Genomic DNA, 115,343 nt, shown 5'->3' with positions numbered 1-115,343 from the left:
AAAAAGACGAGCCATTACCAATATTGAAAGAATGCATCCGGATGTCAAAATCGTCATTGCCGCTGATGAAGAAATGGAAACACCGCTTTATAAAGTGATCCGTAAGCGTACTGGCGAAGAAACTGATGTGTTAAGTTACAATCTACCGAAATTGATTCGTGAACTTGAAGACGAAGAAGAAGAGCAAGTTGCCGAAGTTGTGGTTGAACAAGCGGTCTTATCCGGTCCTAAAGTTGAAGCGTGTGGTACCGGCAAAGCGAACAACGAGCCGAAGGTTGAAAAATCGACCGGTTTATTTGGTGGTCTGTTTAGCAAAATTCGTAACCTATTTGTTGCGAAAAAACCGGAGCCGGAACCAGAGGTTAAACCGAAACCGACCCGTAAACGTGATAACCAACGTTCGAATAATCGTCGACGTAACAACAAAAATAATCATACAGCGAACAATAGCAATAATGCCGCGAGCGATGAAGTAAAAGAGACAACTCGCAGCAATAATCGTCGCAGTAAACAAAACAATAATGCGAACAACAATGCTAATGCTAATAACAATGCCAATAACAATGTTAAAGCAGAAAAAACCGTTAATGAAGCGCCGCAACCGAAGGTCAAAGAGGTTAAACCAAGACGTCAGCAACGTGCATTAACCAAAAGTGTTCGGGTAAAAAATAGCGAAGCTACCGCACCTGCTCAGCAAGAGCGTGTTGTTATTCCGTCGTTATTATTACCGGTAATTGTGCGTGATGAGACTCAAACGGCCGCATCGGACGCTCAACCTAAACGCCAACGTCGTACATCCCGTCATTTACGTATGAATGGGCCACGTAATAAGCGTCGGTTGAAAAATAATGAGCTGAAAACCTCACCAATGCCATTACCATTTGCTGCGGCATCGTTAGAGTTGGCTTTGGGTCGGGTTGCTATTGACTACAGTCAAGTGGTCAGCCAAACTCAATCAAATACACCAACACGAGTTGTGATCCCTTCACTGTTATTACCGGTTATTGTTAAACCGGAAGATGAAGTGAGTAGCAATGGGGATGCTGTTGAGCAAACAGTTGAGGTAAGTGAAGCGGTTGCGCCGCAAACAACAAAAAGCGTTGTGGCAAGTGAGCAAAAGTCTGAGCAACAAGTACCGCAACAACTCGAACTGGTATCAGAGCCTGAGCAAGAAGCGGCGACTGAAACTAAAATTGAAACTGAAACTGAGCAAACGACTGACACCACGCATTCATCAACCGGTAGCGCCTCTTCAGCAATGACCAAAGCGCCAGCGCCTGATTATGTTGTCAGTGAAGCAGAAATAAAATCACGACAAGAGTCAGATTATAATTATGCCGGTAAAGGGAATGCTGGTGGTTTAAGTGCTCAAGACCATGCTTATGCCGCCGCAGGCAAACCAATGGTATCGGATGACTAATCGATACTTCATCTAAAATAACGGTGATAATCTTCACCGTTATTTTATCAATCACTAAAGCGATAAAGATAAACAATGATTACCTATATATTTAAAAAAATAGTAACGTTTTTATTTATTATCTGCGTACTGGCTCAGATTAGCTTTTGTCTTGTCTATTTTGTTCCTCATTCCACCTTTCAAAATCTGAATTTTAGCGATGCCTATATAGCTTTTTTCAAGCAATTGCTACAAGGACAATTTAGATTGATGTCGGGTGAAACCGTGCCATTTTTACACACTTTATTAGCGACTTTTGAGCTGTGTATTTTGGCGTTAATCGTAGCGTTACTCATTGGTTTACCGCTCGGTATTTTATTGGGTCTTAGTAACATTAATTGGCTTAATAGTTCGATTCGATTGAGCTGTCTGCTATTTTATTCTTGCCCGATAGTCATGCTGGTTGTGGTGGTGATGCACTTAATATCACCAAATTGGACGGTATTGATTAACTATAACGTATCGCCTTCGGTATCCGGTGTTTCTTTGTTGGATATTTTTACTTCATCAAGAACAGATAAGCTAAGTGCGATACTTGATCAACTCCATTATCTGATGCTGCCAACAATTATACTTGCCATTCAGCCAAGTATTATGACAATTCAATTAATTAGCCAAAATGTCAAAAGTACCTCACGGCAAAATTATATTAAAATGGCGATTATTCGGGAACGTTCACCCTTTAGAGTGTTACGACGTCATTTATTACCTAATTCAATTCCGAACACGATACCGCAGTTGACCTATAATACCACGACACTGTTATTTTCAACTATGGTGATCGAAATTCTCTTTAATCGGGTTGGCTTAGGGCAGTGGGTGATGATAGCATATCGTCATCACAACTATTTTATTATCTCCATTGCTATTCTTGCTTGTGGGACAGTGATTAGTTTATTAACCCTATTAGGTGAAATAACCGCTGTTGCGATTTATCCACTGCGCCGTAAGGAGCATTATGTATAACTCAGCTAATATATTAAAAAACATTAAGTTATTTTTTAATAAGCTTCATAGTAATCTTTACTCGATTGTCGGCTTTTATGGCATATTAGCAATCACCTTTGTGGCAGTGTCGACTAAATGGTTTTTCCATGCCCATTTAAATCCAATTTATGTTGCTTCGTTACCGCCGGCATGGTGGGCAAATGGTGATATCAATCATATATTGGGCACCAATCATCAAGGGCAAGATATTTTTGATTATCTATTAATCGGTTATCGCTCCACAATGTCCATGACTTTAAAAGCGGTATTTTATGTGGTTGTAATTGGCGGGATAATTAATTATTTGATGTTTTTTGTCGCTTTTATACGGCCATTCATTCTTTTTATCTTTCGATTCTTTATGGTGGTACCGCCACTGCTGGGGGTCATTGTTGTCAGTTTATTGCTGGGAGATGATATTACCAACGTATTAATTATTATCGGTTTATCTTATGCCCCACGCTTTATTTATAATATTCATCAGCGAGTGATAAAAGAGTGGAATAAGACATACATTACCGCCTATCGACTAGACGGCTTGTCACGTTTTACCATTTTAAATCACTATATTTTGCCAAATATTTTACCGCTTTATTTAACGGAAATTGTTTCACTGTTTGGGTCAATTATCTTAGCGATGACCACTATCACTTTTTTAGGCTTTGCCAATGACTATTCACGGCCTGATTTAGGGATGATGATGTATACCATGAAAGATATTATCGACACCAACTTTTTAGCATTTTTAGCGCCGGGATTGGCTGTTTCTGCTACAATTACACTGGTTTATTTATTCAATTATGGATTATATGGCCAACGAGCAGGGCAATAATTATGGCATTGTTAGATATTCGAAATTTAACCATAGAATTTATCACGCCTGACGGTCTGTTGCGTGCCATTGATCGGGTCAATTTAAAACTGTCTGAAGGTGAAATTCGTGGGCTAGTGGGTGAGTCTGGTTCGGGTAAGAGCCTGATTGCTAAAGCTATTTTAGGGGTCACCAATCATAATTGGAAAATTTCAGCCGATAGATTCTATTTTAATGATATTGATCTGCTCAAATTGACGCCAAAACAGCGTCGTAAAGTGATCAGTGCCAATATCTCAATGGTGTTCCAAGAGCCTCAGTCGTGCTTAGATCCTTCCATGAAAATCGGGCAACAATTAATTGAAGCGATTCCTCGTCGAACGTTTAAAGGACACTTTTGGCAACGCCTATTTTGGCGAAAAAATCGGGCGATCGAACTTTTACATCGGGTTGGGATTAAAGATCATAAAGAGATCTTAAAATCTTATCCATTTGAACTAACCGAAGGCGAATGTCAAAAAGTCATGATAGCCATTGCACTGGCAAATCAGCCTAAATTACTGATTGCCGATGAGCCAACTAACGCAATGGAAGCCACAACCGAAGCCCAAATCTTTCGGTTATTGGCGAGTATGAATCAAAATATGGGGACCACCATTTTGCTCATTAGTCATGATCTACAAATGGTAACAAGGTGGACAGATCGCATTAATGTCCTTTATTGTGGTCAAACGGTAGAAGTTGCTGATAGTGAAGATCTGATCAAGTCGCCTTATCACCCCTATACTCAAGCTTTGATTTATGCGATCCCCGATTTTGGTAAATCAATGCCGCACAAAAGTCCGTTAAATACTTTGCCCGGTGTTATTCCTTCACTAGAACATTTACCGATCGGTTGTCGGTTGGGTCCTCGTTGTCCGTATGCGCAAAAAAAATGTATTCAAGCACCCGAACTTATTCCGATAAAAGATCATGCAGTTGCTTGCCACTTTCCTTTAAATATTGATGAGTAACCATAGATAGTAGGAAGATAACATGAATCCAATATTAAAAGTGCGTAACTTATCAAAGCGATTTAAGATCCCAAAAGGTCTGTTTGGGCATTTGTATATCGATGCTGTTAAACCGATATCCTTCTCATTAAACGAAGGCAAAACCTTAGCCATTATTGGGCAAAATGGCTCCGGTAAATCAACATTGGCTAAAATGTTGGTCGGTATGATTAAACCCGATAGCGGTGATATATGGATCGACGGTAGCAAAGTCGAGTATGGTGATTTCAGTTCCCGTTCTCAATTAATTCGTATGATCTTCCAACATGTTGAAAGCTCGTTCGATCCAAGGCTACGCATTGGTCAATTGCTCGAAATACCGTTAAAGTGCAATACTCAGTATGATGCTTTTGAACGGGAAAAGATGATCAGTGGCGTATTAAAACAAGTCGGACTATTGCCGGAACATGCTTCTTATTATCCGTCAGTCATGGCCGCTGGGCAAAAACAGCGTGTTGCACTAGCTCGGGCACTGATTTTAAAACCTAAGGTGATTATTCTCGACGAGGCGTTAGCCGCTTTAGATATCTCTATGCGTTCGCAGATTGTCAATTTAATGCTTTCACTGCAAGCTGAGCAAAATATCTCGTATGTGTATGTTACTCAGGATATCGGCATGATGAAACATATCAGCGACGAAATTTTAGTGATGCATAATGGCGATCTTGTCGAATCCGGCAATACCGCAGAAGTATTAGCCTCGCCATTAAGTGATATCACCCAAAAGCTGATCAATAGCTATTTTGGTGAAGCATTGACAGCCGATACCTGGCGTACCGATACACGGGCTTTTTAACCATATTTTTTAATCATTCTTTTTAACATGCACTTAAATACGTTATTTACTACGCTGTTTCACCGGTCAAATCATATCGTAATATAAGCATGATTAATCCGTGCGAATAATCATCAGTAATCATGACTATTTGTCTGATTTTGTTTGAAATATCTTATCCGAATATATCTGATAAAATTCTCGACAAACTTGCTAAAACACATTATATTTAGCTATAAAGATTTCTAGACGTCTATTTTAGAGGTTTAAAATTATTTATTGTTTTTTAGGAGTTTTGTTATGCCAATATGTATTCCTGATTCATTACCTGCTGTAGATGTGCTTCGTAATGAAAATGTATTTGTGATGACGTCGTCTCGTGCCAATACCCAAGAAATTCGACCGCTTAAGCTCCTGTTCCTCAATTTAATGCCCAAAAAAATAGAGACCGAAAATCAATTTTTACGGTTACTGTCTAACTCTTCACTACAAGTCAATATCCAGTTATTACGTATCGATCAACGTGAATCAAAAAATACCCCGGTTGAACATTTAAATAGCTTTTATTGTGATTTTGATGATATTTGTCAGCAAAATTTTGACGGATTGATTATTACCGGTGCACCATTAGGTAAAGTCGCATTTTCTGATGTGGTTTACTGGCCTAAGCTTGCTCAAATCATCGCTTGGGCAAAAGAGCATGTGACCTCAACGATGTTTGTTTGTTGGGCGGTACAAGCGGCATTAAATGTGCTGTATGATTTGCCAAAATTCACCCGTAACCATAAATTATCGGGCGTTTATCAACACCAAATTTTACAACCTAATGCGATTTTAACCCGTGGTTTTGACGATGCTTTTTTAGCGCCACATTCAAGGTATGCCGATTTTCCGATTGATAAAATTAAAAACTATACCGATTTAATGATTTTGGCCGAATCAGATATAGCCGGGCCTTATTTAATGGCAACCGCCGATAAACGTATGGCATTTGTCACCGGTCATCCGGAATATGACTCGTTTACCTTAGCCAATGAGTATTATCGGGATTTGAAAGCAGGAATAAATCCGGATATTCCTTATAACTATTTTCCGGAAAATAACCCCGATTTAACCCCCAAAGCAACATGGCGAAGCCATGCTTATTTACTCTTTAGCAACTGGCTTAACTACTATGTGTATCAATTGACACCGTTTGATTTAACCACTCGTAATTTGACGATTGATGATTAATTTTTAATGATATGGTTTGGCTAAAGTCCGTAATAGAAGATATTTAAAAAATATTTTTGTTTATGATAAAGGTATAAATCAATCGTTATTAAGTCTATCTGAACCGGAAAAAATCACGAATGTAGGTAATTTAGTTGATAGTTGTGTGATAGTTCACGTACTCACATTTGATGAAAATGAAGAAGCACCCGGACATTACTATCGTTGTATAAGTCCAAATGGTGAACAATATGAGATTAAATAAATTTTAAGGATGATTATTGATGCTAATAATTGTTGTTTTTATCTATTATTTTATATCAATCACCACTCTTTGGATTTGTTATTATTTTCGGCGTTTTACTGAAAAAGATTATAAATATAATAATAGTTTGAGATGGAAACGCCGATTTGCAATTATATTGACATATGCAATGGTTTTTTTTCAAATAACAGTTTGTAGCGAACGTAAAATTTTTTTTTACACAATCGATAATTATTTTATTCTTTATTCAGCTTGCTTTTTTATCATAGCTGCTATTTTTGCAACAAATTGGGTGGAAACAATAAGACATCCTTTTAATAGAAATAAAAAAATTAAATAATATTTTTTTACACTCACATTTATTCAATCACAATCATTTTATCTGTTACAGTCGTTGATATCATTATTGATATCGGGGCTATTATCATAGGTAAATGATACATTTTTATGGTTTTTTGGATTAACTTCGATTGTTCTATTTGGGTATTTTCGGCTGTATGCTTGTTGCCGTTGTTTAGCTACTCAATAACTATTTTTCGATTGTGTCGTAACGGTTGATGAGTGTTAGTAAATTGTGCTTAGCTTGTCTGCCATGATCTACTCGCACATTTGCATAGCAAAATTAACGGTTAAAGCCTAGGAAAAACCCCACTGACGCCTTTTGGTTATTCAAATTTAAAAAAATCGAGTTTACCCATAGGACTGGGGTTTATTTTTTTTCTTTGTTTTTTATGTAAGTTGGCTATCTTTCTTAATTAATAAGAAACATTAGATGATTGATTTGTTTTTTCTAGCTGTTTAAAGTGGCTTAATCTTTCATCAAGCGCTTGCATATACAGCATGGTATCTACACCAACGGCGACGAAATTTGCTCCCCATGAAATACATTTTTTGGCCATTTCGATATCGACCGCTAAAAATCCTGCCGCTTTACCTAATTGCCTAATTCTTTTGATCGTTTTTTCAATGATTTTTTGCACTTCTTCATGTCCTGCATTGTCGGGATAACCTAAGGAGGCGGACAAATCGGCTGGACCAATAAATACCCCGTCAATGCCGTCAGTCATCACAATTTCATCGAGATTTTCTAATGCTTTTTTACTTTCTACTTGCACCAGCAGGCAAAGCGAATCGTTCACTTTTTGCATGTAGTTTTCAATTTTTCCCCACCGGGCGGCTCTTGCCACGCTCGCCCCAACACCGCGAATCCCTTCCGGCGGATAACGTGTTGCTGAAACGATTTCTTTAGCTTGTTTGGCCGTTTCGACCATGGGAATTAATAATGTTTGTGAGCCAATATCTAAAATCTGTTTAATATTCGATTGCTGACCTTCTAAAGGGCGTACGACCGGATGCGCTTTATATGGAGCAATTGCTTGAAGTTGTGTCAGTAGTGTTTGTGCGGTGTTTGGTGCATGCTCACCGTCAATAAGCAACCAGTCATATTGTGATGTGGCTGCAATTTCAGCCATATAGGATGTTGCGGACGATAACCAAAGCCCAATTTGTAAATTTCCCTTTGTAATTTGTTGTTTAAATTCGTTTTCCAATAAATTTTTCATTGTGTTATTCCAAATTTTTAGGAGCTTATTGATAAAATCAATAAGCTCAGTTTATTAACTATTTTTGTTAGTCTGTTTTAGCATAAATATGGTTAAGGTACCGATTATCGTGATTAACGCCAAAGTGAGTAAACCAGCCATATTGTTATTAAAAACTGTTTCGGCTTTTACACGGATAATTGGCGCAAAAAAACCACCAAATGCACCAAACATGTTGATAAAGCCGATACCAGCGGCAAGCGCTGCGCCGGATAACAGATTAGTTGGTATCGTCCAAAAAACAGGTTGCACGGCAATAAAACCAATAGCGGCAAAACACAGCGCAATAATTGCAATGGTAGGGCTGGCAAGGGCTGAAATCCCGATGCCTAAACCGGCGATGAGTAGGGTTATTGCGGCGATATTTCGTCGTTCGCCTACTTTGTCAGAATATCGCGGAATAAAATAAGTGCCAAATAGTGCGGCAATCCATGGAATGGCTGCCACTAAAGATGCTTTAAATCCAACCGTTGTTCCCATTAATTGGGCAACTTGAGTGGGTAAAAAGAAAATAAGTCCATAAACACTTATTTGAATTATCATGTAGATAATGGCCAGATGCCAAACGGTAATATTACTGATAGCATCGATTATTTTAGATGTCGTTTTTACACTTTCTTCGGATGATAATTTTGCTTGTAATGCCTGTTTTTCATTTTCATTGAGAAATCTGGCATCACTGATGTTGTCATCAAGATAAAGGAAGGTGATAACACCGGCTATCACGGCAAGCACGCCTTCGATAATAAACATCCAGTACCAACCCGGGCGATCTAAAAAGCCATGCATTTCTAACAAAGCGCCGGATAGCGGTGATCCAAATGTGAGCGCTAAAGGTGCTCCCATATAAAATAGCCCCATTATTCCGGCACGATACTTTTGCGGAAACCATTGCGAAGTTAAGTAGATCATACCGGGGAAGAAGCCCGCTTCAGCCATACCCAGTAGTACCCGTACCGCTAAGAATTTCCATTCACAATCTGCATAAGCCATTGCTGCGGATAAAAAACCCCATACTAAAGTTGTTCCACCAATCCAATAGCGGGCGCCAAATTTGCGCATTAATAAATTGGCCGGTGCACCTAAAAAAGCATAAGCGACGAAGAATATTCCGGCGCCAAGCGCAAATGCTTCGTTACTTAGTCCGGTATCTATTTGATAGGCAGATTTAGCAAAACCAATATTTGCACGATCTAAAAAAGCTAATACATAAAGCACTAACATAAATGGTACAAGTCTTAAACGGGTTTTACTTACCGCTTTTTCAAGAATATTAGACATAAAAACCCCCCTCTCCATACATATGATAGAGATGTAGATAGTGTTCATATGAAGAAGATTATTGGATCTTACATTGCAGTTTTAACGTTTTTGTAAAACTGCAATCATTAATCAACAATCGTTTTTTTCTTCATATCATTAATGAGAATAAGGACGAATGAATTTACATTCACGATTTAATTCAACACCAAAACCCGGTTTATCAAGCACTGATTTATGAATTCTTCCATTCACAGGAACAGGCTCATCAATCAGTATTGGATCAAATTGAGGGCGTAGCGTTGAACAATCGGGGCTTGTCATTAAAAATTCACTAAATGGGGTATTGGTAAATGTTATTACTGCATGGTGGGAATACACCGATGAACCATGAGGCACAACCAGTTGTCCTTTTGATTTTGCAATGGCTGCAATTTCCAGTAACGTGGTTAAACCGCCACACCAGCCAACATCGGGTTGCATGATATCAATACCTGTTTCAGATAATGTTCTAAATGATTGAATTGTTCCATGATGTTCACCGGATGTGACCATCATTCCCGGTGGGGCATTGCGTTTTAATTCCCGGTATCCTTCATATTGTTGGGGAGGTAAACACTCTTCGATCCATTTTAAGTTATAAGGCGCACATGCGTGAGCGAGTTTTGTTGCATAGTTGACATCTTGACTCATCCAGCAATCTAGCATTAACCAAAAATCTTCACCGCATGCTTTACGCATTTGGGCAACCATTTGCGCATCTTTCTCTATTCCTTGATCACCGTCATGCGGTCCCCAATGCGTTGGCATCTTACCGCCAATAAATCCCATTGATTTGGCTAAATCCGGACGAGCGCCGGTTGCATAAAATTGAATTTCATCACGGACGGCACCGCCTAATAACTTGTATACAGGCAGATCCGTGACTTTTCCAAACAGATCCCAAAGGGCAAGATCAACGCACGATATGGTGTTCATCACTAATCCACCCGATCCGGCGTAATACATGGTTGCGTTGAGCATTTGATCATGAATTAATTTGATATCAGAAACACATTTTCCTTCAACAAATCGATTTAGGTGTTTTTCTACAATAAAACATCCCATTTCTCCGCCGGTTGATACGGCAAATCCTGTTTGACCATTATCAGCTTCAACTTCAACAATCAGTGTGCCAAGGACATTAATACCAAAAGATTGACGCGATTGTTCATACTCTTTATACTTACTCATTGGCGTGGCGATATGGTCGTCGATCCAGTGGTGGCCGCCCTGATCGTGATAGTCTGCCCCGCCGCTCCCTTTTTCGGCGGTTGCTCCTCCCATAAAATAAGCCCTTATTTCTTTTATTTTAGGTAGTTTCATCTACTTTCTCCTTTTGTGTTACAAAAATTATTCGTACATAAGACAGCCCAACTCTTTTGAGATATCTTTTGCACACTCCTTAATTTTAGTTGTGATTTCCGGTATGACTTTATCGGTTATTTGAAATGTTGTTCCTACAGCAGATATGGCCGCTGCGATATTGTTTTGTGCATTAAATATGGGAGCAGCTATACATCTTATATTGATATAATCCTCTTGATTATCAAAACTACAGCCTTGTTGACGAATCTTTGCTAATTCTGTATGTAAGGCGCTGGTGGTCATGATTGTATTTGCGGTTTTTTGTTCGAAGGACAGTTGCTTAACAATTTCGGCTATTTTTTCACTAGGTTGGAATGCTAATAAGCATTTTCCGACGCCGGAACGATAAAGGGATACTTGTTTGCCGACATAAGAACGCACACTGATTGTGCTGTGTGATTCACATTTCAAAATATAGTAAGCGGTATTGTTGTCTAAAATGCCCAGATGAGTTAAAAGCCCGGTGTGATTGGTTAATCGGGCAAGATGTTTTTTGGCTATTTCTCTTATATCAAAACAATTTGAAGCCAGTTCACCTAACTCAACTAATTTTATCCATAAAAAATAATCACCGTTCTGATCTTGTTTGATAAATTGATACGATTTTAGTTCTTCTAATAATAGATAAGCGGAGCTCTTAGGTATTTGTAGATTACTGATTATTTCGGCGGCACTACACTTTCCTTTAGAAGCGATTAAAGTCAGAATTTTAACTGTTCTTTGTAAAGCGGGTACTTTAGACATACATTCCCATATATTGTACTTTTATCCTGTATATTGGATAAGTCGATTTTACGATTATCAAATTCCGGAACAACTATTTGATTGCATAATTGTGAACTTGATCATAAAAAATCTATAATTAACAAATGGTTATTCCTCTATATTGGAATTTTTGTTGTTATTCCAATATAGAGGAATTTCAGCAAGTTTGATTGATTAAATTTTTTGTTTGTGTTTTGTCTTAAATTAAATTGGTTTTAGTTAGAATCGATTTAGTGGTAACAAATAAGATCATTTTTAGTAGATCTGTTTCTATTTAAGGTTTTATCGGCTAAACCGTTTTAAAAAGTTTGTATCAATACGCTGCATTTATTTAGTATCTGTTTGCCGATAGGATCTTCTATATCGCTATGGGCGGTATTTTATCGCTGTTGCCTACTGTAAATACGATCTTGACTTAAAGTGCCACGAATGTTGATAGGTGGCACTTTGTGTTATTGTTATTCTATATATGCACCCGCCATTAATGATTTAGCTTTTTGGGTATATTGCTTAAACACGCCTTTTCGGTTGGAATAATCCGGTGGCGTCCATTGTTGTTTTCGTTGAGAAAATATTTCAGCAATTTCTTGTGCAGATTTCATTTCGCCATTAATACCAATAATATTGAGTTTTCTTGCGTGGACATCAATTTCGACAATATCATTATCTTCAACAAGGGCAATTGGACCGCCTTCAGCCGCTTCCGGCGATACATGACCAATACATGGCCCATGTGTCGCACCTGAAAAACGACCGTCAGTGATCAACGCAACACTTCCATTGAGACGTTTATCAAAGACAATCGCATCCGTGGTCATTAGCATTTCTGGCGCACCTGATCCTTTTGGTCCTTCATAACAGATAAAAATAACATCGCCAGGGTTAACCCGATTATTAATAATAGCTTCTTGAGCGGCTTCTTCAGAATTATAAACTTTTGCCGGTCCTGTATGTTTATGCATATCAGCACTACAAGCCGTGTATTTGATAACGGCACCGTCCGGAGCAATATTGCCTTTTAAGACGGCGATAGATCCCATTTTTTCTTGGTTAGGTTGGCGGATTAAATCATTTCGTTGTAATTTGTAATTATGCAAATAGCCCAAATTTCGGTCAAAGAAACCGGTTTGCTGCATCATTTCCAAATTATCACCTAATGAATGTCCGGTCACGGTCATGACATCCAGATCAAGTAAGTCTTTAATCATCCATTGCACCATAGGGATACCGCCGGCGAACCATAATAATTCGGTGACATATTGTCCGCTAGGTTGTACATTGGTGAGGTAAGGTACGGTATTGTTGATTCGATCAAAGACATCTGCTGTTAACTCGAAGCCTGCTGCATGGGCAATTGCCGGTAAGTGAATGAGCGCATTGGTACTACCACTGATTGCTGCGTGGACTTTTATGGCATTTTCAAATGCTGCGGGTGTAAGGATTTTACCTGCTGTTATCCCTTCTTTGGCTAGATACATGGCATGGTGTCCGGCCGACCTGGCCATTCTTCGAATTTCAGACATGGTCGATGGCGCTAATGCACTTCCCGGAAGGGCTAATCCCAGCGCTTCGGACATACATTGCATGGTACTTGCGGTACCCATAAATTGACATGCCCCAGCGGTAGGACAACCACATCTTTGTAAGGTTTGAATTTGTTTAATATCAATCTCGCCTTTTTTATATTGTGCAGTGGCACCGCCTAAGTCTGAGGTTGTCATATTGGGAGCAGGGCGCATTGATCCGCCCGGAACATGCACTAATGGTATATCAAGTCGTGCTGCGGCAATAAGATGAGCCGGTACAGATTTATCACAACTTGAAATAAGTACCGCGGCATCATAGGGTATGACCGATCCATGAATTTCGACCATATTTGCGATAGCTTCTCTTGATGCTAGTATATAATTCATGCCGTCGTGACCTTGCCCCCAGCCGTCACATATATCGGTGACATGACTACGTACAGAGCGTCCACCCCGCTCATGTACACCAAGCATAACTTCATAACCTAAACTATCGAGGTGATAACTTCCGGGGTGGCTTTCTCCATAACAGTCGTCAATTAGCACTTGTGGTTTTTCAGTATCTTCAACGGTATAATTCATTCCCATTCGTAATGCGTCTAATTGTGACCATAGATCCCTGGCAAATTTACATTTCTGTTGCATAATATCCTCCAATGCAGTTTTAATTTTTTTATTTTGTTGGTTTTGCGGTGATAGCCGGTAGCGTGAACAATAACAGTATTGCCATAATTAACGCCCCAACTAAGGTATACAATCCTGCATTTTTACTTACAGTTACGGTTAATAAACCAACAAGGTATGGACCGATAAATCCGCCTAGATTACCTAGCGCATTGATTGTTCCTCGTACTCCGCCTAACACATTTGCCGGGAATAATAATGGGGGTAAAGTCCAAAATGGACCGGCATACGCTTGTAGGAAAAAGCCACATAAAACCATCATTCCATAAGCCAGCCAAGTGTAATTTTCTAATAATATTGATAACGTTAAACATATCGCAAATCCAATCATTGGAATGGCGGTATAGAGTCTACGATTCAATGTTTGGTCACATAATTTGGCAATATAATATTGTCCGAAAATACATAAAATGTATGGCGCTGCGGTTAATAGCCCTACAATAGACATACCACTACCGGTCAATTGTTTAATTAACATTGGCATCCAAAGGGCAAAACCGTAAAAACCGATTTGGAAGAAGAAATAGATGGCCACCAGTTTCCATAAGTTGATACTGCTTAATACGGTTTTGACACTGGCTTTATCATCTAATTTTATCAGCGCTTTATCTTTGGCAAATTGTTGATTTAACCAATCGAGTTCTTTTGGATCGAGCCATTTAGCTTGATGTGGATAATCACAAACCAGTGGCATCCAAACAAACAGCAATGCTAACGAGATAATGCCTTCAATGATAAACATCTCTCTCCAGCCCCAAACTTCAATTAACCAGCCAGATAACGGACCGGTAATAATAGATGCTGCCGCTAAATTCATTTGGAAAAACGCTATTGCTCTAGCTCTTTCATGGTTAGGAAACCAATGCCCAATTAATGCTAATATAGCCGGATAAACGCCACCTTCAGCAACTCCCAATATAAAACGGATGATTAGTAGTTGAATCGGATCACGCACAAACCCTGTTATCGCCGCAAAACCTCCCCAAACAACAATCGTCCATGCAATAAATTTTTTGGCGCTGTATCGTTCAGCTATTTGACCACCCGGAATTTGTAAAAAGATATAACCAATGAAAAAGATTCCTGCGACAAGACCGGCAAACGATGCTGTCATACCTAAATCTTTATTCATTCCGCCTGCAATACCAATGGCAATATTGGTTCTGTCCATGTATGCCACTATATACACCAAAATGGTTGCTGGAATGATATGTTTCCAACGACCTTTAGGAATGGTTTTATTTTCAATATTATTCATATGGATCCCTCCAATTATTTATTGATAATAGGAATTTGTGCCGACTTTAATAGTTCAACTAATAAGTCTTGTTTGTTGTTTGGTAGTTTTTTTACCGGCGCTAAAACTTCAGTTGAAATATCGATACCGGTGAGTTTGATCGCTTGTTTAATAACAGCAAAAAATGGGGTTTCAATTGCATAAATAGGCATCAATTTTGCTAATTGACGTTGTAATGTAAATGCGGTTTCATAATCCTTTTGCTTGAACGCTTTATAAATTCCCTTGGTAATTTTAGGGGCAAAGTTAAATGTAGCCGGAATACCGCCATGACCACCTAAAATCAGCGTATCTAGCATATACTCGTCAAATCCACTGAAGATGATAAAATCAGGCCGGAAAGCATGCACTTGGTTGATCACTTCCCGTGTATGGCTAATGTTATCAATGGTATCTTTTAGCCCGATAATATTTGGCACATCCTTTGCCAATCGGGTAATGATATCTATACCAATATCTTGACCGGTTAATGCGGGGAAATTGTAAAGTAGGATCGGTATATTAATATTTTCAGCGACAGTTTTATAATGGTGATAAATTGCCTCACTATTCAATAAAGCATAATAAGGATTGACAACTAAAACGGCATCAGCGCCGATTTGAGCTGCATGTTGACCGTATTCAATTGTTTCTTTGGTACTCGGGCTGGATATACCAATCATGACCGGAATACGTTGCTTGATATGCTTAACCGCAAATTCAGCCACTTCAAATCGGAGTTTAGGTGGCATATGACAAAACTCACCACCGCTACCTAAAATCAAAACTCCGTCAGCTTCATTGTTAATCAGATGATCTAATAAATTAGCCATCCCTTTTTTATCAAGATCCCCGTGTTTATCGACGATTGTCGGAACGGGTGGGAATATTCCTTTAAATTTTGCCAGACTCATTTTTTCTCCTTTGTTCATCATATAGAACTTTATTTCTTTGTCTTGAACGGATTATTGGTGAAAAAATTTTCAATTGCAATCCGAAAATTTAAAAGAAAACAAATTTTGTGATCCTCCTCTCATTGTAAAAATTATTTTTTTTGCATGTTTATTTTTTCCGTATAATGAAATTAAGTTCTTTTCTAGGAATTATTTAAGATGTTATTAATTTAAGAGGTAAATATGATTTATTACATTCCGCCGGTTAATTTATTAGGCAAAGGTTGCCTGTCTGAATTAGGTGTACCCGTAAAAAAATTGAATTGCAAAAAGGCATTTGTGGTTAGCGATAAGTTTTTATTTGGTAATGGTACGGTCGATAAAGTCGTTGATATTTTAGAAAAAGAGGGTATCGAATCAGTTATTTTTTATGATGTGAAACCTAATCCAACCGTTGCCAATGTTGAAAATGCACTCAAGTTATGTCAAGAATCGGCATGCGATTTTATCGTCTCAATCGGTGGCGGTTCTCCACAAGATTGTGGTAAAGCCGTTGCGGTTTTGGCGACCAACGGTGGCAAAATTACCGATTATGAAGGGATGCATAAAAGTAAACAAAAATGTTTGCCTATTGTGGCAATAGCAACCACAGCGGGCACTTCTGCTGAAGTCACCATTAATTATGTTATTACCGATGAAAGTAGACATGTAAAAATGATTATGGTCGATCCTAATACGCTGGCATCAATAACCGTTAGCGATCCGGATTTAATGATTTCCAAACCTGCCAACTTAACCGCTGCAACCGGTATGGATGCGTTAACTCATGCAATTGAAGCGGTGGTTGCTAAAGGGGCGATGGATGTTACTGATTCAACAGCATTATATGCTATCGCTCAAACCTTTAAATATTTAGCCAGAGCGGTTAAAAATGGTAATGATATTCAAGCCAGAGAGCAGATGAGCTATGCCTGCTTTTTAAATGGTATCGCTTTTAGTAATGCCGGGCTAGGCAATGTGCATGCTATGGCGCATCAATTAGGCGGGCTTTATGATTTACCGCATGGTGTTTGTAATGCGATGCTGTTGTCGGTAGTTGAGAAAGAAAATGCTAAACATGCACCGCAAAAATTTAGAGTGATTGCACAAACCATTGGTTTTGATACAAAAGATAAAAGTGATCAAGAGTGTGTTGATTATGTGATTAAAAGAATTGAAGATTTAGCGCAAGAAGTCGGCATTCCTAAATCGTTGAAGGAGTTAGGTGTTAATAATCCTGATTTTGAATTATTAGCTGAAAATTCAATGAAAGATGCCTGTGCTGGTGCCAATCCGGTATTTTTTGATAAACAAAAACTGATTGAGCTATTTAAGCAGATCGCTTAATAATGTATTGAGTAAAAGCGTTAAAATAATATTGAATCGTTATGATTCAATATTGTTAAAACTTATTGGTTAGCTGTTGGCAGGCTTTACGGACGAGCTCTGAGTATTTTTCGATCTTCTCTACCGGTAGCTGAAAAAGAACGCCGGAAATACTTATCGCCGCAATTGGTTCATGATTTTTATTAAATATCGGCGCTGCGATACAATGTACGCCTTTTACATCTTCCTGGTTATCATAAGCCCAACCTTGCGACCGGATTTTAGCCAGCTCTTTTTTTAACTGTTTTTTGCTGGTTATGGTGGTGTCGGTATATTTGGGCAATTTGTCTTCGGGTATCAGTTGGTCGATTTTCTCATCCGGTAACCAAGCTATTAAGGCTTTACCAATACCTGAACTATGTAATGGTAATTTTTTGCCAATCCAGGTACGAATGCCAATTGCCTGATCATTTTCAATTTTAGCAATATAGACAGAATAGAGCCCGTCAAGAACACCTAGATGACAAGTTAAGTTGGTTTGATCTCTTAATTTAGTCATCAATGGCTGAGCGATTTGGGTGATATCGAACTGTTCCAACGATTTATCACCCCATTGATGCAATTTTAATCCAAGATAAAACTTATTTTGATCTTGACGTAAGATACCATGCATAACTAATGCATTAAGTAGTGTTGAAGTACTGCTTTTAGGTAAACTAAGGTCTTGAAATATTTGACTAAAAGTTGCACCTTTATGACTATCTAAATAATCACAAATGCGAACGATTTTATCTAAGGCTGGTACTAGCGTCTGAATATTGGGCATGAAATATCCTAATATAATAATCTACGAAATTTATTTATTTTATTGGTTATCATTCGTTAGAAAATCTTTTTTTGAAAGGTTAAATGTATCAAATATCTTATCTTTAACATTATATTCAAGTTATTTGATTAGGAAAAGAAAATAACTTTTATTATTTTTTCTACTTACTTCATTTTGAAGGATAAATCCTTATCTTGCATCATGTTATGCATAGTTATATCATGGTTAATAGTGCAATATTATTTAAGGAATAAGTTTATGTTAAAGTCAATTGATCCAACTACCACCTCTTCTTGGAAATCCCTTCAAGCAAGCTATCAACAACAAAAAGATAAAACCATTGCCCAAATCCTCAAAGAGGAGCCAAACCGAGTTGAACAACTCAGTATCCCTTTTGAAGATGAGTTTTTGGTTGATCTGTCTAAAAACCGTATTACTCAAGCAACCCTTAAGCAACTTTATCAGTTGGCTGATGAGTGTGATTTAAACGGCGCAATTAATGCGATGTACAGCGGTGAAAAAATCAATCGCACTGAAGATCGTGCTGTTTTGCATGTAGCATTAAGAAATGTGTCTAGTACGCCGATTTATGTTGACGGTAAAAATGTCATGGATGAGGTCAATGCAGTATTAGCAAAAATGGAATCTTTCAGTAAAAAAGTCATTAGCGGTGAGTGGAAAGGTTACACCGGTAAAGCAATTACTGATGTGGTAAATATCGGTATCGGCGGTTCAGATTTGGGGCCGGTGATGATTACCGAAGCGTTACGCCCTTATAAAAATCATTTAACCATGCACTTTGTTTCAAATGTTGACGGGACACATATTGTTGAGGCACTTAAGGGCTTAAATCCGGAAACGACCCTATTTTTAGTTGCTTCTAAAACGTTTACCACACAAGAAACGATGACCAATGCCCAAACCGCACGTGACTGGTTGCTTGATGCTGCTAAAGACGATAAAGCAGTTGCCTTGCACTTTGTGGCGCTTTCAACTAACGCCAAAGAGGTTGAAAAATTCGGTATCGATACCGCTAATATGTTTGAGTTCTGGGATTGGGTTGGAGGTCGTTACTCTTCTTGGTCGGCAATCGGTTTATCGATTGTGTTATCCATTGGCTTTGATAATTTTAAACAGTTTTTAGCGGGTGGTCATGCCATGGATAAGCACTTCCAAAGTGCACCGATTGAAAAAAATATTCCGACGCTGCTTGCTTTAATTGGTATTTGGTACAACAACTTTTTTGGCGCAGAAACTGAGGCTATTTTACCTTATGATCAGTATATGCACCGTTTTGCTGCCTATTTCCAACAAGGCAATATGGAGTCAAATGGTAAAAGCGTTGATCGTAATGGTAAGAAAACAACGTATACCACAGGCCCAATTATTTGGGGTGAGCCGGGTACTAACGGGCAACATGCTTTTTATCAATTAATTCATCAAGGCACAAAATTAATTCCTTGTGATTTTATTGCACCGGCAATCAGCCATAACCCAGTTGGTGATCATCATCCTAAATTATTATCTAACTTCTTTGCGCAAACAGAAGCGTTAGCCTTTGGTAAAACCGCTGAGCAAGTTGAACAAGAGTTTATTGCTGCCGGTAAAAAACTCGATGACGTTAAGTCGATAGTGCCATTTAAAGTTTTTGAAGGTAATAAACCGACCAACTCTATTTTAGTGAAAAAAATCACGCCATATACTTTAGGTGCATTAGTGGCGATGTATGAGCACAAAATCTTCACGCAAGGCGTTATTTTAAATATCTTTAGCTTTGATCAGTGGGGCGTTGAATTAGGTAAACAGTTAGCCGGTCGAATTTTACCTGAACTTGCGGATGATAAACCCGTTAGCTCACATGATCAGTCAACCAACAGCTTGATTAATCAATACAAAAAATGGCGTTAAACCAATTATTTGAACTCTGTGTTTGAGTTTTTGCAACAAAAAACCTTCAGCGAAAACTGAAGGTTTTTTTATGAGTAGTAACTTTTTGCGATGTTATTTTTTTACACGCATAATTGGTGTTTTACCTGCCTCAACAGAGCCAGATAACTTAGTCAGTTCAACAACAGTTTCCATATTAGATATCACAACTGGTGTTAACACTGATTTGGCTTTGCTCTCAAGTAATGGCAGATCAATTTCAATAATTGTATCGCCAATTTTTACTTGTTGCCCTTCTTCTGCAATACGAGTAAAGCCTTCACCTTTAAGCTCAACAGTATCGATACCAAAGTGAACAAATAGCTCGATACCCTCGTCAGATTCAATTGCAAATGCATGATTTGTCTCGAAAATCTTGCCAATTCTACCATTTAATGGTGCAACAATTTTATTACCAGACGGTTTGATAGCTACGCCATCACCAACGATTTTTTCAGCAAAAACCACATCTGGTACATCTTCGATTTTGACAATTTCTCCACTTAGTGGCGCAATAATTTCGATGCTATTTTTGCTACCATCGGACACAAATTGCTTAATTTTATCGAATAGACCCATTATTGTCTCCTAACAGATTTGTTTTTCAGCGGTATATTTTTCAATTAAATCAAGAATTTCTTTCGCTGTTGCTTTTTCTAATGCATTTTCAGCAAATTTCTTCGCTTCTTCGTAATTGGTGTTACGAATCAGTTTTTTGATTTTTGGAATTGATACCGCACTCATACTAAATTCATCAAGTCCCATACCGAGTAGTAAAACTGTTGCTCTTTCATCGCCAGCAAGTTCACCACACATACCCGTCCATTTGCCTTCTTTGTGAGAAGCATCAATAACATTTTTAATTAATGTTAACACTGACGGTGACAGTGGGTTATACAGGTGAGAAATTAGCTCATTACCACGGTCAACAGCAAGGGTGTATTGGGTTAAATCGTTAGTTCCGATACTAAAGAAGTCAACTTCTTTCGCTAAATGGCGAGCTATCACCGCAGCAGCCGGGGTTTCAATCATAACACCGATTTCAATACCCTTATCAAACGCTTTACCTTCAGCGGTGAGTTGTTCTTTAAGAATATTAATTTCAGATTTTAAGATACGGATTTCTTCAACCGATATGATCATCGGGAACATAATACGTAATTTACCAAATGCAGAAGCACGTAAAATAGCACGTAACTGCGCATGTAAAATCTCTTTACGATCCAGACAGATACGGATTGCACGCCAACCTAAGAATGGATTCTCTTCTTTTGGCAGGTGCATATAAGGGACATCTTTGTCACCACCGATATCCATTGTACGCACAATGACGGATAAACCTTTAGCCGCTTCAGCCACTTCTTTGTAAGCTTTGAATTGTTCTTCTTCATTTGGATACGCATCACGATCCATGAATAAAAATTCAGTACGATAAAGCCCCACACCTTCATAGCCGTTACGCTCAGCTCCGGCAATATCACGAACAGTACCGATGTTGCCACAAATTTCGACTTGGTGACCATCAAGCGTGACCGCAGGGAGATCTTTTAATTTGGCTAACTCTTCTTTATCACTGATGTATTTTGCTTGAACTTGTTTAAGTTTTTCTTGAGTGGCGTGATCCGGGTTAATATAAATTGCGTTGTTGATCGCATCTAAAATAACAAAGTCACCTTGTTTAATCATTTGCGTTGCATTTGATGTACCAACAATGGCTGGAATTTCTAATGAACGTGCCATAATTGAGGTGTGCGAAGTGCGTCCACCAGCATCAGTAATAAAGCCTAATACCATGTCTAAATTAAGTTGCGCTGTTTCAGACGGTGTTAAGTCGGTTGCCACTAAAATACATGGTTGGCTAATCGCACTTAAATCAACGATTTCAATGCCTAAAATATTTTTTAGTAATCGCTTACCAATATCACGAATATCAGCTGCACGCTCTTTTAAATATTCGTCATCTAAATTTTCTAGCTCTTTTGCTTGGGTTTCAAATACAGCTTGAACTGCGGCATCAGCACTTGAATGTTTGCTTTTAATGCGAGAGATAACTTCTTGCTCAAGATCTTCATCTTCAAGAAGCATAATATGACCTTCAAATATGGCTGCTTTATCTTCGCCTAAAGTCGTTTTTGCTCGTTCCATAATCGCATTAAGTTGCTCGCTTGATTTTTGACGAGCTTGTTTAAAGCGGTCTATTTCAGCATCGATTTTGTTATCAAGAATTGGCCTATTATTGATCACAATAGGTTCTTCTTTTAATAATAGCGCTTTTGCAAAAGCGATACCCGGAGAAACAAGTATACCTGATACCATAACATTTAATCCTTATTCAATATTAAAACCGTTTATAGCTTATTGGGAGTTTTATTCCAATTCAGGAATTAATTTTACTAAATGATTTACTGCTTCTTTCTCGTCTTCACCTTCAGCAGAAATTGTAATTGTTGTCCCTTGTGTTAAACCTAAAGTTTGCAATTTAAATAAACTTTTAGCACTGGCACTTTTACCGTTTGAAGTGACGGTAATTTCAGCGTTAAAGTTTTTTGCTTCTTTTACAAATTGTGCAGCAGGGCGGGTATGAAGACCGTTAGATGCAGTAATGGTTACATCTTGCTTGTACATAGTATTTTTACTCCCAAAAATATTTTCATTTTTACACAACCAATATAAATAAAAACAGCTAGAAAGGCTAGTAAGATTTGATAGATCTTTTACAATTAATCAATCTTATTTACACTTCTATTGCTAAAGCTAGCTGATATTATCTTAATATCGGTAAATTCGAGTGACTTTGTCACTACATTTATTAAATTCAACCTGCCCATGAATACCATGTTTGATATTTTCAAAGACGACCTCTTCACTGCCGTTAAGCTGTGATGCTCTAATCTCTTCCCGGCAGAATGTTTCAAATTTTTGTAACTCTTGTTCGCCATTACCCAATTGATAATTTCTCGGTAAATTCTGGCTACTTACATAGGTATGAGTTTTATTCTGCACATCAAGAATAATGATGCCTTGATTGGTAAACCATGCACTACAAGCGGTTAATGATAAAGCAATCAGTGATAATAGTAGAGGAAATTTCACAACTAATCTTAAAATGTTCAAAATAATTCCTTTATTAAGCAATGTAACCTGTTTATTATTGTTAACTGGGTACGAATTATATACTAATAATCAGTGAAAGTGCAGGGGGTGTATTTTTTACTGATATAACTGAAAATCAGGGTGGATTTAATGACTGATATGATCAATTATGACGAACTTAATCGCCAATTAATGCAAAATAAAATAGGGGTAAGTGCGGCCGAATTGCATGGTTTTATTTCAGGCATATTAGCTGGTGGTAATCTCGATGAGAGCTGGCGTCCTTTAGTTGAAGATATGTTAAATAATGGGCAGGCTATTGCTCAGCCATTAAATAAGCAGATTGAAAATTTATATCATTTAACTAAGCAGCAGTTAACCGATGAAGATTTTGAGTTCCAATTGCAACTGAGCTCTCAAGACCTGTTTACTCAAATCAATGATCTTGTTGGTTGGGTTAATCATTTTCTGTTAGGGATTGGGCTTGTTCAGCCAAAATTAAGTCGCATAAAAGGCGATGTTGGCGAAGCGATTTATGATTTAAGGGAAATTGCTAAGTTAGGTTTTGATGAAGATGAAGATCAGCAAGAGCTGGGTTTTGCTTTTGAAGAGATCAAAGAGTATGTACGCATTACTGCGATGCTCTGCTTTGAAGAGTTTAACGAGCCTGATATTATGCCAACTATCCATTAATCTCTATTTATCGCTAAGGTCATAACCATGCCAAACACAGATATCAAAACAGAGCTGTTTGCCCGTCGTGAGAAACTGCTTGCTCAAATGGTGCCAAATAGTGTGGCACTCTTTTTTGCTGCGCCAGAAATGACCCGCAGTAATGATACCCATTATCCTTATCGACAAGATAGTGATTTTTGGTATTTTACTCAGTTTAGTGAACCACAAGCGGTACTGGCAATCATTAAACAATCTAATGATGCCAAATATGTGCTGTTTAATCGCAAAAAAGACCCACTGGCTGAAACGTGGACAGGTTATCGTTTAGGACAACAAGCGGCGCTCGAAGCGGTATTGGTGGATGAAGCTTACCTGTTTGATGACATCGTAACTGTTTTACCCGATATCTTAGATGGCAAAACCACTATCTATCATGCTGATCAGCATTATGATTATGCCGACACTATTGTTAAACAAGCACTGATAACCTTAAGAGAAGGCGCTCGCGTTAAACGCGTTGCGCCAAGTACAGTCATTGACTGGCGTCCAATTGTTCATCAAATGCGAATGTTTAAATCGGAGTATGAGTTGCAGATTTTACGCAAGGCGTGTGACATTAGCGCAAAGGCGCACGTGCGTGCGATGCAAAAATGTCAGCCGTTGTTGTATGAATATCAGTTAGAAGCCGAAATCTTACATGAATTTGCATGGCATGGCGCTCGTTTTCCGTCTTACAATACCATTGTTGGCAGTGGTAATAATGGTTGTATATTGCATTATGAGAACAATTGCGATCAATTGAAAAATGGCGATTTGGTGTTGATTGATGCAGGGTGTGAATACCAATATTATGCCGGGGATATTACCCGAACATTTCCTATTAATGGCGAGTTTAGTCAAGCTCAGCGAGACATTTACGACATTGTGCTGGCGGCACAATATCACGCAATTGAACTCTTTAAACCCGGAACGACCATTTTAGCTGTTAATGAACTGGTTGTACGTATTATGGTTGAAGGTTTAGTTAAGCTCGGAATTATGCAAGGCGATGTCGATAGTTTAATCGCCAATAAAGCTTATAGCGAATTTTATATGCATGGTTTAGGGCATTGGCTGGGGATAGATGTGCACGATGTGGGGCAAGGGCGAGATTGCATTTTACAACCCGGCATGGTGCTAACCGTTGAACCGGGGCTGTATATCAACAAAGATGCTGATGTACCCGAACATTATAAAGGGATTGGTATTCGTATTGAGGATAATATTTTAATTACACCGTCAGGCAACGAAGTATTAACGGCTAAGGTGCCTAAAGATCCTTTAGCTATCGAAGCTTTGATGAAAAAGCCAATTTAACGTTTTTTGGAATAATGCTTTGGTATCGCTATTATCAGCAAAATGCTGATAATAGCGAACGCCTGAACTGTTTGGGCATAACTTGTTGGGCGATGTTAATCGGATCGTTAATTTAATTTAATGGAACGGTCTAGATTAAAGACAATTTTGATTTTTAAATTTTTGGCCACAATCGGTTTATATTTCCATGTTTTCATGGCATTGATAACCGAACGATTAAAGATGTTATTGGGCTGAGCTTCGATAATTCTGATATTTTCCACTCGTCCGTTGCTGTTGATATCAAATAGTGCAATAACATAACCTTCTAAATGCCTATCCAGCGCTCGACGTGGGTATTCGGGTTGATTGCGACTAATTGGCGAAGGATTGCCTGAATATTGTCGGTTTTCTGAAATTTGCGGTGCAACGGCGGTATTGGCAATATTTTGAGTGATTGCTTCCTGACGAACTTGTTGTCGTGACGATCGTTGCGTTGGTTTCGACTCTGGTTTCGGTTTTTGTTTTGGCTTTGGTTTCGGTTTTGGCTCCGGCTTCGGTTCTTTTTTTTCCACTACCTCTTTTTCCGGCAAGGGAATAGGCGTATCAACTACAGGCTCAGGTTCTTTGACAACTTCCGGTTCTTTAACTGGCTCAACCGGTGGCTCTTCAATAGGTTTGTTATCAATAATTTCACTATCTTCAACGCCTTTAATATCCGGCGTGTTTTCAACTAAGGATTGTTGCGGCGCTGCCATTTGGGTAAGATCGACCATTACCGCTTTGATTGAGTTATCCCCTTCATCAATAACAATATCATTGGCAAACAGCGCTGAACTGAATAATAATCCCAATAAACATAAGTGCGTGATGACCGAAAGTGACGTATAGAAATAGCCACCTTGCTTTTTAATTGCAGGTACTTGGGGCGCTTTGTCAGTGTTGATATCGATATTAAAGTTGATCTTCATAACAGTGTTTATTTGTAACTTAAATTAGCTATTCTAAATGAAAATGCGTATCATTTGTAGCATATTTTTTAAATATGATATACCAATAACTTGTTGCTTAAAAATATTTAGCAGATAATAGAGAGCAAAATCGTAATTATTGGTAGTGGTTATAGGGATGAATGATCCATCAATGAATCAAATTCTTGAACTTGTAAAAGATGACTTAGTTAAAGTTAATGCTGCAATCCAAGCAGAGCTTAACTCTGATGTGGCATTGATTAATCAACTGGGCAATTATATTATTAGCAGTGGCGGTAAGCGCATCCGTCCAATTATTGCTTTGCTAGTTGCAAAGGCACTAAATTATCAAGGTGATAAGCATATTATTACCGCTGCGTTTATTGAATTTATTCATACCGCAACATTATTGCATGATGATGTTGTTGATGAATCCGATTTAAGACGAGGCAAATCAACAGCAAACGCCCTGTTTGGTAATGCCGCCAGTGTATTAGTGGGTGACTATATCTATACCCGCTCATTTCAAATGATGGTGCGCACTGGATCATTTAAAGTGTTAACCATTATGTCAGAAGCGACAAATGTCATTGCGGAAGGCGAAGTACAACAACTGATAAATTGCAATGATCCCAATATCACTAAAGAGCAGTATTTAGAGGTGATTTATCGTAAAACAGCCCGACTATTTGAAGCCACTTCTCATTCGGCAGCGGTGTTGGCTGAGGCAAATGAGCAACAAGAGTATGCCTTACAACAATATGGCAAATATTTAGGCACTGCTTTCCAAATTATTGATGATTTACTTGATTACAGCGCTGATAGTAATCAAAAATTAGGAAAGAATTTGGGGGATGATTTAAACGAAGGCAAACCAACACTGCCATTACTACATGCCATGCATCATGCGCCAAATGCTGATGACAGGGCAATGATTCGTCAAGCGATTGAGCAAGGTAATGGGCGCCATTTGTTAGATCGTATTTTACAGGTCATGGATGCCTGCGGCTCATTGGCATTTACCTTAGAAGTGGCACAGCAAGAGGCAAAAAAAGCATTTGATGTAATTGCGATTCTACTTGACTCTCCTTATAAAAAAGCATTGCAGGATCTTGCGTTGTTATCGGTTAAAAGGGATAACTAGTTGTTATGTGTCGTTAAAGATTTAAAAGTGCTGTTTATCAATTTAATTTAACTGCTTTTACTTTCTCAGCGTTATCAATCTTTTCATCAATTATTTTTTGGTACTGTCATTTATACACACTATCACAGCGTGTGTTATTTAATGGCGGTACCTTTTGAACAAGGTATCATTTATGTTTAAAAGATCTTGGCCAGTTTTATTAATTTTTATTTCAATGATTTCGGTTCAAGGTAGTGCTTCTATTGCTAAATACCTGTTCCCCGTTCTTGGGCCAGAAGGTATGACTGCATGGCGCTTAACCTTTTCATCGGTAATGTTAGCGATGATCTTTAAGCCGTGGCGCAAAGCGATAACTAAGCAAGCTTTGCGGTATATCATCTTATACGGATTGGCAATGGGGTGCATGAATTTAAGTTTTTATAATGCTATCTCACGCATTCCGTTAGGAATTGCTGTTGCCATTGAGTTAACCGGCCCGATTATGGTGGCAATGTTTTCCGGGCGGCGATTAGCTGATTTTATTTGGTTGGGTATTGCGGTAGTTGGTCTGGGGATGTTATTGCCTATTCATCAAGCCTCGAGCGAATTAGATCCAATCGGTATAGTAATGGCATTAACTGCCGGTGCTTGTTGGGCATGTTATATTCTTTTTGGGCGCAAAGCGGGCGCAATACATGGTTCGTCAAGTGTGGCATTGGGCGCAATTATTGCTTCAATACTGTTATTTCCAATTGGTGTTTGGCAAAGCGGTAGTGCGATGTTTTCGATTTCGCTCTTGCCGTTGATTTTTCTCGTTTCGTTGCTGGCGTCTGCTATTCCGTATGGGTTAGATATGGTGGCGCTTCCACGGTTACCTGCTCAAACATTTAGTACTTTAATGAGCCTTTCGCCGGTATTTGCCGCTTTTTCGGGATTGATTGTGTTACACGAGCAGTTAACGCATTATCAGTGGTTAGCCATTGGGTTGATTATCTTGTCTTCAATTGGTACCGTGTTGTCTATGAGTCGTCCTACCAAAATCAAATCGCTTAAACAGCAGTAAAATAAAAACATCGCACTATAAATTAATAAAGTGCGATGTAAAATTGAGATAGATTAATTGTTGAGTGGCAAGCGGTTTTTGCTTGCCGATAAGATTAGCCTAATTTAGCGTCGGGGTAATCCCATTCCGCCACCCATAAGACCTTTCATTTGGCGCATCATCTTCATCATGCCGCCGCCTTTCATCTTCTTCATCATTTTTTGCATATCTTCAAACTGTTTAAGCAGTTTGTTGACATCTTGTACTTGAGTACCGGAACCTTCAGCGATTCGGCGTTTACGTGAGCCTTTTATGATCTCCGGATTGGCTCGCTCTTTTAATGTCATTGAGCCGATAATCGCTTCCATTTTTATGGTGATTTTATCATCCATTTGTGCTTTGATATGCTCCGGAAGCTGACCTACACCCGGCAATTTAGCCAGCATGGCGCCCATTCCGCCCATATTGCGCATCTGTTTAAGCTGATCTTGGAAATCGTTAAAGTCAAATTTATCGCCTTTTTTAAGCTTTTTGGCAATTTTCTCGGCTTTTTCACGATCAACATTATTTTGCAGCTCTTCAATCAGAGAGATAACATCGCCCATGCCTAAAATACGTGATGCAATGCGATCCGGATAGAATGGCTCTAAGGCATCGGTTTTTTCACCCATACCTAAGAATTTAATCGGTTTGCCGGTAATGTGGCGAATAGATAATGCCGCACCACCACGCGCATCACCGTCGACTTTGGTCAGTATCACACCCGTTAAAGGGAGCGCATCATTAAAGGCTTTAGCCGTGTTAGCGGCATCTTGCCCGGTCATCGCATCGACAACAAATAGCGTTTCAATTGGGTTGATTGCTTGATGAAGGGCTTTGATTTCATCCATCATCTCACCGTCGATATGTAACCGACCGGCAGTATCGACAATCAGCACATCAAAAAATTGTAATTTCGCATGCGAAATGGCATTGTTAACAATGTTTATCGGTTTTTCTTTAATATCAGACGGGAAAAACGCAACATCGATAGCTTTGGCTAACGTTTCTAACTGTTTAATCGCCGCCGGACGATAGACGTCGGCAGAAACAACTAATACTTTCTTTTTCTGTTTTTCTTTTAAAAATTTGGCTAATTTTGCAACGCTGGTGGTTTTACCGGCACCTTGTAAACCTGCCATTAAAATAACCGCAGGTGGTTGGGTGGCCAGATTGAGCGAGCTGTTGACTTCGCCCATTGCGGCGGTCAGTTCAGCCTGCACAATTTTGATAAACTCTTGACCCGGCGTTAGGCTTTTGCTGACATCTAATCCAACGGCCTTTTCTTTTACTTGATTGATAAAATCACGGACGACCGGTAGCGCAACGTCAGCTTCAAGCAGTGCCATTCGCACTTCACGCAGTGCTTCTTTAATATTATCTTCAGACAAACGCCCACGACCACTTAGATTGCGAAATGTCTGTGATAAACGTTCGGTTAAATTCTCAAACATATTAACTCTCAATATACGGAAAAATTTTGGTTATCATATCAGAAAATTTAAAGAAGTCCCATGATCATCGTTACCCCTTTGCTTGACACCCAATAGTGTTCCTGTTGAAATGGGCAGAGATAAAAGTAGAATGATTTCAGATTTTTACAATCTAACTGAATGTTAAATCAAAAGGAGAGTATCGAACATGGCAACAGTAATTAATACCGATAAAGCACCTGCGGCGATTGGACCATATGTTCAGGCAATCAATTTAGGTAATATGTTATTTGCATCCGGGCAAATTCCGCTTGATCCGGCAACCGGGGAAATGCCTGCTTGTGTGAAAGAGCAAACAAAACAGAGTTTAGCGAATGTCAAAGCGATTGTGACAGCGGCCGGTTATCAAGTCAGTGATATTGTTAAAACCACTATCTTTTTAGCCGATATGAATGATTTTGCCGCCGTTAATGAGGTGTATCAAGCCTTTTTCGTCGAAAATAATGCCTCTTTCCCAGCTCGCTCTTGTGTTCAAGTTGCCCGAATTCCAAAAGATGCCAAAGTTGAAATAGAAGTGATAGCCGCTAAGTAACTTATCTCACTTCAGTTAGCACCGTTATGGTGCTAATGCTTGTCAAGAAGTTTCAGAAAATATATACGTTTAAGTATAAAAGCTAAATTGAAAATATTTATCCACTAACTAAGCTAAATTGCCAAAGATTCCAAAGTTAAAGAAGACGTAAGTACCGACAGGGCAAATTTACAGATATAATCTCATTATTAGGTGTTAATGCTTGTCAAGAAGTTTCAGAAAATGCATATGTTTTAGTATAAAATCTGAATTGAAAATATTTATCCAATAACTAAGCTAAATCGACAAAGATTTCAAAGTTCAAATAGACGTAAGCACCGATAGGGCAATTTTACAGATTTAATCTCATTATTAGGTGTTAATGCTTGTCAAGAAGTTTCAGAAAATGTATACGTTTAAGTATAAAAGCTAAATTGAAAATATTTATCCAATAACTAAGCTAAATCGCCAAAGATTCTAAAGTTAAAGAAGACGTAAGTACCGACAGGGCAATTTTACAGATTTAATCGCATTATTAGATGCCAATTGTTGTCAAGAAGTTTCAGAAAGTGTATGTGTTTGAGTATAAAATCCGGTTGAAAAACCGTTATTTTCTTTCTCTTTATTATAATGTTTATTCTCTTGTCCCGATTAATTAAAATCTTATTAAATGATTTGTTGTTAAACTGCTATTTAGAGATTGATTGCCAATGAAGTTGGTGTAATAATCTACAATTATCGATTGTCAGTTTATGTGTAATCAGGTTGCAAATATGTTTGAGAAAGTAGAGCCGTATGCCGGGGATCCAATTTTATCATTAGTTACAGAGTTTAATCATGATAACCGTGAAAACAAAGTTAACTTAAGTATCGGTTATTATTATGATGATAATAGTGTGGTACCTCAATTACAGTGCGTTAAGACTGCTCGTGATTATGTTTATCACCATAATCAAGGTGCGCAGTTATACCTACCAATGAGTGGAATGCCGGAATATTGTCAAGCAATTCAAAAGTTATTATTTGGTCAAACGCACAGTGCCTATAAAGATAAACGAATTGCAACTATTCAAACATTAGGTGGATCAGGAGCGCTTAAAGTCGGTGCCGATTTTTTATTTCGCTATTTTCCAGATTCGCAAGTTTGGGTGAGCGATCCTACCTGGGAAAATCATATTGCTATTTTTAGCGGGGCAGGCTTTAAGGTTAATAAATATCCCTATTTTGATTCTGAAACTTGTGGGGTAAATTTTGATGCAATGCTTGAAACATTAAATCAGTTACCGGCTAAAAGCATTGTATTGCTGCATCCGTGTTGTCATAATCCGACCGGCGCAGATTTGACTAAAGCGCAGTGGGATACGGTGATAGATGTTTTACGTGCTCGTGATCTTATTCCTTTTATGGATATTGCTTATCAAGGCTTTGGCGAGAGTATCGAAGATGACAGTTATGCCATTAGAAAAGCCGCAGAAGTTGGTTTATGTGGTTTTGTAAGTAACTCATTTTCCAAAACATTTTCGTTATATGGCGAGCGAGTTGGTGGACTATCTGTTTTATGTGATAATAGTGAAGTAGCAAATCGTGTACTTGGTCAACTTCAAGCGACCGTACGTCGAAATTATTCTAGTCCTGCGGCCTATGGTGCGCAGTTAGTGGCTTACGTATTAAATAATGATGCGCTTAAAGCACAATGGTTTGACGAAGTCGAGTCAATGCGTAAACGTATTGTGACTATGCGTTCAACTTTAGTTCAATTACTGAAAACAGCGGCGCCTAATCAAAATTTTGATTATTTAGTCAAACAGCGTGGCATGTTTAGTTATACCGGATTTTCAGCAGCACAAGTCACACATTTAAAAGATAATTTTGCTGTTTATTTGGTGGGCAGTGGAAGGATGTGTGTGGCAGGTTTGAATCACCAAAATATTCATCGCGTAGCAGAGGCATTTGCTACCTTAAACTAACCGTGTATTAATTATAGAGGAGTATGTAATATGTTCCATAAAATATTAATTTTGGTGTTAGGGATTGTCATGACAACGCTGGTAACTGGATGTAATACATTTAGTGGTGTTGGTAAAGATGTTCAATCAGGCGGTAAAGCGATTACAAATACTGCTGAATCGGTAAGCGATAAATTATAATTAGGATGATAACCATTTTTATAAATAACCCATATTTATAAAAATAATACGTAAAAATGCGATTTATACTTATTTGTATTAGTTTATTTTTTTTGGTTGGGTGCGGTTCGTTAAATTTTCGAACTGCACCTTTAACTATGGAAAACTGCCATTATGCCACGCTTAATCAGATTCAATTTCAATTAAATCCACTTTCTTCCAATATCACCAGTTATCAGCACATCAATATCGCACCTAGCCGATCCAGTCGGCACTTATCGGCAACTTATGCCGGGATGAAAGGTAAATTAACCGGTAATATTATCGTTCGTCATTATCCTAAAGAGACATTTTGGCGGGCACCAAGTTTATTAGAAAGAGCATCTTTGTATGATGATGGCTATGATGATCTCTACATTAGCCCTGCGCAACGAGCAGCACGTGACCGTAAAGCAAAATTTGTGGCAAGGGAAGCCATTTTACAAAATTGCCAAATTATTTATATCGTGATTGATTCTTTAGCTGAAGATAGTGACAATCCAAAGCTCATTGTTTCACCGGAAGTTTCAATTATTCAGTAAGCTCAATGCACAATGTCAGCAAAGCGAAATAAAATGGGCTGGATTTATGGATGTTAACGTTTGGAATGTGGTGCATTTTTAATCTATCTGTTTTTAGCTATAAATAATAAATTGATTGTTATCGAAATAGTATAAAGATTGTTTTATCATTATATCGATTAGTGAGTAAATTAAGTCAGTCAGAAAAAATATAAAAGTTTAGTAAGAAGTGTTGTTGGTGCGTGTATCTCGATAGCTTATATGCTAAAGTTTATACGTGTTAAACATGCCTTAGTTAATCGTAGCGGTTGTGTACCAAGCATTAACGGTATTGTTAGTTAATTTGTTTTTAAGGAAATAAAATGTCATTAAACTTTGAATCTTCTTTAAATGGAAAAGTGAAAAAAGCAGTTGTTCCGGTTGCCGGTTTAGGTACGCGAATGTTACCTGCAACCAAGGCAATTCCAAAAGAGATGTTGCCGGTGGTTGATAAGCCTCTTATTCAGTATGTCGTAAAAGAGTGTATTGCTGCTGGTATTACCGAAATTATTTTTGTTACCCACTCTTCTAAAAACTCGATTGAAAACCATTTTGATACCAGTTTTGAATTAGAAGCGATGCTAGAAGCTCGGGTTAAACGTCAATTATTGCAAGAGGTGCAAAGCATTCTACCTAAACATGTGACCATTGCCAGTGTTCGACAAGGTTTAGCTAAAGGGCTAGGGCATGCGGTAATGTGTGCGTATCCTTTAGTTGGTAATGAGCCATTTGCCGTGGTTTTACCGGATGTGATTATTGATGAGTATGACAGTGATCTTGCCACCGATAATTTAGCGGCGATGATCAAAAACTATCATGAAACAAAGCACAGTCAAATTATGGTTGAGCCGGTACCTAAAGAGTTGGTTTCATCTTACGGTATTGTTGATTGTCGTGGTGAAGCGCTATCTGCCGGTAATGTTACCCAAATGTATAGTGTGGTTGAAAAACCTTCAATTGAAGAAGCGCCTTCCAATCAATCTGTTGTTGGACGCTATGTTTTATCTGAAAAAATTTGGCCGTTGCTTGCGAAAACGCCATTAGGTGCAGGCGGAGAAATTCAATTAACTGACGCTATCGCAATGTTACTTGAAGAAGAGCCGGTTGATGCTTATTGCATTAAAGGTCGTAGCCACGATTGTGGTAATAAATTGGGTTATGTCCAAACATTTGTGCAATACGCAATGCGTCATAAAAGTTTGGGTGATGATGTGAAAGCTTGGTTAAAAACGCTTTAATCTCCTAATACGACTGTTGTTACGAGCGTAACAACCAAAAAAAGGACGCAACGTGGCGTCCTTTTTTGTGGCTTACGTTTAATTAGGCGGAATTATCATTGTCCAGTATGACATTAGGATCGTTAAACACGTCCATATCCATTGTTCCCACCTCACGGTCGGTTGCCACAGCCGCTGTCATAGCGCCCGATACGTTGGCTAAAGTCCGTGCCATATCAATAATTGGATCAACAGCCAGTACCATACCGATAAGTGCAAAGTGCTGCGCCATACCCATGCCGGATAAAACCACTGTTGCAGCAACCGTTGCTGTGCCTGGAATACCGGCAATACCAATTGAGCCAATGACTACAACAATCACTAACATGATGTAAAATTGAAAATTGGTGTCGATTCCTACCATATGCGCCACCATGACCGCCAGTAGCGCCGGGAAAAAGCCGGCACAACCGTTCATCCCCATAGTACTGCCAAGCGAGCCAACTAAGTTAGCTGTACCACTATTTACACCCATTCGCACGGTTAACGTTGAGATCGTCATCGGTAAAGTGCCAACCGATGAGCGACTGGTAAAAGCTAACAGCCATGTGCCCAGTGCTTTTTTAATAAACATAACAGGTGAGATACCGTGTAGCATCACAATGGCAATATGCACAACAAGCATAATGAGCATTGCAATATAGACCGCTGCGACAAAGCTTGAGACTTCAATAATGGCAGGAATACCATTTGAAATAATCGTACGTGCCAGCAATGCAACAACCGCATAAGGCATGTATTTGATGATTGTCATGGCAATTGACATGACGATTTTATATAGTGCCTCGATAAAGGTTTTAAATAGTGCAATAGGTTGAGGGTTTTTCTTTTCCATGCGATTAGCTGCCAGCCCCATCAGTGCTGAAAAGATAACTAATCCAACAATATTTTCTTTAACCATTGATGCAATAATATTGCTAGGAATAAGATTAACAAAAGTATCAATGATGCTGGTATATTGTTTAGCTTCAGCATGATGTACCGATGTTGAGCTCATTTCACCCAGTTCAAATAAGTTGGCTAAAATAATGCCGACAATACAAGCGATAGCGGTGGTGAAGAGTAACCAAAAAATTCCACGGAAGGCAATTTGTGGCAGGTTTTTTTTGCCGGAAAAATCAATAATCACTTTGACAATTGAGACAAAAATGAGCGGAATAACCAACATGCGAATAAAGGCGATAAAAGCCCGCCCAAAAAGACCGTACCAATTAGCGATTTCTTGCATCCATGTCTTCGGGGTCGTTGGGAATCCCGCCATAGCTTGAATGCCTAAGCCAAGCACAGCACCAAGGATTAACCCCGCTAACATGCGGATTGAAAAACTGACTTTTTTATTTTGTAATGGTTTTAACACCGCAAAAAAACAGATGAGTAGTAACCCTATACCAATTAATGTTTGATAGTAGGTAATCGATAGGAATTTTTCGAAAAAAACTCCATGAAAAATGGCTTCTGACATAATACCTCCGCCGTTTAGTGATAAATTTAATTATCTAATAATCCTATTTAATAATTAGTCTATTTGTTGGAATGACATGTAGACTAATTGAGCGAAACTATCTGGTTAAGATAGCGGCATGTTCATAACTTGTCTTAAAATCGAAAAGGGGATAAACGCAATTTGCTGTTTATCGGTAACCTTCTCTATTTTGCGATCGAACCTGCAATATTTAAAATGTCCCATGGTCTGGAAAATGGGGGGGCATATAAAAAGTCCATCATGGATAATTCATCGATTTTCATTTTTGCCCATATAGCGCAAGCCAGCACATTAACCCTTAATGCAGCGCCATGGCCGCCGGCAATTTGTCCGCCTAAAATCACTCGGGTATCGGCGTGATAAATCAATTTAGCCACAATCGTGGTTTGTCCGGCGACATAATTACTGTGGTTTTTATCTTTAACCATAACCGTTTTATAGGGAATTTGTGCTTTTATCGCTTCATTTTCGCTCAGACCTGTTCGCCCGGCTTCACTATCAAATACTCTGAGCGCTGAGGTGCCTAACGTGCCCGGGAATTGGGCATTTCCGCCGGCTAAGTTTTCCCCAACGACTTTGCCCAGTTTATTGGCGCTGGTTGCTAAAGGGATATAGACGGTTGATTGGCTTACTCGATGCTCGATTGCGGCGCAATCGCCTGCTGCATAAATATTGGCAATGTTTGTTCGCCCGAAACTGTCGGTAATAATGGCGCCATTGCCCAGCATATTCATGCCAAGGTGCTGATAAATGTGGCTATTTGGCTTAACTCCGGTGGCGATAATGACCAGATCAGCTCGATATTGTCCTTTATCGGTTATGACACCGGTGACAGCGTGTTCACCTTCAAAGCCTTGTACTCGCTCTTGCAAATGTAAATCGCAGTGCTGTTTGATATTGTCTTGAATAATTGCCGTCATTTCGCTATCAAATGCATCGACTAATACTCTGTCATCGAGTTGGATCAGTTTGACTTTTTTCTTTAAAGCGACCAACGATTCGGCAATCTCAAGCCCGATATAGCCAGCACCAACCACAATCACATTTGTAACGTTAGGGTTAGATAGCGCTTGTTTAATGGCTTGACCGTCGTGAAGATCACGTAGAGTAAAGATATTTTTTAGATGACTATTTGAAAAATTTGGCATAATTGGACTTGCGCCAACGGCAAGTAGTAGTTGATCGTAATTGTCATCAAAACTATGACCGGTGCTAAGATCTTTCACCGTCACTTTTTTAGCTTGGGCATCAATAGCAATCACTTCATGGCGAGTTTTGATTTCAATACCGTCTTTTTCGAACTGTTCAGGTGTGCGGGAAATCATTTCGTTGTCATCGTTAAAATGCTCGCCAATAAAGTAAGGCAATCCACAAGCTCCAAACGATACAATATCAGACTTTTCATAAATACGAATTGTTGCATTTTGAGCCATCCGTTTGGCTTTTGCCGCAGCACTTGCTCCGGCAGCTTGAGCGCCAATAATGATTATTTTCATCTATTATTCTCCTTAGTGCTCAGATAGAATCTTATCTATCATCCTATCATAGGTTATAACCTATGGTTAACTTTGATGAAGATTTGGTATCTTTATTAGTCAATTTAACCTGTCTGTTTCACGCTAAGCTAATATTAACTGACTATTAAATAGTTTGAATTGATGTTGATAGTAACCGATTTTGTCAAGAAGTTTCAGAAACATTATATGTTTTAGTATAATTAATTAAATCTTTGATTAAATCTACCTGTAATTGTTCGTCATTAAGTGCCGGAATATAATGAAATTGCTTACCGCCGGCATCGAAAAACAGTTGCCGATTTTCTTGATCGATTTCATAAATCGTTTCAAGACAATCAACCGAAAATCCCGGGCTGATAACATGCACATTATGTATCTGTTTTTTTGCCATTTCTTGCAACATATCGCAGGTTTTAGGTTTGACCCATTTTCCTTTACCAAATTCCGATTGATAAGCCATATGTATCGGTACAGTGATACCCTTTGCTTGACATTTTTCAATAAGGAGTAACGTGGTCAGTTCACACCGCTCTATATAATCATCCTGACGTTGGCGGATATATCGCTCCGGAATGCCGTGATAAGAAAGTAAAAGCGCTTGTGGCTGACCATGCTCATTGAAAGCCTGTTTTATTTGTAGATATAGGGCTTGGATATAACTTGGATGATCGGCATAATCACGAATATAGTGGATTTTTTGTTTGCTTTTTTCGCTAGCCACAATCTGTCTTAATTTATCTAAAACCGCCAATGTGGTGGTTGTGGAATATTGTGGAAACAGCGGCAATACAGTAATTTTTTTACACGCCTTAAGTTTATTGAATGCGGATTGGATATCTGGTTGACCATACGTCATGGCAAGCTCGCACTGCACATCAGTTAATTGCGATTGTAGTTTGTCGCACAGTAAGCGGCTGTAATGCAGTAAAGGTGATGAGCCGTCGATCCAAATTTTTTGATAATGGTTGATGATATACGGCACTCGTTTAGGTAACACGATATATTTTAGTAGTGGATACCAAAAAAAGGCCGGTAGATCCACCACATGCCGATCCAATAAAAACTCAGTTAAATACTGTTTTATTGCATCCGGTGTTGCGGCGCTAGGGGTGCCTAAATTAACTAGTAATAAACCATGCTTTTTATTCACAAGCAATCCTTATATTTAGCTAAGATATCGGTTAATAATGGCAAGAAGCCGATCTAATGCTCCTTGATTTTGTTTTAAGACTTGATACGCATTTTCGCCAATCTGTTTACGTTTAGTTGGGTGATTTAACAGATCATCTACGATTAAATAGAGTTCATCTACTGAGTTATGGCAAACAAGCAGTCCATTGGCTGCCTTTAGTTGTTCACAAATAACCTTAAAATTGAAAAAGTGCTCGCCAATAATAATCGGTATATGATGCAAAGCCGGCTCTAATGGATTATGACCGCCGTGCTCAATTAAACTGCCACCGATTAAGGCAATATCTGCAACGCCATAAAGCTCAAGTAATTCACCCATGGTATCACCTAATATCACTTGCGTTTGATCGTTTGGCGTTTGATCAGCGCTACGCTTAATATAGCGCAATCGGTTATCGATAATCAATTTTTCTACTGTTTTAAAACGCTCCGGGTGGCGAGGCACTATAATTAATAACAGACTCGGGTGGTTTTGGGCTAAGCGTTTAAATGCCGATAAAATAATTTCATCTTCACCGCTGTGGGTGCTGGCTGCTATCAATACCGGCCGATTTAATTGCCATTGCTGTTTCAACTCAGCAATGCGCTGATGTTGTTTAGCGGTTAAATCAATATCAAATTTTATACTACCGGTAATGGCTAAGTGATCTGCCGGTAAACCTAACTGGATAAATCGTTCGCCGTCTTGCTGATTTTGTGCAGCAACAACATTGATTTTACGCAGTAGGTGGCTAATAGCTGAGCCAAGTTTACTGTACCGTTTCGCCGAACGCTCAGAGAGTCGGGCATTAGCGACAATTAAAGGAATATGCCGTTTATAACACTGGTTGATAAAATTTGGCCATAGTTCTGTCTCCATAATTATCACCAGCTTTGGTTGAACAGTGTTTAAAAAACGACGAAGCGCACAAGGTAGGTCATAAGGTAAATAAACATGATTAACGCTATCTTTGAGCAGTGATTTTACCCGTTCGGAGCCGGTTGGTGTCATTGTGGTGATAGTAATAGGTAAATGTGGATATTGCTGTTTTAACGCGTTAATTAGTGGCACAGCCGCAATGGTTTCGCCCACTGATACGGCATGCACTAAAATGCCACCGGCCTTGACTTTATTTTGACAAAAGCCATAGCGCTCAAGCCAACGTTGACGATAAGCCGGTGCTTTTCGGCTACGCCAAAGTAGCCTTAACCATACCAACGGCTGAATAAGATAGAGTAAAACAGTGTATAAAATTTGCATAGCAATTAATGAGATAAGTTAAAAAAATGTTGGCGATAATAAACTAGCTCAGCAATGGAATCACGAATATCATCGAGCGCTTGATGTGAACTCTTTTTGCTGATGCCTTTTAAAATTTCCGGTTTCCAACGTTTTGCTAATTCTTTCACCGTGCTGACATCTAAATAACGATAGTGAAAATAGCGCTCTAAATCGGGCATGTAGTTGAATAAAAATCGGCGGTCTTGACCAATGGTATTACCGCAAATCGGTGAGCAATTTTCCGGTACCCACTGTTTTAAAAATGCCAGTGTTTGAAGCTCTGCTTGTTGTTCATTAATTTTACTTTGACGCACTCGATCAATAAGTCCCGAGTTTCCATGAGTCTTTTTATTCCAATCATCCATTAATGCTAATTGTTCATCTGATTGATGAACAGCAATTACCGGCCCTTCTGCAAGAATGTTGAGGTTTGTGTCGGTAACGATAGTGGCAATTTCGATAATGCGATCAACCGCCGGATTAAGTCCGGTCATTTCAAGGTCAATCCAGATAAGATTATTACTATTTGCTTGTGATGGTTTAGTCATAATTTGCGTCAGAAATTTTCTTTTTAGTGCTCATTAGTGTAGCATAACTGTCAATCTCTGTTTTAGCAAAATTAATGACTGTGGCAAAAATCCAACTATCAAAAAATCAGAAACGGCGAGTGGCAGCTAAGCACCAACAACGTTTAGCAACAAAGCAAGATGAGAACTTGTCCAACTTTTCATCGCCTTACGAAGGTGTGGTGGTGAGTCGATATGGTAAATCTGCTGACGTTGAAAACGATGCCGGGCTTATCTACCGTTGCAGTATTCGGCGTACATTACCTTCACTGGTGACCGGCGATAGAGTTTTGTGGCGTGAAAGCCTCGAGCCTAATACCAATGGCATCATCGAGGCGGTACATCCTCGCCATTCGGAGCTGGTTCGTCCGGATTTTTATGACGGCGTTAAACCGGTTGCCGCCAATGTCGATCAAATTGTTATTATTTCAGCCGTATTACCCGAGTTATCATTAAATATTATTGACAGATACTTAGTTGCTTGTGAAGCAACCGACATTCGCCCGATTATCGTGTTAAACAAGATCGACTTGCTCAATACCGATGAGCGAGCATCTGTTGAAAAACAGTTAGCTATTTATAGTAAAATTGGCTATCAAGTGCTGTATGTATCTTGCCAAAATCAACAGGGTATTGCACCTTTACAAGCCGCTTTGCAAGGTAAAATCTCAATTTTAGTTGGGCAATCGGGGGTGGGGAAATCGAGTATTATTAATCGATTGTTACCGCATCAAACGCAATCGGCCATGACAGGTGATGTATCACAAATATCCGGACTTGGGCAACATACCACTACAGCAACCCGACTTTATCATCTACCTAATGGCGGTGATATTATTGATTCACCCGGTATACGTGAATTTGGTTTGTGGCATTTGGAGCCGGAACAAGTGATAGCCGGTTTTATTGAATTTGGTGACTATTTAGGGGGCTGTCAGTTCCGTGATTGTAATCACTTAAATACGCCCGGTTGTTTACTGCAACAAGCCGTCGCTGAAGGGAAAATTGCTTCATCAAGATTAGATAATTATCATCGCATTTTACAATCGATGAAAGAAGTCAAAGCAAAAACCAGTAAAAGCTATAAATAGCTAGCTATAAATCAGCGATTGTTGCGCTAGCCAGAGTTTGACTGTCGGGTGATTAAAGCGGTGAGGGGGAATGGCTATCATGGACTGTTGCCCACAAACTACCAGTGATAAATGGTGGGCAACAAGTTAATCTATTCTCTTATGGGCGTTTTTTCAGAGCAATACCAATAGCCACATATGCCCAACCTTGAAATATTAAGTCTATTCCTAAGAACATGCCTAACACCCAAAGACTATCATATGGCCAACCGACGATAATCATCACGCCTAAAATTAGTGTAATGATACCTGAGGTTAACACCCAACCCCAACTTGGTAAGTGGCGGTTATTCATGGCAGCAAATATTTGGGTAAAACCACTCATAATTAATAAGATTGAGATAACTAACGTTAATGCAGAAGATACTGCCACCGGTTGGAAATAAGACATTACACCAATAAAGATGTATAAAATCCCCATTATTGCCCATAGCGCAGATTGTCCGAAACCTTTAACCGTAAACGCATGGACTGCTTGGGCAATACCGGCAATTAAAATTAAAGTTCCAATAAAATAGACGGAAAAAACGGTTGCAATAAACTGGTAGCCTAAGGCTAAGGCACCTAATATCATTAAAATTATACCAATAACAATAAACCAGCCTGATTTTTGTTTAAGCTCTTCAATACTATTTGTGTTTGATATCATGTTAATTTCCTATTTTATAATTGATTTATGGTTGTTAATAACAGTATTTTTCATTTCATATTTAACGTTGTTACGCCTTGAATCTGAATTGAAAAATACTAATTGATAACGTAAAGACACGATAAATAGCAAGATTAAGTGCATTTAAATTGTACAAAAATCACTCAGCATAATAAAGCGAATTGTAAAATTAATTTTTATCTTTCAGTGCTTCATCTAGTGTTGAGTAAAACATTAATTTATTGGGAATAGGTAAAATTTTGGCGCGTGCCAACGTTTTTAACGGTTGAAATTGTAATTCACAAATCGATAAATTTACCTGTTCGGGCAGTTCATCGATAAAATGTATTAATGCATTAAGTCCACCTGCATCGAGTATTGGCACCGCATCCCATTGTAATACGATATTTTCGTATCCATTTATTTTTTGGTACAGTTCCAAAAATGTTCGCTCAGCAGCCGCAAAAAATAGTGGACCACTAATACGAAGAACTAAGGTTTTATCATCACTTCGGTTAAGTTCAACTAAGCGAGTCATGCTGGCAATGCGACGCATAAAGAGAATTGAAGCAAGCACAATGCCTAATGTTATAGCAATGACCATATCAAACAATACCGTCAATGACATGCAGATAAGCATGATTAATATATCATCTTTAGGCGCACGTTTGATAATATAAATTACTCGCTGAACAGCGCTCATGTTCCATGCCACAATTAACAGTAAAGCCGCCATTGCCGAAAGGGGTATAAACGACAATACTGTCGCAAAACAGACCAGCGCCAGCAATACAATGACTGAATGCAATACGGCCGCAATTGGTGATGTCGCACCCGCTTTTACATTTGCCGCTGAGCGTGCAATTGCGGCGGTTGCTGAAATGCCACCAAAAAATGGTGCAATAATGTTGCCCAAACCTTGACCAATTAGCTCACTATTTGAGTGGTGTTTGGTGTGGGTCATCTCATCTAACACAACTGCGCAAAGTAGTGATTCGATCGCACAAAGCATTGCCATTGTTAAAGCGATTGGCGTAAGGGCAGAAATCGTTGACCAATCCCATTTAAAATCGGCATGTTGCCAAGGTAAGATTAATTCCGGTAACACAGACGGTATACCATGACCGATAGTGTTGTCCGGTAAAGTATAGCTAAATTTAGATCCTATTGTTTCAATATGACAATTAAATTGATTTAAAATAAACATCACTATCATGCCGGCAACCAATGCCGGTAAGTGACCGGAAATTTTTACCCTCAGTTTTGGCCATACAATTAACACAACTAATGTCACTAAACCGACTAAAGTATCAGCCAGATTAATTGTTGGAAAAGTTTTAACCAGTTCGATCACTTTGCCGACATAGCTTTCCGGCATATGCTCAAGGGTTAATCCAAAAAAATCTTTGATCTGCATGGTGGCAATGGTGATTGCAATTCCGGAAGTAAAACCTAATACCACTGGCAAAGGAATATATTCAATTAAGCGCCCTAAACGAATTATCCCCATTAAAATAAGAAAAAAACCGGAAAGCAAGGTGGCAACTAAGAGTCCGGATAAGCCATACTGCAACGAAACCGGATATAAAATAACCACAAATGCCGCAGTCGGGCCTGAAACACTAAAGCGTGAACCGCCAGTTATGGCAATAACAAATCCTGCAACAATTGCCGTATATAGACCGTGTTGAGGGGGAACACCACTAGCGATAGCTAACGCCATGGCGAGCGGTATAGCAATAATACCAACAGTAATGCCTGCAATTAAGTCTTTAAAAAAACGTGTTGTGGTATAAGGGGTTTTAATACATGATGATATTAATGCACTGCTAATTAGCGTTCCGGAAAAGCCATATAATTTCATTATCTTTTAATCAATTAGTGAGGTATAACTTGAATACTAATAAGATAATCTTTTTTAAAAAAATTAAAAGAGTGTTGTGAAAATAAAATCTATTTTGTAATTAAATAAAGTGAATAAATTTAGCTTTGGCGTGGAAAAAGTTTAGGGTTAGCAAAATGGTATTTGATTAAAACTATTTGCCGTTTAATTTAATGAATCAATCAGCCGTGGTAAATAATATTGTTTTATTAAATCGCTTGTTTAGCGCCACTTTTCGCTTTAATCTATTACTGAGTACTTTCTTTACTCGCCACTATTAAAAAATAAAAACTACCCTCTCTTTTTATCACTTGTCTTGCATGATTTGTAGGAGCGATTTATGGTGTTTGCAAAGCAGCAATTTTTTAAACATTCATTTAAAGCGATAGGATTAATTATGTTACTAGCTTTATCTTCATCGGTGTTTGCGCTTGCGCAATTAGCTGGCTCAAAATCGGCTTATCAATATGATAATCTGCAAATGCTAACGCCGGCACCAAAAGGCTATAGTGCATTTTATATCGATCATGTTGGTCGGCATGGTTCACGCTATATCAGTAAAGCAAAATATGAAGATATTGCCTATAGTGTTTTAATATTGGCAGAAAAAAATAACCAGCTAACCCCAGCAGGTAAAGCGTTAATTACTCAAGTTGCTGCTATTAAACAGCTCAATAATAAGCACTATGGTGAGCTGACCGATCTTGGTCGCAACGATATTGCGTTAATTAGCAAGCGCATGCTAGCCAATAATCCAACCGTATTTAAAGGGCAGAAGATCGAGGTGCTCAGCTCAACGTCATCAAGAGCAAAACAGACCGCTCAAATTTTTATGCAAGCTTTTCAAGACCTATATCCTGATATTGAAATAGCCACTCAGCCGGAAGAACAGCAATTTTTATTGCGCTTTTTTAACTATGCGCCGGCTTACGATGAATATAAAAAAAGCGGTCTTGTTAAACAGGCATTAACATCACTTGAGCATGACCCAAAAACGATTGAAATTAGTCGAACGGTAGGCAAAAAAATCTTTACTGATGCGTTTTTATCACAGTTAAATGAAGGTATCTCAATTAATGATAAATCGCCGATTAAGACGGAAGATTTTGTGATTGCGCTTTTCCAACTTTATCAAGAGTTGTTAGCATTACCTTCACAGGTATTAGTCGATAATCAACTTGATTTTGATGATTATTTTTCAGTAGATGATAACGCATGGCTTAATACCGTTGTCACAGCTAAAAACTATCTGCAAATTGGTCCGGCGTGGGATGCAAATGGTATTCAAATTAAAATCGCTGCGCCGCTATTATGGGATATGTTAACAAGTGCTGATAAAGCCATTGAAAATGGTCATATTGATGCCAATTTACGCTTTGCTCACGCTGAAACTGTCTCGCCGTTAGCCACATTACTAGAAATCGAAGGGGCGGCAACGGTGGCTGCATCAATTTTTGATTATCCAAACGTTTGGCGAGCCGATAAAATTGTCCCCATGGGCGCCAATATTCAATGGATTTTTTATCGTAGCGAGCAGGCTAACCAACCGATACTGGTGAAGGTATTATTAAATGAGCGAGAAGTTCATCTGCCAATTAGCACCGTCAATTATCCTTACTATCGTTGGGATGAGGTTAAACAGTTTTATACCGACAAGCTCAATAAATTGGGGTTAATGCAAAACCAAAATATGATGAAAATGTTACAAAATTTGCAATGATTTGACCGCTGCCAAAGCGGTTTTGTCACCGTTTAGCTAAATTTTGTGACAGAAAGATAATGTTGCCTAACCAACACGTTATTCTATCAGTGTTGGTTTTTAATGGGTGGATTTTTAACTATTGGTAAGATTTAAGGCGTTTTAATCAGATGATCACACTTGTAGCCAAAAAGTGACCGGGCCGTCGTTAATTAATGCCACTTGCATATCGGCGGCAAATTGACCGGTTTGGGTGTTTATCTGTTTTTGGCATTGTTCTACAAAAAATTGATAGAGTTGGTTGGCTAGTTGTGGGTTAGCGCCTTTAGTAAAGCTCGGACGCATCCCTTTTTGGGTATCGGCCGCTAAAGTAAATTGGGAAACCACTAACACTTCGCCATTTACTTGACTGACATTCAAATTCATTTTACCGTCACTATCACTGAAAACCCGATATCCCAGCACTTTTTCACATAAACGTTTGGCTTTTTGTTCGTCATCGCCTTGTTCAACGCCAAGTAAAATAAGTAAGCCATGCTTAATCTGTCCAACAATGTGATCATCGATAGTAACAGAAGCTTGTTTAACACGTTGAATTAAGGCGATCATAATACGATTTACTCCGGTTGAGGCTGGTTTTCAAGGGGCTGCTTTTTTTGTCGATTAAATTCTGTCAATGTTGCGGCAAATTCTGCGCCAAAAAGTACAATGCACCAGGAGCAGTAAATCCAAACCAGCATGATAGGAATCGACGAAACAACACCGTAAATAAGTTGATAAGTTGGGAAGGAGGTCACATAAAGTGCAAATGCGCGCTTTCCTAATTCGAAAAGTATTGCTGCCACAATTGCGCCAATCATCGACTCTTTAAGTGGTACCGATTCGGTCGGAATAATGCTATAAAGTAACCAAAATCCAACCACAGAAATCAAAAACGGTAATATACTCAGTAAAATATTACCGGTGGCAGCGACAGATAACCATTTAAGTGAAAATATATAATAACTTACTGCCACACTTGATCCGACTAAAATCGGCCCCAATGTTAAAATCGTCCAGTACATGGTTAAGTTGTACATAAACGAGCGTTTACGCTTAGTTTTCCAAATATGGTTAAGTGCTGTATTAATAGTGTTGATTAATAATAACGAAGTGACTATTAAGCCAATGACCCCAGCAAAGGTCATCTTTTTGGTGTTGGCGATAAACTGTTCAAGATAATTTTGTATCGTATCACTGGCGGTAGGGACAAGGTTACTGTAAATTAATTTTTTTAATGAAAGGCTTATTTCATCAAACATTGGGAAAGCAGAAAGCAAAGAAAAGATGACAGTGATAAGCGGAACTAAAGCCAAAATCGTAGTGTAAGCAAGCCCGGCTGCTGAAGTGGTCAAGCGGTCATGATTAAGGCGAGACCACAACATCATCGAAAAGGACTGTATTTGTTTGAGTATATTCATATAATTTCTTATTAGTTAGAAATAATACAATTATTGATCCCATTACCTTTTAATGAATTTAGTGCTTTCTCTGCGTTACTTTTACTGGTATATGGGCCGACGGTAACACGATACAACTGTCCAGAGGCAATATTACCACTTATTCCAATCATAGCAAGTTTTGCTTTTAAGGTATCAGCATTCGCTTTTTCTTTAAAGGCTCCGCATTGTAATAACCATTTATTTGCATCCTTACTATCTGTTGCTGATTGAGAAGACGTAGTCGGTGGTTTTGGCTGTGATGACGTTGTTGGAACATTACGGGAATTATTCACAAAACTGTCTAAGATCTGTTGTCTTTCACTGGCAATTGCGTTAGTACCAGGATTAGCGTTTGGTGTCTCTAACTCTTTGAGATACGTCCAGCGTTCTTGCGGTTTTTCTGGCAAGGTTATCGCCGGTGGTTCCGTTTTTACTTTAGGTGGCTCAACGGGTTTGTTGGGATGATTATTCGAAACAAAATATAAAATAGCAGAAAATAGCGCAATAATAATGATTGCAAGAAAAATCATTAAACCGGAAAAGCTTTGTGATTTATTTTTTTTTGTTTGGCGCTTTTTTTTTCTCACATAATCACGCTGAACCACAATATACTCTCTTGTATTTTAGTTAATAATTATTAGATGAGTAGTTTACAAATAAAAAAAGTGGCTTACACCACTTTTTTTTAATTTTCTTTAACTTTAATAGTTAACAGATCAATAAAACATTACGCTAATGCTTTAATCTGTTTAACTAAATTCGCTTTATGACGTGCAGCTTTATTTTTGTGGATTAAGCCACGAGCTGCTTGACGGTCAACAACTGCTTGCATGTCTTTGAATGCTACTTCAGCTGTTTGTTTATCACCAGCTGCAACAGCTGCGTAAACTTTTTTAATATAAGTACGCATCATTGAACGGTTACTAGCATTATGTTTACGGCGTTTTTCAGATTGAACCGCACGTTTCTTAGCTGATTTGATATTAGCCAAAGTCAACTCCCAAGTTTAGAAAAAAATTACATATTAATAAGGCGGCAAAATATGCCTGATTTTCTGCCTATTGTCAATGGCGTTGTACAAAAAAAATTAAGAATTGCTATTTTTTATCATTATGATAAATGTTTACTATTCAGCCAATAATGGCTATAACCTAATTAGAAATTTTATGTTAGAATAGTGAAAATTTTATTATATCTATATTTATAAGAGGAAGTCTCATGTCTATTATTAGAATGCAAGATCTTGATCTAAAAGGAAAACGCTTATTTATTCGCTCAGATCTTAATGTGCCAGTCAAAAATGGTAAGGTAACCTCTGATGCTCGTATTAAAGCATCATTACCAACTATTGAAGAAGCAATTAAAAAAGGCGCTAAAGTAATGGTTACTTCACACATTGGGCGTCCAACGGAAGGTGAATATAACCCAGAGTTTTCATTACAACCTGTAGTTGATTACTTAAAAGAGCATGTTTCTTTCCCTGTACGTTTAGTTAAAGATTACTTAAACGGTGTTGATGTTAAAGAAGGCGAACTTGTTGTGCTTGAAAACGTTCGTTTTAATGTGGGTGAAGGTAAAGATGACGAAGCTTTATCAAAAAAATATGCGGCACTTTGTGATATCTATGTCATGGATGCATTTGGTACTGCTCACCGTGCGCAAGCTTCAACTCATGGTGTTGGTAAATTTGCCCCGATCGCTTGTGCCGGTCCTTTATTAGCCGCCGAACTTGATGCGTTAGGTAAAGCGCTAGATAATCCAGCTCGCCCAATGGTTGCAATTGTTGCCGGTTCAAAAGTATCAACTAAATTAACTGTACTTGATTCTTTATCAAAAATTGCCGATCAAATTATCGTTGGTGGTGGTATTGCTAATACTTTCATCGCAGCAGAAGGCTACAATGTTGGTAAATCACTTTATGAAGCTGATTTAATCCCTGAAGCGAAAAAATTAATGGCTAACTGCCATATTCCTGTCCCGACTGATGTGCGTGTTGCAACTGAATTTAGCGAAACAGCAACAGCGACTGAAAAATCAGTTGCCGATGTTAAAGAAAATGATCAAATTCTTGATTTAGGCGACAAATCAGCTGAAGCATTAGCCGACATTATCAAAAAAGCCAAAACGATCTTATGGAATGGCCCTGTAGGCGTATTTGAGTTCCCTAATTTCCGTCGTGGTACTGAGATTGTTGCTAAAGCAATTGCTGATAGCGATGGCTTCTCAATTGCTGGTGGTGGTGATACATTAGCTGCGATTGATTTATTTGGTATTGAAGATAAAATCTCTTATATTTCAACTGGTGGCGGTGCCTTCCTAGAGTTTGTAGAAGGTAAAAAACTTCCTGCTGTTGCAATGCTAGAAGAGAGAGCAAAAGCGTAATAGTTTTCTATATGAAGGATGAGTCAATCACTCATCCTTTAATTTTTATATAAATAAATTTATAGGTATTAAAATGGCTACAAAGATTTCTGATGTCGTTAAACCTGGTGTTGTAACCGGTGATGATGTTCAAAAAGTGTTTCAAGTTGCTCGTGAAAATAATTTTGCATTACCCGCTGTTAACTGTGTTGACACTAATACAATTAATGCAGTAATTGAAACTGCGGCTAAAGTTGGTTCTGCTGTTATCGTTCAATTCTCTAACGGTGGCGCTCAATTTATCGCAGGTAAAGGATTGAAATTAGATGGGCAAGAAGCTGCTGTTTTAGGTGCGATTTCTGGTGCTAAACATGTTCACCTTATGGCTGAAAAATATGGCGTGCCTGTTATTGTTCATACTGACCATTGTGCAAAAAAATTATTACCATGGGTTGATGGATTACTTGATGCTGGCGAAACGCATTTTGCTAAAACCGGTAAACCACTATTTTCTTCACATATGATCGATCTATCTGAAGAGACATTAAAAGATAATATTGATATTTGTTGTCAATATCTTGCTCGTATGTCTGCAATGAAAATGACATTAGAACTTGAATTAGGTTGTACTGGTGGTGAAGAAGACGGTGTTGACAATAGCCATATGGATAGTTCAGCACTTTATACTCAACCAGAAGACGTTGCTTACGCTTATGAACGTTTAAGCGCAATTAGCCCACGTTTTACCATTGCGGCTGCATTCGGTAACGTACATGGTGTTTATAAACCAGGTAATGTTAAATTAACGCCAAAAATTCTTGATAACTCTCAAAAATTTATATCAGAAAAATTCAATTTACCTGAAAAATCACTAAACTTCGTATTCCATGGCGGTTCTGGCTCTACACCAGAAGAGATTGCTGAAGCAGTAAGTTACGGTGTTGTTAAAATGAACATTGATACTGATACTCAATGGGCTAACTGGGCAGGTATCTTAGAATATTATAAAGCGAACGAAGCTTACTTACAGGGTCAATTAGGTAACCCTGAAGGTGCCGATGCGCCAAATAAAAAATACTATGATCCACGCGTATGGTTACGTAAAGGTCAAGAGTCTTTAGTTTCACGTTTAGAACTTGCATTTAAAGAGCTTAATGCAGTAAACGTACTTTAACTTATTGTTTTTAAACATATTAACTTAAGGCAGGGTGATAGCCCTGCTTTTGGTTTATCCTTTAATAAATAAAACTTGCATTTTTTTATTTGTTGTAGGATAATTCTGCCCTCATTTAACTTAGGGGAGCTGTCTATTTATTAATATTGGTTATTAATAGAGGCGTTTGCACCCGAGAAAAGGAACCTAAAATGGCAAAGAAAGTACAAGCCTACATCAAGTTGCAAGTTGCAGCTGGTGCAGCAAATCCTAGTCCACCAGTTGGTCCAGCACTTGGTCAACATGGTGTTAACATCATGGAATTCTGTAAAGCATTTAACGCTAAAACAGAAAGCATGGAAAAAGGTCTACCTATTCCTGTTGTTATTACAGTATATTCTGACCGTTCATTTACTTTTGTTACTAAAACCCCACCAGCAGCTGTATTATTGAAAAAAGCTGCAAAAATCAAGTCTGGTTCTGGCGAACCTAACAAGAAAAAAGTTGGTAAAGTAACGAGTGCGCAAATTCGCGAAATCGCTGAATTAAAAGCTGCAGATATGAATGGTGCTACCATTGAAACGATGATGCGTTCTATCGAAGGAACTGCACGTTCAATGGGCTTGGAAGTGGAGGGTTAATTCATGGCTAAATTATCTAAGAAAGCTAAACTTATCCGCGAAAAAGTGAATGCGACTAAACAATATGAAATCAATGAAGCAATCGCTTTATTAAAAGAGCTTGCTACTGCTAAATTTACTGAAAGCGTTGACGTTGCTGTTAATTTAGGTATCGATTCACGTAAATCAGATCAAAACGTTCGTGGCGCAATCGTGCTTCCACATGGTACCGGACGTAGTGTTCGTGTTGCTGTGTTCACACAAGGCGCAAATGCTGAAGCCGCTAAAGAAGCTGGTGCTGAATTAGTTGGTATGGACGATCTTGCTGATCAAATCAAAAAAGGCGAAATGGATTTTGATGTTGTTATTGCATCTCCAGACGCTATGCGTGTTGTTGGTCAATTAGGTCAAATTTTAGGGCCACGTGGTTTAATGCCAAACCCTAAAGTCGGTACTGTAACACCTAACGTTGCTGAAGCAGTGAAAAACGCTAAAGCTGGTCAAATCCGTTACCGTAATGATAAAAATGGTATTATCCATACTACTATCGGTAAAGCTGATTTTGATGCAGATAAGCTTAAAGAGAATTTAGAAGCATTACTTGTTGCATTAAAACGTGCAAAACCAGCTTCATCAAAAGGCGTATTTATTAAGAAAGTAAGCCTTTCTACAACAATGGGCGCTGGTGTTGCTATCGATCAAGCAACATTAAATGCAACTGTTTAATTAGCTGTTAGCCAGTTAAACAAAAAATCGGTTGGTGTCTGGCCTTAACCAGACCCCGTCCAAGACCGTAGGTGTAATTGATATTTGATTACTTAATTTTTCTACGTAGACGGTGACAGAACCTGATAAGATATAATACAGGAATTCTGCTCATCGTGGTTATGCTAGTTACGTGTGTAACTAGTTAAAATCAGTCTAGGCTTTGCCTAGTTTAATCCAGGAGCAATACCAATGGCACTAAATCTTCAAAATAAACAAGAAATTGTTGCTGAAGTTAACGAAATCGCCAAAGGTGCGCTATCTGCAGTTGTTGCTGACTCTCGTGGCGTAACTGTAGAAAAAATGACTGCATTACGTAAATCTGCTCGTGAAGCTGGTGTTTATATGCGTGTTGTTCGTAATACGCTATTACGCCGTGTTGTAGAGGACACTCAATATGAGTGTTTAAAAGATACGTTTGTTGGTCCTACTCTAATTGCATTTTCAAACGAGCACCCAGGTGCCGCAGCGCGTATTTTTAAAGCGTTCGCTAAAGAAAATGATAATTTTGAGATTAAAGCCGCAGCCTTTGAAGGTGAGTTGATTACCGCAGCGAACATTGATCGCTTAGCAACATTACCTACTTATGAAGAAGCATTAGCTCGCTTGATGTCAACCATGAAAGAAGCCGCAGCTGGCAAATTGGTTCGTACTCTTGCAGCGGTTCGCGATCAAAAACAAGCTGCTTAATAGCGCTGTGATTGTGAATTTTATCAATTAAAAAAATGTAAATTTGGGAAACTATATTATGTCTATCACTAAAGAACAAATTTTAGATGCAGTTGCTGAAATGTCTGTAATGGACGTTGTTGAACTTGTATCAATGATGGAAGAAAAATTTGGCGTTTCTGCAGCAGCAGCTGTAGCAGTTGCAGCAGCTGGTCCAGCTGAAGCAGCAGAAGAAAAATCTGAATTTGATGTAATCTTAAAAGATGTTGGCGCTAACAAAGTAGCGGTTATCAAAGCCGTTCGTGGTGCAACTGGTTTAGGCTTAAAAGAAGCTAAAGATCTTGTTGAATCAGCTCCAGCAACAGTTAAAGAAGGCGTTAGCAAAGCTGATGCAGATGAACTTAAAAAGGCACTTGAAGAATCTGGTGCAGTTGTCGAACTTAAATAAGTTTATCAAAAGCAAGCTAAATGGCTGGGGGTTTTTTACCTCCAGCCTTTTTGCGCTGTAATAAGTCAAAGAATTTTATTTTAAGATTATCAATAAGAAGTAATAAAGAAATAGTATATTTATTAAGCCTAATCAATTGATATTTATAGATATTTTCGATGAGGTGTCAGGCGTTATTATTTAAAGGTAGTACCCCCTGATGAATATTTAATCATGCTAAAATAGCAGATAAGCAAGTTGAGGAACTAATGGTTTACTCTTATACCGAGAAAAAACGAATTCGTAAGAATTTTGGTAAGCGTCCACAAGTCTTGGATATACCGTATCTTCTTTCTATTCAACTTGATTCGTTCCAGAAATTTATTGAGCAAGACCCGGAAGGTCAATATGGTCTAGAAGCCGCTTTTCGTTCAATATTTCCGATAAAAAGTTATAGTGGTAACGCTGAGTTACAATACGTGAGCTTTAAAATGGGCGAACCTGTGTTTGATGTTAAAGAATGTCAAATTAGAGGGATCACTTACTCAGCACCGTTGCGCGTAAAATTACGTTTAGTTATTTATGATAAAGATGCGCCAGAAGGAACAGTAAAAGATATTAAAGAGCAAGACGTCTACATGGGCGAAATTCCTTTAATGACGGACAACGGAACATTTGTGATCAACGGTACAGAACGTGTAATCGTATCACAATTACATCGTAGTCCTGGTGTGTTCTTTGATAGTGATAAAGGTAAAACACACTCTTCTGGTAAAGTTTTATATAATGCTCGGATTATTCCTTATCGTGGCTCTTGGCTTGATTTCGAATTTGATCCAAAAGATAATCTTTTTGCTCGTATTGACCGTCGTCGTAAACTACCAGCAACAATCATTCTACGTGCGTTAGGTTATGAAACTGAAGAAATTTTAGATATATTCTTTGAAAAGACCATTTTTGAAGTTGGCAAATCAAAATTAAAAATGGATCTTGTTCCGGAGCGTTTACGTGGTGAAACAGCGCTATTTGATATTGAATCTAAAGGCAAAGTTTATGCTGAAAAAGGTCGTCGAATTACTGCGCGTCATATCCGTGAACTGGAAAAAGACAAAGTTACTAAAATTGATGTACCTGTTGAATATATCGTTAATAAAGTTCTGGCAAAAAATTATGTCAATGAAGCAACAGGCGAAATTATTGCCGCTGCTAATACACCAATTTCATTAGAACTATTATTGGAATTAACCAACGCAGGTCACAAGAAAATTGAAACCTTATTCACTAATGACTTAGATCATGGTCCATTCATTTCTGAAACATTGAATGTCGATTCAACTCGTGATCGTTTAGGTGCATTAGTTGAAATTTATCGAATGATGCGTCCGGGCGAGCCACCAACAAAAGAGGCTGCCGAAGCGTTATTTGACAACTTATTCTTCTCTGACGAGCGTTATGATCTCTCTGCTGTTGGACGAATGAAGTTCAACCGTTCTTTAGGACGTGACGATATTGAAGGCGAAAGCGTCTTAACGAAAGGTGATATCGTTGATGTTATGAAGAAACTTATCGCTATCCGTAATGGCCATGGCGAAGTGGATGATATCGACCATTTAGGTAATCGTCGTATTCGTAGCGTCGGGGAAATGGCAGAAAACCAATTCCGTATTGGTTTAGTTCGTGTAGAACGAGCTGTGAAAGAGCGTCTATCTTTAGGCGATCTTGATTCATTAATGCCACAAGATATGATTAATGCTAAACCAATCTCAGCGGCAATCCGTGAGTTCTTTGGCTCTAGCCAGTTATCACAGTTTATGGATCAAAACAATCCATTATCTGAAATAACACATAAACGTCGTATTTCGGCGTTAGGTCCGGGTGGTTTAACTCGTGAACGTGCAGGCTTTGAGGTGCGTGACGTACATCCAACTCATTATGGTCGTGTCTGTCCGATTGAAACGCCGGAAGGTCCAAATATCGGTTTGATTAACTCATTAGCGGTTTATTCACGTACCAATGAATACGGATTCTTAGAAACGCCGTACCGCCGAGTGATTGACGGTATTGTAACTGATGAAATTAACTATTTATCAGCAATTGACGAAAGTGAATTTGTTATCGCACAGGCTAACTCAAACCTTGATGACAATGGTCGCTTTAAAGAAGATTTAGTGACTTGTCGTTTAAATGGTGAATCTGGTTTATACAGCCCGGAACAAGTTCATTATATGGACGTATCAACACAACAAATCGTTTCTGTTGGTGCTTCATTAATCCCATTCCTTGAGCACGATGATGCGAACCGTGCCTTGATGGGTGCGAACATGCAACGTCAAGCTGTGCCGACGTTAAAAGCTGAAAAACCATTTGTTGGTACGGGTATGGAACGTGCGGTTGCGGTTGACTCAGGTGTAACAGCGGTTGCTCGTCGTGGCGGTACAGTACAATATGTTGATGCTTCACGTATTGTTATTAACGTTAACGATGATGAAATGTATGCCGGTGAAACAGGTATTGATATTTACAACTTAACTAAATATACCCGTTCTAACCAAAATACTTGTATTAACCAAATTCCATGCGTGGAATTAGGCGAAAAAGTTGAACGTGGCGATGTACTTGCAGACGGTCCATCAACCGATTTAGGTGAGTTAGCACTTGGTCAAAATATGCGCGTGGCATTTATGCCATGGAATGGTTATAACTTCGAGGATTCTATTTTAGTTTCTGAAAAAGTGGTACAAGATGACCGTTTTACATCGATTCATATTCAAGAGCTATCTTGTGTATCTCGTGACACTAAATTAGGTGCGGAAGAGATTACTGCCGATATTCCTAATGTGGGTGAAGCAGCACTATCTAAATTAGATGAATCAGGTATTGTTTATATCGGCGCTGAAGTAAAAGGTGGTGATATTCTGGTTGGTAAAGTAACGCCTAAAGGCGAAACGCAATTAACACCAGAAGAGAAATTACTACGTGCTATTTTCGGTGAAAAAGCATCTGATGTTAAAGATACTTCATTACGCGTACCAAATGGTGTTTCCGGTACGGTTATTGATGTTCAAGTCTTCACTCGTGACGGTGTACAAAAAGATAAACGTGCACTTGAAATTGAAGATATGCAACTTAAACAAGCACGAAAAGATCTGACTGAAGAGCTTAAGATCTTAGAAGCAGCATTATTTGCTCGTATTCGTGATGTGTTAATTTCAGGTGGAATTAAGGCAGAAAAATTAGATGCACTACCACGTGAAAAATGGCTAACAATTGGTATCTCAAACGAAAGCAAGCAAGAGCAATTAGAGCAACTTGCTGAGCAGCACGAAGAGATCAAAGCTGAGTTTAACAAGAAACTTGAAGCTAAGCGCATGAAGATCACACAAGGTGATGATCTACAACCTGGTGTGCTTAAAATTGTTAAAGTTTACTTAGCGGTTAAACGCCAAATCCAACCGGGTGATAAAATGGCGGGTCGTCATGGTAACAAAGGGGTTATTTCGAAAATTAACCCAATTGAAGATATGCCATATGATGACAAAGGCCGTCCAGTTGATATCGTGTTAAACCCACTAGGGGTTCCGTCTCGTATGAATATTGGACAGATCCTGGAAACTCACTTAGGTATGGCTGCTAAAGGTATTGGTCAAAAAATTGATACCATGCTAAAAGAGCAACAAGAGTTAGCTAAGTTACGTGAATTTATCCAAAAAGCTTATGATCTTGGTCTAGGTGCGGCACAAAAAGTCAATGTAGCTGAATTTACCGATCAAGAAGTGATGACTTTAGCACAAAACTTACGTAATGGTATGCCACTTGCTACACCAGTGTTTGACGGTGCAAAAGAGCAAGAAATCAAGTCATTACTTGAGCTGGGCGATTTACCAACTTCAGGTCAAATTACATTGTATGATGGCCGAACTGGTGAACAATTTGAACGCCCGGTTACCGTTGGTTACATGTACATGCTTAAGTTAAATCATTTAGTTGATGACAAAATGCATGCTCGTTCTACTGGTTCATATAGTCTTGTTACTCAACAACCATTGGGCGGTAAAGCTCAATTTGGTGGACAACGTTTCGGTGAGATGGAAGTGTGGGCACTTGAAGCATATGGTGCAGCTTACACCTTACAAGAAATGTTAACTGTTAAGTCAGATGACGTGAACGGTCGTACTAAGATGTATAAAAATATTGTAGATGGTGATCATCGTATGGAACCTGCGATCCCAGAATCGTTTAATGTATTATTAAAAGAGATTCGTTCGTTAGGTATTAATATCGAGTTAGACGAAGAGTAATCTTCGCTAACTTAAATGATTTCTATTTATAGGGATAACTTATTAGCAATAATAAGTTATCTGATTGGTTTAACTCCATAGGAGTCAATTGTGAAAGACTTACTAAAGTTTCTAAAAGCACAAACAAAAACAGAAGATTTTGATGCTATCAAGATAGGCCTTGCCTCTCCTGATATGATCCGTTCATGGTCTTTTGGTGAAGTGAAAAAACCTGAAACAATCAACTATCGTACGTTCAAACCGGAACGTGACGGATTGTTTTGTGCACGTATTTTTGGACCAGTAAAAGATTATGAATGTTTATGTGGAAAATATAAACGTTTAAAACACCGTGGTGTGATCTGTGAAAAATGTGGTGTTGAAGTTACTCAAGCCAAAGTACGTCGTGAGCGTATGGGGCATATTGAACTTGCATCGCCAACTGCACATATTTGGTTTTTAAAATCATTACCATCACGTATTGGTCTTTTATTAGATATGCCACTTCGTGACATTGAACGTGTGCTTTATTTTGAATCATTTATGGTTCTTGACGGCGGAATGACAAACTTAGAACGCGGTCAAATTTTAACAGAAGAACAGTATTTAGATGCGTTAGAAGAGTTTGGTGATGAATTCGATGCTCGTATGGGTGCCGAAGCAATTCAAGAATTATTACGTAATATCGATGTGCAAGCTGAATGTGAAGCACTACGTGATGAGCTTGCAACTACCAATTCTGAAACTAAACGTAAAAAACTGACTAAACGTATTAAGATTATTGAAGCATTCATTCAATCAGAAAATAAACCGGAATGGATGATCTTAAACGTATTACCTGTGTTGCCACCTGATTTACGTCCATTAGTACCACTAGACGGCGGACGTTTTGCAACATCAGATTTGAACGATCTATATCGTCGTGTGATTAACCGTAATAACCGTTTAAAACGTTTATTAGATTTGGCGGCGCCGGATATTATCGTACGTAACGAAAAACGTATGTTACAAGAATCTGTTGACGCATTACTTGATAATGGTCGTCGTGGTCGTGCAATTACCGGTTCTAACAAACGTCCATTAAAATCACTTGCCGATATGATTAAAGGTAAGCAAGGTCGTTTCCGTCAAAACTTATTAGGTAAACGTGTTGACTACTCAGGTCGTTCAGTAATCACTGTAGGTCCATACTTACGATTACATCAATGTGGTTTACCGAAGAAAATGGCACTTGAATTATTCAAACCATTTATTTACGGTAAATTAGAGCGTCGTGGTTATGCAACCACCATTAAAGCAGCCAAGAAAATGGTTGAACGTGAAGATGCAATTGTTTGGGATATCTTAGATGAAGTTATCCGTGAACATCCGGTACTACTAAACCGTGCTCCAACACTTCACCGATTAGGTATTCAAGCGTTTGAACCTATCTTGATTGAAGGTAAAGCGATTCAGTTACATCCATTGGTTTGTGCGGCATTCAATGCTGACTTCGATGGTGACCAAATGGCGGTGCATGTTCCATTGACGTTAGAAGCGCAATTAGAAGCGCGTGCGTTGATGATGTCAACTAACAATATTCTTTCACCTGCGAGTGGTGAGCCTATCATCGTTCCTTCTCAGGACGTGGTATTAGGTCTTTACTATATGACTCGTGATAAAATTAATGCTAAAGGTGAAGGCATGGTATTAACCGGACCTAAAGAAGCAGAAAAACTGTATCGTTTAGGTTTAGTTGAATTACATGCAAAAGTTAAAGTACGTATCACTGAAAGTCATCGTAATAGCGTTGGCGAATGGGAAGATACAACATCAGTTATTGATACCACTGTTGGCCGTGCTATTTTATGGTTAATCATGCCTAAAGGTATGAGTTTTTCAGTTATCAATCAGCCATTAGGTAAAAAAGCGATTTCACGTATTTTAAATATCTGTTATCGCCAACTAGGCATGAAAGAAACCGTTATTTTAGCTGACCAAGTGATGTACACAGGATTTGCTTATGCAGCACGTTCAGGTGTATCGGTTGGTATTGATGATATGGAAATTCCGGCCAAGAAATTACAAATCATCAATGAAGCTGAAATCGAAGTTGCTGAAATTCAAGAGCAGTTCCAATCAGGTTTAGTTACCGCTGGCGAACGCTATAACAAAGTTATCGATATCTGGGCGGCAGCCAATGAACGTGTTGCTAAAGCCATGATGGATAACTTATCAACGGAAAAAGTGATTAACCGTGAAGGTAAAGAAGAAGTTCAATCTTCTTTCAACAGCATCTATATGATGGCCGACTCAGGTGCTCGGGGTTCTGCGGCGCAGATTCGTCAGTTAGCTGGTATGCGTGGCTTGATGGCAAAACCGGATGGTTCTATCATCGAAACACCAATTACAGCAAACTTCCGTGAAGGGTTAAACGTACTACAGTACTTTATTTCTACCCATGGTGCACGTAAAGGTCTTGCTGATACGGCGTTAAAAACTGCGAACTCAGGTTACTTAACTCGTCGTTTAGTTGATGTGGCACAAGATTTAGTTGTTATCGAAGATGACTGTGGCACATTAGAAGGCGTAGTAATGACACCAGTTATCGAAGGTGGAGATGTTAAAGAGCCACTTCGTGAACGTGTTTTAGGTCGTGTAGCAGCTGAAGATGTATTAAAACCGGGTAGTGCAGATATCTTAATTCCACGTAACACATTACTTGATGAAAGTTATTGTGATTTACTGGAAGCAGAATCTGTTGATAGCGTAAAAGTTCGCTCTGTGGTTTCGTGTGATACTGATTTTGGTGTGTGTGCGAAATGTTATGGTCGTGACTTAGCCCGTGGTCACCTGGTAAATAAAGGTGAAGCAATCGGTGTTATCGCTGCTCAGTCAATCGGTGAGCCAGGTACACAGTTAACCATGCGTACGTTCCACATTGGTGGTGCGGCATCACGTGCGGCAGCAGAATCTAGTGTTCAGGTTAAAAATAAAGGTAGCATTAAATTAACCAATGCTAAATTTGTGACTAACCCGGATAAGAAACTGGTTATTACTTCTCGTAATGCTGAGTTAACCATTATTGATGATTTAGGTCGAATGAAAGAGACTTACAAAGTTCCTTATGGTTCGATTTTAACTAAAGGTAATGGCGCTGCGGTTGATGCGGGTGAAACAGTTGCAAACTGGGATCCGCATACAATGCCTGTTATCTCTGAAGCGAAAGGCTTTGTTAAATTTGTTGATATGGTTGATGGTCAAACTATTACCCGTCAAACCGACGAATTAACCGGGCTTTCATCTATTGTGATTTTAGATGTAGCAGAAAGAACAGGTGTCGGTAAAGATTTACGTCCAGCAATCAAAATTGTTGATGCTAAAGGTAAAGATATCTATGTTGCCGGCACTGAAATGCTTGCGCAATACTTCTTACCGGGTAAAGCATTAGTGCAGTTAGAAGACGGCGCTGAAATCAATGTCGGTGATACCCTTGCTCGTATTCCACAAGCATCGGTTGGTACTAAAGATATTACCGGTGGTTTACCACGTGTTGCTGACTTATTTGAAGCACGTAAACCAAAAGAACCGGCAATTCTTGCTGAAATCGACGGTATTATCTCGTTCGGTAAAGAGACCAAAGGTAAACGTCGCTTAATTATCACGCCATTAGATGGTAGTGAGCCGTATGAAGAGATGATTCCAAAATGGCGTCAACTTAACGTATTTGAAGGCGAACAAGTTGGCCGTGGTGATGTGATTTCTGACGGTCCTGAATCAGCGCATGATATTTTACGCTTACGTGGTGTAAATGCGGTGACACGTTACATCGTTAACGAAGTTCAAGAAGTTTATCGCCTACAAGGTGTAAAAATCAATGATAAACACATTGAAGTTATTGTTCGTCAGATGTTACGTAAAGCGACAGTTATTCATCCGGGCGGTTCTCGTCTACTTGACGGTGAACAACTTGAAGTTTCACGCTTGAAGATTATTAATCGTGAACTTGAAGCGCAAGGTAAAGAACCTATTGTTTACTTACACGATCTACTTGGTATTACTAAAGCATCATTAACAACTGAATCGTTTATTTCTGCGGCATCGTTCCAAGAAACGACTCGCGTATTAACCGAAGCAGCTGTTGCAGGTAAAAACGACGAATTACGTGGCTTGAAAGAAAACGTCATTGTTGGTCGATTGATTCCTGCTGGTACAGGTTATGCTTACCATAAAGAACGTTTACGTAAACGTGCAGTACCTGCAAGCGATGAAATTCAAACAACTGTTTCTGCTGAAGAAGCAAGCGCTAACTTAGCTGAATTACTTAATTCTGCAGAAGAAAACCAATAGTCAGTAAGACTAAGTTATTAAAATAGCACGTGTAAGCACGTGCTATTTTTTTATCTCTATAATAAAAAAAAGGAGTTTTAATATGTATATTGTCATGAATCGCTTTAAAGTAAAACGAGGTAGCGAAGATACTTTTATTGAAATATGGCGTAACCGTGATAGCCATTTAAAAGAGATGAAAGGATTTAATCGTTTTTATTTTTTAAAAGGGAAAACTGACGCAAATTATACGTTATTTTCATCATTTGCCGAGTGGGAATCGAAAGCCGATTTCGAAGCTTGGGTGAATTCTGAACAATTCAAACATACACATCGTAATACTGGCAATAGACCAAACAATAATGATATCTATTATGAGCCAGCGCAATTAGAATGCTTTGAAAGTGTATTGTAATTAATTTCAAATAGAACGCCGCTTATTTTTGTGAATTTATAAAATCGACATTAATCATAATTAATCGTCATTTTGTGATCTACAATACAAAATAAGCGGCTTATTTTTATGAGTAAATTAGCAATATAAATAGCATGCAATGTAAAAATGGATATAATATGAAATAAATTATCCTAAACTAAATGGATTTAGCTGACATTAGCTTGCAACATAACCGATTACGTATTGGTTAGACTATCTATTATTAACATACATATTTTAATTTTACCGAGTTAATTCTTCTTTTTTTGAAATAGGGTAAATAAATTTGTTGATGAAATTTAAATTCAAGTGATAACTGAGTGTTTATTAATTACGTAGATAGCTTATTTTATTTCTATTTTTGATGTATTCATTTGTTAAGCTATCCATAAATTCAACTATTTATAGGAATCTACAATGAAATCAAAATTATTATTAGTTGTTTTGGTGTTAGTTATTATTGCGGCATTTTTCTGCTTTAGCCGTTACAACGGTATCCAAACCCGTGACGAAGGCGTGGCTGCTGCGTGGTCAGAAGTCGTTAACCAATATAAACGTCGGGCAGATTTAACCCCAAATTTAGTTAATGCGGTTAAAGGTTATACCACACACGAAAAAGAAGTGTTAACTCAAGTGACCGAAGCAAGAAGTAAAGTTGGCTCAATTCAAATCAATGCTGATCAGCTAACCGATCCGGCTTTATTTGCCAAATTCCAACAAGCACAATCTGAATTAAGCACTGCTTTAAGTCACTTAATTGCTGTCAGTGAAAACTATCCGGATCTTAAAGCCAGTTCACTTTTTCAGGATCTGATGAGTCAGCTAGAAGGCACCGAAAATCGCATTGCTGTTGCCCGTGGACGATATATACAAGCAGTACAATCATTTAATATCTATATCCGCCAAATACCGAATAACTGGATAGCAGGCTTTTTAGGTACCGGGCCAAAACAACAATTTACGGTTGATAATGAAAAGGAAATTTCAAACGCACCCACTGTTAACTTTCAATAATCAAGATTGTCAAAAAATATTGAGCGTTGAGTTTGCTGTAAATCATCAGTTGGTTTAGCTATCGATCAACTGAAATTCTCTTCCTTTAAAATCGAGTTATCGTTATGACCATACGTTAACTCGATCACATAGATATATTTCACAATAATGCTCTATTGAGTTTCCCCAATACAAAATAAATCGTGCCAAATTTCCATGACGGCAAAACTTGATAAAAAAGCAGATGTTAATAGCAAAATTGTTATCTGGCTATATAATAGTCATTTCTATCAATTGATGTCTTGTATAACTTAAACCTGAAATAAATAGAGTCGATTAGCTTTTGGTATGCGCTTTTGAAAAGTCATAATATTCTTCTATAGCAGGACATTTTGGACAAAATGTAATGAAAAGATATGTTTTATTGAGTATGTTGTTAATGTTGAGTTGGTTTAGTTATGGTTTGACTGAAATTCCTGCGTTTAATAGCCATATTATCGATGCAACCAATACCTTAAGTGCATCGCAAGTCAATTCTTTAGAATCGAGCCTAATTCAATTTGAACACTCGAGGACTGATGGCGCACAAATAGCCGTTTTGATGATCGCAAAACTCGACAATGAAACCATAGAACAGTATGCGCAGAGAGTTTTTAACCAATGGAAAATTGGTAAAAAAGATCTGGATAATGGTATTTTATTGTTAGTGGCAAAAGATGACCGACAAATGCGTATTGAAGTGGGCTATGGGCTTGAAGGAACTATTACTGACTTATTTGCCAGTAAAATTATTCGTGAACAATTAGCGCCACAATTTCGACAAAATAACTATTATCAAGGTATTGATAATGCCTTATCTGTGCTGAAACAAGAAATCGATAATCCTACCCCGAAAAGTGAAGATAACGAACAAGGCTCTAACCTTAACATTGGATGGTTATTTACAGAAAACTTTGCTTATTATGCGCTGGTGTCATTTTTTCTTTGTCTTATACTTGCTAACTTATTTTATCGTAAAGATAAAACCAAACAATGTTTATGTGCAAGTTTATTTAATGCACTATCTGTTGGTGGACTCACCTTTTGGCATGTGCGCAATCTACATATTATAATAGTATATATCATGTTTGTGGTATTTATTTTGAGTACCATTGCTAGCCACTATTTAATTCGCAGAGCTGGCAGAAGAAGAGGGCGAAGAAATAATCGCGGAAGAAGTGACTATTTTGGTGGTTCTAGCGGAGGCGGCAGAAGCAGTGGAGGCGGCAGAAGAGGCGGCGGAGGCGGCGGCTTTAGCGGCGGCGGTGGTGGTCGCAGTGGTGGCGGTGGCGCTTCCGGTAGCTGGTAAATGGGATAAAAAAATAAGGCGCTATATGCGCCTTAATCATATCGATTAATAGCAGTTTATTTTTTACAACAATCGCTAGCCACATCATTCGGGAACAGTAAGCCACACAATTTAAGCAAAAGAACTATTATCAGGGTATTAATGATGCAATTTCGGTATTAAAAGATGTCATAATAGGTAATGAAATTAATCCAGAGAAACAAGCCCAGAATAATCATAGAATTGGGTTAAGTGAAATGTTAGATATGATGTTTAACTGGATTATTCAACAAAGCTGGAAAGTGTTTTCTTTTTTTGTTTGTTCGTTTTCACGGTTAAATTCGAAAAAAGTGAATTTGTCGTAAAAACGGCATATGAAGAAGTCGTAGCGGGAGTGACAGAAGCAGTCGATCTTCATATAGCCATTCGAGTAGAATTTGCCGAGGCGGAGGTGGCGGCCGCAGTGGTGGTGCATCTGGTCGTTGGTAATGAGATGAACAAAGATCATACTCATTAAGTTTTAATAGTAAGATTTTGATTTAACTATATAATAGTTTTATTTAGTGTTGTTAGTCATGAGGCAGAAAATATAATGAAAAGATATTTTCTAAGTAGTTTATTGTTAATATTTAGTTGTTTTTGTTATGGGCTAACTGACATCCCGGAATTTGCACATCGTGTTATCGACACGACTCATACTTTAACCGATTCTCAAAAAGAGTCATTAGAATCAAGCCTAATTGGCTTTGAAAAGCCTCGAACAGATGGTGCCCAGATAGCGGTTTTAATGATTCCCAAACTTGATGATGAAACGGTAGAACAATACGCAGATAGAGTCTTTATTCAATGGAAAATCGGTCGAAAAGGACAAGACAATGGTATTTTATTACTTATTGTTAAAGATGATAAACTCATGCGAATTGAGGTTGGTTATGGGCTTGAAGGAACTATTACCGACTTAGTTGCCAGTAAAATCATTCGTGAGCAATTAGCACCACAATTTCGACAAAATAACTATTATCAGGGTATTGATAATGCCTTATCTGTGCTAAAACAAAAAATCGATAATCCTACCCCGAAATGTGAAGATAATGAACAAGGCCTTAGGATTGAACAGTTATTTACAGAAAACTTTGCTTATTATGCGCTGGTGTCATTCGTTATTTGTTTTATACTTGCCAAATTATTGTATCGTAAAGATAAAACCAAACAATGTTTTCGTACTGGTTTATTTAACGCATTATCTGTTGCTGGATACACTCTTTGGCATGTGGAATATATACTTGAGATAGCATTTTTGATGTTTGTTATAATGTGTGTCGTATTTTGTTTAAGTACCATGGCTAGCGGCTTTTTAACTCCCGGAGCTGGCGGAGGAGGAAATAGTCGCGGAGGAAGTGGCGGTTTTGGTGGTTCTAGCGGTGGCTCCCGAGGTGGCGGATTTAGTGGTGGAGGTGGTGGCCGCAGTGGTGGTGGCGGTGCATCCGGTCGTTGGTAATGAGATGAACAAAGATCATACTTATTAAGTTTTAATAGTAAGATTGTGATTTGGCTATATAATAGTTTTAGTTAACCAACGATATCTTGTCTCAACGCTTTATAAAATGGATCGCAATTAACTGTTTGTTGTAAAAAAGAAAAAGTAAAATTTTATTTAGCGTTGTTAATCATAAGGCAAAAAATACCATGAAAAGATGTTTTCTAAGTAGTTTATTGTTAATATTCAGTTGGTTTTGTTATGGTCTAACCGACATCCCGGAATTTGCACACCGTGTTATCGATACGACTCATACTTTAACCGATTCTCAAAAAGAGTCATTAGAATCAAGTCTAATTGACTTTGAAAAGCCTCGAAGCGATGGTGCCCAAATAGCGGTTTTAATGATTGCCAAACTGGATAATGAAACGGTAGAACAATACGCAGATAGAGTCTTTATTCAATGGAAAATCGGTCGAAAAGGACAAGACAATGGTATTTTATTACTTATTGTAAAAGATGATAAACGTATGCGAATTGAAGTTGGCTATGGGCTTGAAGGAACTATTACCGACTTAGTGGCCAGTAAAATTATTCGTGAACAATTAGCGCCACAATTTCGACAAAATAACTATTATCAAGGTATTAATAATGCCTTATCTGTACTGAAACAAGAAATTGATAATCCTACCCCGAAAAGTGAAGATAACGAACAAGGCTCTAACTTGTTATCATCAGAAGATTTTACTTCCATGTTGAGTAATTATGCGCTGGTGTCATTTTTTATCTGCCTTACACTTGCTAACTTATTTTATCGTAAAGATAAAACTAAACGATGTTTATATACAGGTTTATTTAACGCACTATCTGTTGGTGGATTCACCCTTTGGCATATGCGCGATATATTTATGATAGTATTTATCATGTTTGTGGTATTTATTTTGAGTACCATTGCCAGCCGCATTGTCACTCCCGGAGCAGGCGGAGGAGGAAATCATCGAGGAGGAGGCGGTTTTGGTGGTTCTAGCGGTGGCTTCGGCGGAGGTGGCGGCTTTAGCGGCGGCGGTGGTGGTCGCAGTGGTGGCGGTGGCGCTTCCGGTAGCTGGTAAATGGGATAAAAAATAAGGCGCTATATGCGCCTTAATCATATCGATTAATGGTAGTTTATTTTTTACCATCCTTCCCTATTTAAAAATTTAGCCACAACATATCTCGCTGCAATCAGCGATAACATTTTCTGATTTATGTAGCCTTTAATTTTGGTTAAAACAGTGTTGATATGCCCATTGATTTATCGTCTTTTTTAGAAAAATCGTGTTAATTTTTATGATCTAACTCACAAAATTAACAATCATTTATTTATCAAAATTGACCTATCAAGCAAGATTAAGTCTGCTTGTCCCACGATAGAACCCCCATAATAAAAAATTTCCTATTGTTGAAGGAAAAACTCTCTATCCACATTGCTTATGGTTTGATTTAGGCTTTATTCATTCTCAAAACAGACAATGCTAGTGGTTATGACTCAAATAAAATTTCGCATGATCGAAGATGATCTGACGCTTGAAGAGGTGACAGAAAACACAATCAACATTATTAATACTTGGTTAGCTGAGCATCAAATTGTACAAAATGAGGTGCAAAAATTGATGCTCTATTCCCATATTAAATCCATGGTTCAACGGGCTAAAACTTTAGAACAATTACCTGAACTCGATCTCACTTTATTTGACCAACTATCTGAAGAGTCCTTAGCGTTAGCGCAAAAAACAGTAAATTTATTCGATAATTTACCAATAGAAGAAGCATATTTATTGGCTATTCACTATGACGTAGCCAAAGCAAATGAATCGATAAACAAAAATTAAAAAAATAAATGGAAAGGAGAAACATTATGGCTCAAGTGATCATTGTAATAGGCGATCGAATGGGAAAAGGACAAAAAATTGCCCAAGGCATTAATTCGGTAGAAGGCTGCCAAGCAATTGTGATCCCCGGTATGGCAGCCGATATGAAATTGGGAGATGTGATGAATCAAGAAAATGCCGATTTAGGTCTTTCATTTTGTGGTAGTGGTGGGGCTGGCGCAATTACCGCCCAAAATAAATATGGTTATACCCAACGTCATGGAATGCGTTCGATTGAAGAAGGAGAAACGGCAATCAATGATGGCTGTAAAGTGCTGGGTTTTGGTTTTATGGATACCGAAGAATTAGGGCAACGTATCGCCAAAGCATTTTTGAAAAAAAATCCTCGTGAGTAAAAGGGCATATCAGCATGAAACAAAATCAACAGCAAATAGTAAGAGTAAGTGGTCAAGGTGATTCTAAGCAACGTGCATTTGCTAATGCATTAAGTCAGGTACAAAAACAGGTGCTTAAAAATTCATCCAATATGATGTTGCGTATAGAGCCGCTGAATATTCGAATCGTATCAGCAATAAAGAAGATCACCACTGAACGATTTTTATTTATCTTTTTACCCAGAAAAAAGGCCATTTATGACATTACACTCGATGTGGCTGTTGATGTTTGTTTTGTTGATTTAAGTCATATTGAATTTACTTCTCAATAACAAAAAAGGAAAGTTATGGAAATTCTCATCATTGCATTTAAGTCAATCATTATTGGTGGACTTTGTGGTTTAGGGGTTGGAGCCGGGGCGGCAAGGATGTTTCACGCCCCAACTTATCAAGGTATGGGGGCATTTCGGACATTGGGTGAGCTCAACGCTTGTGAAGGCGATCCGGCTGCGCACTTTTCATTTGGTTTAGGGTTCTTTTTTAATGCCTGGGCATCATCCGTTGCCGCAGGTTCGTTTACCCAAGATGTTGATCATCGCATTATTCCAAACTGGGGCGCCGCTTTATTGATGATTAAAAATCGTAATCTTGGCGAAACGTTGCATGATCCTAAAAAAATGGCCATTGCCTGCGCAATCATCGGCATGATAGTGGTGCTGTTTTTAAATACAACAACATCGGTTATTCCCGATTCGTTAAAGATAACTGCTACAAAAGTTCTTGTGCCTGCTGCCAATTTGCTAGTCGCAACAGTGATGCCGGTTATTTTCTGGCTGGCAGCTTTAGATGCAGGGCGACGTAGTGGATTTTGGGGAACATTATTTGGTGGTCTGGCACAGTTAATTATGGGCAATGCCGTTCCCGGTCTGGTGTTAGGCATACTTATCGGTAAAGGTGTCGATGATAGTGGTTGGAATCGAATGATGAAAATTATGTTAATTGCTGTCATTTTGCTATTTGTGATGAGTGGCTACTTCCGGGGCTTTGATATGAAGATGATAAACGCATTTAGCGACGGTTTATCTTATTGGTTTAAATAATATAGGAAATGATTATGAATACACAAACAGCACTATATAAAAGTTTCTGGTATGCCGATTGGTCGTTTCCTATTCTTTGTGGATTATTATCCGCCGGAATTTTTGCCGGGACACATACCTTTTATGTTTATGGTATCGGCGCTTTTAACGAAATTGCCTTTGTTGCCATGCTCAAATCGGGTATGAGCACCGGGGATTATGGTGCAGTGGCCGCATTTGGGGCAAGTTTTTTATTTGCTCGTGTGATTGAAGGCTCTTTAGTTGGCATACTCGATATCGGTGGCGCTTTACAAACCGGTATTGGGCTTGGCGTACCCGCCTTATTATTGGCCGGTGGTTATACACTACCCATTGAAAACTTCTTTATCGCTTTAGTAACTGGCTTCGTGTTAGGCGCCTTAATTGGTTTAGTTATCATTTGGATCCGAAAATTCACCATTAACAGCGCTGGTGGTTCAACTTTTGGCGCTGATGTCATGATGGGGGCGGGCAATGCTTCGGGGCGTTTTTTAGGACCAATGATTATTTTATCTGCAATGGCTGCTTCTATTCCAATTGGCATAGGGTCTTTACTAGGCGCACTCATTTTCTATATTTGGAAAAAGCCAATTACTGGTGGCGCAATTTTAGGTGCGATGATTTTTGGTGGAATATTTCCTATTGTCTGATGTTAACTCTCCGCTGTCGTTGGTTAAATTACAGCGGATTTGGAACAACGTATGTATGATTTAATAATAAAAAATGCCAAACTCATTGATGAGACGTGTGTCGATATCGCTATAGAACAAGGTCAAATTGCTGAGATTGCAAATTCGATTTTAGCTCGATCAAAACGGGTGTTGGATCTACGCAATAAACACTATATCAGTGCCGGTTGGATCGATTCACATACGCATTGCTTTGCGCATTCACCTATCTATTATGACGAACCTGATGTAATTGGTATAAAAGCCGGCGTGACATCGGTCGTTGATGCCGGGAGTGTCGGCGCGCTTGATGTGGCTGAATTTTATCAATTAGCCAGACAAGCACATACCCATGTTTACTCATTTTTGAATATATCCAAAATCGGCTTAATAACGCAAAGTGAACTTGCCAATATGGATAATATTGATGCGCTTTTATTTGAACAAGCATTCATAAAATATCCTGATTTTGTGGTCGGAATCAAAGTAAGGATGAGCCGGAGTGTGGTGGGTGAAAATGGTATTGAACCTTTAATTAAAGCCAAAAAGATCCAAAAAAAATGTGGTTTACCGTTGATGATTCATATTGGCAACAATCCACCGGATCTGGATGAGATCGCCGATTTATTGACGGAAGGTGACATTATTACTCACTGTTTTAATGGCAAGCCTAATCAAATCCTTGATAAGAACAATAATTTACGGGATTCGATGAAATCCGCTATTAAACGTGGCGTGATTTTAGATATTGGTCATGGTGGCGAAAGTTTTAGTTTTACCGTTGCTGAGCGGGCGAAAAGTTTAGGTATTTACCCTAATACCATAAGTTCAGATATCTATGTTAAAAATCGCTTACATGGCCCGGTAGTGAGTTTGGCAAATATTATGACCAAATTTATCGCGCTAAATTACAGTAAAAAACGAATTATTGATAGTGTAACGGTAAATCCTGCGCAGATCTTACATCTCAAAAATAAAGGTCTTATCGCGGTGGGATATGATGCTGATTTAACTATTTTTGATATTAAACAGCAACCAACCTCATTATCAGATGCACATGGTGAGGTACGACAAAGTCAAGAACAGTTTGTTCCGTTAGCTTCCATTGTTGCTGATGTTGCAAAAGATGATATACATATACAAATCACGCAAGAAGGTAGTAAAAATGAGCTTAGAATCTCCAGCTAAAAAAGATATTTATGGTCAATATCACTTAAAAAAAGTGATTAATGCTTCAGGACGTATGACAATATTGGGTGTTTCAACACCAAGGCCGGAAGTGGTCGAAACTGTTTCGCAAGGATTAAATGAATATTTTGAAATTAAAGATTTGATTGATAAAACAGGGCAATATATTGCACGTTTACTCAATGTTGAAAATGCAGTTGTGGTATCTTGTGCGTCTGCCGGTATTGCACAGGCTGTTGCTGGTTTGATTGTGAAAGATGATCGTGATCTGTTATTTAATTTACATTCATCGACTAAAAATGTTCCTCGTGAAATCATTGTAGCAAAAGGGCATAACGTTAATTTTGGTGCACCGATTGGCACCATGGTTGCATTAGGTGGGGGAGTGGTCGTTGAAGCTGGTTATGCTAATGAGTGTGATGCTGACCATATTGCCTCACTGATTAATGTTAATACTGCTGCTATTTTATATGTTAAATCACATCACTGCGTCCAAAAAAGTATGCTGTCAGTTGCGCAGGTGGCAGCTGTAGCCCAAAAATATCAGATCCCTTTAATTGTTGATGCCGCAGCTGAGGAAGATTTAGTGACCTATTATCAGCAAGGCGCTGATATTGTGATTTATAGCGGAGCTAAAGCAATTGAGGGGCCAACTAGTGGATTGGCCATTGGTCGGCATCAAGCTATCGAATGGTTAAAGCGTCAGTCAGAAGGCATCGGCCGACCAATGAAAGTGGGTAAAGAAGGTATTTTGGGCTTAACTCGAGCCATTGAGCTTTATATTAACGACCCCAAACATGAAACCGGGCAGCAAATGGTTAGCAAAATGCAGCCTTTTATTGAAAAACTCAATGCGCTTAATGGAATATCGGCCAAAGTGGTTTGGGATAGTGCCGGCCGGGATATTGCCAGAGCCGAAATCGCTTTTGATGCTAAAGTGATAGGCAAAACAGCAATTGAAATGGTTGATTTAATGAAACAAGGTGATATTGCCGTCTATTTCAGACAATACAAAGCCAATGAAGGCAAAGTTGATGCTGATGTAAGAAGTGTAACATCAGCGCAACTCGATACGATTTACCACAAAATTAAAAATATTATTCAAGGAGTAGAATAATGAAGCTAATGCCGAATTATTATCATGATCGAGTTTGTTTGAATGTGTTGGCTAATTCAATTGACAATGCCAAAGCTATTTATGAAGCAGCACAAACGCATGTAGTAGTTGGTATCTTATCTAAAAACTATAAAGATAACCAATCAGCGATCGATGATATGAAACAATATGCCAAAGCTATCGATAACGCGATTTCTATCGGCCTTGGTGCCGGTGATCCTAACCAATCAACCATGGTTTCACAACTATCAGCGGCGCTACAGCCACAACATGTAAATCAAGTGTTTACAGGTGTGGCAACGAGTCGAGCATTATTAGGTCAACAGCAGACCGTGATTAATGGTTTAGTGTCGCCAACCGGTCAAGTCGGGCTGGTGAATATCGCAACCGGCCCATTAAGCTGCCACTCACCAGCGGCAATTGTGCCGGTTGAAACAGCGATTGCTTTATTAAAAGATATGGGCGGAAGTTCAATTAAATATTTTCCTATGGGAGGCTTAAAGCATCAGGATGAATTTGAATATGTGGCAAAATGTTGTGCTGAACACAATTTCTATCTTGAACCAACCGGCGGTATTGACTTAAACAATTATGAAGCGATCATGAAAATAGCATTAAATGCCGGCGTGAAAAAAATCATCCCGCATATTTATAGCGCAATTATCGACAAATCCACAGGTGCCACCCGTACCGATGATGTCAAACAACTGTTGGCGATGACGCAAAAATTAGTAGGATAGGTGATGACATCTAACATGATGTTTTCTTATCAACGATTAGTCTATTTGTTTGATACGATAAAAAATGAGACGCTACCTCAAAAAGAGTTAGCGAATCGTTTTTCGGTATCAACGCGTACTATTCGAACCGATATTGCAGCGCTTAATGATATATTAGCTAACTATGGTGCTCAAATTCAGTACACCAAAAATCTGGGTTATCAACTTGTTGTATCAGATCCTGTTTGTTATGCAACGCTGCCGATAGTGCCTTCAACAAAACAGCTACCACGCACCAGTAAAGAAAGATTTTCAGCCCTGCTTATTGCCTTTTTAACTCAACCTCACGCAGTAAAATTGGATGATATTGCAGATAAATGGTTTTTAAGCCGCAGCACGTTACAAAATGATATTCTTGAAATAAAACAGTATTTAGATAAGTATAATCTATCACTCGAAAATCGCCCGTATTACGGATTGCGTCTGGTTGGCGATGAGTCATCAATACGTGCATGTTTAACCGACATTATATGGCAACGCCATTTGGCGCAAGACCTCATCACTGTTGAAAGGCTTAAACAAACAATTTTAAATGATATTGATTTAAACTATCTGGAAAAAGTGTTACAAAATCAGTTTGAGCGTTTTGAATTAAAGTTAACGGCGGAAGGCCAGAGCTATTTACTCTATAGTTGTGCGGTATCGATAACTCGTATCACACAAATGCATGAGTTAATTGAATATCAGGTCGATAAGATTGATTCAACCGTGATTGGCGCAGCCAGAGAAATATCAGAAGAGTTCTCCCATTTTTTAGGCAACCCACTCGGTGAAGCGGAGTTTAATTATCTGTGTGTTCAAATTATTTCACGCACCATGACCGAATCACCCAATCAAGCCAAAAGTTTAGCACTGGTTGAACATATCTTATCTTATATCAATGATTGTTATCACTATAATTTACGGGAGGACAACAAGTTACGGCAAGATCTCCTTATTCATATCTCCTCAATGTTATCAAGGATACAGTATCAAATAAGAGCGACCAATCCCTTATTGGATGAAATTAAACAGTATTATCCTTTTGCTTATGATATTACGCTTTCAGCATTGGCTAATACTAAAAACTATACTCAAGCAAAAATGACCGAAGATGAAATAAGTTATCTAGCGGTACATATTGGTGTGGCTTTAGAGCGTAATTACAGTGCCGGGCATGCACGATTTGCGCAAATTTTGCTGGTCAGCGAGCTTGGTAATGCCACTTTGCGAATGATTGAATCAAAAATTAAGCGGGATTTTCCCCATATTCAAATTAATCGCACGCTAACATATCGTGCATATGAGCAACTGACAAAGGTAGAAGAAGACTTCGTTGTATCCACCGTTCGTTTGACCGAAAAAGATAAACCGATTGTTAAAATTGCGCCTTTCCCAACGGCTTACCAACTTGAACAGCTCGGGCGGTTGGCGATGATTGATCGCACTATGCCTTATATCATAGAGCGATTTTTCGATGAAAAATTCTTTTTTATTATCGATGAGCCAATGACACAAAAAACACTGTTTAACCAAGTCTGCGCAAAATTAGTTCAACAAGGGTATGTTGATAGCGATTTTTATCCGTCGGTTGTTGAACGTGAAAAAATTGTTTCAACTCTATTGGGAGAAAACATCGCCATACCTCACTCAGTAGGATTACTGGCCAGAAAAACCGTTGTCACAACGATTTTGGCGCCACAAGGCATTGTCTGGAATAAAAACGAAGTAGCGCATGTCATTTTTTTATTGGCGATCAGCAAAGATGAGTATGAAGATGCGATGCGCATTTATAATCTATTTGTTAACTTTGTAAAAGAGAAAGCGACTAAGCGCTTGCTAGATAGTCAAAACTTTGACGATTTTACGGCAATTGTAAAAGATAGTTTTGGGCGATTATCATAATAAATAGGCAAATTTAAAAAGTTTTATACTTAAACGTATATATTTTCTGAAAGTTCTTGGCAAGCGCAAAATAGTCGCAAAAAAGTAAATATTAAGGTAATAATCAACAACTAAAACAAATTATATTATCGATGCCCATTGACGAAATCTTGATTTAAAGGTAAGATGCGCGCCTTACGGCATTGTGCAGATTTTAGCTGCACTAAACAAAATTTTAAGGTAGTATGCATATCTTATGCAAAATAAATTACCATTAACAATTGACCCTATCAAAGCGGCACAAAAACGGCTTGATTACGTTGGATATTATCCAATGCAAGCTATAACGCGCTTGGAGAGTCCAAAAAGTGATATCGAATGTCGTTTATCTTTTGGTTATGATGAACAAAAACTTTGCGTTATCACAATTGATGCAAAAATAACGTTAGAACAGATTTGTCAACGTTGTTTTAAGCCTTTTATCACAGAAGTTCATGTGATGAATAAATTTAGTCCTGTTAAGAGCGATGCTCAAGCAGAGACATTACCGGAACATTATGAACCTGTTCTTATGAACGAGTTTGGTGAAGTAGATATATTAGCGTTACTTGAGGACGAAATTATTCTCTCATTACCTATTGCGCCGGTACATGATAGTAAACACTGCGAAGTGTCAGAGGCAGATATGGTATTTGGTGAAATTCCAGCTGAGAATGAAAAACCAAATCCATTTGCAATTTTAGTTAGTTTAAAGAATAAGGGGTAAATCCATGGCTGTTCAACAGAATCGTAAAACTCGTGCAAAACGTGGTATGCGTCGTTCTCATGATGCATTAACTGTTGCTAATATCTCAGTTGATGAATCAGGTAAAACACATTTACGTCATCACGTAACCGCTGATGGTTATTATCGTGGTCGTAAAGTGATTTCTAAATAATTACTCAGTAATTAGAAATCCTCAGGTGACATTTTGGATAATCTAACCATTGCGTTAGATGCTATGAGCGGGGACTTCGGTCCTCGTGTTGTTGTTCCTGCTGCAATACAAGCATTAAATCGTTATCCAAATCTTTCTCTATTTCTGGTAGGTGATCTAACAGAAATCGGTCTTCTTTTGTCCAAAGAAAATTCAAAATTAATTGCCCAATATCAAGATGAAGGACGATTAACTTTGGTTAAATCCACCGCAGTTATCGCTAATGATATGAAACCATCTTATGCTATTCGCCACAGTGAAGGCTCTTCAATGAGAATTGCACTTGAAATGGTGAAAGATAATCAAGCGCAAGCATGCGTGAGTGCTGGTAATACAGGGGCATTAATGGGGCTATCTAAACTCTTATTACACTCCTTAACCGGCATTGATCGCCCGGCATTGGTTGCTACCATTCCTGCCTTAAATAATCAAAATACGGTAGTACTGGATTTAGGTGCAAATGCTGAGTGTGATAGTGATATGTTGGTGCAATTTGCCATAATGGGCGAAATCTTAGCAAAAACAGTACTTAACATTGAAAATCCACGGGTAGCACTACTCAATATTGGTGAAGAAGACATTAAAGGTTTGGATAAAATCCGTGCAGCTGCGTCCATTTTAAAATCAAATAATCAAATTAACTATATCGGTTACTTAGAAGGTAACGAGCTTTTAACCGGTAAAACTGATGTTCTGGTTTGTGACGGCTTTGTGGGGAATGTGACATTAAAAACGGTTGAAGGCTTAATTAAAATTTTTATGTCTTCTTGCAAATTATCATTTGGTCACAGCTCTTTTATCATGAAGTTATTAAGCAAGTGGTTACAAAGAAAGATCGCAAAAAATTTTGGTTATTTAGATCCCGGACGATATAATGGAGCCTGTTTGCTTGGTCTTCGAAGTATTGTGATTAAAAGTCACGGTAGTGCTAATCAAAAATCTTTTTTTGCAGCAATTGAACAAGCTATTTTGGCTATACAGACGAATATACCTGAGAAGATTGCAATCAGCCTTTCTTCTGCACTACCTAAGAGCGAATAATTAGATGTATACAAAGATATTAGGAACAGGAAGTTATCTTCCAAAACAGATTAGAACAAATGCCGATCTTGAAAAAATGGTTGATACCAGTGATGAATGGATTACAACCCGTACCGGCATTAAAGAAAGGCGTATTGCCGCACCCGATGAAACTGTCACCACCATGGCTTATCAAGCTGCAATCAATGCTATTGATATGGCTGATATCGATAAAAACGATATTGGTATGATTATTGTTGCAACAGCGACTTCAGTCAATGCTTTCCCTAGCGCCGCAACTGAATTGCAGGCTAAACTTGAAATTGGTGACGTGATTGCATTTGATGTATCAGCCGCTTGCTCTGGCTTTGTCTATGCTCTTGATATTGCTGATAAATACATTAAAAGTGGCGCCATTAAATATGCATTAGTGGTGGGGTCAGATATGTTGACACGGGGTGTTGATCCAAAAGACCGTGGCACGATTATTATATTTGGTGACGGCGCCGGCGCAGTTGTGGTTGGTGCTTCACAAGAACCCGGTATTATTGCTTCACATTTGCATGCCGACGGTCGTTATGGTGATTTGTTAAAATATCCGTATGTTGATCGCCGTGATATGAATGACCCTGTTTATATGACAATGCATGGTAATGAAGTGTTCAAAATTGCCGTTAAAGAGCTGTCTAACTTAGTTGATGAGCTATTGACTGAAAATGCCTTTAATAAAGCAGATTTAGATTGGCTGGTACCACACCAAGCTAACCTAAGAATTATTTCGGCAACCGCAAAACGTTTAGATATGGACATGAGCAAAGTGATTGTTACGCTTGATAAACAAGGCAATACTTCTGCAGCATCAGTACCTTGTGCTTTAGATGCCGGGGTGCGGGACGGACGTATTAAACGAGGTCAACTAATCTTATTAGAGGCTTTCGGTGGCGGCTTTGTTTGGGGCTCTGCGCTCGTTAGATTTTAAATACAAATTATTTTGAGTAATCAAGGATTTTAAAAATGACCAAATTTGCAATGGTATTTCCAGGACAAGGCTCACAATCTGTGGGTATGTTAAAAGATCTTGCGGACAATTACCCTATTGTAAAAGCAACTTTTGATGAAGCATCAGAAGTATTAGGCTATGATCTATGGGCACTTGTTCAAGACGGCCCGGCTGAAGAATTAAATAAGACATGGCAAACGCAACCTGCGTTACTTGCTTCGTCGGTTGCAATATATCGCGTATGGCAAAGCGTTAATGGCGCTCAACCGGAATTTATGGCCGGTCACAGTTTAGGTGAATATTCAGCCTTAGTTTGTGCTGGCGTAATTGATTTTAAAGATGCAATCGAATTAGTTGAGTTACGTGGAAAATTGATGCAAGAAGCTGTGCCAGCAGGTACAGGTGCTATGTATGCCATCATTGGTTTAGATAACGAATCAATCAGCAAAGCTTGTGAGCAAGCGACTGAAGGTCAAATTGTTGCGCCAGTTAATTTTAATTCACCTGGGCAAGTGGTTATCGCTGGCAATAAAGAAGCGGTTGAACGGGCGGGCGCATTATGTAAACAAGCCGGTGCAAAACGAGCCTTACCTCTAGCGGTTAGCGTACCGTCACATTGTGCTTTAATGAAACCGGCAGCCGATAAATTAGCCACTGCATTGCAAAACATTACGTTTAATGCACCAAAATTTGCGGTAATTAACAATGTAGATGTTAAAGTGGAAAGTTCTGCAGAGCAGATTAAAGCAGCGTTAATTGCCCAACTTTACAGCCCGGTACGTTGGACTGAAACTGTTGAAATGATGGCAAAACAAGGCGTGACACTTTTAGTTGAAATGGGACCGGGTAAAGTATTAACTGGATTAACTAAACGTATTGTTGATTCACTATCAGCGTGTGCTGTTAATGATAAAGCATCATTAGATGCTGCAATTGAAAATACAAAATAGAAGATAAAAGAGGTAGCTATGAACCTATCAGGAAAAATTGCTTTAGTGACAGGTGCCAGTCGCGGAATTGGTAAAGCCATTGCAGAAAAGTTAGTCGCTTGTGGTGCAACAGTGATTGGTACAGCAACAACAGAAAAAGGTGCTGAGGCTATTAGCCAATATTTAGGCTCACATGGTAAAGGTTTTGCATTAAATGTGACTGATGAAGCATCAATTGAATCAGTTATCCAAGCAATTAAAACTGAATTTGGTGATATTGACATTTTAGTCAATAATGCAGGGATCACTCGTGATAATTTGTTAATGCGAATGAAACAAGACGAGTGGCAAGATATTTTAGATACTAATTTAACGTCTGTTTTCCGCTTATCTAAAGCATTAATGCGCACCATGATGAAAAAACGTTATGGCCGAATTATCACGATTGGATCGGTTGTCGGCACTATGGGTAATGCCGGTCAAGCCAATTATGCTGCTGCAAAAGCCGGTCTAATTGGTTTTAGTAAATCATTAGCTCGTGAAGTTGCTTCTCGTGGCATTACCGTTAATGTTGTTGCACCGGGCTTTATCGCAACGGATATGACTGAAGCATTAACTGATGAACAAAAAGCACAAACATTAGCTCAAGTTCCGGCTGGTCGTTTAGGTGAACCTGTTGAAATTGCTAATGCTGTGGCATTTTTAGCGTCAGACGAAGCTAGCTATATAACTGGCGAAACTTTACATGTCAATGGCGGCATGTATATGGTGTAATTGATTAGAATAGTGTAAAATAACCCCATATTTTGAGGTTTTGAACAAAAAATAAACAATTGGGTTGAAAAATGATTTGCATCTTTTTCAACATTTTATAAACTTACATTCACCGCCGCTTTTGGCGATATTTATAGGAAAAAAAGAGTATGAGCACTATCGAAGAGCGAGTTAAGAAAATTATTGTTGAGCAACTTGGTGTAAAAGAGGAAGAAGTAAGAAATGAATCTTCTTTTATTGAAGATCTTGGCGCTGACTCTCTTGATAACGTTGAACTAGTTATGGCTTTAGAAGAAGAATTTGATACTGAAATTCCTGATGAAGATGCTGAAAAAATCACAACTGTTCAATCAGCAATTGATTATATTACTGCAAATCAATAGGGTTAGCAGAATGTTCACAATAGGCGGTCACATGATCGCCTAGTTTATTTTATGCCTACATTTTTTCGCATAGCGAATGAGGCATAAAGTAAGCGTGAAACTTAACGTAAACTTTTAATGATTCAAATTTCATTTCAATCCTTTTCTGGAGGACAATGTGTCTAAACGCAGAGTTGTTGTTACTGGAATGGGCATGATATCTCCAGTAGGTAATACAGTTGAATCCACTTGGCAAGCGTTACTAGCAGGTCAAAGTGGAGTTGAGCTCATCGAACACTTTGATACAGCCCCATTTGCCACACGCTTCGCAGCGATGGTTAAAAACTTTAACGGCGAAGATTATAATATTACACGCAAAGATGCCCGTAAAATGGATTATTTTATCCAATATGGTATTGCTGCTGGTATGCAAGCAATGCAAGATGCCGGCATTGAAATAACGGAAGAAAATTCAGAACGTATTGGTTGTGCCATTGGTTCCGGTATTGGCGGTCTTGGGTTAATTGAAGAAAATCACAGTGCGCTAATTAATGGCGGTCCACGTAAAATTAGCCCGTTCTTTGTCCCTTCAACGATTGTTAATATGATCGCTGGTCACTTATCTATCATTTATGGATTAAAAGGACCAAGTATTACCATTGCAACAGCTTGTTCTTCCGGTGTTCATAATATTGGTCATGCTGCCCGAATGATAGCCTATGGTGATGCTGACGGAATGTTAGCCGGTGGCGGTGAAAAAGCCAGTACACCACTTGGTATTGGCGGTTTTGGTGCAGCTCGTGCATTATCGACTAATAATGACAATCCAAAAGGCGCAAGTCGACCGTGGGATAAAGACCGTGACGGTTTTGTTCTTGGTGACGGTGCAGGGATCATGTTCTTAGAAGAGTATGAACATGCGAAAAAGCGTGGTGCAAAAATTTATGCTGAAATTGTCGGTTTCGGTATGAGTGGCGATGCTTATCATATGACTTCACCTCCGGAAGATGGAAGTGGTGCAGCTTTAGCCATGAAATGTGCGATACGTGATGCAGGTATTACGCCGGAACAAGTCGGTTATATTAATGCGCACGGTACTTCAACACCTGCTGGTGATAAAGCTGAAACTCAAGCAGTAAAAAGTGTTTTCAAAGAAAACGCTAACAAAGTAATGGTGAGTTCAACTAAATCGATGATCGGGCATCTATTAGGTGCAGCCGGTGCCGTTGAATCAATCTTTACTGTACTTGCTTTACGTGATCAGGCTGTTCCACCGACAATTAATTTAGACAATCCTGATGAAGGATGCGATCTTGATTATGTCCCGCACACTGCTCGCCAAGTTAAAAATCTTGAATATGCGCTTTGCAATTCATTTGGTTTTGGTGGCACTAACGGTTCTGTACTATTCAAAAAAGTTTAAGACAGCTACTATTTTCCCGTCCCAGCTAGGTGACGGGAATCCTTTTCTATTTTCTATCAATTCTGAAAAAATATACTTATAAAATGTGGCATATCCCTCATTTTTTTAAAAATCCTGTGGATTATCAATAATAAAAGCGTATGTTGTAATTAATCATAGAGCATTACTATCTTTCGCCATTACCTAAGGATAATAGCTTTATTGATAAACAGATATTTATTTACCTTTGTTGGGAGCTGTTATTATGATCACAACTGCACTTTTTCCGAATCGTTATATCCAAGGTGACAATGCAATTGAACATTGTTTAGGTCAAGAGTTAGCCAGATTAGGCAAAAAAGCATTATTACTGCAAAGCCCGTCGGCACATAAAAATCTATCTACAACAATTGAAAAATCTTTAGACGGTAATATCAAATTTGTCATAGATATATTTAATCGTGAATGTTGTGATGAAGAGATAGCTCGTATTTCAGCTTTAGTTGAAGCAAATGGAATTGATGTGATTGTTGGCATCGGTGGCGGAAAAGCTATCGATACCGCAAAAGCGGTGGCTGCAGAGTTGAATTATCCTTGCGTTGTGGTGCCAACGCTTGCCTCTACTGATGCGCCATGTAGTGCATTATCTGTTATCTATACGCCGAACGGCGAATTTAAACGTTATTTCATGTTGCCACGTAATCCTGATTTAGTCTTGGTTGATTCAAAGGTTATTGCTAAGGCGCCAGCTAGATTTTTAGTAGCCGGCATGGGGGATGCGCTCGCAACCTGGTTTGAAGCAGAGGATTGCCGGCAATCAAAAGCCCCAAATATGACCGGCAGGCCGGGGCCAATTTCGGCATTCCAACTCGCCAAATTCTGTTTTGATATACTCCTTCAATATGGTGTTCAAGCAAAAATAGCGTGCGAACAAAAAGTGGTTACCCCTGCACTTGAACATGTTATTGAAGCTAACACGCTCTTGTCTGGGCTGGGCTTTGAAAGTGGTGGGCTATCGGCTGCCCATGCTATTCATAACGGTTTTACCGCATTAGAAGCAACCCATGAGTATTGGCACGGTGAAAAAGTGGCGTTTGGGACACTTGCCATGTTGATGTTAATTGATAGTGAACCTGATATGATTGAGACAGTTTACGCGTTTTGTCAATCTGTTGGATTACCTACCACACTGGCACAAATTGGTTTAGTCGACGTGACTGATGAAGATTTAATGAAAGTTGCTGAGCTGGCTTGCGCTGAAGGTGAATCAATTCACAACTCATTGTCAGAAGTGACCCCTTATACGGTTTTCGCTGCAATAAAAGCGGCTAATGCGTATGGGCTGCGCCGTCAGTAAACGTTTTTTAAAATTTATGCTAATTTCGCTTAACTTCCGTAAGCCATATATTATGGGAGTTAAGTTTATCCCCTTTTGCCCCGTTCTTGGCAAAAGATAAAGAGAATAAGAATATTCATATTGCTTGTGTTATAATTCAAAACAATTTTTTAAGCATAATTATTTCTGGTAAATATGGCGGAACCTAAGTTTATTCATCTTCATTTACATAGCGATTTTTCAATGGTCGATGGCATTGCTAAAGTCGGTGCATTGGTAAATGAAGTGAGCAAGTTGCAAATGCCGGCTTTTGCAATTACTGACTTTACCAATCTTTGTGGGCTTGTAAAATTTTATGGCTCAGCAATGTCAAAAGGGATCAAACCAATTATTGGTGCTGATTTAGCTATTCGTAGCCCACAATTGTCAGATGATATTTATCGTTTAACGTTACTTGCAGCCAATAATGAGGGGTATCAAAATCTCACTTTGTTGATATCAAAAGCTTATCAACGAGGTTATATTGATGATATGCCTGTTGTGGATCAAGAATGGTTAACCACGCATAAAGAAGGTTTAATTATTCTGGCTGGACGAGGAAGTGATATTGGTATTGGCATTATCCGTGATAATCAAGCAATCATTGATAATGCCATGGATTATTATCAACAAACATTCCGTGATCATTTCTATTTTGAATTAGTTCGAACGAATCGAGCTAACGAAGAGTTATTTATTCATACTGTCGTTGAACTAGCTGAGCAGCATGATTTGCCAGTTGTTGCGAGCAATGATGTGCGGTTTTTAAAGTCAACTGACTTTGAAGCACATGAAATTCGTGTCGCCATTCATGACGGTAATACACTTGAAGATCCTAATAGACCCAAAAACTATTCGCCTGAACAATATCTACGCTCTGAACAAGAGATGTGCGAACTGTTTTCAGATATTCCGGAAGCACTGGAAAACAGTGTTGAAATCGCCAAGCGTTGTAATGTCACCATTCGACTAGGTGAGTACTTCTTACCGCAATTTCCAACCGGTGATATGTCCACTGAAGATTTTCTGGTGCATAAGTCACGGGAAGGGTTAGAAGAACGGCTTGAATTTTTGTTTCCTGATCCGCAAGTAAGAAAGCAAAAACGACCTGAATACGATGAACGCTTAGAAACCGAATTAAATGTTATCAACCAAATGGGATTTCCGGGCTACTTTTTAATCGTCATGGAATTTATTCAGTGGTCAAAAGATAATGATATTCCGGTTGGCCCTGGCCGGGGATCCGGCGCTGGCTCATTGGTTGCTTATGCGCTAAAAATTACCGATTTAGATCCACTTGCATTCGATTTGCTTTTCGAACGATTTTTAAATCCGGAACGTGTTTCCATGCCTGACTTTGATGTCGACTTTTGTATGGAAAAACGTGATTTGGTTATCGATCATGTGGCCGATATGTATGGCCGTGAGGCGGTATCGCAAATTATTACTTTCGGTACCATGGCGGCTAAAGCGGTTATTCGTGATGTTGGGCGAGTACTAGGGCACCCGTACGGTTTTGTTGACCGTATATCGAAACTGATTCCTTTAGATCCGGGGATGACACTGGCAAAAGCGTTTGAGGTCGAACCACAACTACAAGAATTATACGATAACAATGAAGAGATCAAATCATTAATCGATATTGCACGACAGTTAGAAGGGGTGACTCGCAACGCTGGTAAGCATGCGGGTGGGGTGGTGATTTCACCGACAAAAATTACTGATTTCTCACCAATTTATTGTGATCCGGAAGGTCATCATCCTGTTACCCAATTTGATAAAAATGATGTTGAATATGCTGGTTTAGTTAAATTTGACTTTTTAGGTTTGCGAACGTTAACCATTATTGATTGGGCGATTAAGATGATTAATCAGCGCCAATTAAGAGAAGGCAAACCACCGGTAGATATCACTCGTATAGCGTTAGACGATCAAGCCTCTTTTGATTTACTGTTAAAAGCTGAAACAACGGCAGTCTTCCAGCTTGAATCTCGAGGGATGAAAGATTTAATCAGACGTCTTAAACCCGACTGTTTCGAAGATATGATAGCGTTAGTTGCGTTATTTCGTCCCGGTCCTTTGCAGTCCGGTATGGTTGATAACTTTATTGACCGTAAACATGGACGGGAAGAGGTCTCATATCCGGATATAAATCATCAACACGAATCACTTAAACCTATTTTAGAGCCGACCTATGGCATTATTTTATACCAAGAACAGGTTATGCAAATTGCTCAAACCCTTTCCGGTTATACATTAGGTGGCGCTGATTTATTACGTCGTGCAATGGGTAAGAAAAAGCCCGAGGAGATGGCGAAACAGCGATCGGTATTTAAAGAAGGGGCAGAAAAACAAGGTGTGAATGGTGAACTTTCCATGCGCATCTTTGACTTAGTAGAAAAATTTGCCGGTTATGGTTTTAATAAATCCCACTCAGCGGCATATGCGCTGGTTTCTTACCAAACACTATGGTTAAAAACCCATTTCCCGGCGGAGTTTATGGCAGCAGTAATGACTGCTGATATGGATAACACCGATAAAATTGTTGGTTTAGTCGATGAATGTTTACGAATGGGGCTAAAAGTCAATCCACCGGATATCAACAGTGGGCTTTATCATTTTCACGTTAATGATAAAGGTGAAATTGTTTATGGTATCGGCGCGATAAAAGGGGTGGGTGAAGGACCGATTGAAGCCATTGTCGAAGCACGCAACAGTGGTGGTTATTTCAAAAATATTTTTGAACTTTGTGCACGAACAGATATGAAAAAGATTAATCGTCGTGTACTAGAAAAACTGACTATGGCGGGGGCGTTTGATAAATTAGGACCGCATCGTGCCGCAATACTGCACAGTATTAACGATGCAATGCAAGCGGCTGATCAATATACCAAAGCCCAAGATATTGGGCAGGAAGATATGTTTGGCGTTCTGGCTGAAGAGCCTGAACAAGTAGAACATGCTTATGCTGCTGTGCCGGAATTACCCGCCCAAGTATTACTTGATGGTGAGCGTGAGGCATTAGGTCTGTATTTGACCGGCCATCCGGTTACCCAATATTTGAAAGAGCTAAACCGTTATGCTTGTGGCGTGCGTATTAGCGAAGCTTCGCCAACCGGTTGGGGCAAAATGGCAACTTTTGCCGGTATTGTGGCTGATGCCCGAATCCGGATCACCAAAAAAGGGAATAAAATTGGTCTGTTTACCTTAGATGATCGCTCAGGTCGTATTGACGGCATGCTTTTTGCCGACTCTTTAGAAAAATTTGGACATCTGTTAGTCAAAGATAAAATCATCATTGTCACCGGACAAGTCAGTCATGATGATTTCAATGGCGGACTTAAAATGTCGGTCAGAGATATGGTTGATTTAAAAGATGCCAGAGCGAAATACGTTAAAGGTCTCGCAGTGACTTTAACCGAAAGTGAAGCAAACCGCCCGATGTTACAACGAATCCAACAAACGTTTGAACCATATCGCCATGGTAGTGTACCTGTAAACTTATATTATCATCGTGACGATTGTGTTGTGCGTATTCAATTTGGCACCACATGGCGAGTTGTACCGGAAGATGCGCTCATTGTAGAACTTAAAACTTTATTGGGTAATGATCGTATCGAATTTGAGTTTGAATAAATCGCCTTAAAATAGTGTTTTAAAGAGCTTATTTTATGGTCCAGGTATTGAAAAAATGAAGCAACAACCACCATTTAAATATGGTGTAATGTTGAGTCAATTGAAGAGCTGACAGTTAAATGTTGATGACTTCAATGAGTATTACATAGTAGAATTGGCTTAATTTTATTTTAAGAAATAGTCAGTATACTTTATTAGAAAATGTATTTTTAAAAAATACAAATAAACGAGAGGCAATCATAATCGTTATGAACAATTTTTTGGAATTTGAAAAGCCGATAGCGGAATTAGAAGCAAAAATTAATTCCTTAAAGAACATTGATTCACAACAAGTTGAATTAGATATCAATTTAGATAGAGAGATCAAACAATTAAATCAAAAAAGCCGAGAGTTGACCAAAAAAATATTTGCAAGCTTATCGCCTTGGGATGTTGCTCAATTAGCAAGACATCCAAATAGACCTTATACCTTAGATTATATTAAAGAGATATTTACCGATTTTGATGAGTTGGCCGGTGATCGTGCTTATGCCGATGATAAAGCCATTGTTGGGGGTATTGCCCGTATAGATGAGCGCCCGGTAATGGTTATTGGTCATCAAAAAGGTCGTGAAACTAAACAAAAAATCTACCGTAATTTTGGTATGCCAGCGCCAGAAGGCTATCGTAAAGCATTAAGATTAATGCAATTAGCTGAAAGATTTAAACTACCTATTATTACTTTTATTGATACTCCGGGCGCTTATCCCGGTATCGGTGCAGAAGAGCGTGGACAGGCAGAAGCCATTGCACGTAATTTACGTGAAATGTCACGGTTAAATGTACCGACCATTTGTACCGTTATCGGTGAAGGTGGCTCAGGCGGGGCGCTAGCTATCGGGGTAGCGGATAAAGTCAATATGCTACAATATAGTACTTATTCTGTTATTTCTCCGGAAGGGTGTGCGTCAATTTTATGGAAAAGTGCTGATAAAGCACCGGTTGCAGCTGAAGCCATGAATATGACAGCTGATAAGTTAATTAAGTTAAATCTTATCGATTCAATCATTCCAGAACCGCTAGGCGGAGCGCATCGAGATTATCCTGCCGTTGCTGCATCACTTAAAGCACAACTGCTTAATGATTTAGATGAGCTCGAAGGTATGGAGTTACCGGTACTACTTGAAAGAAGATTTCAACGCCTTATGAATTATGGTTATGCAAGATAATTTTAAATTTGGACAGTTATTGTGAAAAAATCAACAGGACTACAACGCATTATCAATGCGACAAAATACTCATTAAAAGGATTTAAATCAGCTATTAAAAATGAAGCAGCGTTCCGACAAGAACTCATCTTGTTGGTTGTTGCTTACATTATAGTAATGCTTATTGATTTTTCCATTTACGAACGAATCTTATTAGTTGGGTCAATAGGCTTTGTGATGATAGTTGAGCTCATTAACAGTGCTATTGAATGTGTGGTTGATAGAATTGGAAGTGAGCGACATGAATTATCCGGACGAGCGAAGGACTACGGTTCAGCGGCGGTCTGCTTATCCTTATTGCTAACAATCATCTTATGGATCTATCTGTTTGCTTGTCATTATTTTCCCTAAATTCTACTGAAACGTAGGTATTTTCTGAAAGTTTTTGACAAAAATTGCGCATCAGTTAAGCAAAATAGTTGCGATAGCGAATATAAAAAATGCGAGATTGTTCTCGCATTTTTAATGGATACGATCTTAATCTCACTCAGAAACTAACTCTTTAATAACAAAGTTTCCGGTTTTTTCTGTATCAAGAACGGAAAGTAACCATGGCATAATTGTTTCCATTTGATTATGTAATTTCCAAGGTGGATTGATCACTATCATCCCTGACGCGGTCATGCCTTTTTGATTATTATCTGGTTTTAACGCCAGCTCAAATTGAGAAACTCGTTTAATACCTAGCTTAATAATTCCGTCGATCATTCGTTGCGTTTGAGTGCGTGAAACAACCGGATACCAAATTAAGTAAATCCCTGTTGCAAAACGTTTATAAGCTTCATAAAGTGCGGCCGGAATTTTTTGATAATCCTCTTTTATCTCATAAGACGGGTCGATCAAAATAATCCCTCGGCGGGACGGAGGCGGTAACTTTGATTTAAGTTGTGCAAACCCGTCTTCTCGTAAAACTTTAGCTCGTTTATCTTTACTAAATTCCTGTTTTAACAGCGGGTAATCTGTTGGATGCAACTCAGTTAAATTAAGCTTATCTTGCTCTCTTAATAGTTGTTTGGCAATCAAAGGTGAACCCGGATAATATTTTAACGTGTCAAACGGATTATAGCGCTTTAAAACCTGCAAATACGTGGTGAGCGGTTGTGGAACAGTTGCTTGTTGCCATAATAAATTTATACCGGAAAGATATTCACCGGTTTTTTCGGCATGCTCACTTTGTAGCAAATAACGACCAGCTCCGCTATGGGTATCTAAATATAAAAATGGTTTTTCTTTCTCTTTTAGTGATTCAATACATAGTGTTAACACAATGTGTTTTAACACATCGGCATGATTACCTGCATGATAACTATGACGATAACTTAACATGGTGAATTTAACCTCTTTTGCTCATTTTTTTGCATATAAAATGTTGTTAGTGCTAAACAAAGCAAACAAGGGATTTCCATTAACTCTTCAATAAGATCTTTTCTTTCGTGACTTAAAACTAACAATTGATGACCAATTCGATGATGTTCAGCAATATCGGCAATCCCTAAAAAGAGAAACGCAAATAAGATATGCCAAACTGGAACTTGCTCATATTGATAACGGCGAGCTATCTCTTGACGTATTGTTGGTAAAAAGAGAGTTAAAAATGGTATTCCCATTACGATACCAGCAATGATTTTATAGTAGAAACGGGGCACCTCGGGGAAAAAGTCACGACCCCAGCTAATACCTCGACCAAAAAGCATAAACCACCAAAAAATAGTCCAGATCCAAAATTCATAAAGTGATTTATGGTTTTTCACACTTTTTGCATAATGATAGGTATAACCACACATAAATAATAAAAAGAGTGATTGGATATGCTCAACAATAGTGACACTAAGCCCGTTATAAAGAGGAATAAGAAAATTACCTAAAATATATAAAATAGCACTAAGTGCAACAATGAAAATAGAGCTTTTATAAAAATGGAAATCAAACTTAGGCATCGAATGTTTCAATATTAAATGGTGTTTTTGAGTTTAAGTATAGTACCGCATTTACGACAAACATAACTAGTCTTATTGTGATTAATTTTATTATGTCTGATTTTCGATAAACGATGTTCCTGACATTGGCAATGATATAAGTAATCTTCACGTTTAATGGCAAAATTATGTGTGGTTTTCGGTGCTTTTCCCATTATCTCAGACATAACCGATTGCCACTGCACTCCGTGAGGCTTCACTTTACCATACTGTTTAAATACAATCAGATGTGCTAATTCGTGGGGAACGACTTCTTCGATAAAGGCGGCGCCATTATCGATAAGCATTGTTGAATTAAGTTGAATTTCCCAACGCGCTAAATAGGCGCAGCCCGCAATACTTCCTTTAGGTTTATAAGTAATTTTAGGCTCGCCATATTGGGTATTTAATACTTGATTGGCTTGTTTTAAGTGCATTCTTAAACAAGCCATTACCTGATTGTGTAAGTGAATGGGTATTCGCTTATAATCCTGCTGCATCGCGTAGTAGTGCTGCTTTATCGGTTTTTTCCCAAGGGAAAATATCTCGTCCAAAATGGCCGTAGGATGCGGTTTGTTGATAAATCGGCTTAATAAGATCAAGCATTTGAATTAATCCATAAGGTCTTAAATCAAAAAACTCTTCAATTAAAGCAACGATCTTATCGTGGGCAACTTTTTCTGTACCAAAAGTGTTGACATAAATCGATGTTGGATGTGCGATACCAATAGCATAAGAAATTTGTAATTCACATCTATCAGCAAGTCCCGCCGCAACAATATTTTTAGCCACATAACGGGCAGCATAAGCAGCAGAACGGTCAACTTTTGACGGATCTTTACCAGAAAACGCACCGCCGCCATGGCGTGCTGCTCCACCATAAGTATCGACAATAATTTTACGACCGGTTAAACCACAATCACCCATTGGACCACCAATCACAAAGCGTCCGGTAGGATTGATAAAATATTTTGTTCTGGCTGTTAACCATTCGGCCGGTAAGGTTGGTTTAATAATTTCTTCCATTACCGCTTCATGTAATGTGTTTTGTTCGATATCTTCTGAATGCTGAGTTGATAATACAATTGTATCAACACCTTTAATTTTACCGTCTTGATAAATAAGGGTAACTTGACTTTTGGCATCTGGTCTTAACCAAGGAAGTGTGCCGTTTTTCCGTACTTGAGCTTGACGACGCATCAAATCGTGAGCATAACTAATGGCTGCCGGCATTAAATTTGGCATCTCATTAGTAGCATAGCCAAACATAATACCCTGATCACCGGCACCTTGTTCTAATGGATTTTGACGATCAACCCCTTGATTGATATCCGGTGACTGCTTACCAATTGCATTTAACACCGCACAAGAATTTGCATCAAACCCCATATCTGAACTGGTATAACCAATATCGTAAATCGTTTTTCGGGTCAATTCTTCAATATCTACCCATGCTGAAGTAGTAATTTCACCGCCAACTAAAGCCATACCGGTTTTGACGTAAGTTTCACACGCAACACGTGCTTTAGGGTCTTGTTTTAAAATAGCATCAAGCACAGCATCAGATATTTGATCGGCGATTTTATCTGGGTGACCTTCTGAAACGGATTCTGAAGTAAATAGAAATTCTGACATATATACCTTCTTTAACTTTTTTAATGCAATGCTTAAATTTAGCAGTTTTACCATCTAGACGTCTATTTTAATAATTTATTAGCCAAAAAGCCAGTATTACCTTAAACAAAATTACTTGCATAAATTTCTAATCAATTTACGATAGTGCTCGTTTAACTTTTCCAATCATTGCTAGCGAAATATGAATATTGTAAGAAAACTTCCCACAGTATTGGTGTTTGATTCCGGTGTTGGCGGATTATCTGTCTATAACGAAATCCATAATAAAATGCCTAATGTGCATTATATTTATGCATTTGATAATGAAATGTTTCCTTATGGGGATAAATCCTCAAGCTTTCTTATTGATAGAGTCATTGCGGTGATTGATACAATTAGCAAATCACATACTATCGATTTAGCCGTTATTGCCTGCAACACAGCCAGCACAATCTGTTTACCAAGCTTGCGGGAAAAATTCAGCTTTCCTATTGTTGGTGTTGTGCCGGCGATCAAACCGGCAAGCCAAATAACTCAAAATAAATGTATTGGACTGTTAGCAACCAAAGCCACAATACAGCGAGCCTACACCAACAATCTAATACAACAGTTTGCTCCCGATTGCACTGTTGAGTTATTGGGATTATCTGAGTTGGCGCATATTGCAGAAAATAAATTGCAAGGCATTGCTGTCGATATGCAACAACTGAAAGAATTGTTACAGCCATGGTTATGCTTGCCAGTGATCCCGGACACCATTGTCCTAGGTTGTACCCATTACCCTTTTATAAAAGAAGAATTAAAACACCTTTTCCCTAATGCCACATTTATTGATTCGGGTAATGCTATTGCCTCACGAGTTTATAATTTGCTAAAAGATCAATATGAAGTTCATCAAGCAAAAACACCAGCTAAAGAAAACTTAATATTAAGTACAGCACATAACCAATATGTTGAAAAGTTGGCTCAAAAATTATCTGAATATAATCTTAATAAATATCAATGCATTAAAGTTGTCGGTGTTTAAACCTTATTCGAACAGTTAAAGAATTTGTTATTTTTACTTGCTAAAAAAAATGAAGTGCCTATAATGCGCATCCACTGACACGGCGTCAGCGAAAGCAGACGGGAAAAGTGATTAGTGAGCAAGATCAAATTTTTAAAAAAAAGATCTTGACGAATAAAAAGGTGTAGCGTAGTATACGCAGCCCTTGAGACAGCAAACTGAAGCAAGCAATTGTGAAGTTAAATTGAAGCTGTCAGCTCTTTAAAAATAAGAAACAGACAATCTGTGTGGGCACTTGCGAGACGAGAAATTAAAAGTCTACGGACTCAAAAAAATTAAGTCTTGATAAGTGACACTGAAGATTCATTTGAATATGTCAGAGACAGTTATTGAGCATCAAACTTTAAATTGAAGAGTTTGATCATGGCTCAGATTGAACGCTGGCGGCAGGCTTAACACATGCAAGTCGAACGGTAACATGAGTGCTTGCACTTGATGACGAGTGGCGGACGGGTGAGTAAAGTATGGGGATCTGCCGAATGGAGGGGGACAACAGTTGGAAACGACTGCTAATACCGCATAATGTTGAAAGACCAAAGCATGGGACCTTCGGGCCATGCGCCATTTGATGAACCCATATGGGATTAGCTAGTTGGTAGGGTAAAGGCTTACCAAGGCGACGATCTCTAGCTGGTCTGAGAGGATGACCAGCCACACTGGAACTGAGACACGGTCCAGACTCCTACGGGAGGCAGCAGTGGGGAATATTGCACAATGGGGGGAACCCTGATGCAGCCATGCCGCGTGTATGAAGAAGGCCTTCGGGTTGTAAAGTACTTTCGGTAATGAGGAAGGTGGTGTATCGAATAGGTGCATCAATTGACGTTAATTACAGAAGAAGCACCGGCTAACTCCGTGCCAGCAGCCGCGGTAATACGGAGGGTGCGAGCGTTAATCGGAATGACTGGGCGTAAAGGGCATGTAGGCGGATAATTAAGTTAGGTGTGAAAGCCCCGGGCTCAACCTGGGAACTGCACTTAAAACTGGTTATCTGGAGTATTGTAGAGGAAGGTAGAATTCCACGTGTAGCGGTGAAATGCGTAGAGATGTGGAGGAATACCGGTGGCGAAGGCGGCCTTCTGGACAGATACTGACGCTGAGATGCGAAAGCGTGGGGAGCAAACAGGATTAGATACCCTGGTAGTCCACGCTGTAAACGATGTCGATTTGGAGTTTGTTGCCCTGAGTGATGGGCTCCGAAGCTAACGCGATAAATCGACCGCCTGGGGAGTACGGCCGCAAGGTTAAAACTCAAATGAATTGACGGGGGCCCGCACAAGCGGTGGAGCATGTGGTTTAATTCGATGCAACGCGAAGAACCTTACCTGGTCTTGACATCCACAGAATCTTGCAGAGATGCGAGAGTGCCTTCGGGAACTGTGAGACAGGTGCTGCATGGCTGTCGTCAGCTCGTGTTGTGAAATGTTGGGTTAAGTCCCGCAACGAGCGCAACCCTTATCCTTTGTTGCCAGCGATTTGGTCGGGAACTCAAAGGAGACTGCCGTTGATAAAGCGGAGGAAGGTGGGGACGACGTCAAGTCATCATGGCCCTTACGACCAGGGCTACACACGTGCTACAATGGCGTATACAAAGGGAGGCGACCTCGCGAGAGCAAGCGGACCTCATAAAGTACGTCTAAGTCCGGATTGGAGTCTGCAACTCGACTCCATGAAGTCGGAATCGCTAGTAATCGTGAATCAGAATGTCACGGTGAATACGTTCCCGGGCCTTGTACACACCGCCCGTCACACCATGGGAGTGGGTTGCACCAGAAGTAGATAGCTTAACCTTCGGGAGGGCGTTTACCACGGTGTGGTCCATGACTGGGGTGAAGTCGTAACAAGGTAACCGTAGGGGAACCTGCGGTTGGATCACCTCCTTACGAAGTGCTCGTAAGTGTTCACACAGATTGTTTGTTTAAGAAGAAATAATTAAGTCCCCTTCGTCTAGAGGCCTAGGACATCGCCCTTTCACGGCGGTAACAGGGGTTCGAATCCCCTAGGGGACGCCATCAGATGAGATTATTTTTTCGGAAAAAATTATGTTTGTATTTACTTTTAAGAGTAAATAGAAAGATAAAGCTCTTTAACAATTAGGAACAAGCTGAAAGAAACGAGTTCTCGTTTTTACGGAAGGCATTGATATGAAAGTATGAATGTGAAGAAGTAGAAAAGAGAAAAAAGCGTAATTGAAACCAAGACAACTGTGAGTTGTAAGGTTAAGAAATTAAGCGTACACGGTGGATGCCTAGGCAATCAGAGGCGATGAAGGACGTGTTAATCTGCGAAAAGCGACGGTAAGCCGATAAAAGGCGCTATAACCGTTGATGTCCGAATGGGGAAACCCAGTGCAGGCGACTGCACTATCATCTGATGAATACATAGTCAGATGAGGCGAACCGGGAGAACTGAAACATCTAAGTACCCCGAGGAAAAGAAATCAACCGAGATTCCCAAAGTAGCGGCGAGCGAAATGGGAGGAGCCCAAGCGGGTAGCATAGTGTATTAGTGGAAGCGTCTGGAAAGTCGCACGACAGAGGGTGAAAGTCCCGTACATGAAAATGCATTATGTGGAAGCTTATAGAGTAGGGCGGGACACGTGATATCCTGTCTGAAGATGGGGGGACCATCCTCCAAGGCTAAATACTCCTGATTGACCGATAGTGAACCAGTACCGTGAGGGAAAGGCGAAAAGAACCCCGGGAGGGGAGTGAAATAGACCCTGAAACCGTGTACGTACAATCAGTGGGAGCATGTACCGTTGGGTATGTGTGACTGCGTACCTTTTGTATAATGGGTCAGCGACTTATATTCTGTAGCAAGGTTAACCGAATAGGGGAGCCGAAGGGAAACCGAGTATTAACTGTGCGAAAAGTTGCAGGGTATGGACCCGAAACCCGGTGATCTAGCCATGGGCAGGTTGAAGGTTGGTTAACACTAACTGGAGGACCGAACCGACTAATGTTGAAAAATTAGCGGATGACCTGTGGCTGGGGGTGAAAGGCCAATCAAACCGGGAGATAGCTGGTTCTCCCCGAAAGCTATTTAGGTAGCGCCTCATGAGTAACTGTTGGGGGTAGAGCACTGTTTCGGCTAGGGGGCCATCCCGGCTTACCAACCCGATGCAAACTCCGAATACTGACAAGTTTAATCATGGGAGACACACGGCGGGTGCTAACGTTCGTCGTGAAGAGGGAAACAACCCAGACCGCCAGCTAAGGTCCCGAAGTCATAGTTAAGTGGGAAACGAAGTGGGAAGGCTTAGACAGCTAGGATGTTGGCTTAGAAGCAGCCATCATTTAAAGAAAGCGTAATAGCTCACTAGTCGAGTCGGCCTGCGCGGAAGATGTAACGGGGCTAAAACTATGCACCGAAGCTGCGGCAGTGCACGAAAGTGTATTGGGTAGGGGAGCGTTCTGTAAGCCGTAGAAGGTGTGTTGTGAGGCATGCTGGAGGTATCAGAAGTGCGAATGCTGACATAAGTAACGATAAAGCGGGTGAAAAGCCCGCTCGCCGGAAGACCAAGGGTTCCTGTCCAACGTTAATCGGGGCAGGGTGAGTCGACCCCTAAGGAGAGGCCGAAGGGCGTATCTGATGGGAAACGGGTTAATATTCCCGTACTGGCTGTAACTGCGATGGGGGGACGAAGAAGGCTAGGTTTACCACCTATTGGATGGTGGGTTAAGCGTGTAGGGGTGTGATTAGGCAAATCCGGTCACTAAGACCCTGAGGCGTGATGACGAGCTACTAAGGTAGTGAAGTAATTGATGCCCTGCTTCCAGGAAAATCCTCTAAGCTTCAGGTTACAGTTAATCGTACCCGAAACCGACACAGGTGGTCAGGTAGAGAATACTCAGGCGCTTGAGAGAACTCGGGTGAAGGAACTAGGCAAAATGGTGCCGTAACTTCGGGAGAAGGCACGCTGACGGTAATTGAAATCCCGCGCGGATGTAGGTGAAATCAGTCGAAGATACCAGCTGGCTGCAACTGTTTAATAAAAACACAGCACTGTGCAAACACGAAAGTGGACGTATACGGTGTGACGCCTGCCCGGTGCTGGAAGGTTAATTGATGGGGTTATGCGTAAGCAGAAGCTCTTGATCGAAGCCCCAGTAAACGGCGGCCGTAACTATAACGGTCCTAAGGTAGCGAAATTCCTTGTCGGGTAAGTTCCGACCTGCACGAATGGCGTAATGATGGCCAGGCTGTCTCCACCCGAGACTCAGTGAAATTGAAATTGCCGTGAAGATGCGGTGTACCCGTGGCAAGACGGAAAGACCCCGTGAACCTTTACTATAGCTTGACAGTGAACATTGAGCCTTAATGTGTAGGATAGGTGGGAGACTATGAAGCATGCACGCCAGTGTGTGTGGAGTCAACCTTGAAATACCACCCTTTAATGTTTGATGTTCTAACCTGTACTTCTGAATCGAGGTAAGGGACACTGTCTGGTGGGTAGTTTGACTGGGGCGGTCTCCTCCCAAAGAGTAACGGAGGAGCACGAAGGTTAGCTAATCCTGGTCGGACATCAGGAGGTTAGTGCAATGGCAAAAGCTAGCTTGACTGCGAGAGTGACGGCTCGAGCAGGTACGAAAGTAGGTCATAGTGATCCGGTGGTTCTGAATGGAAGGGCCATCGCTCAACGGATAAAAGGTACTCCGGGGATAACAGGCTGATACCGCCCAAGAGTTCATATCGACGGCGGTGTTTGGCACCTCGATGTCGGCTCATCACATCCTGGGGCTGAAGTAGGTCCCAAGGGTACGGCTGTTCGCCGTTTAAAGTGGTACGCGAGCTGGGTTTAGAACGTCGTGAGACAGTTCGGTCCCTATCTGCCATGGGCGTAGGAAAATTGAGAGGGTTTGCTTCTAGTACGAGAGGACCGAAGTGAACGCACCGCTGGTGTTCGGGTTGTGATGCCAATTGCATTGCCCGGTAGCTACGTGCGGAATAGATAAGTGCTGAAAGCATCTAAGCACGAAACTAGCCTCGAGATGAGTTTTCCCTGAAGAGATTCAGTAAGGTCCGTTTGAGACTAAGACGTAGATAGGTCAGGTGTGTAAGTGTAGTGATACATTGAGCTAACTGATACTAATGAACCGAGAGTCTTAACCTTACAACTCGGAGTTGTTTTGGGTTACGCAAGTTGAGAGTAAGAAATCATCGAAAGGTGATGAAAGATTGATAAAACAGTTTGTTCCGGATTGAGCGATTGATGCAGACATGCGATAATGCGCATCAGTTGAAGAAAGAGAAGACAGAATATGTCTGGCGGTAATAGCGCGGTGGTCCCACCTGACCCCATGCCGAACTCAGAAGTGAAACGCCGTAGTGCCGATGGTAGTGTGGGTATTACCCATGTGAGAGTAGGGTGCCGCCAGACTTTTAATTTTATATATATACATACCAAATACGGTGGAGCGGTAGTTCAGTTGGTTAGAATACCTGCCTGTCACGCAGGGGGTCGCGGGTTCGAGCCCCGTCCGTTCCGCCACCTTTATTTAGGGGCGTAGTTCAATTGGTAGAGCACCGGTCTCCAAAACCGGGTGTTGGGAGTTCGAGACTCTCCGCCCCTGCCATAAATATGATAGCTTTGTCTTAATTTTAGTCGTTCGTTCATTTTTATCTTAGCAAATAAAAGAATTTTGTTTACAGATTTACTTAGTCAATTATAATTCCCGCCCAACTACTTTTACAATCTAGAGGATATAACATGGCTGAAAGTTTTATAAGTCAACAACGCTTTTTTGATAATAAGAATTATCCGAGAGGATTTTCCCGTCACGGTGATTTTACGATTAAAGAAGCGCAGATTTTAGAGAAATATGGATGTGCTTTTAGAGATCTGGATGCAGAAACTAAAAAACCTGTTACAGCTGAAGAAAAGTCTTTTGTTGCGGTTTGCAAAGGCAAAAAAGACGCATCTACTGATTTTGAAAAAACATGGTTAAAATACCTTTCTCGTATCAACAAACCAAAACGTTTTCACACACTATCAGGCGGGAAACCTCAAGTTGATGTGAACGATGATTTTGTCGATAGCGACGACTAATTGATTACCCAATGTTTTTATGTAATTGAATTAATAACCTATCCATAGAACGATAACTTAATGCTTCTGAAATATGTTGTCGTTCTATATTGACTGATGAATCTAAATCCGCAATAGTACGTGAGACTTTCAAAATTCGGTGCCATGCTCGTGCTGAAAGACCTAATTTAATCAAAGCTTGTTCCAAATACTCGTTATTCTCATCCGATAACAGACAATAATGTTTTATCTCATTTACGCTTAGCTGACTATTAAGCTTGTTATTCCTTCCTAATTGTATTTCTCTTGCTTTAAATACTCGCTGTTTTACGCTCTGTGTTGATTCAACTGCGATATTTTTCTGACTAAGTGTCCCTTTAGGTAATAATGGCACTTCGATAGAGATATCAAACCTATCTAAAAATGGCCCCGATAGCCGATTTAAATAACGCATAGTTTGTTGAGGCGTTGTTCTATTATGCGTACCTTGATAATGACCGGTTGGGCTTGGATTCATAGCGGCAATAAGTTGAAATTTGGCAGGAAATTTTATTTTCGCATTGGCTCTTGAAATCACTATTTCGCCCGATTCAATCGGTTCCCTTAAGGCATCAAGCACTTTACGATTAAATTCCGGTAGTTCATCTAAAAATAGTACGCCATTATGTGCTAATGAAATTTCCCCCGGTTTAGGTATTGAGCCACCACCGACTAAAGCTGCGGTTGATGCGCTATGATGAGGCGCTCTAAACGGTCTTTGACGCCAATTTTTTATCGAGCCATTAGGACTTACAAGGCTCGTTATTGCAGCGCTTTGTAACGCTTCATCGTCTGATAGCGGCGGTAAAAGCGAAGTTAAACGTGTTGCTAACATTGTTTTACCTGTTCCGGGAGGACCAATTAATAATAGATTATGACCACCAGCAGCGGCAATTTCCAACGCTCTTTTAGCATGTTCCTGACCGACAATGTCTTCTAATTTTTCTACTTGATTTCCATTATCGTTATGATCACGATATTCAACCATGGGCAAATTGATTTCATTATATAAATATTGGCATAGTTGTAATAAATTAGTGGTGATTAATGTATTGTTATGGTGAATCAAAGATAATTCAGATTGATTTTCAGCTGAAATAATTAAAACACGATGATTTTTCTTTGATGCTATTGCCGCCGGAATTGCGCCTTTAACCGCTCTTATATCGCCCGAAAGCGCTAACTCACCTAAGAACTCATACTGTGCCAGATTATCTACCGGAATTTGCTCTGTAGCAGCTAAAATAGCGATAGCTATAGGTAAATCAAAACGACTTCCTTCTTTAGGAAGATCAGCGGGTGAGAGGTTAACGGTGATTTTCTTTGCCGGAAATGTGAAGCCGCTATTGATAATGGCGCTCCTAACCCGATCTTTTGCTTCTTTCACCGTTGCTTCAGGTAGCCCTACTAGTACAAAACCAGGCAATCCATTACTAATGTGTACTTCGACATTGATTTGCGGTGCTTGTATTCCGATAGAAGCACGGGTTGAGACAATCGCAAGAGACATAATTTGCACCATTAAGTATAAAAAACTTTCTTTAATTTATCGTGTTTAGATAAATATTAAGTTCAACTTAATGATAAATGCGACTTTGCTCGCAAAAAATGTTTTGTTTTTTCTTATTTATTGGTTATTTTTATTGTTTTTTTTCACTTAATAAAAACTTAGCTAAAAATAACGAAATAAAAAATAAACAAGTACCACTCAATACCACTGAAGGGCCTGTCGGTGTGTCATAAATAAGCGAAAAAACTAAGCCACCTATAACGGAAAGCATACCGATAATAATCGCAATAAGCGCCATTGCTTCAGGCGTTTTAGCATAATATTTTGCGGTGGCAGCGGGAATGATTAATAATGAAGTGATAATTAAAGCCCCGACAAATTTCATTGCTATGCCGATCGTCAAAGCCAGTAATAGTGTTAACAGCAGTTTAGTAAATTGTATATTGATACCTTGAGTAAAGGCTAACTCTTCACTGACTGTTATGTATAGAAAATGATTCCAACGCCACAACAGCATTAAACCAATAAATAAAACACAAATTAAGATTTGGTATACATCGAACATGGTGACAGCTAATAGATCACCAAATAGATAGCCCATTAAATCGATACGGATACTATCCATTAAACTAATGACCACCAAACCTAGTGATAATGCACTATGCGCCAAAATGCCGAGTAGGGTATCAATCGGTAGTTGTTTTTGTGATTCCAACCACATTAGCCCTAAAGCTAAAATCAGCGTAACAAAAATAATGGCATAAAAAAGATTGATATTCAGCAAGAATCCAAACGCTACACCAAGTAAAGCTGCATGCGATAATGTGTCACCAAAATAGGACATCCTTCGCCAAACAACAAAGGTTCCTAATGGGCCAGTTACACAGCTTAAACACAAACCAGCTAATAAAGACGGGAGCAGTAACTCAATCATTATTTTTCCTTCCAAAATCAGGTAACTTTATCTGTTTAGTCTGTTCAACAGGTTGTTTACAGCAATCGTGTTGATGATTGTGATGATGTTTATATAAAGCAATTTGTGATGCGCCATGTTGACCGAATAAGGATATAAACTCAGGATCGTTAGAGACAATAGCTGGCGTTCCGGAGCAGCAAATATGATGATTTAAACAAATTACCTCATCGGTTTTAGCCATAACCAAATGCAGATCATGAGAAACCATTAGAATACCGCAATTAAATACATTTTTAGCATCAGCAATAAGATCATATAACAAAACTTGCCCATTAACATCGACCCCTTGAGTTGGTTCATCAAGAATTAACAGTTTAGGCCGTTTTGCTAATGCTTGCGCAAGCAAAACCCGCTGAAGTTCACCACCCGATAACTGATGCATTGAGCGCTTAATTAAGTATTCAGCTTTGACCAAAGATAAAGTCTCTACAATGTCGTTTTTGCTTAATTGTTTATTTAAGCGCATAAAACGCTCAACGGTAATGGGTAAAGTTGGATTTAAGTTAATTGATTGAGGAACATAGCCAATGGTTAAATTAGGCAAGCGTTCAATGGTACCGGAAGTCTGATCCATTAACCCCAAGATCACTTTAACAAGGGTTGATTTACCTGCACCATTTGGGCCAAGTACCGTAATGATTTGATTAAGACTAATCGATAATGAAACATCATATAATATCTTTTGGTGGTTTATTTCGACCGACACATTATCAAGCTTGATTAATTGAGTCATATTATTGATAGCCCTTGCTGATCTAAATGTTATGTTATATTATAACAATTATGGGAATCTATTCTATCATATTTTATAAATATGGGATAATGATGTGAAAAATTATATCAATAAAAACATAAAACAATTAGCAAATTACTTTGTGATCGTTGGTTTTAGCTTTGCTATTGGCGCAATGACCACTTACGCTCAAGCTAAAATTATATCATCTGTTAAACCTATCGGGTTTATCACAGAAGCCATCGCTTGGAATGTCACTGATACCGAAATTTTATTGCCCGACGGTGTTTCCCCGCATACTTATTCATTAAAGCCTTCAGATCTGCTAAAAATTAAAAATGCGCAATTAATTATCTGGGTTGGCGAAGATATGGAAACATTTATGCCTACCGTATTAAAAAATATCGATAAGCAAAAACAAATTGAACTTATGGATATTGCACAAATTAAACCGTTATTACGTACCAGTCATGAAGAGCATGACCATGATCACGATCATGCAGAAGACGACCTGTCAGAACATCATCATCGTGGCGAGTATGATGAACATATTTGGTTATCGCCAAAGATAGCTAGAGTGATTGCACAAACCATTCATGACCAACTTATTAAGTTATATCCCAATAAAAAAGTATTAATTGATGAAAATCTAAACAAATTCACAACAAAACTGGCAGATACAGAACAAATCATTGCAAAAAAAGTAATTAACGTACAAAATAGAGGATATTTTGTGTTTCATGATGCTTATGGGTATTTTGAATCACAGTTCGGATTAAAGAATCTAGGAAGTTTTACTATAAATCCAGCAGTCCAGCCTGGTGTTCAAAAATTGTATGCAATTCAACAGGAGTTAAAAGAACACCAAGCAGTATGTATATTTAAAGAACCACAGTTTAGCCCTGCAGTTATTGAAAAGTTAGTGAATGGAACTGATGTACGAATTGGAGAATTAAATCCATTAGGAACAGGCATTGCTGTAACAAAAGATGCTTATTCACAATTTTTATTAAAATTAACTGAGCAACTGTTGGATTGTTTGAATGATAAATAATTTAGATGATAAATAGTTAAGGTTAATTTTGGTACGGCAGATTAAATCACTTAATATTGAAAAGAATAAATTTAAAATTCCTTATTTTTCAATATTAGGATCTCTGGTTATTATTATCTTATTCATCCTATTATGGCGCCCATTAAATTTTGGACGTACTGTTTATGTTCCTTTAAATTCTCAGGCACAAACAACCGTTACTGATAAATCTACGATAGATGTTGGTGAAGGGCGAGTTGAAATTGCCGAAGCTCAATCAAACTCTGACAATGTAACTGAGTCCTCAGATGAACCGGAAGATCAGATAGCTCCAGATGAAATTGATGAAATTATTGATGGCAAAGATAATAATACTGTTCAATATACGATTTCTCGTGGTGATACCTTACATGCGATTTTGTTACGTTATAATGTTAGCAAAAAAGATGTATTTTTGCTGACCAATAAATATAAACAACTGGCCAATTTAAGAATAGGGCAGCAAATCAGTTGGACAACGGATGATAATCATAATTTACAAAATCTGACATGGGCAATTTCCAGCAATAACATCCGAGTTTATGAGAAATCAGGTGATAAATTCGTTGAAACGTCCGAGACAGCAGAAAACGTTTCACAAGAAAATAAAGTTATAACCGGGGTCATCAAATCCAGTTTTGTGGCTGATGCGCGTAAAAGTGGCTTAACCAGTAATGAAATTGGTATTATCACTCGTGCATTACAATGGCGATTGGATTTTCGCAAACTGCAAATTGGCGATAAATTCTCAGTTGTCTTAACTCGTGAAAAGCACGGTGATCGCTTATCCAAAAGTCAGCTGCTGGGCGTTAGATTCAAAAATGGCACTAAAGATTATTATGCTATTTTAGCTGACGACGGCAAATACTATGATGTCAATGGTGCAAGTTTATCACAAAGCTTTTTCCGTTATCCGCTAGCCAAACAAGCTCGGGTATCTTCCGGCTTTAATCCGCGACGTTTACATCCTGTAACCAAAGTTGTCACACCTCATAATGGTGTCGATTTTGCCGTATCAAGGGGCACTCCTGTTTTATCTGTGGGAAATGGTGAAGTTGTTATCGCTAAATATAGCGGCTCAGCTGGTAACTATGTGGCTATTCGACATGGTCGCCAATATATGACAACTTACATGCATTTAGATAAAATTTTGGTGAAACAAGGGCAACAAGTGAAGCAGGGTGATAAAATTGGTCTATCTGGTAATACCGGGCGTTCAACCGGCCCTCATTTACACTTTGAACTGCATATTAACAACAAACCTGTTAACCCATTAACGGCAAGTTTACCGATCAATGAAGGTTTAACCGGTAAATCTAAAAAAGCGTTCTTAGCAAAAGTGAAACAGATCCAATCGCAACTAACGTTTTAACTTTGGCTTATAGATAATATAGTGTGGGCGCACCACTTTTTTACAAAAAGTTTGCAGATATCTGGCTAAAAAACTGTGTTATTATAAGCTAATTTTATACAGTGTAATTGTTAGGTGTAGTTTGAATAAATCAACCCAAAAAAAATCAGCTAAGAAAAAATCAAAAAATAAAAAGAGATCTTTATGGCGTCGATTTTGGTCATTAATCTTCAAACTTTTTTTGATTTTTATGGCCGTAACTGTCATTTACGGCATCTATCTTGATCAACAAATTAAAGAGCGTATTGAAGGTAATGTTTGGGAATTACCTGCGGCAGTATATGGGCAAATTATCGACCTTGAACCGGATAGCGATTACAGTTTAAGTGATGTTGTGACCATGCTTAATGGCGCACAATATCGTCAGCAAGATAGTAAAGCAACCCGTCCCGGTGAATTCATTGTATCTAATGATGCGGTAGAAATTTATCGCCGACCATTCATGTTCCCTGACGGTGAAGAGCAAGCTTTTCGCGTTAGAATTACCTTTTATGATAACCGCATCGACCGCATCACAAATTTAGATACCGGACGAGATTTTGGTTTACTCAAAATCGATCCTAAATTAATCACCATGATGCATTCGCCTAATGGTGAGCAACGGCTATTTGTGCCATTAAAACAGTTTCCCGATTCGTTGTTACAAACACTCATTGCCACCGAAGATAAGCGTTTTTATGAGCATCATGGTATAAGTCTATACTCCATTGGTCGGGCTATTTATGTGAATTTAACCACCGGTCGCACCGAAGGTGGTAGTACCTTAACCCAACAGACAGTTAAAAATCTGTTTTTGAGCAATGAAAGGAGTTTAAGTCGTAAATTACGTGAAGCTTATATGGCGTTAATTTTAGATGCGCGTTATAGCAAAGAGCGTATTTTAGAACTCTATCTTAACGAAGTCTATTTTGGTCAAGCCGGTGCTGAGGAAATTCACGGATTTCCGTTAGCCAGTCTTTACTATTTTGGTCGTCCGGTTAATGAATTAACTTTAGATCAGCAAGCGGTATTAGTGGGTATGGTCAAAGGAGCATCGGTATATAATCCTTGGACTCAACCACAACAAGTTACCGAACGCCGTAATGTGGTGTTAAAACTGGCTCAGCAACAAGGTATTATCGATGAAGAGCTATACAATCTATTAAGTCAGCGCCCACTTTCGGTGTTACCTAAAGGCGGGGTGATTTCTCCACAACCTGCCTTTATGCAAGTTGTTCGAAGTGAACTGCGAAAACAGTTAGGGGATAAAGCAGATCATCTCTCCGGAATGAAAATTTTCACCACCTTCGATCCAGTGGCACAAGCTTCAGCTGAACAAGCGGTCACCAATCAGATTGAAACATTACGTAAATCGACCAGCAAAGATTTACAAACAGCTATGGTGATTGTCAGCCGTGAAACCGGTGAAATTCGGTCTATTATTGGTAGTGCTGAGCCTCGTTATCCTGGTTACAACCGTGCTTGGTTAACAAGACGAGCAATAGGCTCATTGGCAAAACCGTCAACCTATTTAACAGCGCTTGGGCAACCCGACCATTATCAACTTAACACTTGGCTTGATGATAGCCCGTTATCAATTAAGCTCGATAATGGTTCTTACTGGCAACCTAAAAACTACGACCGTAAATTCCGAGATCGAGTGATGTTGGTTGATGCTTTAGCACTTTCTCTTAATGTACCAACGGTCAATCTCGGTATGGCATTAGGACTTGATGCGACCAAAAATACACTTCAATCATTGGGCGTACCGTCTGACAGGATCCCTAATTTACCGTCAAGATTACTTGGTGCATTGGAATTAACACCACTTGAAACAGCGCAAATGTTCCAAACTATCGCAAATAATGGTAAGCGCTCACCATTAACAATTTTAAGATATGTATTGACTGATAAAGGCGAACTTGTTTATCAAAGCTACCCACAACAAATTCAAGCGGTATCTCAACAGTCGGCTTATCTAACAACTTATGCTATGCAACAAGTGGTCGCATCGGGAACATCTCGATCATTAAAAGCTAAATATGGCTCATTTAATTTAGCGGCTAAAACCGGCACAAGTAATGATTCACGTGATAGCTGGTTTACCGGGATTGACGGCAAAAATGTTGCGGTCATTTGGATTGGGCTTGATGATCATACACCAATGAAATTAACCGGTGCGACGGGTGCACTAAAAATATATAGTGAATACTTACAAAACAATCCACCGAAAAAATTGCTGCAACCGTTACCTCAAAATATCTTTACCATGCCTATCGACAGTAATGGTCAATGGCAATGCGACGGTAGCAGTGGAGGACGTACTTTACCGGTATGGACAACCAACCCGCAAAGCTTATGTTCAGCCAATAATGAATTGACGCCGACACAACAAGCGCCATCGTGGGTAACGGATATGTTTAACAACTAAGTGGAATATTATGCCTGAATTACCAGAAGTTGAAACAAGCCGACGAGGTATATTACCTTACTTAAAAGGGCAAACTATCAAACAAATCATTGTTAGGCAGCCCAAATTGCGGTGGCCTATCGATGAGGCAATAAGTGGTGCGCATGGGCAAGTTATTTTAGATGTGCAACGGCGAGCAAAGTATCTGCTATTAAAGTTAACGCATAACTGGATAGTGATTCACTTAGGAATGTCAGGTAGCTTACGTATTTTGCAAAATCAACAAACTGTCCAAAAACATGATCATGTCGATTTGGTATTAGATAATGGCGTAATTTTGCGCTATACTGATCCACGTCGCTTTGGCTCATGGCTTTGGGCTGAATCTATCGATGATGTGACTCAGTTAAAACATTTAGGACCCGAGCCATTAGGTGATGAATTTTGTGCTAACTATTTATTAGACAAAGCCAAAAATCGCCAAGTGCCAATCAAAAACTTTATAATGGATAACCATATCGTTGTTGGCGTTGGCAATATTTATGCTTCTGAGTCACTATTTATGGCACACATTAATCCAAATCGAAAAGTGAATACCTTAAAACGGGCAGAATTTGAAAGATTAGTTGTGGCAATTAAACAGGTTTTGAATCAGTCTATAGAGCAAGGCGGTACGACGTTAAAAGATTTTCTAAAATCTGACGGTAAACCGGGTTACTTTGCTCAAGAACTACAAGTTTATGGGCGCTCAGGACAAGCGTGCTTAAACTGTAAAACTGAAATAAAATCAAAGCGTATAGGACAGCGTAATACCTTTTATTGCGAAACTTGCCAAAAGTAATATTTGTGATGTCTATTTTTATTATATTAAGCAATACCGATCAATTTTCTTCATAGCTTCAATTAATTTTTTTATAAGTTTCTATTTTTTATTACAGATTTTTAAAAAAATATCTTCTTAAACACTTTAAACCTGACTTAAATCAGATTAGTATAAGCAAATAAATTAAAATAATAATATCAAATTCTAGACTGTTAAAAGTTAGTACCACAAAAAACTGTAAACATATCGTAATTTTTTGTTTTAAATACTCTAGACTTGTTACTCAATATCGGCTATCTTTCTCGCTGAAAAAATATTTATATATGATAAAGGGTAATAACAGCTAATAATGAATGCGATATGTTAATTTTTTTAACAATTTGATGTTACATTTAATTGCGTTTTTAATTTATTAAATCAATGTATTTCGTTTTTATTAAGGAATTTAAGATGATCAAATTTGCTTCTCGCTTTTTGATAACTTGTTTTGTTTTATTTTATACAGTGATGTCTAATGCAGAAGTAAGGATTGTTATAACTGATGGTATAAGTTCTGCAAAACCAATCGCTGTTGTTCCCTTTACATGGATAGGAAGTGGAGAACCTCCACAAGTTATCAATGATATTATTGCTTCTGACTTGCGTAATAGTGGTAAATTTAACCCAATTGATGTTGCTTCAATGCCTCAAAGACCAACTACTGCCTCAGAAGTTAATCCAGCGCTTTGGCGTAATATTGGTATTACAGCCGTTGTCGTTGGTTCGATTCAACCTGATGCATCGGGCAAGTATAAAATTAACTACCAATTAATTGATACCGTCAATCGTCCTGGTGAAGTTTTAGCTGGCAATGAGTTTTCTATTGAAAAACGCTGGCTTCGTTATGCCGCTCACACTGCTAGTGATGAGATCTTTGAATCGTTAACCGGTATCAAAGGTGCCTTTAGAACTCGAATCGCCTATGTAGTGAAAACAACTAAAGGTCAATTCAAACATGAATTACGGGTATCAGATTATGATGGATATGATCAAGTCACGGTACATCGTTCAAAAGATCCCCTCATGTCACCTACATGGTCACCGGACGGTAAAAAGTTAGCTTATGTAACATTTGAAAATAATCGCACTTCTTTAGTATTAAAAACACTAGGTAGTGGATCGGTTGAAACTCTCGCTTCGTTCCCACGACACAATGGCGCACCGGCATTTTCACCGGATGGCAGCAAATTAGCATTGGTGTTATCTAAAGACGGTAGCTTGAATTTATATGTAATGGATTTAAGATCGAAGAAAATCACGCGTATCACATCAGGCCGTAGTAATAATACTGAGCCATCTTGGATGCCAGATAATCAAACAATCGTTTATACTTCTGATCAGGCCGGTCGTCCACAGCTTTATACAATTAATATCAATACCGGTGAATCGCAACGTTTAACTTGGGAAAATACCCAAAATCAAAATGCACGTGTAGCGCCGGACGGTTCGTTTCTCGCTTTGATTTCAACCAATAATGGTGAGCAACATATTACTAGGTATGATTTCGCAACCAGTACTTATCAACGATTAACTGATACTTATTTGGATGAAACACCAAGTATAGCGCCAAATGGTACGATGATTATATATAGTTCATCTGAAGGTTTAGGGACAATTTTGAATCTTGTTTCGACCGATGGTAACTTTAAAGCAAAACTACCGGCAACTGACGGGCAAGTAACATTCCCAGCATGGTCACCTTATTTATTAGAGAACGGTTAAAATTTATTCAATATTATAATGATTAAAATTGTGTAAAGCTTAAGGTCGTTATAATATATAGCTCTAATCTTTCTAGTTAGTAACATCGATTACTTTGAAGTTGGTTAGAATTAAAAAATAATAAGTAACAATTTATTCAAACACAAAGGAGTTAATACAATGCAATTTTCTAAATTTCTTAAAGTAGCTGCGATTGCTTTACCATTAATCGCTGTAACTGCATGTTCATCTAATAGCAGCAACAAAAATGGTGGTAATGCTAACGCTACTTTAACACAACAAGCTTTAGAGCAACTTCAAAAATTACAACAAGTTAACACAGTATATTTCGATTACGATCGTTATGATGTTAAACCTGATTATACAACATTATTAAATGCGCATTCAGTATTCTTACGTACTTGGCCTCAAGTTTCTGTACAAATCCAAGGTCATGCCGATGAGCGTGGTACACCAGAATACAATATCGCATTAGGTGAGCGTCGTGCTAATGCTGTTAAAGCATACTTACAAGGTAATGGTGTTTCTGATTCTCAAATCACCGTTAGATCATATGGTAAACAAGAACCAGCAGTGTTAGGTCACAACGAAGCAGCTTATGCTAAAAACCGTCGTGCTGTAATTGTATACCAAGCTTATTAATACCACTATATAACGGCTGATTTTCAGCCGTTTTTCTTAAGTTCACACCGAGTTGATATAATATGTATAAAAGAATATTCACGTTGTTCTTATTTCTTTCATTTGCAGGTTATGGTTGTGCTGCAGGTAGCTCAGATATCGATAGAACAGTTCAAGCACAAGGTCAATTACTTATACAGAATCAACAAAAAATAAGTGATTTACAGGCTGATGTCGATATGCTTCGCGGTCAATTAGAAGAGACCAGACATCAACTGAATCAGACCATAGAACGTCAGAAAATGATTTTACAGCAAATGACAAATGGTTCCGGATTCTCTTCTGGTGACAATACCTCTTCACAGTCCAATGATGGCGAACCAACTTCAAGTGCTATTCCCAATGATGCTTCAGGTGTTGTAGGTTGGACAACTTCAGGGAATGATAAAACAGATTACAATTTTATCGTTAAATTTGTTAATGATAGCCAACAAACTAATGACACCATTATTGCATTTGAAAGGTTTTTAAAAGCTTACCCAAAGTCTAATTACCGAGCTAATGCCAATTATTGGCTCGGGCAGCTTAACTATAAACAAGGTAACAAAGATAATGCATCATTTTACTATGCAACTGTAGTAAAAGATTTTCCAACTTCAGCTAAAGCTGCTGATAGCCTTTATAAAGTAGGGTTAATTTTACTTGATAAAGGTGATAAGAAAAATGCAAAAGCTGTTTTTCAACAAGTCGTTAGTAAATACGCTAAAGATAAAAATATCGCTGATTTAGCGAGAAAGAAACTCGCTTCGTTGAAATAAAGTGTATAAATAACCAGCTATTAAACAAAAATAGTAATAAAAGGGTTGCGAAGCTTGATAATTATAAGTATTATAGCAACCCGAAATTGCTTGAAGCCTTAATCAATAAGACGTCAGTAATTCTATTCAAAAATGGGTTGTTAGCTCAGTCGGTAGAGCAGCGGACTTTTAATCCGTTTGTCGAGCGTTCGAATCGCTCACGACCCACCACTTTCCTCCTTCAATATTTTACATTATCAAGCAACGATAAAAATTATTGTGATAAAGCGAGTTCTCTTGTCATTTTATTTAAAACGAATGGTATATCGCTTGCTGGCCTGTCATATAAACCAATGCTAAATTCTTTGCTGGTTAATGATCTCTTATAAAACTTACCGCATTTTTGTATTCACCACAGCCATGTCAAAATAACATTTTATATTAATAAATTAAACGTAACACTGCATAGTGAATTGGTTAAAAAATATAAAATAAGTTGCAATGCAAATAATAATCATTATCATTAATTGCGAATCAAGTTGTGAATGAAATCACTTATAACAATCGATGATAGGATAAACAATGAAATTAGTTAATCAATTAACCGTATTAGGGGTATTAGGTACAGCCTCTTTTATCGCAACTGCACAAGACCAACAGGAAGATGAAGCTAAGATTGAAACAATGAAAGTTGTTGCCACCATTACCGATAGTCATGATCAACGGCTAAAAAAATCAGCAACCGCAACCAAAATGCCTCTTGATATCAAAGATATTCCTCAAACAATAAACGGTATTAACCTTGAACAAGAAAAAATTTATGGGCAAAACGATTTAAGTGTACTGGTCAATAAATTGCCCGGTGTTGATACCACTTATGATATGCGTGATGAAGGTATAAAAATTAGGGGATTTTCGGCAAGTTCGGGTGATATTTATCGTGACGGTGTACGAGCCAGTGGTCAGGTCAGACAAAGTACTGCCAATATTGAACGTGTAGAAATATTAAAAGGTCCAGCCTCTGTGCTTTATGGGCGTGGATCGGGTGGCGGTATTGTGAATATGATTAGTAAACAAGCTAATTTCGATTCTCCCACCACATTGAGTTTGCGTGGTGGTTCATGGGATAAATACGGCGGTATGGTTGATATCAATCAGGTGTTAACCGACAAATTGGCAATACGGATGACTATCGATCATCAAACTGACCATAGTTTCCGTAAAGGCATTAAGCAACGAGATACCATGGTATCGCCAAGTATACTGTATGATAATCTCGACGGGTTTAGTTGGTTAGTGCAATATACCCATGATAATTTATGGCGCCGTCCGGATAGAGCACCGGCATATTATGATTTACCGAAAGGCGTATCGATAAAAACTGCTTATGCGCACCCGGATGATTATGTGAAAGATAATTATCGTTCATTACGTTCAGTCATGGGGTTTGAATTAAATTATGATTGGTCGCTTAAATTAACCAATCAATACCGCAAAGCTTCACAAAATTTTGACCATATTTATGGTGGGAGTTATTGTTCGGTAAATGGTCAATTGAGTAATGGTAAAGCCTGCAACTATCCCGGTAAATTACAATTTCGACGAGCATGGCAAGAAACGGCTAACATAACCTATAGTAATACGCTTGATTTAATGGGCAAGTTTAACACCGCTAGTATTGAGCATGAAATGTTAGTTGGGATTGAATACAACATTGAAAAACGCCAACCCAGGCTTGCTTTAACCAGTGCTTATCCGGAAGTGGTCGATCCATTTCATCCTCACTGGTACTCAAAAAAGTCACATTACAGTAAATTGAATACAAAAACGAATCATAAAGCGACTTCTAAAGGGCTGTATTGGCAAGATTTAATCAGCTTTACAACCCAGTGGAAGTTACTTGCCGGATTGCGTTATGATAATTATGAATTTGCCTCCAATGATGAACTAAAACATCAACGTCGCTCCTATAGCGGTCATTCATTAAGCCCAAGAGTTGGTTTGATTTGGCAACCAATCGAATCACAAAGCCTTTACGCCTCTTACAGTAAAAACTTTTCGCCGTATGGTGGACGTGGATTAATTACCCTCTCTACTGACCCCAAAACGGTTTATGATGATAAACCCCAATATTCACGCCAATATGAAATTGGCATTAAAAGCGATTGGTTAGGTGATAAGCTCTCATCTCAAATCGCCCTTTATGATCTTGAACTTTACAATGTGCGCTATCAACCTGATGCAGTCAACGATCCTTATAATTGGCAGGTTAGAGGTAGCGATCGAAGCCAAGGTGTGGAGTTTAGCCTAATTGGTCAACTCAGCTCATCATGGTATATCAATAGCGGTATAGGCTATCAGCAGGCGAAAGTGCATAAAGATAACAAAAACCCGGCTAATAAAGGCAAATATTTATCCAATACAGCCAAACAGAGCGGTTATGTCAACGTTCGATACTTACCTGCCGAAAATTGGTTTACCGAGCTGGAGTTTAATTATAAAGGCTCAATGTATAACGATGACAAAAATCTCTATAAGCGAGCAGGATATGGCTTATGGAATGGTGCTATCGGTTATCAAAGCAAATCGTACGATATTACGCTAGCTGTGACTAATTTATTCGGTAAAAAGTATTGGCGCTCAAATAGCATGCCCGGCACACCAAGAGCCTTTTTGCTGACAGCCAGTTACAAGCTATAACACCTAAAAAGTCTTAAGGTGATTATCTAAAGATTAAATTGCTTTAAACTACCCATGACGTTTCAAACAATTAATATAAACAAAGAGGGAAGTGCTTCCCTCTTTAAGAAGATTATTGCCGATAAGATTACTGCCCTTTTGCAGACAGCTCAATGATTTTCATTGTGACTTCAAACGACTTCAAAAAAGAAGATAGCGGTAAAAACTCAAAACATGAGTGGAAATTGTGTGCACCGGTAAAATAATTTGGTGTCGTTAACCCACGTGCTGATAACGCTGAACCGTCTGTTCCTCCTCGCATGGCAATGGTATTAGGCTTAATACCGAGCAACTCAAAGGATTGATAAATGAGATCAATACAACGGCGATCTTCACCTAGATAGTTAGCAATATTGCTATAGGTATCGGTAATATGACATTCGACTTTGGCTTTTGGATATTTAACCCGAATTAACTTAATCACCTCTTGAATATAGGCTTTACGAGCTTGATAGCTGGCTAAATCAAAGTCTCGAATACTCATTTTTAACGTAGTGGTGCTTTGATTACCAACAATATCATTAAACCAATAATAGCCCTCTTTACCTTCAGTGTGCTCAGGCGTCTGGAAGCTATCAAAGCAGTTAATAATATCGTTAGCGACTCGAATTGGATTGACCAACACATTTTTGGCTGACATAGGGTGAGCTGATACCCCTTGAATTTCAATGGTTGCTGAACCTGCATTAAAGGTTTCATACACCACTTCACCCAGTTCGCAACAATCAATGGTATAAGCAAAATCAGGTTTAAAACGTGTTAAATCAAGTTTTTTGGCACCGTTAAGCCCCACTTCCTCATCAGGCACAAAAGCAACATAGATATCGCCATGCGGGCGGTTTTGTTGTTGTAACTGATCTAACATGGTCATTATCACGGCAATAGCGGCTTTATTATCCGCCCCAAGTACACTTGTGCCGTCGGTGACAATTAACTCTTGATTAAGATATTTCATCAATTCAGGGTGCTCATCAACGCAAAACCAGATCGCTTTTTCTTTGTTTAATAAAATATCTTGACCGGTGAAAGTGACACGCTGAGGATTAATCTTATCTGAAAGCGCCACATCAACGGTATCAAGGTGGGCGACAAAACCAATATTTGGGGCAGAAGGATCATTACCGGCTAATTTTGCTGTAACAATACTGTGTTCATCAAGATGCACATCTTGTAAATTCAGTTGCAATAACTCTTGCTCAAGTAATTTGGCCAGCTGTGTTTGTCCCGATGTTGAAGGAACATGAGCACACCCCGCTGCACTTTGGCTGGGAATGCTGACATAACGTAAAAAACGTTCAACTAATTGTTCAGTCATATTCATAATTTGTTTGCGTCCTTATCAATAATTAACTTTCGATTGGCGGATAGACATACCCACTGTCAAAACCAATTGGAATACCTAAAAACCAAAATAGCAGTAAGTTTATCGTCAAAGCAATCAGTAAGGCTGCGGTATAAGGGATCATCATTGAACTTAATGTACCCACGCCGGTTTGTTTGCAGTACTGTTGGCAATAAGCAATGATTAACGGATAAAAAGCAAACATTGGCGTACTGACATTAACCGCTGAACTGATGCGATAAGCGGCTTGCGTCAATTCCGGCGATATGCCAACTGACATCAACATAGGTACAAAAATTGGCGCTAAAATTGCCCATTTTGACGACGCTGATGTAATTAATACATTAAGCATACTGGTTAAAATAATCACCCCAAAAATGGTGACAACTGAAGGCAGATGTAATGCTTTTAAAAACTCAGCCCCGCCGATAGCAATTAACGTCCCGATTTGAGAGAGTGAAAACACATATAAAAATTGGGCACAAAAGAAGGCAAACACAATAAATGGAATCAGTGATTTAATAATATTTTCCATTGATTTTACAATATCACGTGACGATTTAAAGGCGCCAGTGATAAACCCATGAATCAAGCCCGGAATCGCAAAAAAGACAAATAATAGCGGAACGATAATTTGCATGATCGGCGCTTGGTTACTGGTCATGCTGCCGTCCGGCGCACGTAATAACGAGTTTTTCGGTAATAAAAGTAAAACTAAGCC

At 38.9% G+C, this 115,343-nt stretch carries 98 protein-coding genes, 4 tRNA genes and 3 rRNA genes (2 of these 105 only partly in view); 71 read left to right on the top strand and 34 right to left on the bottom strand.

What is annotated here, in order from left to right; genetic code table 11:
• From rne to GYM74_RS11005, 7 genes are all read left to right on the top strand, one after another.
• Nucleotides 1–1,420, top strand: partial view of a ribonuclease E gene (gene rne, locus GYM74_RS11035; RefSeq protein ID WP_220218257.1) — the 3' portion only. Its footprint begins 1,352 nt before the window's first position; the window shows 1,420 of its 2,772 coding nt (coding positions 1,353–2,772); its start codon lies off the left edge, out of view; its stop codon occupies nucleotides 1,418–1,420.
• A 75-nt stretch (nucleotides 1,421–1,495) separates the two neighbouring features.
• Nucleotides 1,496–2,425, top strand: a complete 930-nt coding sequence (locus GYM74_RS11030) for an ABC transporter permease subunit (RefSeq protein ID WP_220218256.1) — start codon at nucleotides 1,496–1,498, stop codon at nucleotides 2,423–2,425.
• Nucleotides 2,418–3,278, top strand: coding sequence for an ABC transporter permease subunit (locus GYM74_RS11025; RefSeq protein ID WP_220218255.1), 861 nt, complete (start codon nucleotides 2,418–2,420; stop codon nucleotides 3,276–3,278). The genes GYM74_RS11030 and GYM74_RS11025 overlap by 8 nt, the downstream gene beginning before the upstream one ends.
• A 2-nt stretch (nucleotides 3,279–3,280) precedes the next feature.
• Nucleotides 3,281–4,270 (top strand): oligopeptide/dipeptide ABC transporter ATP-binding protein, encoded by a 990-nt coding sequence (locus GYM74_RS11020; protein ID WP_220218254.1) that lies wholly within the window; start codon nucleotides 3,281–3,283, stop codon nucleotides 4,268–4,270.
• A gap of 22 nt (nucleotides 4,271–4,292) precedes the next feature.
• On the top strand, nucleotides 4,293–5,105 hold the full coding sequence (locus tag GYM74_RS11015) for an ATP-binding cassette domain-containing protein (protein WP_220218253.1): 813 nt from the start codon (nucleotides 4,293–4,295) through the stop codon (nucleotides 5,103–5,105).
• 279 nt (nucleotides 5,106–5,384) lie between these two features.
• A complete protein-coding gene (gene metA / locus GYM74_RS11010; RefSeq protein ID WP_220218252.1) occupies nucleotides 5,385–6,317 on the top strand; it encodes a homoserine O-succinyltransferase in 933 nt (310 codons plus the stop codon).
• Between the two features lie 16 nt (nucleotides 6,318–6,333).
• The gene (locus GYM74_RS11005) at nucleotides 6,334–6,561 is read left to right on the top strand and encodes a hypothetical protein (RefSeq protein ID WP_220218251.1); all 228 of its coding nucleotides are present in this window, start codon (nucleotides 6,334–6,336) and stop codon (nucleotides 6,559–6,561) included.
• A gap of 755 nt (nucleotides 6,562–7,316) precedes the next feature.
• Here GYM74_RS11005 and yfaU read toward each other — a convergent pair.
• The 7 genes from yfaU to GYM74_RS10970 form a co-directional block, all read right to left on the bottom strand.
• Nucleotides 7,317–8,123 carry a 2-keto-3-deoxy-L-rhamnonate aldolase gene (gene yfaU / locus GYM74_RS11000; protein WP_220218250.1) on the bottom strand — a complete coding sequence of 269 codons (807 nt, stop codon included), beginning with the start codon at nucleotides 8,121–8,123 and terminating at the stop codon, nucleotides 7,317–7,319.
• A 54-nt stretch (nucleotides 8,124–8,177) separates the two neighbouring features.
• Nucleotides 8,178–9,443 (bottom strand): MFS transporter, encoded by a 1,266-nt coding sequence (locus tag GYM74_RS10995; RefSeq protein ID WP_220218249.1) that lies wholly within the window; start codon nucleotides 9,441–9,443, stop codon nucleotides 8,178–8,180.
• A gap of 138 nt (nucleotides 9,444–9,581) precedes the next feature.
• The gene (gene rhmD / locus GYM74_RS10990) at nucleotides 9,582–10,787 is read right to left on the bottom strand and encodes an L-rhamnonate dehydratase (protein WP_220218248.1); all 1,206 of its coding nucleotides are present in this window, start codon (nucleotides 10,785–10,787) and stop codon (nucleotides 9,582–9,584) included.
• Between the two features lie 27 nt (nucleotides 10,788–10,814).
• On the bottom strand, nucleotides 10,815–11,573 hold the full coding sequence (locus GYM74_RS10985) for an IclR family transcriptional regulator (RefSeq protein WP_220218247.1): 759 nt from the start codon (nucleotides 11,571–11,573) through the stop codon (nucleotides 10,815–10,817).
• Nucleotides 11,574–12,052: 479 nt separating this feature from the next.
• Nucleotides 12,053–13,765, bottom strand: coding sequence for a dihydroxy-acid dehydratase (gene ilvD / locus GYM74_RS10980; protein WP_220218246.1), 1,713 nt, complete (start codon nucleotides 13,763–13,765; stop codon nucleotides 12,053–12,055).
• 28 nt (nucleotides 13,766–13,793) lie between these two features.
• Complete coding sequence (locus GYM74_RS10975; protein ID WP_220218245.1) at nucleotides 13,794–15,062, bottom strand: MFS transporter; 1,269 nt, start codon at nucleotides 15,060–15,062, stop codon at nucleotides 13,794–13,796.
• Nucleotides 15,063–15,076: 14 nt separating this feature from the next.
• A complete protein-coding gene (locus GYM74_RS10970) occupies nucleotides 15,077–15,994 on the bottom strand; it encodes a dihydrodipicolinate synthase family protein (RefSeq protein WP_220218244.1) in 918 nt (305 codons plus the stop codon).
• A 222-nt stretch (nucleotides 15,995–16,216) separates the two neighbouring features.
• Here GYM74_RS10970 and GYM74_RS10965 point away from each other — a divergent pair, with 222 nt between their 5' ends.
• Nucleotides 16,217–17,359, top strand: coding sequence for an iron-containing alcohol dehydrogenase (locus GYM74_RS10965; RefSeq protein WP_220218243.1), 1,143 nt, complete (start codon nucleotides 16,217–16,219; stop codon nucleotides 17,357–17,359).
• A gap of 55 nt (nucleotides 17,360–17,414) precedes the next feature.
• Here the strand turns inward: GYM74_RS10965 and GYM74_RS10960 are convergent, their stop codons facing one another.
• Nucleotides 17,415–18,164 carry an IclR family transcriptional regulator gene (locus GYM74_RS10960; protein ID WP_220218242.1) on the bottom strand — a complete coding sequence of 250 codons (750 nt, stop codon included), beginning with the start codon at nucleotides 18,162–18,164 and terminating at the stop codon, nucleotides 17,415–17,417.
• Between the two features lie 258 nt (nucleotides 18,165–18,422).
• Between GYM74_RS10960 and pgi the strand changes: the two genes are divergently transcribed.
• Nucleotides 18,423–20,072 (top strand): glucose-6-phosphate isomerase, encoded by a 1,650-nt coding sequence (gene pgi / locus GYM74_RS10955; RefSeq protein WP_220218241.1) that lies wholly within the window; start codon nucleotides 18,423–18,425, stop codon nucleotides 20,070–20,072.
• 93 nt (nucleotides 20,073–20,165) lie between these two features.
• On the opposite strand, the gene crr is transcribed toward pgi, so the two are convergent.
• The 4 genes from crr to GYM74_RS10935 all read right to left on the bottom strand — a co-directional run bounded on the left by crr (nucleotide 20,166) and on the right by GYM74_RS10935 (nucleotide 23,204).
• Nucleotides 20,166–20,669, bottom strand: a complete 504-nt coding sequence (gene crr / locus GYM74_RS10950; protein WP_220218240.1) for a PTS glucose transporter subunit IIA — start codon at nucleotides 20,667–20,669, stop codon at nucleotides 20,166–20,168.
• 9 nt (nucleotides 20,670–20,678) lie between these two features.
• Nucleotides 20,679–22,406: a phosphoenolpyruvate-protein phosphotransferase PtsI gene (gene ptsI / locus GYM74_RS10945; RefSeq protein WP_220218239.1), complete on the bottom strand. Its 1,728-nt coding sequence runs from the start codon at nucleotides 22,404–22,406 to the stop codon at nucleotides 20,679–20,681.
• A 51-nt stretch (nucleotides 22,407–22,457) separates the two neighbouring features.
• Nucleotides 22,458–22,715 (bottom strand): phosphocarrier protein Hpr, encoded by a 258-nt coding sequence (gene ptsH, locus GYM74_RS10940; protein WP_220218238.1) that lies wholly within the window; start codon nucleotides 22,713–22,715, stop codon nucleotides 22,458–22,460.
• Between the two features lie 144 nt (nucleotides 22,716–22,859).
• The gene (locus GYM74_RS10935; protein WP_220218237.1) at nucleotides 22,860–23,204 is read right to left on the bottom strand and encodes a hypothetical protein; all 345 of its coding nucleotides are present in this window, start codon (nucleotides 23,202–23,204) and stop codon (nucleotides 22,860–22,862) included.
• A gap of 129 nt (nucleotides 23,205–23,333) precedes the next feature.
• On the opposite strand from GYM74_RS10935, the gene GYM74_RS10930 reads away from it, so the two are divergent.
• Nucleotides 23,334–23,876 (top strand): UPF0149 family protein, encoded by a 543-nt coding sequence (locus GYM74_RS10930; RefSeq protein ID WP_220218236.1) that lies wholly within the window; start codon nucleotides 23,334–23,336, stop codon nucleotides 23,874–23,876.
• 27 nt (nucleotides 23,877–23,903) lie between these two features.
• Nucleotides 23,904–25,214, top strand: a complete 1,311-nt coding sequence (pepP, locus tag GYM74_RS10925; RefSeq protein ID WP_220218235.1) for a Xaa-Pro aminopeptidase — start codon at nucleotides 23,904–23,906, stop codon at nucleotides 25,212–25,214.
• A 107-nt stretch (nucleotides 25,215–25,321) separates the two neighbouring features.
• On the opposite strand, the gene GYM74_RS10920 is transcribed toward pepP, so the two are convergent.
• A complete protein-coding gene (locus GYM74_RS10920) occupies nucleotides 25,322–26,164 on the bottom strand; it encodes a TonB family protein (protein WP_220218234.1) in 843 nt (280 codons plus the stop codon).
• 157 nt (nucleotides 26,165–26,321) lie between these two features.
• Between GYM74_RS10920 and ispB the strand changes: the two genes are divergently transcribed.
• Nucleotides 26,322–27,308 (top strand): octaprenyl diphosphate synthase, encoded by a 987-nt coding sequence (gene ispB / locus GYM74_RS10915; RefSeq protein WP_220218233.1) that lies wholly within the window; start codon nucleotides 26,322–26,324, stop codon nucleotides 27,306–27,308.
• A 172-nt stretch (nucleotides 27,309–27,480) separates the two neighbouring features.
• On the top strand, nucleotides 27,481–28,350 hold the full coding sequence (locus GYM74_RS10910; protein ID WP_220218232.1) for an EamA family transporter: 870 nt from the start codon (nucleotides 27,481–27,483) through the stop codon (nucleotides 28,348–28,350).
• 104 nt (nucleotides 28,351–28,454) lie between these two features.
• On the opposite strand, the gene ffh is transcribed toward GYM74_RS10910, so the two are convergent.
• Nucleotides 28,455–29,822, bottom strand: coding sequence for a signal recognition particle protein (gene ffh, locus GYM74_RS10905; protein WP_220218231.1), 1,368 nt, complete (start codon nucleotides 29,820–29,822; stop codon nucleotides 28,455–28,457).
• Nucleotides 29,823–30,009: 187 nt separating this feature from the next.
• On the opposite strand from ffh, the gene GYM74_RS10900 reads away from it, so the two are divergent.
• The 5 genes from GYM74_RS10900 to galU all read left to right on the top strand — a co-directional run bounded on the left by GYM74_RS10900 (nucleotide 30,010) and on the right by galU (nucleotide 34,335).
• Nucleotides 30,010–30,393, top strand: a complete 384-nt coding sequence (locus tag GYM74_RS10900; protein WP_220218230.1) for a RidA family protein — start codon at nucleotides 30,010–30,012, stop codon at nucleotides 30,391–30,393.
• A 752-nt stretch (nucleotides 30,394–31,145) separates the two neighbouring features.
• Entirely contained in the window at nucleotides 31,146–32,339 is a 1,194-nt protein-coding gene (locus tag GYM74_RS10895) for an amino acid aminotransferase (protein WP_220218229.1), read from the top strand.
• Between the two features lie 30 nt (nucleotides 32,340–32,369).
• Nucleotides 32,370–32,519 (top strand): entericidin A/B family lipoprotein, encoded by a 150-nt coding sequence (locus GYM74_RS10890; protein WP_255556151.1) that lies wholly within the window; start codon nucleotides 32,370–32,372, stop codon nucleotides 32,517–32,519.
• A 137-nt stretch (nucleotides 32,520–32,656) separates the two neighbouring features.
• Nucleotides 32,657–33,079: a hypothetical protein gene (locus tag GYM74_RS10885; protein ID WP_220218228.1), complete on the top strand. Its 423-nt coding sequence runs from the start codon at nucleotides 32,657–32,659 to the stop codon at nucleotides 33,077–33,079.
• Nucleotides 33,080–33,420: 341 nt separating this feature from the next.
• On the top strand, nucleotides 33,421–34,335 hold the full coding sequence (galU, locus tag GYM74_RS10880; protein ID WP_220218227.1) for a UTP--glucose-1-phosphate uridylyltransferase GalU: 915 nt from the start codon (nucleotides 33,421–33,423) through the stop codon (nucleotides 34,333–34,335).
• 82 nt (nucleotides 34,336–34,417) lie between these two features.
• On the opposite strand, the gene GYM74_RS10875 is transcribed toward galU, so the two are convergent.
• The 5 genes from GYM74_RS10875 to orn form a co-directional block, all read right to left on the bottom strand.
• Nucleotides 34,418–35,836: a cation:dicarboxylate symporter family transporter gene (locus tag GYM74_RS10875; protein ID WP_220218226.1), complete on the bottom strand. Its 1,419-nt coding sequence runs from the start codon at nucleotides 35,834–35,836 to the stop codon at nucleotides 34,418–34,420.
• Between the two features lie 185 nt (nucleotides 35,837–36,021).
• The gene (locus tag GYM74_RS10870) at nucleotides 36,022–37,353 is read right to left on the bottom strand and encodes a CoA-disulfide reductase (protein WP_220218225.1); all 1,332 of its coding nucleotides are present in this window, start codon (nucleotides 37,351–37,353) and stop codon (nucleotides 36,022–36,024) included.
• 184 nt (nucleotides 37,354–37,537) lie between these two features.
• Entirely contained in the window at nucleotides 37,538–38,524 is a 987-nt protein-coding gene (gene hemH / locus GYM74_RS10865) for a ferrochelatase (RefSeq protein WP_220218224.1), read from the bottom strand.
• A gap of 15 nt (nucleotides 38,525–38,539) precedes the next feature.
• Nucleotides 38,540–39,805, bottom strand: a complete 1,266-nt coding sequence (gene waaA / locus GYM74_RS10860) for a lipid IV(A) 3-deoxy-D-manno-octulosonic acid transferase (RefSeq protein ID WP_220218223.1) — start codon at nucleotides 39,803–39,805, stop codon at nucleotides 38,540–38,542.
• A 5-nt stretch (nucleotides 39,806–39,810) separates the two neighbouring features.
• Complete coding sequence (gene orn, locus GYM74_RS10855; RefSeq protein ID WP_220218222.1) at nucleotides 39,811–40,374, bottom strand: oligoribonuclease; 564 nt, start codon at nucleotides 40,372–40,374, stop codon at nucleotides 39,811–39,813.
• An 80-nt stretch (nucleotides 40,375–40,454) separates the two neighbouring features.
• Between orn and rsgA the strand changes: the two genes are divergently transcribed.
• Nucleotides 40,455–41,483 carry a small ribosomal subunit biogenesis GTPase RsgA gene (gene rsgA, locus GYM74_RS10850; RefSeq protein WP_370634071.1) on the top strand — a complete coding sequence of 343 codons (1,029 nt, stop codon included), beginning with the start codon at nucleotides 40,455–40,457 and terminating at the stop codon, nucleotides 41,481–41,483.
• A gap of 139 nt (nucleotides 41,484–41,622) precedes the next feature.
• Here rsgA and GYM74_RS10845 read toward each other — a convergent pair whose 3' ends face one another.
• Together GYM74_RS10845 and dauA are read right to left on the bottom strand one after the other, a co-directional pair.
• Entirely contained in the window at nucleotides 41,623–42,171 is a 549-nt protein-coding gene (locus GYM74_RS10845; RefSeq protein ID WP_220218220.1) for an HdeD family acid-resistance protein, read from the bottom strand.
• Nucleotides 42,172–42,361: 190 nt separating this feature from the next.
• Nucleotides 42,362–44,035, bottom strand: a complete 1,674-nt coding sequence (gene dauA, locus GYM74_RS10840; RefSeq protein WP_220218219.1) for a C4-dicarboxylic acid transporter DauA — start codon at nucleotides 44,033–44,035, stop codon at nucleotides 42,362–42,364.
• A gap of 358 nt (nucleotides 44,036–44,393) precedes the next feature.
• Between dauA and GYM74_RS10835 the strand changes: the two genes are divergently transcribed.
• Complete coding sequence (locus GYM74_RS10835) at nucleotides 44,394–45,773, top strand: histidine-type phosphatase (RefSeq protein WP_220218218.1); 1,380 nt, start codon at nucleotides 44,394–44,396, stop codon at nucleotides 45,771–45,773.
• Between the two features lie 153 nt (nucleotides 45,774–45,926).
• Here GYM74_RS10835 and dtd read toward each other — a convergent pair whose 3' ends face one another.
• The 4 genes from dtd to rpsT all read right to left on the bottom strand — a co-directional run bounded on the left by dtd (nucleotide 45,927) and on the right by rpsT (nucleotide 48,224).
• Nucleotides 45,927–46,361, bottom strand: a complete 435-nt coding sequence (gene dtd / locus GYM74_RS10830; RefSeq protein WP_220218217.1) for a D-aminoacyl-tRNA deacylase — start codon at nucleotides 46,359–46,361, stop codon at nucleotides 45,927–45,929.
• A gap of 8 nt (nucleotides 46,362–46,369) precedes the next feature.
• The gene (locus GYM74_RS10825; protein WP_220218216.1) at nucleotides 46,370–47,212 is read right to left on the bottom strand and encodes a virulence factor BrkB family protein; all 843 of its coding nucleotides are present in this window, start codon (nucleotides 47,210–47,212) and stop codon (nucleotides 46,370–46,372) included.
• 11 nt (nucleotides 47,213–47,223) lie between these two features.
• Nucleotides 47,224–47,838 carry an SPOR domain-containing protein gene (locus GYM74_RS10820; RefSeq protein ID WP_220218215.1) on the bottom strand — a complete coding sequence of 205 codons (615 nt, stop codon included), beginning with the start codon at nucleotides 47,836–47,838 and terminating at the stop codon, nucleotides 47,224–47,226.
• A gap of 122 nt (nucleotides 47,839–47,960) precedes the next feature.
• Nucleotides 47,961–48,224, bottom strand: a complete 264-nt coding sequence (gene rpsT / locus GYM74_RS10815) for a 30S ribosomal protein S20 (protein WP_220218214.1) — start codon at nucleotides 48,222–48,224, stop codon at nucleotides 47,961–47,963.
• 227 nt (nucleotides 48,225–48,451) lie between these two features.
• On the opposite strand from rpsT, the gene pgk reads away from it, so the two are divergent.
• The 34 genes from pgk (at nucleotide 48,452) to GYM74_RS10645 (ending at nucleotide 88,094) form a co-directional block, all read left to right on the top strand.
• Nucleotides 48,452–49,615 (top strand): phosphoglycerate kinase, encoded by a 1,164-nt coding sequence (gene pgk, locus GYM74_RS10810; RefSeq protein ID WP_220218213.1) that lies wholly within the window; start codon nucleotides 48,452–48,454, stop codon nucleotides 49,613–49,615.
• A gap of 73 nt (nucleotides 49,616–49,688) precedes the next feature.
• Complete coding sequence (fbaA, locus tag GYM74_RS10805) at nucleotides 49,689–50,768, top strand: class II fructose-bisphosphate aldolase (protein ID WP_220218212.1); 1,080 nt, start codon at nucleotides 49,689–49,691, stop codon at nucleotides 50,766–50,768.
• A 191-nt stretch (nucleotides 50,769–50,959) separates the two neighbouring features.
• Nucleotides 50,960–51,388: a 50S ribosomal protein L11 gene (gene rplK / locus GYM74_RS10800; protein WP_034884321.1), complete on the top strand. Its 429-nt coding sequence runs from the start codon at nucleotides 50,960–50,962 to the stop codon at nucleotides 51,386–51,388.
• Between the two features lie 3 nt (nucleotides 51,389–51,391).
• Complete coding sequence (gene rplA, locus GYM74_RS10795) at nucleotides 51,392–52,093, top strand: 50S ribosomal protein L1 (protein ID WP_065635706.1); 702 nt, start codon at nucleotides 51,392–51,394, stop codon at nucleotides 52,091–52,093.
• Nucleotides 52,094–52,324: 231 nt separating this feature from the next.
• Nucleotides 52,325–52,822: a 50S ribosomal protein L10 gene (gene rplJ, locus GYM74_RS10790; protein ID WP_220218211.1), complete on the top strand. Its 498-nt coding sequence runs from the start codon at nucleotides 52,325–52,327 to the stop codon at nucleotides 52,820–52,822.
• 58 nt (nucleotides 52,823–52,880) lie between these two features.
• Nucleotides 52,881–53,249: a 50S ribosomal protein L7/L12 gene (gene rplL / locus GYM74_RS10785; protein ID WP_034901671.1), complete on the top strand. Its 369-nt coding sequence runs from the start codon at nucleotides 52,881–52,883 to the stop codon at nucleotides 53,247–53,249.
• Between the two features lie 248 nt (nucleotides 53,250–53,497).
• Nucleotides 53,498–57,526 (top strand): DNA-directed RNA polymerase subunit beta, encoded by a 4,029-nt coding sequence (gene rpoB / locus GYM74_RS10780; protein WP_220218210.1) that lies wholly within the window; start codon nucleotides 53,498–53,500, stop codon nucleotides 57,524–57,526.
• Nucleotides 57,527–57,616: 90 nt separating this feature from the next.
• A complete protein-coding gene (gene rpoC / locus GYM74_RS10775) occupies nucleotides 57,617–61,834 on the top strand; it encodes a DNA-directed RNA polymerase subunit beta' (RefSeq protein WP_220218209.1) in 4,218 nt (1,405 codons plus the stop codon).
• An 82-nt stretch (nucleotides 61,835–61,916) separates the two neighbouring features.
• A complete protein-coding gene (locus GYM74_RS10770) occupies nucleotides 61,917–62,228 on the top strand; it encodes an antibiotic biosynthesis monooxygenase (protein WP_220218208.1) in 312 nt (103 codons plus the stop codon).
• Nucleotides 62,229–62,666: 438 nt separating this feature from the next.
• Nucleotides 62,667–63,263: a LemA family protein gene (locus GYM74_RS10765; RefSeq protein WP_220218207.1), complete on the top strand. Its 597-nt coding sequence runs from the start codon at nucleotides 62,667–62,669 to the stop codon at nucleotides 63,261–63,263.
• A gap of 385 nt (nucleotides 63,264–63,648) precedes the next feature.
• Nucleotides 63,649–64,590: a YgcG family protein gene (locus GYM74_RS10760; RefSeq protein WP_220218206.1), complete on the top strand. Its 942-nt coding sequence runs from the start codon at nucleotides 63,649–63,651 to the stop codon at nucleotides 64,588–64,590.
• Nucleotides 64,591–65,161: 571 nt separating this feature from the next.
• The gene (locus tag GYM74_RS10755; RefSeq protein ID WP_220218205.1) at nucleotides 65,162–66,067 is read left to right on the top strand and encodes a YgcG family protein; all 906 of its coding nucleotides are present in this window, start codon (nucleotides 65,162–65,164) and stop codon (nucleotides 66,065–66,067) included.
• A 188-nt stretch (nucleotides 66,068–66,255) separates the two neighbouring features.
• The gene (locus tag GYM74_RS10750) at nucleotides 66,256–67,155 is read left to right on the top strand and encodes a YgcG family protein (protein ID WP_220218204.1); all 900 of its coding nucleotides are present in this window, start codon (nucleotides 66,256–66,258) and stop codon (nucleotides 67,153–67,155) included.
• Between the two features lie 411 nt (nucleotides 67,156–67,566).
• The gene (locus tag GYM74_RS10745; protein WP_220218203.1) at nucleotides 67,567–67,914 is read left to right on the top strand and encodes a PRD domain-containing protein; all 348 of its coding nucleotides are present in this window, start codon (nucleotides 67,567–67,569) and stop codon (nucleotides 67,912–67,914) included.
• Nucleotides 67,915–67,940: 26 nt separating this feature from the next.
• On the top strand, nucleotides 67,941–68,309 hold the full coding sequence (locus GYM74_RS10740) for a glycine-rich SFCGS family protein (RefSeq protein ID WP_220218202.1): 369 nt from the start codon (nucleotides 67,941–67,943) through the stop codon (nucleotides 68,307–68,309).
• Between the two features lie 14 nt (nucleotides 68,310–68,323).
• Nucleotides 68,324–68,620, top strand: a complete 297-nt coding sequence (locus GYM74_RS10735; protein WP_220218201.1) for a DUF4312 family protein — start codon at nucleotides 68,324–68,326, stop codon at nucleotides 68,618–68,620.
• A gap of 15 nt (nucleotides 68,621–68,635) precedes the next feature.
• Entirely contained in the window at nucleotides 68,636–69,388 is a 753-nt protein-coding gene (locus GYM74_RS10730; RefSeq protein ID WP_220218200.1) for a DUF4311 domain-containing protein, read from the top strand.
• A 14-nt stretch (nucleotides 69,389–69,402) separates the two neighbouring features.
• Nucleotides 69,403–70,056, top strand: a complete 654-nt coding sequence (locus GYM74_RS10725; RefSeq protein WP_255556150.1) for a DUF4310 family protein — start codon at nucleotides 69,403–69,405, stop codon at nucleotides 70,054–70,056.
• 51 nt (nucleotides 70,057–70,107) lie between these two features.
• Nucleotides 70,108–71,262 (top strand): amidohydrolase/deacetylase family metallohydrolase, encoded by a 1,155-nt coding sequence (locus GYM74_RS10720; protein WP_220218198.1) that lies wholly within the window; start codon nucleotides 70,108–70,110, stop codon nucleotides 71,260–71,262.
• Nucleotides 71,240–72,379 (top strand): DgaE family pyridoxal phosphate-dependent ammonia lyase, encoded by a 1,140-nt coding sequence (locus tag GYM74_RS10715; protein ID WP_220218197.1) that lies wholly within the window; start codon nucleotides 71,240–71,242, stop codon nucleotides 72,377–72,379. The genes GYM74_RS10720 and GYM74_RS10715 overlap by 23 nt, the downstream gene beginning before the upstream one ends.
• On the top strand, nucleotides 72,379–73,119 hold the full coding sequence (locus tag GYM74_RS10710; protein ID WP_220218196.1) for a KDGP aldolase family protein: 741 nt from the start codon (nucleotides 72,379–72,381) through the stop codon (nucleotides 73,117–73,119). The genes GYM74_RS10715 and GYM74_RS10710 overlap by 1 nt, the downstream gene beginning before the upstream one ends.
• A gap of 15 nt (nucleotides 73,120–73,134) precedes the next feature.
• The gene (locus GYM74_RS10705; RefSeq protein WP_370634070.1) at nucleotides 73,135–75,042 is read left to right on the top strand and encodes a transcription antiterminator; all 1,908 of its coding nucleotides are present in this window, start codon (nucleotides 73,135–73,137) and stop codon (nucleotides 75,040–75,042) included.
• A gap of 235 nt (nucleotides 75,043–75,277) precedes the next feature.
• The gene (gene yceD, locus GYM74_RS10700; RefSeq protein ID WP_220218194.1) at nucleotides 75,278–75,787 is read left to right on the top strand and encodes a 23S rRNA accumulation protein YceD; all 510 of its coding nucleotides are present in this window, start codon (nucleotides 75,278–75,280) and stop codon (nucleotides 75,785–75,787) included.
• A gap of 4 nt (nucleotides 75,788–75,791) precedes the next feature.
• A complete protein-coding gene (rpmF, locus tag GYM74_RS10695) occupies nucleotides 75,792–75,959 on the top strand; it encodes a 50S ribosomal protein L32 (RefSeq protein ID WP_025316508.1) in 168 nt (55 codons plus the stop codon).
• A gap of 33 nt (nucleotides 75,960–75,992) precedes the next feature.
• Nucleotides 75,993–77,039, top strand: a complete 1,047-nt coding sequence (gene plsX / locus GYM74_RS10690) for a phosphate acyltransferase PlsX (protein WP_255556149.1) — start codon at nucleotides 75,993–75,995, stop codon at nucleotides 77,037–77,039.
• Between the two features lie 4 nt (nucleotides 77,040–77,043).
• Nucleotides 77,044–77,997 (top strand): beta-ketoacyl-ACP synthase III, encoded by a 954-nt coding sequence (locus GYM74_RS10685; protein ID WP_220218193.1) that lies wholly within the window; start codon nucleotides 77,044–77,046, stop codon nucleotides 77,995–77,997.
• A 35-nt stretch (nucleotides 77,998–78,032) separates the two neighbouring features.
• Nucleotides 78,033–78,968 carry an ACP S-malonyltransferase gene (gene fabD / locus GYM74_RS10680; RefSeq protein WP_220218192.1) on the top strand — a complete coding sequence of 312 codons (936 nt, stop codon included), beginning with the start codon at nucleotides 78,033–78,035 and terminating at the stop codon, nucleotides 78,966–78,968.
• 18 nt (nucleotides 78,969–78,986) lie between these two features.
• On the top strand, nucleotides 78,987–79,721 hold the full coding sequence (gene fabG, locus GYM74_RS10675) for a 3-oxoacyl-ACP reductase FabG (RefSeq protein ID WP_220218191.1): 735 nt from the start codon (nucleotides 78,987–78,989) through the stop codon (nucleotides 79,719–79,721).
• Nucleotides 79,722–79,870: 149 nt separating this feature from the next.
• Entirely contained in the window at nucleotides 79,871–80,104 is a 234-nt protein-coding gene (acpP, locus tag GYM74_RS10670) for an acyl carrier protein (protein ID WP_220218190.1), read from the top strand.
• Between the two features lie 157 nt (nucleotides 80,105–80,261).
• Nucleotides 80,262–81,506 (top strand): beta-ketoacyl-ACP synthase II, encoded by a 1,245-nt coding sequence (gene fabF / locus GYM74_RS10665; RefSeq protein ID WP_255556148.1) that lies wholly within the window; start codon nucleotides 80,262–80,264, stop codon nucleotides 81,504–81,506.
• Between the two features lie 244 nt (nucleotides 81,507–81,750).
• The gene (locus GYM74_RS10660; protein WP_220218189.1) at nucleotides 81,751–82,842 is read left to right on the top strand and encodes a glycerol dehydrogenase; all 1,092 of its coding nucleotides are present in this window, start codon (nucleotides 81,751–81,753) and stop codon (nucleotides 82,840–82,842) included.
• A 174-nt stretch (nucleotides 82,843–83,016) separates the two neighbouring features.
• Entirely contained in the window at nucleotides 83,017–86,496 is a 3,480-nt protein-coding gene (gene dnaE, locus GYM74_RS10655) for a DNA polymerase III subunit alpha (RefSeq protein WP_220218188.1), read from the top strand.
• A 248-nt stretch (nucleotides 86,497–86,744) separates the two neighbouring features.
• Nucleotides 86,745–87,704, top strand: coding sequence for an acetyl-CoA carboxylase carboxyl transferase subunit alpha (accA, locus tag GYM74_RS10650; protein WP_220218187.1), 960 nt, complete (start codon nucleotides 86,745–86,747; stop codon nucleotides 87,702–87,704).
• Nucleotides 87,705–87,725: 21 nt separating this feature from the next.
• Nucleotides 87,726–88,094 (top strand): diacylglycerol kinase, encoded by a 369-nt coding sequence (locus tag GYM74_RS10645; protein WP_255556147.1) that lies wholly within the window; start codon nucleotides 87,726–87,728, stop codon nucleotides 88,092–88,094.
• 132 nt (nucleotides 88,095–88,226) lie between these two features.
• Here the strand turns inward: GYM74_RS10645 and GYM74_RS10640 are convergent, their stop codons facing one another.
• From GYM74_RS10640 to metK, 4 genes are read right to left on the bottom strand one after another with little or no spacing between them, the layout of a single operon-like run.
• Nucleotides 88,227–89,069, bottom strand: a complete 843-nt coding sequence (locus tag GYM74_RS10640; RefSeq protein WP_220218186.1) for a 23S rRNA (adenine(2030)-N(6))-methyltransferase RlmJ — start codon at nucleotides 89,067–89,069, stop codon at nucleotides 88,227–88,229.
• A complete protein-coding gene (locus GYM74_RS10635) occupies nucleotides 89,063–89,680 on the bottom strand; it encodes a hypothetical protein (protein ID WP_220218185.1) in 618 nt (205 codons plus the stop codon). The genes GYM74_RS10640 and GYM74_RS10635 overlap by 7 nt, the downstream gene beginning before the upstream one ends.
• 14 nt (nucleotides 89,681–89,694) lie before the next feature.
• Nucleotides 89,695–90,198 carry a SprT family zinc-dependent metalloprotease gene (locus GYM74_RS10630; protein WP_220218184.1) on the bottom strand — a complete coding sequence of 168 codons (504 nt, stop codon included), beginning with the start codon at nucleotides 90,196–90,198 and terminating at the stop codon, nucleotides 89,695–89,697.
• The gene (metK, locus tag GYM74_RS10625) at nucleotides 90,182–91,333 is read right to left on the bottom strand and encodes a methionine adenosyltransferase (RefSeq protein WP_220218183.1); all 1,152 of its coding nucleotides are present in this window, start codon (nucleotides 91,331–91,333) and stop codon (nucleotides 90,182–90,184) included. The genes GYM74_RS10630 and metK overlap by 17 nt, the downstream gene beginning before the upstream one ends.
• 181 nt (nucleotides 91,334–91,514) lie before the next feature.
• Between metK and murI the strand changes: the two genes are divergently transcribed.
• The 8 genes from murI to GYM74_RS10585 all read left to right on the top strand — a co-directional run bounded on the left by murI (nucleotide 91,515) and on the right by GYM74_RS10585 (nucleotide 98,430).
• Nucleotides 91,515–92,339: a glutamate racemase gene (gene murI, locus GYM74_RS10620; RefSeq protein WP_220218182.1), complete on the top strand. Its 825-nt coding sequence runs from the start codon at nucleotides 91,515–91,517 to the stop codon at nucleotides 92,337–92,339.
• 384 nt (nucleotides 92,340–92,723) lie between these two features.
• Nucleotides 92,724–94,261, top strand: a 16S ribosomal RNA gene (locus GYM74_RS10615).
• A 53-nt stretch (nucleotides 94,262–94,314) separates the two neighbouring features.
• Nucleotides 94,315–94,390: transfer RNA gene (locus GYM74_RS10610), tRNA-Glu, on the top strand.
• A 205-nt stretch (nucleotides 94,391–94,595) separates the two neighbouring features.
• Nucleotides 94,596–97,494 (top strand): 23S ribosomal RNA (locus GYM74_RS10605).
• Between the two features lie 151 nt (nucleotides 97,495–97,645).
• Nucleotides 97,646–97,761 (top strand): 5S ribosomal RNA (rrf, locus tag GYM74_RS10600).
• Together the 16S, 23S and 5S rRNA genes with 3 tRNA genes alongside form the textbook arrangement of a ribosomal RNA operon.
• A 34-nt stretch (nucleotides 97,762–97,795) precedes the next feature.
• Nucleotides 97,796–97,872, top strand: a tRNA-Asp gene (locus tag GYM74_RS10595).
• A gap of 9 nt (nucleotides 97,873–97,881) precedes the next feature.
• A tRNA-Trp gene (locus GYM74_RS10590) sits at nucleotides 97,882–97,957 on the top strand.
• Nucleotides 97,958–98,091: 134 nt separating this feature from the next.
• A complete protein-coding gene (locus GYM74_RS10585) occupies nucleotides 98,092–98,430 on the top strand; it encodes a DUF413 domain-containing protein (protein ID WP_220218181.1) in 339 nt (112 codons plus the stop codon).
• A gap of 4 nt (nucleotides 98,431–98,434) precedes the next feature.
• Here the strand turns inward: GYM74_RS10585 and GYM74_RS10580 are convergent, their stop codons facing one another.
• The 3 genes from GYM74_RS10580 to znuC all read right to left on the bottom strand — a co-directional run bounded on the left by GYM74_RS10580 (nucleotide 98,435) and on the right by znuC (nucleotide 101,667).
• Entirely contained in the window at nucleotides 98,435–99,958 is a 1,524-nt protein-coding gene (locus tag GYM74_RS10580) for a YifB family Mg chelatase-like AAA ATPase (RefSeq protein ID WP_220218180.1), read from the bottom strand.
• Nucleotides 99,959–100,088: 130 nt separating this feature from the next.
• Nucleotides 100,089–100,892: a zinc ABC transporter permease subunit ZnuB gene (znuB, locus tag GYM74_RS10575; protein ID WP_220218179.1), complete on the bottom strand. Its 804-nt coding sequence runs from the start codon at nucleotides 100,890–100,892 to the stop codon at nucleotides 100,089–100,091.
• Nucleotides 100,885–101,667 carry a zinc ABC transporter ATP-binding protein ZnuC gene (gene znuC, locus GYM74_RS10570; protein WP_220218178.1) on the bottom strand — a complete coding sequence of 261 codons (783 nt, stop codon included), beginning with the start codon at nucleotides 101,665–101,667 and terminating at the stop codon, nucleotides 100,885–100,887. The genes znuB and znuC overlap by 8 nt, the downstream gene beginning before the upstream one ends.
• Before the next feature lie 94 nt (nucleotides 101,668–101,761).
• On the opposite strand from znuC, the gene znuA reads away from it, so the two are divergent.
• The 9 genes from znuA to GYM74_RS10525 all read left to right on the top strand — a co-directional run bounded on the left by znuA (nucleotide 101,762) and on the right by GYM74_RS10525 (nucleotide 113,241).
• Nucleotides 101,762–102,721, top strand: coding sequence for a zinc ABC transporter substrate-binding protein ZnuA (znuA, locus tag GYM74_RS10565; protein ID WP_220218177.1), 960 nt, complete (start codon nucleotides 101,762–101,764; stop codon nucleotides 102,719–102,721).
• Between the two features lie 28 nt (nucleotides 102,722–102,749).
• Complete coding sequence (mepM, locus tag GYM74_RS10560) at nucleotides 102,750–104,111, top strand: murein DD-endopeptidase MepM (protein ID WP_220218176.1); 1,362 nt, start codon at nucleotides 102,750–102,752, stop codon at nucleotides 104,109–104,111.
• A gap of 121 nt (nucleotides 104,112–104,232) precedes the next feature.
• On the top strand, nucleotides 104,233–106,560 hold the full coding sequence (mrcB, locus tag GYM74_RS10555) for a bifunctional glycosyl transferase/transpeptidase (protein ID WP_220218175.1): 2,328 nt from the start codon (nucleotides 104,233–104,235) through the stop codon (nucleotides 106,558–106,560).
• Nucleotides 106,561–106,570: 10 nt separating this feature from the next.
• Nucleotides 106,571–107,380 (top strand): bifunctional DNA-formamidopyrimidine glycosylase/DNA-(apurinic or apyrimidinic site) lyase, encoded by an 810-nt coding sequence (mutM, locus tag GYM74_RS10550; protein ID WP_220218174.1) that lies wholly within the window; start codon nucleotides 106,571–106,573, stop codon nucleotides 107,378–107,380.
• Between the two features lie 435 nt (nucleotides 107,381–107,815).
• On the top strand, nucleotides 107,816–109,123 hold the full coding sequence (tolB, locus tag GYM74_RS10545) for a Tol-Pal system beta propeller repeat protein TolB (protein ID WP_366518745.1): 1,308 nt from the start codon (nucleotides 107,816–107,818) through the stop codon (nucleotides 109,121–109,123).
• 159 nt (nucleotides 109,124–109,282) lie between these two features.
• Nucleotides 109,283–109,765, top strand: coding sequence for a peptidoglycan-associated lipoprotein Pal (gene pal, locus GYM74_RS10540; RefSeq protein ID WP_220218172.1), 483 nt, complete (start codon nucleotides 109,283–109,285; stop codon nucleotides 109,763–109,765).
• Between the two features lie 62 nt (nucleotides 109,766–109,827).
• Nucleotides 109,828–110,562, top strand: a complete 735-nt coding sequence (gene ybgF, locus GYM74_RS10535; protein ID WP_220218171.1) for a tol-pal system protein YbgF — start codon at nucleotides 109,828–109,830, stop codon at nucleotides 110,560–110,562.
• Nucleotides 110,563–110,696: 134 nt separating this feature from the next.
• Nucleotides 110,697–110,772, top strand: a tRNA-Lys gene (locus tag GYM74_RS10530).
• Between the two features lie 351 nt (nucleotides 110,773–111,123).
• Nucleotides 111,124–113,241 (top strand): TonB-dependent siderophore receptor, encoded by a 2,118-nt coding sequence (locus tag GYM74_RS10525; protein WP_220218170.1) that lies wholly within the window; start codon nucleotides 111,124–111,126, stop codon nucleotides 113,239–113,241.
• 127 nt (nucleotides 113,242–113,368) lie between these two features.
• Here the strand turns inward: GYM74_RS10525 and pepT are convergent, their stop codons facing one another.
• Nucleotides 113,369–114,601, bottom strand: a complete 1,233-nt coding sequence (gene pepT / locus GYM74_RS10520; protein WP_220218169.1) for a peptidase T — start codon at nucleotides 114,599–114,601, stop codon at nucleotides 113,369–113,371.
• A 25-nt stretch (nucleotides 114,602–114,626) separates the two neighbouring features.
• A protein-coding gene (locus GYM74_RS10515; RefSeq protein WP_220218168.1) for an AbgT family transporter crosses the window boundary here: on the bottom strand, nucleotides 114,627–115,343 show its final stretch. The gene runs 843 nt beyond the window's last position; 717 of the gene's 1,560 nt are visible here — the last part of the coding sequence; its start codon lies off the right edge, out of view — the gene reads right to left on this strand; it ends in the stop codon at nucleotides 114,627–114,629.

It is taken from the genome of Gilliamella sp. ESL0405, assembly GCF_019469205.1.
Lineage (GTDB): Bacteria > Pseudomonadota > Gammaproteobacteria > Enterobacterales > Orbaceae > Gilliamella.
Note: the sequence above shows the minus strand (reverse complement) of the source record. Positions and strands in the feature narration are given on the sequence as shown.

Coding starts and splice junctions, on each gene's coding strand:
- GYM74_RS11030 (WP_220218256.1), top strand. CDS start 1,496: ATGATTACCTATATATTTAAAAAAATAGTAACGTTTTTATTTATTATC.
- GYM74_RS11025 (WP_220218255.1), top strand. CDS start 2,418: ATGTATAACTCAGCTAATATATTAAAAAACATTAAGTTATTTTTTAAT.
- GYM74_RS11020 (WP_220218254.1), top strand. CDS start 3,281: ATGGCATTGTTAGATATTCGAAATTTAACCATAGAATTTATCACGCCT.
- GYM74_RS11015 (WP_220218253.1), top strand. CDS start 4,293: ATGAATCCAATATTAAAAGTGCGTAACTTATCAAAGCGATTTAAGATC.
- metA (WP_220218252.1), top strand. CDS start 5,385: ATGCCAATATGTATTCCTGATTCATTACCTGCTGTAGATGTGCTTCGT.
- yfaU (WP_220218250.1), bottom strand. CDS start 8,123: ATGAAAAATTTATTGGAAAACGAATTTAAACAACAAATTACAAAGGGA.
- GYM74_RS10995 (WP_220218249.1), bottom strand. CDS start 9,443: ATGTCTAATATTCTTGAAAAAGCGGTAAGTAAAACCCGTTTAAGACTT.
- rhmD (WP_220218248.1), bottom strand. CDS start 10,787: ATGAAACTACCTAAAATAAAAGAAATAAGGGCTTATTTTATGGGAGGA.
- GYM74_RS10985 (WP_220218247.1), bottom strand. CDS start 11,573: ATGTCTAAAGTACCCGCTTTACAAAGAACAGTTAAAATTCTGACTTTA.
- ilvD (WP_220218246.1), bottom strand. CDS start 13,765: ATGCAACAGAAATGTAAATTTGCCAGGGATCTATGGTCACAATTAGAC.
- GYM74_RS10975 (WP_220218245.1), bottom strand. CDS start 15,062: ATGAATAATATTGAAAATAAAACCATTCCTAAAGGTCGTTGGAAACAT.
- GYM74_RS10970 (WP_220218244.1), bottom strand. CDS start 15,994: ATGAGTCTGGCAAAATTTAAAGGAATATTCCCACCCGTTCCGACAATC.
- GYM74_RS10965 (WP_220218243.1), top strand. CDS start 16,217: ATGATTTATTACATTCCGCCGGTTAATTTATTAGGCAAAGGTTGCCTG.
- GYM74_RS10960 (WP_220218242.1), bottom strand. CDS start 18,164: ATGCCCAATATTCAGACGCTAGTACCAGCCTTAGATAAAATCGTTCGC.
- pgi (WP_220218241.1), top strand. CDS start 18,423: ATGTTAAAGTCAATTGATCCAACTACCACCTCTTCTTGGAAATCCCTT.
- crr (WP_220218240.1), bottom strand. CDS start 20,669: ATGGGTCTATTCGATAAAATTAAGCAATTTGTGTCCGATGGTAGCAAA.
- ptsI (WP_220218239.1), bottom strand. CDS start 22,406: ATGGTATCAGGTATACTTGTTTCTCCGGGTATCGCTTTTGCAAAAGCG.
- ptsH (WP_220218238.1), bottom strand. CDS start 22,715: ATGTACAAGCAAGATGTAACCATTACTGCATCTAACGGTCTTCATACC.
- GYM74_RS10930 (WP_220218236.1), top strand. CDS start 23,334: ATGACTGATATGATCAATTATGACGAACTTAATCGCCAATTAATGCAA.
- pepP (WP_220218235.1), top strand. CDS start 23,904: ATGCCAAACACAGATATCAAAACAGAGCTGTTTGCCCGTCGTGAGAAA.
- GYM74_RS10920 (WP_220218234.1), bottom strand. CDS start 26,164: ATGAAGATCAACTTTAATATCGATATCAACACTGACAAAGCGCCCCAA.
- ispB (WP_220218233.1), top strand. CDS start 26,322: ATGAATGATCCATCAATGAATCAAATTCTTGAACTTGTAAAAGATGAC.
- GYM74_RS10910 (WP_220218232.1), top strand. CDS start 27,481: ATGTTTAAAAGATCTTGGCCAGTTTTATTAATTTTTATTTCAATGATT.
- ffh (WP_220218231.1), bottom strand. CDS start 29,822: ATGTTTGAGAATTTAACCGAACGTTTATCACAGACATTTCGCAATCTA.
- GYM74_RS10900 (WP_220218230.1), top strand. CDS start 30,010: ATGGCAACAGTAATTAATACCGATAAAGCACCTGCGGCGATTGGACCA.
- GYM74_RS10895 (WP_220218229.1), top strand. CDS start 31,146: ATGTTTGAGAAAGTAGAGCCGTATGCCGGGGATCCAATTTTATCATTA.
- GYM74_RS10890 (WP_255556151.1), top strand. CDS start 32,370: ATGTTCCATAAAATATTAATTTTGGTGTTAGGGATTGTCATGACAACG.
- GYM74_RS10885 (WP_220218228.1), top strand. CDS start 32,657: ATGGAAAACTGCCATTATGCCACGCTTAATCAGATTCAATTTCAATTA.
- galU (WP_220218227.1), top strand. CDS start 33,421: ATGTCATTAAACTTTGAATCTTCTTTAAATGGAAAAGTGAAAAAAGCA.
- GYM74_RS10875 (WP_220218226.1), bottom strand. CDS start 35,836: ATGTCAGAAGCCATTTTTCATGGAGTTTTTTTCGAAAAATTCCTATCG.
- GYM74_RS10870 (WP_220218225.1), bottom strand. CDS start 37,353: ATGAAAATAATCATTATTGGCGCTCAAGCTGCCGGAGCAAGTGCTGCG.
- waaA (WP_220218223.1), bottom strand. CDS start 39,805: ATGCAAATTTTATACACTGTTTTACTCTATCTTATTCAGCCGTTGGTA.
- orn (WP_220218222.1), bottom strand. CDS start 40,374: ATGACTAAACCATCACAAGCAAATAGTAATAATCTTATCTGGATTGAC.
- GYM74_RS10845 (WP_220218220.1), bottom strand. CDS start 42,171: ATGATATCAAACACAAATAGTATTGAAGAGCTTAAACAAAAATCAGGC.
- dauA (WP_220218219.1), bottom strand. CDS start 44,035: ATGAAATTATATGGCTTTTCCGGAACGCTAATTAGCAGTGCATTAATA.
- GYM74_RS10835 (WP_220218218.1), top strand. CDS start 44,394: ATGGTGTTTGCAAAGCAGCAATTTTTTAAACATTCATTTAAAGCGATA.
- dtd (WP_220218217.1), bottom strand. CDS start 46,361: ATGATCGCCTTAATTCAACGTGTTAAACAAGCTTCTGTTACTATCGAT.
- GYM74_RS10825 (WP_220218216.1), bottom strand. CDS start 47,212: ATGAATATACTCAAACAAATACAGTCCTTTTCGATGATGTTGTGGTCT.
- pgk (WP_220218213.1), top strand. CDS start 48,452: ATGTCTATTATTAGAATGCAAGATCTTGATCTAAAAGGAAAACGCTTA.
- fbaA (WP_220218212.1), top strand. CDS start 49,689: ATGGCTACAAAGATTTCTGATGTCGTTAAACCTGGTGTTGTAACCGGT.
- rplK (WP_034884321.1), top strand. CDS start 50,960: ATGGCAAAGAAAGTACAAGCCTACATCAAGTTGCAAGTTGCAGCTGGT.
- rplA (WP_065635706.1), top strand. CDS start 51,392: ATGGCTAAATTATCTAAGAAAGCTAAACTTATCCGCGAAAAAGTGAAT.
- rplJ (WP_220218211.1), top strand. CDS start 52,325: ATGGCACTAAATCTTCAAAATAAACAAGAAATTGTTGCTGAAGTTAAC.
- rplL (WP_034901671.1), top strand. CDS start 52,881: ATGTCTATCACTAAAGAACAAATTTTAGATGCAGTTGCTGAAATGTCT.
- rpoB (WP_220218210.1), top strand. CDS start 53,498: ATGGTTTACTCTTATACCGAGAAAAAACGAATTCGTAAGAATTTTGGT.
- GYM74_RS10770 (WP_220218208.1), top strand. CDS start 61,917: ATGTATATTGTCATGAATCGCTTTAAAGTAAAACGAGGTAGCGAAGAT.
- GYM74_RS10765 (WP_220218207.1), top strand. CDS start 62,667: ATGAAATCAAAATTATTATTAGTTGTTTTGGTGTTAGTTATTATTGCG.
- GYM74_RS10760 (WP_220218206.1), top strand. CDS start 63,649: ATGAAAAGATATGTTTTATTGAGTATGTTGTTAATGTTGAGTTGGTTT.
- GYM74_RS10755 (WP_220218205.1), top strand. CDS start 65,162: ATGAAAAGATATTTTCTAAGTAGTTTATTGTTAATATTTAGTTGTTTT.
- GYM74_RS10750 (WP_220218204.1), top strand. CDS start 66,256: ATGAAAAGATGTTTTCTAAGTAGTTTATTGTTAATATTCAGTTGGTTT.
- GYM74_RS10745 (WP_220218203.1), top strand. CDS start 67,567: ATGACTCAAATAAAATTTCGCATGATCGAAGATGATCTGACGCTTGAA.
- GYM74_RS10740 (WP_220218202.1), top strand. CDS start 67,941: ATGGCTCAAGTGATCATTGTAATAGGCGATCGAATGGGAAAAGGACAA.
- GYM74_RS10735 (WP_220218201.1), top strand. CDS start 68,324: ATGAAACAAAATCAACAGCAAATAGTAAGAGTAAGTGGTCAAGGTGAT.
- GYM74_RS10730 (WP_220218200.1), top strand. CDS start 68,636: ATGGAAATTCTCATCATTGCATTTAAGTCAATCATTATTGGTGGACTT.
- GYM74_RS10725 (WP_255556150.1), top strand. CDS start 69,403: ATGAATACACAAACAGCACTATATAAAAGTTTCTGGTATGCCGATTGG.
- GYM74_RS10720 (WP_220218198.1), top strand. CDS start 70,108: ATGTATGATTTAATAATAAAAAATGCCAAACTCATTGATGAGACGTGT.
- GYM74_RS10715 (WP_220218197.1), top strand. CDS start 71,240: ATGAGCTTAGAATCTCCAGCTAAAAAAGATATTTATGGTCAATATCAC.
- GYM74_RS10710 (WP_220218196.1), top strand. CDS start 72,379: ATGAAGCTAATGCCGAATTATTATCATGATCGAGTTTGTTTGAATGTG.
- GYM74_RS10705 (WP_370634070.1), top strand. CDS start 73,135: ATGATGTTTTCTTATCAACGATTAGTCTATTTGTTTGATACGATAAAA.
- yceD (WP_220218194.1), top strand. CDS start 75,278: ATGCAAAATAAATTACCATTAACAATTGACCCTATCAAAGCGGCACAA.
- rpmF (WP_025316508.1), top strand. CDS start 75,792: ATGGCTGTTCAACAGAATCGTAAAACTCGTGCAAAACGTGGTATGCGT.
- GYM74_RS10685 (WP_220218193.1), top strand. CDS start 77,044: ATGTATACAAAGATATTAGGAACAGGAAGTTATCTTCCAAAACAGATT.
- fabD (WP_220218192.1), top strand. CDS start 78,033: ATGACCAAATTTGCAATGGTATTTCCAGGACAAGGCTCACAATCTGTG.
- fabG (WP_220218191.1), top strand. CDS start 78,987: ATGAACCTATCAGGAAAAATTGCTTTAGTGACAGGTGCCAGTCGCGGA.
- acpP (WP_220218190.1), top strand. CDS start 79,871: ATGAGCACTATCGAAGAGCGAGTTAAGAAAATTATTGTTGAGCAACTT.
- GYM74_RS10660 (WP_220218189.1), top strand. CDS start 81,751: ATGATCACAACTGCACTTTTTCCGAATCGTTATATCCAAGGTGACAAT.
- dnaE (WP_220218188.1), top strand. CDS start 83,017: ATGGCGGAACCTAAGTTTATTCATCTTCATTTACATAGCGATTTTTCA.
- accA (WP_220218187.1), top strand. CDS start 86,745: ATGAACAATTTTTTGGAATTTGAAAAGCCGATAGCGGAATTAGAAGCA.
- GYM74_RS10640 (WP_220218186.1), bottom strand. CDS start 89,069: ATGTTAAGTTATCGTCATAGTTATCATGCAGGTAATCATGCCGATGTG.
- GYM74_RS10635 (WP_220218185.1), bottom strand. CDS start 89,680: ATGCCTAAGTTTGATTTCCATTTTTATAAAAGCTCTATTTTCATTGTT.
- GYM74_RS10630 (WP_220218184.1), bottom strand. CDS start 90,198: ATGCAGCAGGATTATAAGCGAATACCCATTCACTTACACAATCAGGTA.
- metK (WP_220218183.1), bottom strand. CDS start 91,333: ATGTCAGAATTTCTATTTACTTCAGAATCCGTTTCAGAAGGTCACCCA.
- murI (WP_220218182.1), top strand. CDS start 91,515: ATGAATATTGTAAGAAAACTTCCCACAGTATTGGTGTTTGATTCCGGT.
- GYM74_RS10585 (WP_220218181.1), top strand. CDS start 98,092: ATGGCTGAAAGTTTTATAAGTCAACAACGCTTTTTTGATAATAAGAAT.
- GYM74_RS10580 (WP_220218180.1), bottom strand. CDS start 99,958: ATGTCTCTTGCGATTGTCTCAACCCGTGCTTCTATCGGAATACAAGCA.
- znuB (WP_220218179.1), bottom strand. CDS start 100,892: ATGATTGAGTTACTGCTCCCGTCTTTATTAGCTGGTTTGTGTTTAAGC.
- znuC (WP_220218178.1), bottom strand. CDS start 101,667: ATGACTCAATTAATCAAGCTTGATAATGTGTCGGTCGAAATAAACCAC.
- mutM (WP_220218174.1), top strand. CDS start 106,571: ATGCCTGAATTACCAGAAGTTGAAACAAGCCGACGAGGTATATTACCT.
- pal (WP_220218172.1), top strand. CDS start 109,283: ATGCAATTTTCTAAATTTCTTAAAGTAGCTGCGATTGCTTTACCATTA.
- ybgF (WP_220218171.1), top strand. CDS start 109,828: ATGTATAAAAGAATATTCACGTTGTTCTTATTTCTTTCATTTGCAGGT.
- GYM74_RS10525 (WP_220218170.1), top strand. CDS start 111,124: ATGAAATTAGTTAATCAATTAACCGTATTAGGGGTATTAGGTACAGCC.
- pepT (WP_220218169.1), bottom strand. CDS start 114,601: ATGAATATGACTGAACAATTAGTTGAACGTTTTTTACGTTATGTCAGC.